The sequence below is a fragment of the Streptomyces sp. Ag109_O5-1 genome, assembly GCF_003814875.1.
In the GTDB taxonomy this organism is placed as follows: Bacteria; Actinomycetota; Actinomycetes; order Streptomycetales; family Streptomycetaceae; genus Streptomyces; species Streptomyces sasae.
Window position 1 is genome coordinate 8,782,921 of sequence record NZ_RKQF01000001.1, and the last position, 115,343, is coordinate 8,898,263.

Annotated in this window: 102 protein-coding genes, 1 tRNA gene and 1 pseudogene (2 of these 104 only partly in view); 56 read left to right on the forward strand and 48 right to left on the reverse strand. The window is 70.3% G+C overall.

The genetic code is table 11. The features are described from left to right. Nucleotides 1–379 carry the 5' portion of a bifunctional UDP-sugar hydrolase/5'-nucleotidase gene (locus EDD90_RS39935; protein ID WP_123977968.1) on the reverse strand. Its footprint begins 1,418 nt before the window's first position, so the window shows 379 of its 1,797 coding nt (coding positions 1–379); the start codon lies at nt 377–379; the stop codon falls past the left edge of the window. A 254-nt stretch (nt 380–633) separates the two neighbouring features. Between EDD90_RS39935 and pyk the strand changes: the two genes are divergently transcribed. Beyond that, nucleotides 634–2,070: a pyruvate kinase gene (gene pyk / locus EDD90_RS39940; RefSeq protein WP_123977969.1), complete on the forward strand. Its 1,437-nt coding sequence runs from the start codon at nt 634–636 to the stop codon at nt 2,068–2,070. A gap of 78 nt (nt 2,071–2,148) precedes the next feature. Here pyk and EDD90_RS39945 read toward each other — a convergent pair. Further along, nucleotides 2,149–2,223: transfer RNA gene (locus EDD90_RS39945), tRNA-Leu, on the reverse strand. Nucleotides 2,224–2,323: 100 nt separating this feature from the next. Between EDD90_RS39945 and EDD90_RS39950 the strand changes: the two genes are divergently transcribed. Continuing rightward, a complete protein-coding gene (locus tag EDD90_RS39950; RefSeq protein WP_123977970.1) occupies nt 2,324–2,980 on the forward strand; it encodes an ANTAR domain-containing response regulator in 657 nt (218 codons plus the stop codon). A 163-nt stretch (nt 2,981–3,143) separates the two neighbouring features. Here EDD90_RS39950 and EDD90_RS39955 read toward each other — a convergent pair whose 3' ends face one another. The 7 genes from EDD90_RS39955 to EDD90_RS39985 all read right to left on the reverse strand — a co-directional run bounded on the left by EDD90_RS39955 (nt 3,144) and on the right by EDD90_RS39985 (nt 12,302). Beyond that, nucleotides 3,144–3,860, reverse strand: a complete 717-nt coding sequence (locus EDD90_RS39955; protein WP_123977971.1) for an ABC transporter ATP-binding protein — start codon at nt 3,858–3,860, stop codon at nt 3,144–3,146. Next, on the reverse strand, nt 3,857–4,804 hold the full coding sequence (locus EDD90_RS39960) for an ABC transporter ATP-binding protein (protein WP_123977972.1): 948 nt from the start codon (nt 4,802–4,804) through the stop codon (nt 3,857–3,859). Before EDD90_RS39960 ends, EDD90_RS39955 begins: the two co-directional genes overlap by 4 nt. A gap of 6 nt (nt 4,805–4,810) precedes the next feature. Then, nucleotides 4,811–6,589 carry a branched-chain amino acid ABC transporter permease gene (locus tag EDD90_RS39965; protein ID WP_123982138.1) on the reverse strand — a complete coding sequence of 593 codons (1,779 nt, stop codon included), beginning with the start codon at nt 6,587–6,589 and terminating at the stop codon, nt 4,811–4,813. Nucleotides 6,590–6,594: 5 nt separating this feature from the next. Beyond that, nucleotides 6,595–7,533, reverse strand: coding sequence for a branched-chain amino acid ABC transporter permease (locus EDD90_RS39970; protein WP_123977973.1), 939 nt, complete (start codon nt 7,531–7,533; stop codon nt 6,595–6,597). Nucleotides 7,534–7,642: 109 nt separating this feature from the next. Then, a complete protein-coding gene (locus tag EDD90_RS39975) occupies nt 7,643–8,851 on the reverse strand; it encodes a branched-chain amino acid ABC transporter substrate-binding protein (RefSeq protein WP_123982140.1) in 1,209 nt (402 codons plus the stop codon). Between the two features lie 567 nt (nt 8,852–9,418). Further along, on the reverse strand, nt 9,419–9,910 hold the full coding sequence (locus tag EDD90_RS39980) for a PaaI family thioesterase (protein ID WP_123977974.1): 492 nt from the start codon (nt 9,908–9,910) through the stop codon (nt 9,419–9,421). Nucleotides 9,911–10,007: 97 nt separating this feature from the next. After that, complete coding sequence (locus tag EDD90_RS39985; RefSeq protein WP_123977975.1) at nt 10,008–12,302, reverse strand: FdhF/YdeP family oxidoreductase; 2,295 nt, start codon at nt 12,300–12,302, stop codon at nt 10,008–10,010. A 380-nt stretch (nt 12,303–12,682) separates the two neighbouring features. On the opposite strand from EDD90_RS39985, the gene polA reads away from it, so the two are divergent. Next, nucleotides 12,683–15,412 carry a DNA polymerase I gene (polA, locus tag EDD90_RS39990; RefSeq protein ID WP_123977976.1) on the forward strand — a complete coding sequence of 910 codons (2,730 nt, stop codon included), beginning with the start codon at nt 12,683–12,685 and terminating at the stop codon, nt 15,410–15,412. A gap of 235 nt (nt 15,413–15,647) precedes the next feature. Further along, nucleotides 15,648–16,028, forward strand: coding sequence for a hypothetical protein (locus tag EDD90_RS39995; protein WP_185149399.1), 381 nt, complete (start codon nt 15,648–15,650; stop codon nt 16,026–16,028). On the opposite strand, the gene EDD90_RS40000 is transcribed toward EDD90_RS39995, so the two are convergent. Beyond that, nucleotides 15,964–16,803 carry a DUF4184 family protein gene (locus tag EDD90_RS40000; RefSeq protein ID WP_123977977.1) on the reverse strand — a complete coding sequence of 280 codons (840 nt, stop codon included), beginning with the start codon at nt 16,801–16,803 and terminating at the stop codon, nt 15,964–15,966. The two genes, EDD90_RS39995 and EDD90_RS40000, sit on opposite strands and share 65 nt — an antisense overlap. 312 nt (nt 16,804–17,115) lie before the next feature. Between EDD90_RS40000 and EDD90_RS40005 the strand changes: the two genes are divergently transcribed. The 3 genes from EDD90_RS40005 (at nt 17,116) to EDD90_RS40015 (ending at nt 20,180) form a co-directional block, all read left to right on the forward strand. Beyond that, nucleotides 17,116–18,885: a lytic transglycosylase domain-containing protein gene (locus EDD90_RS40005; protein ID WP_123977978.1), complete on the forward strand. Its 1,770-nt coding sequence runs from the start codon at nt 17,116–17,118 to the stop codon at nt 18,883–18,885. Between the two features lie 146 nt (nt 18,886–19,031). Further along, nucleotides 19,032–19,166 carry an SPW_0924 family protein gene (locus EDD90_RS40010; protein ID WP_123977979.1) on the forward strand — a complete coding sequence of 45 codons (135 nt, stop codon included), beginning with the start codon at nt 19,032–19,034 and terminating at the stop codon, nt 19,164–19,166. 21 nt (nt 19,167–19,187) lie between these two features. Continuing rightward, a complete protein-coding gene (locus EDD90_RS40015; protein WP_123977980.1) occupies nt 19,188–20,180 on the forward strand; it encodes a DUF3068 domain-containing protein in 993 nt (330 codons plus the stop codon). On the opposite strand, the gene EDD90_RS40020 is transcribed toward EDD90_RS40015, so the two are convergent. Beyond that, on the reverse strand, nt 20,170–22,926 hold the full coding sequence (locus EDD90_RS40020; protein ID WP_123977981.1) for an ATP-dependent RNA helicase: 2,757 nt from the start codon (nt 22,924–22,926) through the stop codon (nt 20,170–20,172). The two genes, EDD90_RS40015 and EDD90_RS40020, sit on opposite strands and share 11 nt — an antisense overlap. A 67-nt stretch (nt 22,927–22,993) precedes the next feature. After that, on the reverse strand, nt 22,994–23,875 hold the full coding sequence (locus EDD90_RS40025; RefSeq protein ID WP_123977982.1) for a class I SAM-dependent methyltransferase: 882 nt from the start codon (nt 23,873–23,875) through the stop codon (nt 22,994–22,996). A gap of 368 nt (nt 23,876–24,243) precedes the next feature. Between EDD90_RS40025 and rpsA the strand changes: the two genes are divergently transcribed. The 4 genes from rpsA to EDD90_RS40045 all read left to right on the forward strand — a co-directional run bounded on the left by rpsA (nt 24,244) and on the right by EDD90_RS40045 (nt 28,141). Next, nucleotides 24,244–25,740 (forward strand): 30S ribosomal protein S1, encoded by a 1,497-nt coding sequence (rpsA, locus tag EDD90_RS40030; protein WP_123977983.1) that lies wholly within the window; start codon nt 24,244–24,246, stop codon nt 25,738–25,740. 302 nt (nt 25,741–26,042) lie between these two features. Further along, on the forward strand, nt 26,043–26,981 hold the full coding sequence (locus EDD90_RS40035; protein ID WP_123977984.1) for a PAC2 family protein: 939 nt from the start codon (nt 26,043–26,045) through the stop codon (nt 26,979–26,981). 89 nt (nt 26,982–27,070) lie between these two features. Beyond that, nucleotides 27,071–27,682 carry a dephospho-CoA kinase gene (gene coaE / locus EDD90_RS40040; protein ID WP_123977985.1) on the forward strand — a complete coding sequence of 204 codons (612 nt, stop codon included), beginning with the start codon at nt 27,071–27,073 and terminating at the stop codon, nt 27,680–27,682. A 72-nt stretch (nt 27,683–27,754) separates the two neighbouring features. Continuing rightward, complete coding sequence (locus tag EDD90_RS40045; protein ID WP_123977986.1) at nt 27,755–28,141, forward strand: tetratricopeptide repeat protein; 387 nt, start codon at nt 27,755–27,757, stop codon at nt 28,139–28,141. Nucleotides 28,142–28,153: 12 nt separating this feature from the next. Here the strand turns inward: EDD90_RS40045 and EDD90_RS40050 are convergent, their stop codons facing one another. Then, nucleotides 28,154–28,453: a DUF6343 family protein gene (locus EDD90_RS40050; protein ID WP_123977987.1), complete on the reverse strand. Its 300-nt coding sequence runs from the start codon at nt 28,451–28,453 to the stop codon at nt 28,154–28,156. A gap of 66 nt (nt 28,454–28,519) precedes the next feature. Between EDD90_RS40050 and EDD90_RS40055 the strand changes: the two genes are divergently transcribed. Beyond that, nucleotides 28,520–29,452: an acyltransferase domain-containing protein gene (locus EDD90_RS40055; RefSeq protein ID WP_123977988.1), complete on the forward strand. Its 933-nt coding sequence runs from the start codon at nt 28,520–28,522 to the stop codon at nt 29,450–29,452. 127 nt (nt 29,453–29,579) lie between these two features. Beyond that, a complete protein-coding gene (locus EDD90_RS40060; RefSeq protein WP_123982142.1) occupies nt 29,580–30,269 on the forward strand; it encodes a bifunctional 2-polyprenyl-6-hydroxyphenol methylase/3-demethylubiquinol 3-O-methyltransferase UbiG in 690 nt (229 codons plus the stop codon). Between the two features lie 79 nt (nt 30,270–30,348). On the opposite strand, the gene EDD90_RS40065 is transcribed toward EDD90_RS40060, so the two are convergent. Continuing rightward, entirely contained in the window at nt 30,349–30,963 is a 615-nt protein-coding gene (locus tag EDD90_RS40065; RefSeq protein ID WP_123977989.1) for an RNA-binding S4 domain-containing protein, read from the reverse strand. Between the two features lie 235 nt (nt 30,964–31,198). On the opposite strand from EDD90_RS40065, the gene EDD90_RS40070 reads away from it, so the two are divergent. Further along, nucleotides 31,199–31,900, forward strand: a complete 702-nt coding sequence (locus EDD90_RS40070) for a uracil-DNA glycosylase (RefSeq protein WP_123977990.1) — start codon at nt 31,199–31,201, stop codon at nt 31,898–31,900. Between the two features lie 31 nt (nt 31,901–31,931). Here EDD90_RS40070 and EDD90_RS40075 read toward each other — a convergent pair whose 3' ends face one another. Both EDD90_RS40075 and EDD90_RS40080 read right to left on the reverse strand, forming a co-directional pair. Further along, nucleotides 31,932–33,404, reverse strand: coding sequence for a LamG domain-containing protein (locus tag EDD90_RS40075; protein WP_123977991.1), 1,473 nt, complete (start codon nt 33,402–33,404; stop codon nt 31,932–31,934). Nucleotides 33,405–33,499: 95 nt separating this feature from the next. After that, nucleotides 33,500–34,168: a GntR family transcriptional regulator gene (locus EDD90_RS40080; protein WP_123977992.1), complete on the reverse strand. Its 669-nt coding sequence runs from the start codon at nt 34,166–34,168 to the stop codon at nt 33,500–33,502. A 195-nt stretch (nt 34,169–34,363) separates the two neighbouring features. Here EDD90_RS40080 and EDD90_RS40085 point away from each other — a divergent pair, with 195 nt between their 5' ends. From EDD90_RS40085 to EDD90_RS40095, 3 genes are all read left to right on the forward strand, one after another. Continuing rightward, nucleotides 34,364–35,821, forward strand: a complete 1,458-nt coding sequence (locus tag EDD90_RS40085; protein ID WP_123977993.1) for an NCS1 family nucleobase:cation symporter-1 — start codon at nt 34,364–34,366, stop codon at nt 35,819–35,821. Between the two features lie 5 nt (nt 35,822–35,826). Continuing rightward, nucleotides 35,827–36,549, forward strand: coding sequence for an aspartate/glutamate racemase family protein (locus EDD90_RS40090; RefSeq protein ID WP_123977994.1), 723 nt, complete (start codon nt 35,827–35,829; stop codon nt 36,547–36,549). Nucleotides 36,550–36,662: 113 nt separating this feature from the next. Continuing rightward, nucleotides 36,663–37,304 carry an acetate uptake transporter gene (locus EDD90_RS40095; protein WP_123977995.1) on the forward strand — a complete coding sequence of 214 codons (642 nt, stop codon included), beginning with the start codon at nt 36,663–36,665 and terminating at the stop codon, nt 37,302–37,304. A 177-nt stretch (nt 37,305–37,481) separates the two neighbouring features. Here EDD90_RS40095 and EDD90_RS40100 read toward each other — a convergent pair whose 3' ends face one another. Continuing rightward, the gene (locus EDD90_RS40100) at nt 37,482–37,934 is read right to left on the reverse strand and encodes a GNAT family N-acetyltransferase (RefSeq protein WP_123977996.1); all 453 of its coding nucleotides are present in this window, start codon (nt 37,932–37,934) and stop codon (nt 37,482–37,484) included. Next, entirely contained in the window at nt 37,931–38,347 is a 417-nt protein-coding gene (locus tag EDD90_RS40105; RefSeq protein ID WP_123977997.1) for a RidA family protein, read from the reverse strand. Before EDD90_RS40105 ends, EDD90_RS40100 begins: the two co-directional genes overlap by 4 nt. A gap of 267 nt (nt 38,348–38,614) precedes the next feature. Here EDD90_RS40105 and EDD90_RS40110 point away from each other — a divergent pair, with 267 nt between their 5' ends. The 4 genes from EDD90_RS40110 (at nt 38,615) to EDD90_RS40130 (ending at nt 42,805) form a co-directional block, all read left to right on the forward strand. Beyond that, nucleotides 38,615–39,346 (forward strand): hypothetical protein, encoded by a 732-nt coding sequence (locus EDD90_RS40110; RefSeq protein WP_123977998.1) that lies wholly within the window; start codon nt 38,615–38,617, stop codon nt 39,344–39,346. A gap of 600 nt (nt 39,347–39,946) precedes the next feature. Next, on the forward strand, nt 39,947–41,725 hold the full coding sequence (locus tag EDD90_RS40120; protein WP_260328790.1) for an FUSC family protein: 1,779 nt from the start codon (nt 39,947–39,949) through the stop codon (nt 41,723–41,725). Between the two features lie 94 nt (nt 41,726–41,819). After that, complete coding sequence (locus tag EDD90_RS40125) at nt 41,820–42,464, forward strand: DUF899 domain-containing protein (RefSeq protein WP_123978000.1); 645 nt, start codon at nt 41,820–41,822, stop codon at nt 42,462–42,464. A 164-nt stretch (nt 42,465–42,628) separates the two neighbouring features. Continuing rightward, complete coding sequence (locus EDD90_RS40130) at nt 42,629–42,805, forward strand: hypothetical protein (RefSeq protein WP_185149400.1); 177 nt, start codon at nt 42,629–42,631, stop codon at nt 42,803–42,805. A gap of 33 nt (nt 42,806–42,838) precedes the next feature. On the opposite strand, the gene EDD90_RS40135 is transcribed toward EDD90_RS40130, so the two are convergent. From EDD90_RS40135 to EDD90_RS40145, 3 genes are all read right to left on the reverse strand, one after another. Next, nucleotides 42,839–44,701, reverse strand: a complete 1,863-nt coding sequence (locus EDD90_RS40135) for an ABC transporter ATP-binding protein (RefSeq protein ID WP_398928723.1) — start codon at nt 44,699–44,701, stop codon at nt 42,839–42,841. A gap of 447 nt (nt 44,702–45,148) precedes the next feature. Continuing rightward, nucleotides 45,149–45,586 carry a hypothetical protein gene (locus tag EDD90_RS40140; RefSeq protein WP_123978002.1) on the reverse strand — a complete coding sequence of 146 codons (438 nt, stop codon included), beginning with the start codon at nt 45,584–45,586 and terminating at the stop codon, nt 45,149–45,151. Beyond that, on the reverse strand, nt 45,583–46,143 hold the full coding sequence (locus EDD90_RS40145) for an ATP-binding protein (RefSeq protein WP_260328791.1): 561 nt from the start codon (nt 46,141–46,143) through the stop codon (nt 45,583–45,585). The genes EDD90_RS40140 and EDD90_RS40145 overlap by 4 nt, the downstream gene beginning before the upstream one ends. Before the next feature lie 514 nt (nt 46,144–46,657). Between EDD90_RS40145 and EDD90_RS40150 the strand changes: the two genes are divergently transcribed. The 3 genes and pseudogenes from EDD90_RS40150 (at nt 46,658) to EDD90_RS40160 (ending at nt 48,730) form a co-directional block, all read left to right on the forward strand. Continuing rightward, nucleotides 46,658–47,518, forward strand: coding sequence for a helix-turn-helix transcriptional regulator (locus tag EDD90_RS40150; protein ID WP_123978004.1), 861 nt, complete (start codon nt 46,658–46,660; stop codon nt 47,516–47,518). Further along, nucleotides 47,519–47,794 (forward strand): DUF397 domain-containing protein, encoded by a 276-nt coding sequence (locus EDD90_RS40155; RefSeq protein ID WP_123978005.1) that lies wholly within the window; start codon nt 47,519–47,521, stop codon nt 47,792–47,794. A 97-nt stretch (nt 47,795–47,891) separates the two neighbouring features. Then, nucleotides 47,892–48,730, forward strand: a pseudogene (locus tag EDD90_RS40160) (SAM-dependent methyltransferase). Nucleotides 48,731–48,818: 88 nt separating this feature from the next. Here EDD90_RS40160 and EDD90_RS40165 read toward each other — a convergent pair. From EDD90_RS40165 to EDD90_RS55905, 4 genes are all read right to left on the reverse strand, one after another. Beyond that, nucleotides 48,819–50,306 carry a glutamate synthase subunit beta gene (locus EDD90_RS40165; protein WP_123978006.1) on the reverse strand — a complete coding sequence of 496 codons (1,488 nt, stop codon included), beginning with the start codon at nt 50,304–50,306 and terminating at the stop codon, nt 48,819–48,821. Nucleotides 50,307–50,495: 189 nt separating this feature from the next. After that, entirely contained in the window at nt 50,496–50,975 is a 480-nt protein-coding gene (locus EDD90_RS40170; protein WP_123982148.1) for a DUF1772 domain-containing protein, read from the reverse strand. Between the two features lie 170 nt (nt 50,976–51,145). Beyond that, on the reverse strand, nt 51,146–51,847 hold the full coding sequence (locus EDD90_RS40175) for a DUF2293 domain-containing protein (protein WP_123978007.1): 702 nt from the start codon (nt 51,845–51,847) through the stop codon (nt 51,146–51,148). A 50-nt stretch (nt 51,848–51,897) separates the two neighbouring features. Next, nucleotides 51,898–52,197: a hypothetical protein gene (locus tag EDD90_RS55905; protein WP_185149401.1), complete on the reverse strand. Its 300-nt coding sequence runs from the start codon at nt 52,195–52,197 to the stop codon at nt 51,898–51,900. A gap of 6 nt (nt 52,198–52,203) precedes the next feature. Between EDD90_RS55905 and EDD90_RS40185 the strand changes: the two genes are divergently transcribed. Further along, on the forward strand, nt 52,204–52,836 hold the full coding sequence (locus tag EDD90_RS40185) for a uridine kinase (RefSeq protein WP_123978008.1): 633 nt from the start codon (nt 52,204–52,206) through the stop codon (nt 52,834–52,836). A 90-nt stretch (nt 52,837–52,926) separates the two neighbouring features. Then, nucleotides 52,927–53,340, forward strand: a complete 414-nt coding sequence (locus EDD90_RS40190; RefSeq protein WP_123978009.1) for a PPOX class F420-dependent oxidoreductase — start codon at nt 52,927–52,929, stop codon at nt 53,338–53,340. Nucleotides 53,341–53,364: 24 nt separating this feature from the next. Here EDD90_RS40190 and corA read toward each other — a convergent pair whose 3' ends face one another. Beyond that, nucleotides 53,365–54,492 carry a magnesium/cobalt transporter CorA gene (gene corA / locus EDD90_RS40195; RefSeq protein WP_123978010.1) on the reverse strand — a complete coding sequence of 376 codons (1,128 nt, stop codon included), beginning with the start codon at nt 54,490–54,492 and terminating at the stop codon, nt 53,365–53,367. Nucleotides 54,493–54,744: 252 nt separating this feature from the next. Between corA and EDD90_RS40200 the strand changes: the two genes are divergently transcribed. Continuing rightward, nucleotides 54,745–55,539, forward strand: coding sequence for a methyltransferase (locus EDD90_RS40200; protein ID WP_123978011.1), 795 nt, complete (start codon nt 54,745–54,747; stop codon nt 55,537–55,539). Between the two features lie 48 nt (nt 55,540–55,587). Here EDD90_RS40200 and EDD90_RS40205 read toward each other — a convergent pair whose 3' ends face one another. Together EDD90_RS40205 and EDD90_RS40210 are read right to left on the reverse strand one after the other, a co-directional pair. Next, the gene (locus EDD90_RS40205; RefSeq protein ID WP_123978012.1) at nt 55,588–56,502 is read right to left on the reverse strand and encodes a carbohydrate kinase family protein; all 915 of its coding nucleotides are present in this window, start codon (nt 56,500–56,502) and stop codon (nt 55,588–55,590) included. A 50-nt stretch (nt 56,503–56,552) separates the two neighbouring features. After that, nucleotides 56,553–57,461, reverse strand: coding sequence for a pseudouridine-5'-phosphate glycosidase (locus EDD90_RS40210; protein ID WP_123978013.1), 909 nt, complete (start codon nt 57,459–57,461; stop codon nt 56,553–56,555). Nucleotides 57,462–57,560: 99 nt separating this feature from the next. Between EDD90_RS40210 and EDD90_RS40215 the strand changes: the two genes are divergently transcribed. Then, entirely contained in the window at nt 57,561–57,983 is a 423-nt protein-coding gene (locus EDD90_RS40215; protein WP_123978014.1) for a VOC family protein, read from the forward strand. 75 nt (nt 57,984–58,058) lie between these two features. Here EDD90_RS40215 and EDD90_RS40220 read toward each other — a convergent pair whose 3' ends face one another. Next, a complete protein-coding gene (locus EDD90_RS40220; protein ID WP_123978015.1) occupies nt 58,059–58,613 on the reverse strand; it encodes a methylated-DNA--[protein]-cysteine S-methyltransferase in 555 nt (184 codons plus the stop codon). Between the two features lie 50 nt (nt 58,614–58,663). Beyond that, nucleotides 58,664–59,533, reverse strand: a complete 870-nt coding sequence (locus EDD90_RS40225; protein ID WP_123978016.1) for a glycerophosphodiester phosphodiesterase family protein — start codon at nt 59,531–59,533, stop codon at nt 58,664–58,666. 276 nt (nt 59,534–59,809) lie between these two features. On the opposite strand from EDD90_RS40225, the gene EDD90_RS40230 reads away from it, so the two are divergent. The 7 genes from EDD90_RS40230 to EDD90_RS40260 all read left to right on the forward strand — a co-directional run bounded on the left by EDD90_RS40230 (nt 59,810) and on the right by EDD90_RS40260 (nt 68,496). Further along, nucleotides 59,810–60,676: an MHYT domain-containing protein gene (locus tag EDD90_RS40230; protein WP_123978017.1), complete on the forward strand. Its 867-nt coding sequence runs from the start codon at nt 59,810–59,812 to the stop codon at nt 60,674–60,676. Nucleotides 60,677–60,716: 40 nt separating this feature from the next. Further along, the gene (uvrB, locus tag EDD90_RS40235; RefSeq protein WP_123978018.1) at nt 60,717–62,864 is read left to right on the forward strand and encodes an excinuclease ABC subunit UvrB; all 2,148 of its coding nucleotides are present in this window, start codon (nt 60,717–60,719) and stop codon (nt 62,862–62,864) included. Nucleotides 62,865–63,021: 157 nt separating this feature from the next. Continuing rightward, nucleotides 63,022–63,600, forward strand: a complete 579-nt coding sequence (locus EDD90_RS40240) for a TerD family protein (protein WP_123978019.1) — start codon at nt 63,022–63,024, stop codon at nt 63,598–63,600. Between the two features lie 80 nt (nt 63,601–63,680). After that, nucleotides 63,681–65,624: a TerD family protein gene (locus tag EDD90_RS40245; protein WP_123978020.1), complete on the forward strand. Its 1,944-nt coding sequence runs from the start codon at nt 63,681–63,683 to the stop codon at nt 65,622–65,624. Between the two features lie 223 nt (nt 65,625–65,847). After that, nucleotides 65,848–66,849 (forward strand): TerC family protein, encoded by a 1,002-nt coding sequence (locus EDD90_RS40250; RefSeq protein ID WP_123978021.1) that lies wholly within the window; start codon nt 65,848–65,850, stop codon nt 66,847–66,849. Between the two features lie 128 nt (nt 66,850–66,977). After that, nucleotides 66,978–67,280 carry a hypothetical protein gene (locus tag EDD90_RS40255; protein ID WP_260328441.1) on the forward strand — a complete coding sequence of 101 codons (303 nt, stop codon included), beginning with the start codon at nt 66,978–66,980 and terminating at the stop codon, nt 67,278–67,280. 115 nt (nt 67,281–67,395) lie between these two features. Continuing rightward, the gene (locus EDD90_RS40260) at nt 67,396–68,496 is read left to right on the forward strand and encodes a calcium:proton antiporter (RefSeq protein ID WP_123978022.1); all 1,101 of its coding nucleotides are present in this window, start codon (nt 67,396–67,398) and stop codon (nt 68,494–68,496) included. Nucleotides 68,497–68,511: 15 nt separating this feature from the next. Here the strand turns inward: EDD90_RS40260 and EDD90_RS40265 are convergent, their stop codons facing one another. Continuing rightward, nucleotides 68,512–69,783 (reverse strand): MFS transporter, encoded by a 1,272-nt coding sequence (locus tag EDD90_RS40265; protein ID WP_123982152.1) that lies wholly within the window; start codon nt 69,781–69,783, stop codon nt 68,512–68,514. Between the two features lie 172 nt (nt 69,784–69,955). Between EDD90_RS40265 and aroQ the strand changes: the two genes are divergently transcribed. Continuing rightward, nucleotides 69,956–70,429 (forward strand): type II 3-dehydroquinate dehydratase, encoded by a 474-nt coding sequence (gene aroQ, locus EDD90_RS40270; protein ID WP_123978023.1) that lies wholly within the window; start codon nt 69,956–69,958, stop codon nt 70,427–70,429. Between the two features lie 4 nt (nt 70,430–70,433). Here the strand turns inward: aroQ and EDD90_RS40275 are convergent, their stop codons facing one another. From EDD90_RS40275 to EDD90_RS40295, 5 genes are all read right to left on the reverse strand, one after another. Continuing rightward, nucleotides 70,434–71,189 carry an amino acid ABC transporter ATP-binding protein gene (locus EDD90_RS40275; protein WP_185149402.1) on the reverse strand — a complete coding sequence of 252 codons (756 nt, stop codon included), beginning with the start codon at nt 71,187–71,189 and terminating at the stop codon, nt 70,434–70,436. Further along, nucleotides 71,186–72,115, reverse strand: coding sequence for an amino acid ABC transporter permease (locus EDD90_RS40280; RefSeq protein ID WP_123978024.1), 930 nt, complete (start codon nt 72,113–72,115; stop codon nt 71,186–71,188). Before EDD90_RS40280 ends, EDD90_RS40275 begins: the two co-directional genes overlap by 4 nt. Then, nucleotides 72,112–72,996: an ABC transporter substrate-binding protein gene (locus EDD90_RS40285; protein WP_123978025.1), complete on the reverse strand. Its 885-nt coding sequence runs from the start codon at nt 72,994–72,996 to the stop codon at nt 72,112–72,114. The genes EDD90_RS40280 and EDD90_RS40285 overlap by 4 nt, the downstream gene beginning before the upstream one ends. A gap of 465 nt (nt 72,997–73,461) precedes the next feature. Next, nucleotides 73,462–74,118 (reverse strand): MBL fold metallo-hydrolase, encoded by a 657-nt coding sequence (locus EDD90_RS40290; RefSeq protein WP_123978026.1) that lies wholly within the window; start codon nt 74,116–74,118, stop codon nt 73,462–73,464. A 44-nt stretch (nt 74,119–74,162) separates the two neighbouring features. Then, nucleotides 74,163–74,849: a maleylpyruvate isomerase family mycothiol-dependent enzyme gene (locus EDD90_RS40295; protein WP_123978027.1), complete on the reverse strand. Its 687-nt coding sequence runs from the start codon at nt 74,847–74,849 to the stop codon at nt 74,163–74,165. 225 nt (nt 74,850–75,074) lie between these two features. Here EDD90_RS40295 and uvrA point away from each other — a divergent pair, with 225 nt between their 5' ends. After that, entirely contained in the window at nt 75,075–78,116 is a 3,042-nt protein-coding gene (uvrA, locus tag EDD90_RS40300) for an excinuclease ABC subunit UvrA (protein WP_123978028.1), read from the forward strand. A 196-nt stretch (nt 78,117–78,312) separates the two neighbouring features. Here uvrA and EDD90_RS40305 read toward each other — a convergent pair whose 3' ends face one another. Then, the gene (locus tag EDD90_RS40305) at nt 78,313–79,224 is read right to left on the reverse strand and encodes a carbohydrate kinase (RefSeq protein WP_123978029.1); all 912 of its coding nucleotides are present in this window, start codon (nt 79,222–79,224) and stop codon (nt 78,313–78,315) included. Next, complete coding sequence (locus EDD90_RS40310; protein WP_123978030.1) at nt 79,224–80,414, reverse strand: LacI family DNA-binding transcriptional regulator; 1,191 nt, start codon at nt 80,412–80,414, stop codon at nt 79,224–79,226. The genes EDD90_RS40305 and EDD90_RS40310 overlap by 1 nt, the downstream gene beginning before the upstream one ends. A 330-nt stretch (nt 80,415–80,744) precedes the next feature. On the opposite strand from EDD90_RS40310, the gene EDD90_RS40315 reads away from it, so the two are divergent. Beyond that, nucleotides 80,745–81,173 (forward strand): Rieske (2Fe-2S) protein, encoded by a 429-nt coding sequence (locus EDD90_RS40315; protein WP_123978031.1) that lies wholly within the window; start codon nt 80,745–80,747, stop codon nt 81,171–81,173. A gap of 25 nt (nt 81,174–81,198) precedes the next feature. Here the strand turns inward: EDD90_RS40315 and EDD90_RS40320 are convergent, their stop codons facing one another. Beyond that, a complete protein-coding gene (locus EDD90_RS40320) occupies nt 81,199–82,146 on the reverse strand; it encodes a hypothetical protein (protein WP_123978032.1) in 948 nt (315 codons plus the stop codon). Nucleotides 82,147–82,804: 658 nt separating this feature from the next. Here EDD90_RS40320 and uvrC point away from each other — a divergent pair. The 11 genes from uvrC to pgi all read left to right on the forward strand — a co-directional run bounded on the left by uvrC (nt 82,805) and on the right by pgi (nt 97,742). Then, entirely contained in the window at nt 82,805–84,994 is a 2,190-nt protein-coding gene (gene uvrC / locus EDD90_RS40325; protein ID WP_123978033.1) for an excinuclease ABC subunit UvrC, read from the forward strand. Continuing rightward, entirely contained in the window at nt 84,991–86,031 is a 1,041-nt protein-coding gene (gene rapZ / locus EDD90_RS40330; protein WP_123978034.1) for an RNase adapter RapZ, read from the forward strand. Before uvrC ends, rapZ begins: the two co-directional genes overlap by 4 nt. Continuing rightward, nucleotides 86,028–87,095 carry a uridine diphosphate-N-acetylglucosamine-binding protein YvcK gene (gene yvcK / locus EDD90_RS40335; RefSeq protein WP_123978035.1) on the forward strand — a complete coding sequence of 356 codons (1,068 nt, stop codon included), beginning with the start codon at nt 86,028–86,030 and terminating at the stop codon, nt 87,093–87,095. The genes rapZ and yvcK overlap by 4 nt, the downstream gene beginning before the upstream one ends. Next, nucleotides 87,086–88,075, forward strand: a complete 990-nt coding sequence (gene whiA / locus EDD90_RS40340) for a DNA-binding protein WhiA (RefSeq protein WP_030347991.1) — start codon at nt 87,086–87,088, stop codon at nt 88,073–88,075. The genes yvcK and whiA overlap by 10 nt, the downstream gene beginning before the upstream one ends. A gap of 170 nt (nt 88,076–88,245) precedes the next feature. After that, complete coding sequence (locus EDD90_RS40345) at nt 88,246–91,200, forward strand: M14 family metallopeptidase (protein WP_123978036.1); 2,955 nt, start codon at nt 88,246–88,248, stop codon at nt 91,198–91,200. A 297-nt stretch (nt 91,201–91,497) separates the two neighbouring features. After that, nucleotides 91,498–92,508, forward strand: a complete 1,011-nt coding sequence (gap, locus tag EDD90_RS40350; RefSeq protein WP_123978037.1) for a type I glyceraldehyde-3-phosphate dehydrogenase — start codon at nt 91,498–91,500, stop codon at nt 92,506–92,508. 173 nt (nt 92,509–92,681) lie between these two features. Continuing rightward, nucleotides 92,682–93,893 (forward strand): phosphoglycerate kinase, encoded by a 1,212-nt coding sequence (locus EDD90_RS40355; protein WP_123978038.1) that lies wholly within the window; start codon nt 92,682–92,684, stop codon nt 93,891–93,893. 6 nt (nt 93,894–93,899) lie between these two features. Continuing rightward, nucleotides 93,900–94,676 carry a triose-phosphate isomerase gene (gene tpiA, locus EDD90_RS40360; RefSeq protein ID WP_123978039.1) on the forward strand — a complete coding sequence of 259 codons (777 nt, stop codon included), beginning with the start codon at nt 93,900–93,902 and terminating at the stop codon, nt 94,674–94,676. Between the two features lie 137 nt (nt 94,677–94,813). After that, on the forward strand, nt 94,814–95,044 hold the full coding sequence (gene secG, locus EDD90_RS40365; RefSeq protein WP_185149656.1) for a preprotein translocase subunit SecG: 231 nt from the start codon (nt 94,814–94,816) through the stop codon (nt 95,042–95,044). A gap of 210 nt (nt 95,045–95,254) precedes the next feature. Then, nucleotides 95,255–95,590, forward strand: coding sequence for an RNA polymerase-binding protein RbpA (locus EDD90_RS40370; protein ID WP_003976875.1), 336 nt, complete (start codon nt 95,255–95,257; stop codon nt 95,588–95,590). Between the two features lie 499 nt (nt 95,591–96,089). Next, nucleotides 96,090–97,742, forward strand: a complete 1,653-nt coding sequence (pgi, locus tag EDD90_RS40380) for a glucose-6-phosphate isomerase (RefSeq protein WP_123978041.1) — start codon at nt 96,090–96,092, stop codon at nt 97,740–97,742. Between the two features lie 64 nt (nt 97,743–97,806). Here pgi and pgl read toward each other — a convergent pair whose 3' ends face one another. The 5 genes from pgl to tkt are packed head-to-tail and all read right to left on the reverse strand — an operon-like array spanning nt 97,807 to nt 104,497. Continuing rightward, on the reverse strand, nt 97,807–98,589 hold the full coding sequence (gene pgl / locus EDD90_RS40385) for a 6-phosphogluconolactonase (protein ID WP_123978042.1): 783 nt from the start codon (nt 98,587–98,589) through the stop codon (nt 97,807–97,809). Next, entirely contained in the window at nt 98,586–99,734 is a 1,149-nt protein-coding gene (gene opcA / locus EDD90_RS40390) for a glucose-6-phosphate dehydrogenase assembly protein OpcA (protein WP_123978043.1), read from the reverse strand. The genes pgl and opcA overlap by 4 nt, the downstream gene beginning before the upstream one ends. Next, complete coding sequence (gene zwf / locus EDD90_RS40395; protein WP_123978044.1) at nt 99,731–101,254, reverse strand: glucose-6-phosphate dehydrogenase; 1,524 nt, start codon at nt 101,252–101,254, stop codon at nt 99,731–99,733. The genes opcA and zwf overlap by 4 nt, the downstream gene beginning before the upstream one ends. 3 nt (nt 101,255–101,257) lie before the next feature. Beyond that, nucleotides 101,258–102,376, reverse strand: coding sequence for a transaldolase (gene tal, locus EDD90_RS40400; protein WP_123978045.1), 1,119 nt, complete (start codon nt 102,374–102,376; stop codon nt 101,258–101,260). A 33-nt stretch (nt 102,377–102,409) separates the two neighbouring features. Further along, the gene (gene tkt / locus EDD90_RS40405) at nt 102,410–104,497 is read right to left on the reverse strand and encodes a transketolase (RefSeq protein WP_123978046.1); all 2,088 of its coding nucleotides are present in this window, start codon (nt 104,495–104,497) and stop codon (nt 102,410–102,412) included. A gap of 379 nt (nt 104,498–104,876) precedes the next feature. Between tkt and EDD90_RS40415 the strand changes: the two genes are divergently transcribed. From EDD90_RS40415 to EDD90_RS40430, 4 genes are all read left to right on the forward strand, one after another. Next, on the forward strand, nt 104,877–105,830 hold the full coding sequence (locus EDD90_RS40415; protein ID WP_185149657.1) for a heme o synthase: 954 nt from the start codon (nt 104,877–104,879) through the stop codon (nt 105,828–105,830). A gap of 69 nt (nt 105,831–105,899) precedes the next feature. After that, nucleotides 105,900–106,220, forward strand: coding sequence for a hypothetical protein (locus EDD90_RS40420; RefSeq protein WP_123978048.1), 321 nt, complete (start codon nt 105,900–105,902; stop codon nt 106,218–106,220). A 164-nt stretch (nt 106,221–106,384) separates the two neighbouring features. After that, on the forward strand, nt 106,385–107,491 hold the full coding sequence (locus EDD90_RS40425) for an amidohydrolase family protein (RefSeq protein ID WP_123978049.1): 1,107 nt from the start codon (nt 106,385–106,387) through the stop codon (nt 107,489–107,491). Nucleotides 107,492–107,535: 44 nt separating this feature from the next. Beyond that, nucleotides 107,536–108,273, forward strand: coding sequence for a nucleotidyltransferase domain-containing protein (locus tag EDD90_RS40430; protein ID WP_123978050.1), 738 nt, complete (start codon nt 107,536–107,538; stop codon nt 108,271–108,273). On the opposite strand, the gene EDD90_RS40435 is transcribed toward EDD90_RS40430, so the two are convergent. The 4 genes from EDD90_RS40435 to EDD90_RS40450 form a co-directional block, all read right to left on the reverse strand. Next, nucleotides 108,228–109,253 (reverse strand): heme A synthase, encoded by a 1,026-nt coding sequence (locus EDD90_RS40435; protein WP_123978051.1) that lies wholly within the window; start codon nt 109,251–109,253, stop codon nt 108,228–108,230. The genes EDD90_RS40430 and EDD90_RS40435 overlap by 46 nt on opposite strands. Nucleotides 109,254–109,311: 58 nt before the next feature. Continuing rightward, nucleotides 109,312–110,100: an ABC transporter permease gene (locus tag EDD90_RS40440; protein ID WP_123978052.1), complete on the reverse strand. Its 789-nt coding sequence runs from the start codon at nt 110,098–110,100 to the stop codon at nt 109,312–109,314. 112 nt (nt 110,101–110,212) lie between these two features. Continuing rightward, nucleotides 110,213–111,136, reverse strand: coding sequence for an ABC transporter ATP-binding protein (locus EDD90_RS40445; protein ID WP_123978053.1), 924 nt, complete (start codon nt 111,134–111,136; stop codon nt 110,213–110,215). Between the two features lie 46 nt (nt 111,137–111,182). Further along, on the reverse strand, nt 111,183–111,986 hold the full coding sequence (locus EDD90_RS40450; protein ID WP_123978054.1) for an aminoglycoside N(3)-acetyltransferase: 804 nt from the start codon (nt 111,984–111,986) through the stop codon (nt 111,183–111,185). A gap of 172 nt (nt 111,987–112,158) precedes the next feature. Here EDD90_RS40450 and EDD90_RS40455 point away from each other — a divergent pair, with 172 nt between their 5' ends. The 3 genes from EDD90_RS40455 to sufD all read left to right on the forward strand — a co-directional run. Continuing rightward, on the forward strand, nt 112,159–112,902 hold the full coding sequence (locus tag EDD90_RS40455) for a metalloregulator ArsR/SmtB family transcription factor (protein WP_123978055.1): 744 nt from the start codon (nt 112,159–112,161) through the stop codon (nt 112,900–112,902). After that, nucleotides 112,899–114,320, forward strand: a complete 1,422-nt coding sequence (gene sufB / locus EDD90_RS40460; protein WP_123978056.1) for a Fe-S cluster assembly protein SufB — start codon at nt 112,899–112,901, stop codon at nt 114,318–114,320. The genes EDD90_RS40455 and sufB overlap by 4 nt, the downstream gene beginning before the upstream one ends. 61 nt (nt 114,321–114,381) lie before the next feature. Beyond that, on the forward strand, nt 114,382–115,343 hold the 5' portion of the coding sequence (gene sufD, locus EDD90_RS40465) for a Fe-S cluster assembly protein SufD (protein ID WP_123978057.1). It continues 223 nt past the right edge of the window; 962 of the gene's 1,185 nt are visible here — the first part of the coding sequence; its start codon is at nt 114,382–114,384; the stop codon falls past the right edge of the window.

A 115,343-nucleotide genomic window follows, 5' to 3' on the forward strand; every position in this document is an offset into this window, starting at 1 on the left:
CCGGGCCGCCCTTGGCGGTGATCGGGTCGACCTTGGCGTAGTAGTACGTCAGCGGGGTGCCCTGGATGGTGTCACCGGCGTCCAGGAGCAGCGTGTTGCAGCGGCCCTTCTCCTTGCGTACCTGCTCGACCAGGGTGGAGATGCGTGCCAGGCCCATCGCGTTGCCGGCCTTGTCGGAGTACTCCGCGTCCTTGAAGTAGTCCCAGTTGAAGACATGCCCGTGCAGGTCGGTGGTGCCCATGACGGTGAGGGAGTAGCGCTTGGCAGGCTTCGGCGGGCGCGGCGCGGCCTGTGCCGGAGCCGCCGCCGCACCGGCGACCGCCACTCCCGCCCCGGTGGCGGCGGACTTCTTCAGGAACTTCCGGCGGTTCAAGGGCATCTCTGCTTCTCCTCGGGAAACGGTCAACGACGCGCGTAGATTCTGACCCGGACATGACCGACATCAAAAGGTCCTGGAGGTTGCGATCTGGTGACCTGATCGGTGAATCGGCGGCCGCATTCAACAAGTGCGAGATGCTCATAGGAGCGGGGCACCGCACAATTCAACACTTGTCAATAGGCCTTCACGCAAAGGTTGTTGGGTCGTCATGTAGCGCCAATTCTCTACCCGTCGGTAAGGCCTAGGCTCGAACCATGCGCCGAGCAAAGATCGTTTGTACTCTGGGGCCCGCCACCGACTCGTACGACCAGATCAAGGCACTGGTCGAGGCCGGAATGGACGTCGCCCGATTCAACCTCAGTCACGGCGGCTACGCCGAGCACGAGGAGCGTTACCGGCGGGTGCGCAAGGCCTCCGACGAGACCGGTCGCAGCGTCGGGATGCTCGCCGACCTTCAAGGCCCGAAGATTCGGCTCGGCCGTTTCACCGAGGGGCCCGTACTCCTCGAACGCGGTGACACGTTCGTCATCACGGTGGAGGAGGGCGCCGAGGGCGACCGCGGCCAGTGCGGAACGACGTACGCGGGCCTGGCCGGCGACGTCACCCCCGGTGAGCGTGTCCTCGTCGACGACGGCAAGGTCTGCCTGGAGGTCACCCACGTCGACGGCCCCCGGGTGCACACCACGGTCATCGAGGGCGGCATGGTCTCCGACCACAAGGGCCTCAACCTCCCCGGTGTCGCCGTCTCCGTGCCCGCACTCTCCAAGAAGGACGAGGAGGACCTGCGCTGGGCGCTGCGCACCGGCTTCGACGTCATCGCCCTCTCCTTCGTGCGCAGCGGCCGCGACGTCCTGGATGTCCACCGCATCATGGACGAGGAGGACCGCCGCCTCCCGGTGATCGCCAAGGTCGAGAAGCCGCAGGCCGTCGAGAACATCGACGACATCGTGGCGGCCTTCGACGGCATCATGGTCGCGCGCGGCGACCTGGGCGTGGAGATGCCCCTGGAGCAGGTGCCGATCGTCCAGAAGCGTGCCGTCAAGCTCGCCAAGCGCAACGCCAAGCCGGTCATCGTCGCCACCCAGATGCTCGACTCGATGATCGACAACTCCCGCCCCACCCGTGCCGAGGCCTCCGACGTCGCCAACGCGGTCATCGACGGCACGGACGCGGTGATGCTCTCGGGCGAGACCAGCGTCGGCAAGTACCCGATCGAGACCGTGCGCACCATGGCGAAGATCGTCGAGGCCGCGGAGGAGGACATCCTCGCCAAGGGCCTGCCGGAGCTGACCGAGAGCAACAAGCCCCGCACCCAGGGCGGCGCGGTCGCCCGGGCCGCTGCCGAGATGGGCGACTTCCTGGGTGCGAAGTTCCTGGTCGCGTTCACCCAGTCGGGAGACACGGTCCGCCGGCTCTCCCGCTACCGTTCGCCGATCCCGCTGCTCGCCTTCACCCCGGAACCGGCCACCCGATCCCAGCTCAACCTCACCTGGGGCGTCGAGACCTTCCTCGGCCCGCACGTGGACTCGACGGACAAGATGGTCGACCAGGTCGACGAACTGCTGCTGAAGTACGGGCGCTGCGAGAAGGGCGACATCGTGGTCATCACGGCGGGCTCCCCGCCCGGAGTCTCCGGCTCGACCAACATGGTCCGGGTGCACCACATCGGCGAGGACGACAGCCCCAAGTGACGCCGATGGGCCCCTCCGTCAAACGGAGGGGCCCATCATTTACACGAATTTATTGCGACCTTGGAATCCAAGGAAAAGTGCCCCGGGTCGGACTCGAACCGACACTGTACGGGTTTTGAATCCGTTGCCTGCTGCCAATTGGGCTACCGGGGCTCGAAGAATCAAAGGTTATCCCCGACCCTCCGCGCGTCCACCATACCGTAGCTAGGTAGGCTCTTGTCAGCAGTACCCCTGCCCTGAACGAGGAGCCCCAGTGACCGCCGCCGAGTCGCCCCAGCCAGTCGACGCACCCGACGACGACAAGTCGCACGTGCCTCCGCTGACGACACGTGTCGTCATTGCCGAGGACGAGGCCCTGATCCGGCTCGACCTGAAAGAGATGTTGGAAGAGGAGGGGTACACCGTCGTCGGCGAGGCCGGTGACGGCGAGCAGGCCGTGGAACTCGCCCGCGAGCACCGCCCCGACCTGGTCATTCTCGACGTCAAGATGCCCAAGCTGGACGGTATCTCGGCGGCCGAGAAGATCGCCGAGGAGTCCATCGCCCCGGTCCTGATGCTCACCGCCTTCTCGCAGCGCGACCTGGTCGAGCGGGCGCGTGACGCCGGTGCGATGGCGTACCTCGTCAAGCCGTTCAGCAAGAGCGATGTCGTCCCCGCGATCGAGATGGCCGTCTCCCGCTTCAGCGAGCTGAAGCAGTTGGAGGCGGAGGTCGCCGACCTCACCCAGCGCCTGGAGACCCGCAAGCTGGTCGACCGCGCGAAGTCCATCCTCCAGACCGAGTACGGCCTGACCGAGCCGGCCGCGTTCCGCTGGATCCAGAAGACGTCGATGGACCGCCGCATGTCGATGCAGCAGGTCGCGGAGGCGGTCATCGCGGACAGCCAGGAGAAGAAGTCCAACAAGGGCTGACCCGCACACGTACGAACGCCAAGGCCCGTGCTCCGGAGAAGGGAGCACGGGCCTTTGTGACGCTGTTGAGGGGCAGCGCCCCTTCAGGGGCGCGGGGCTGTTGTCGATTTGCGGCTACCGCCGCGTGGGACCAGCCCCCACGCACCCGCGGACGACCGACTGCCTAGTCCTCGCCCAAATAGGCCTTGCGAACCGACTCGTCGTGCAGCAGATCCTGCCCACTGCCCGACAGCACGATGTTGCCGACCTCCATGACATGCCCCTGGTCGGCCAGCGACAGCGCCGCCTGCGCGTTCTGCTCGACCAGCAGGATCGTCGTGCCCGTCGACTTCAGCTCGGAGATCGTCGCCATGATCTTCTGCATCATGATCGGCGACAGCCCCATGGACGGCTCGTCCAGCATCAGCAGCTTCGGCTGGGACATCAGCGCCCTGCCCATCGCCAGCATCTGCTGCTCACCGCCCGAGAGCGTGCCCGCGGCCTGCTTGCGCCGCTCCCCGAGGATCGGGAAGAGGTCGTAGGCCCGCTGGATGTCCCGCTCGATGCCCGCCTTGTCCTTGCGGAGGAACGCACCGAGCTGGAGGTTCTCCGCGATGGTCAGGCGGGGGAAGATGTGCCGGCCCTCGGGGGAGTGGGCCAGCCCGAGCGCGACGATCTTGTGCGCCGGGACCCCGCTGAGCGGCTTGCCGTCGAAGACGACCTTCCCCGAGGCGGGCTTGAGCAGGCCCGACAGGGTGCGCAGGGTCGTCGTCTTGCCGGCGCCGTTGGTGCCGATGAGAGTGACGACCTGGCCGGCCTCGACACTGAACGAGATGCCCTTGACGGCCTCGATCTTGCCGTAGGCGACCCTGAGGTCCTCGACCTCCAGCAGTGCGGTCACTGGGTCTCTCCCTTGGTGGTGCTGTCCGCCTCGGTGCTCTCCGCGTCGGCGTCCTCCGCGTCGGCTGCCGGGGCTGCGTCGGAGGGCGGGGCCGCGTCGGCGGTCCGGTCCTCGGCGACAGCCTCCGCGGCGGCCTCCGCGGCCTCGACCTCGGCGGCCTCCGCCGTCCCGGGGTCGCCCTCGAACGGCTCGCCCAGGTAGGCGGCGACGACACGCTCGTCGGCCTGGACGACGTCGGAGGTGCCCTCGACGAGCTTCTCGCCCTGGACGAGGACGGCGACCCGGTCGCAGAGGTTGAAGATGAACCGCATGTCGTGCTCGATGACGAGGACGGCGATGCCCCTGTCCCGGATGGCGAAGACCAGTTCCTCGGTGGCCCGGGTCTCCTGCGGGTTCATGCCCGCGGTCGGCTCGTCGAGCAGCAGCAGGCCCGGCTCGCTCGCCAGTGCCCGGGCGATCTCCAGCTTGCGCTGCTCGCCGTAGGGCAGGTTGCGCGCGAGGTGGTCACGCTTGCCCGCCAGGCCGATGAACTCCAGGAGCTCCATGGCCTTCGCCTCGGACTCCTTCTCGGCCTTGCGGAAGCCGGGACCGCGCAGCAGCGCGGACCACAGACCCTCCTTGGTCCGCGTGTGACGGCCCACGAGGACGTTCTCCAGGACGGTCATGTTGGCGAAGAGCCGGATGTTCTGGAACGTGCGCGCGATGCCCGCCTGGGTCACCAGGTGCGGCTTGGGCGGCAGCACCTTGCCCTGGTAGGAGACCGTGCCCTCGGTGGGGATGTACAGACCGGTGAGGCAGTTGAAGAAGGTGGTCTTGCCGGCGCCGTTCGGGCCGATCAGGCCGACGATCTCGCCGCTGTTGACCGTGAAGTCCACGGAACGGACAGCGGTCAGGCCACCGAAGCGCATCGTGACGTCACGGGCTTCGAGTACAGGTGTCGTCATGGTTCCTTACGCCCCTGCCTTGGTGACGGCCGGATCGTCGCTCAGCGTCGCCTGCGCCGGTACGTCGAGCTGGCCGGTCTCGTGGAACTCCAGCTGGCGGCGGCGGTTGGCGATGATGCCCTCCGGCCGGAAACGCATCAGCAGGATCAGCGCGATACCGAACGCGAACAGCTCGTAGTTCTGCAGGAACTGGAGCTTTTCCGGGACCAGGTAGAGCACGCTCGCGCCGAGCAGCGGGCCGCTGACGGTGCCCATGCCGCCGAGGACGACGGCGGCCAGCAGGAAGGCCGAGTTGGGCGGGGCGGCGCCGGCGAACTGGTACGGCTGCGGGTTCACGCTGTAGTTGACGTGGGCCATCACGGTGCCGGCGAGGCCCGCGAGGGAGGCGCCGAGGGCGAAGGCGACCAGCTTGACGCGGAAGCCGTTGATGCCCATGGCGGTCGCGGCGGTCTCGTCCTCGCGGATGGCGATCCACGAGCGGCCGATACGGGAGTCGGCGGCGCGGGTGAAGACGAGTACGACGATCGCCGTGACGATGAGCATCAGGAACAGGTAGTTGGCGAACCGGCCCAGGCTGTGCCCGAGGATGTTGTGCGACTCGCCCAGGTTGAACCCGAGGATGTCCAGGTCCGGGATCTGGGTGATGCCGTTCGGGCCACGGGTGATGTTCGGACCCGAGGTGCCGTCGAGGTTGTTGACGGTGATACGGAAGATCTCACCGAAGCCGAGGGTGACGATGGCCAGATAGTCGCCGCGCAGCCGCAGGGTCGGCGCGCCGATCAGCACACCGAAGACCAGCGAGGCGGCCATGCCGGTCAGGGCGGCGGCCCAGAACGGGAAGTGCACACCGGAGAACCGGGAGTACTCCGAGCCGGAGACCAGGGCGGCCGCGTAGGCGCCGACGCCGAGGAAGGCGACGTAACCGAGGTCGAGCAGACCGGTGAGGCCGACGACGATGTTCAGGCCGAGGGCGACGGTGGCGAAGATCAGGATGTTCACGCCGACGTTGGCGTTGTGGTCGTCGCCCTGGGTGAAGGGGAAGATCACGGCGGCGACGAAGGCGAGCGCCGAGGCGAAACCCTTGTGGTGGGCCGCGGCGGTCGCGAAGCGGTCGACGAGGCCGGTGTGCATGAGGCCCCAGGCGGCGAAGACGAGCAGCAGCAGATAGCCGATGAAGGTCTCGCTCGCGTCGTTGTCGATGCCGATCCCGTAGCTGAAGGCCACCAGGCCGAGCGCGACGCCGACCGTGATGACGATGCGGTCGACGAGCGGCGACGCCTTGCCGGGAGCGGGCAGTTGGGGCTTGGTCAGGTAACCGCGGATGCCGGTGCCCGGAGCCGGGTGGGGCAGCGCGAGGGCACCGACGACGGGCAGCGCGGAGGCCGCCATCGCCACGTAGGCACCGGGGTCGAGGTTGACCAGGCCGCCGAGGTCGACGGCGATGGCGATGCCGGTGAACCAGCAGACGGCGAACGCCGACAGGGCCGTCAGGAAGACCGGGGAGGTGGCGTTCGCCGGGTTCAGCCGGCGCAGCCACTTGATGTCCCACAGGGTGAGCCCGAACAGCAGGGTGAGGGCGCCGCCCACGAGGGCGAGGATCTGCAGGCCGGCCGGGTAGCCGTAGACGGTCAGGTCGCCGGGGAAGTCGGACGTCCAGGTCCAGCTGAGGAAGGTGCTGGCGATGGTGCCCACGGCGCCCACGACGATGAGCAGCCGGGCGAGGGACCGGGGCAGCGGGACCGGCCCGTGCTCCGTCGCCGCCGGGGAGTTGGTGGTGTCGGTCATGCTGCTCACGCCCTGTCCGCGACGCGTTCGCCGAGCAGACCCTGTGGTCTGAAGAGGAGTACGAGGATCAGCAGGACGAAGGCCCACACGGAGGACCAGCCGCCACCGCCGAGCTGCTGCATACCGGGGATGTTGGCGATGTAGGCGGTGGCCATGGCCTCGGCGATACCGAGGACGAGGCCGCCGAGCATGGCGCCGTAGATGTTGCCGATGCCGCCGAGGACGGCCGCGGTGAACGCCTTCAGACCGGCGATGAAGCCCATGTCGTAGGAGACGGAACCGTACTTGAGGCCGTACGACACACCGGCGACGGCCGCGAAGAAGCCGCCGATCGCGAAGGCGATGACGATGATGCGGTTGGTGTCGATGCCCATCAGCTGGGCGGTGTCCGGGTCCTGGGCGGTGGCCTGCATGGCGCGGCCGGTGCGGGAGAGCCGGACGAAGAGCGCGAGGACCGCCATGCACAGCGGCGCGGCGATGATCAGGAAGATGTCACCGCTCTGCACGGTCACGGAGCCGATGTGCAGCGGACCGAACGGCAACTGCGGGAAGACCCGCGCGGACTTGGCGTCGCCGTCGATGTGGTACCAGTTGAAGACCGCCTGCTGCAGTGCGAGCGACAGACCGATCGCGGTGATGAGCGGGGCGAGGCGTGGTGCGCCCCGCAGCGGTCGGTAGGCGAAGCGCTCGGCGCCGACGGCGATGAGCACGGCGACCAGGGCGCCGCCGATGAGCATCGCCGGCAGGGCTACCCACATGGATATGCCGTCCGGCAGGAGAAGGTAGACCGTGAGGGCGCCGAAGCCTCCGGTCATGAAGATCTCGCCGTGGGCGAAGTTGATGAGCTGGACGATGCCGTACACCATCGTGTAGCCGATGGCGATCAGACCGTACATCGAGCCGAGGAACAGCCCGTTGGCCAGCTGCTGCGGCAGGGTGTTCACCGCATGGCCTCCATGTGGTGGGGAGAGTCAGGGGGGCGGTAGAGGGCGGGCCGCGCGGTGACGGTGGTCTGTGCCGCGCGGCCCTGGTGAAGCGATGTGCTTCGGTTGGTTACTTCGGGTTGGCCACGCCGCTCTGGACGGACTTCCACGCACCGCTGACGACCTTGTAGACGGTCAGCTGCTTGTTCGTGGTGTCGCCGTACTGGTCGAACGCGATCTTGCCGGAGATGCCCTCGAAGGAGGTGCTCTGGACGGCGCTGACGATCTGGGAGCGGGCGTCGCTGGGGATCTTGCCGTCCTTCACGACGGTGCCGACGGCCTTGATGATCGCGGTGGCGGCGTCGTAGGAGTACGAGCCGTAGGTGCCGTAGTCACCGGGGTACTTCTTGTCCTTGTAGGTGGCCACGAAGTCCTTGGCGGCGGGCAGGGTGTCGACCGGGACACCGATCGACGTCACCAGGTCGCCCTCGGAGGCCTTGCCGGCGGTCTTGATGTAGGTCGGGGTGAACATGCCGTCGCCGCCGAACAGCGGGATGTTGGCGCCCGCGGCCTTGAGCTGCTTGGTCAGCACCTGGGACTCGTCGTACTGGCCGCCGTAGTACAGGATGTCGGCGCCCGAGCTCTTGATCTTCGTGACCAGGGTCGAGAAGTCACGGTCACCGGTGTTGACGTGGTCGGTGCCGATGACCTTGCCGCCCTGCTTGGCGAACTGCTCCGAGAAGATCTTCGACAGACCCGCGCCGTAGGTCTGCTTGTCGTCGACGACGAAGGCCTTCGTCTTCTTGGCGACGTTGAAGGCGTAGTCCGCGGCGTAGGCGCCCTGCAGGGCGTCGGTGGTCGCGGTGCGGAAGTACGTCTTGAACGGGCGCGACGGGCTGGTCTGCCAGTTCTTGCCCATCGTCAGCTCGGGGTTGGTGTTGGACGGGGAGATCTCCACCAGGTTGGCGGTGGCGAAGACCTGCTGCATCTGCGTGGCCACACCGGAGTTGAGCGGTCCGACGACGCCGAGCACGGTCTTGTCGGAGACGAGCTGGGTGGCGTTCTGCTGGCCGGTGGCCGGAATCGCCTTGTCGTCCAGGGCCTTGATCTTGAAGGTGACGCCCGGGACGGTCTTGTTCTTGTTGGCGTCGTCGACGGCGATCTGGGCGCCGTACTGGATGCCGAGACCCGTGGCGGAGTTCTGGCCGGTCAGCGGGGCATCGACGCCGATCGTGACCGTCACGTTGCCGCTGTCGCCGCCCTTGTTGCTGTTGTCGCGGGAGCCGCAAGCAGTGAGGGTCAGAGCTCCGGTGGTCAACACGGAGGTGAGAATCACCAGAGAACGCTGTCGCACAATCGATCCTTTCCACAGGCATGTTCGCCCCCCCGAAGGGAACGACGGGTGCCGCGCCGGTACCGAACTCCCTATGGAGCGGTGACTGGCCGTGACTCTAAGCGCGGGTGAGGAACGTGGAGGAGGGCTTGTCCAAGGCTGTGACGCTCTTGTTATGACACGAGGTAATGCAGAGCGGTACAACGTGGGTAGGAAAGAAGGAATTAAGCCCGATTCGCCCAGTCCGGATTCTGAGAACCCGCAGGACTCGCCCCGTGTCGGTTCAGGCGTCTCAACGGTTTTGGGCATGACGCATGCCGTTGCTGTGGGCGACTTCCGGGGTGCGGTGAGAGCCGCTTGCGCCGTGGGAACCGGATGGATCGGCGAATCTGTATTGCGCGCGTATTACGTAGAGTTACGCATAGGAAAGAAAGTCAAGCCTCCGGAACTTCTTCGCATTTCCTTGCGGGACGCGAGGGGGAGAGGTGAGAAGAGGTGAGAGTTCCGGCCGACGCGACGCCGGCGTCCGGGGGGTGACGGCCGGGCGGGGTCCGAAGGCCCCGCCGGGATGCGTCAGGTGTTGCTGCCCTGGACGTGGATCTCGTCGCCCTTGCGAACGTCCCGCAGCAGGCAGGTCAGTCGGGCCGTGCAGACCCGGCGGCCCTCCTCGTCGCTGATCGCGATCTCGTACGTCGCCGTCGAGCGCCCCCGGTGCACCGGCGTGGCCACGCCGGTGACCAGACCGGAGCGGACTCCGCGGTGATGCGTGCAGTTCAGGTCGACGCCGACCGCGATCTTCGAGCTGCCGCCGTGCAGCATCGAGCCGACCGACCCCAGGGTCTCCGCCAGCACCGCGCTGGCACCGCCGTGCAGCAGCCCGTACGGCTGGGTGTTGCCCTCCACCGGCATGGTGCCGACCACCCGGTCCACGGATGCCTCGAGGATCTGCACGCCCATCCGCGCGCCGAGGTGGCCCGCCGAGAACAGGGCCGGCAGGTCGACCCCGAGCGCGGCGTACTCCTCGATGACCTCCTGCGGGAACTTCACGCGCTGCTGCTCGCCCATGGACCGGCTCCGTTCGTCGTACAGCTGTCTTCAAGATGCCTTCCACTGAGCAAACGCTCAGTCGGTAGCCGATTCTTCCAGACGGGCCGGCGGATGGTCAGACGACGGGTGCCGGGTGCTGTGCGCCGCTCTCCAGACGGACCACGACGGACTTGCTGGCAGGGGTGTTGCTGGTGTCCGCGGTGGCGTCCAGCGGCACCAGCACATTGGTCTCCGGGTAGTACGCGGCCGCACAGCCCCGGGCCGTCGGGTAGTGCACGACCCGGAAGCCCGGCGCCCGGCGCTCCACGCCGTCCCTCCACTCGCTCACCAGGTCCACGTACGCCCCGTCGGCCACGCCCAGCGCCCGCGCGTCCTCCGGGTTCACCAGGACCACCCGGCGGCCGTTCCGGATGCCCCGGTAGCGGTCGTCCAGCCCGTAGATCGTGGTGTTGTACTGGTCGTGCGAGCGCAGCGTCTGCAACAGCAGCCGGCCCTCGGGCAGTTCGGGGTACTCGACCGGCGCCGCCGTGAAGTTCGCCTTCCCGGTCGTCGTCGGGAAGCGGCGCTCGTCGCGCGGGGCGTGCGGGAGCGTGAAGCCGCCCGGGTGCGCCACGCGCGCGTTGAAGTCCTCGAAGCCGGGGATCACACGCGCGATACGGTCGCGGATCGTCGCGTAGTCCTTCTCGAACTCCTCCCACGGCGTGCGGCTGTTCATACCGAGCACCCGGCGTGCGAGCCGGCACACGATCGCCGGCTCCGACAGCAACTGCGGGCTCGCGGGCTCCAGTCGGCCGCGCGAGGCGTGCACCATGCCCATGGAGTCCTCGACGGTGACGAACTGCTCGCCGCCGCCCTGGAGATCGCGCTCGGTCCGGCCGAGCGTCGGCAGGATCAGCGCCCGCGCGCCTGTGACGACATGCGAGCGGTTGAGCTTGGTCGACACGTGCACGGTCAGCCGCGCGCGCCGCATCGCCGCCTCGGTGACCTCGGTGTCGGGGGTGGCGGAGACGAAGTTGCCGCCCATCGCGAAGAAGACCTTCGCCTCGCCGTCGCGCAGCGCCCGGATCGCCCGGACGACGTCGAAGCCGTGCTCACGCGGGGGCGCGAAGCCGAACTCCCTCTCCAGGGCGTCGAGGAAGGCCGGTGCCGGGCGTTCGAAGATGCCCATCGTGCGGTCGCCCTGCACGTTCGAGTGGCCGCGGACCGGGCAGACGCCCGCGCCCGCGCGGCCGATGTTGCCGCGCAGCAGAAGGAAGTTGACGACCTCCCGGATCGTCGGGACCGAGTGCTTGTGCTGGGTCAGGCCCATGGCCCAGCAGACGATGGTGCGCTGGGAGGCGAGCACCATGCGCAGGGCCTCCTCGATCCGCTCGCGGGCGAGGCCGGTCGCGGCCAGCGTCTCGTCCCAGTCGGCGGCGCGGGCGGCCTTCGCGAACTCCTCGTACCCGTGGGTGTGTTCGCGCACGAACTCCTCGTCGACCGCGCCGTCCGTCTCCAGGACCAGCTTGTTCAGGAGCCGGAACAGGGCCTGGTCGCCGCCGATGCGGATCTGCAGGAACAGGTCCGTGAGCGCGGCGCCCCTGAGCATGCCCTGGGGCGTCTGCGGGTTCTTGAACCGCCCCAGACCGGCCTCGGGGAGCGGGTTGACGCTGATGATCTTCGCACCGCTGGCCTTGGCCTTCTCCAGGGCGGAGAGCATCCGGGGGTGGTTCGTGCCCGGGTTCTGCCCGGCGACGATGATCAGGTCGGCCTTGTAGAGGTCCTCGAGGTGGACGCTGCCCTTGCCGATGCCGATCGTCTCGTTCAGCGCCGAGCCCGACGACTCGTGGCACATGTTGGAGCAGTCCGGCAGGTTGTTGGTGCCGAGCTCGCGCGCGAACAGCTGGTACAGGAACGCGGCCTCGTTGCTGGTCCGCCCCGAGGTGTAGAAGACGGCCTCGTCGGGGGAGCCGAGGGCGGCGATCTCCTCACCGATGATGTCGAAGGCGCGCTCCCAGCTGACCGGCTCGTAGTGCTCGGCGCCCTCGGACAGATACATGGGGGTGGTGAGCCGTCCCTGCTGGCCGAGCCAGTAGCCGCTGCGGTGGTGCAGGTCGGCGACGGAGTGCGAGGCGAAGAACCCGGGTGTGACCCGGCGCAGGGTGGCCTCCTCGGCCACGGCCTTGGCGCCGTTCTCGCAGAACTCGGCGGTGTGCCGGTGTTCCGGCTCGGGCCAGGCGCAGCCGGGGCAGTCGAAGCCGTCCTTCTGGTTGACCCGCAGCAGCGTCAGCGCGGTGCGCTTCACTCCCATCTGCTGCTGGGCGATGCGCAGGGTGTGCCCGATGGCCGGCAGCCCGGCGGCCGCGTGTTTCGGCTCCGCGACCCGCGGCGCGTCCTGAACCGGGTCCCCGCTGGGCGGCTTTGTGGCCATCGCTCGTTCTCCCTCTACCCGGCACCACTGCCCTGTGCATCGATCCTCGCACGCGTCACCGACAACGACCGAGGAAGGCGGACGGGGGAGAACGGCAGGAATGCCTGCGGCGAACGAGTTCCCCTGCCCCCACCACTTTTCAACTACGCGGCCTCCCTTGCCGTTCCCGCCCCTGCTGACGGCCCTGCGCACCCTGCACCGACCGCGCCCTTCAGGCTGTTACGTCTGTTATGTCATGTAAGCTCCATCGGTTGGTCTTTCTGCTCATTGCTGTGTTCTTCATCTCTTTCAGGGGGTCCTGTCTGTCGTGCCGGTCCCGTCCCCTCCGTGTCGCCCTCGCGGAGCGCGGCGTGTCAGTGGGGCGTGGCAGGATCGGAGGCGTGGCAGAGACAGCATCGAAGAAGACCGACAAGACCCCCGGCGGGACCCGTCCCCGGCTGATGCTCATGGACGGGCACTCGCTGGCCTACCGCGCGTTCTTCGCGCTGCCCGCGGAGAACTTCACGACCGCGACGGGCCAGCCGACGAACGCGATCTACGGCTTCGCGTCGATGCTGGCCAACACCCTGCGTGACGAGGCGCCCACACACTTCGCGGTGGCGTTCGACGTCTCCCGCAGGACCTGGCGCTCCGAGGAGTTCACCGAGTACAAGGCGAACCGCTCCAAGACCCCGGACGAGTTCAAGGGCCAGGTCGAGCTGATCGGCGAGCTGCTCGACGCGATGCACGCGCAGCGCTTCGCCGTCGAGGGCTTCGAGGCCGACGACATCATCGCCACCCTCGCCACCCAGGCCGAGGCGGAGGGCTTCGACGTCCTGATCGTCACCGGCGACCGCGACTCCTTCCAGCTGGTCACCGAGCACACCACGGTCCTCTACCCGACCAAGGGTGTCTCCGAGCTGACCCGGTTCACCCCGGAGAAGGTTTTCGAGAAGTACGGCTTGACGCCCGCCCAGTACCCCGACTTCGCGGCCCTGCGCGGCGACCCGTCCGACAACCTGCCCGGCATTCCGGGCGTCGGCGAGAAGACCGCCGCGAAGTGGATCAACCAGTTCGGTTCCTTCGCCGAGCTGGTGGAGCGCGTCGACGAGGTGAAGGGCAAGGCCGGCCAGAACCTCCGCGACCATCTGGAGTCGGTCAAGCTCAACCGCCGGCTCACCGAGCTGGAGCGCGGCGTGGAGCTGCCGAGGACGGTCACCGACCTGGAGCGCGCGCCGTACGACCGCAAGAACGTCGCGATGATCCTGGACACCCTGGAGATCCGCAACCCGTCGCTGCGCGAGCGTCTCTACGCCGTCGACCCCGGCGCCGAGGAGGCCGAGTCCACGCCGGTCGCCGAGGCGGGTGTGGAGGTCGACGCCACCGTCCTCGGCACCGGCGAGCTGGCCGGCTGGCTCGCCGAGCACGGCACGGAGCAGCCGCTGGGCATCGCCACCGTCGACACCTGGGCGCTCGGCACCGGCTCGGTCGCCGAGGTCGCCCTCGCCACGGCCGACGGTCCGGCCGCCTGGTTCGACCCGGCCGAGCTCGACGAGGCCGACGAGAACGCGTGGGCGGCCTGGCTCACCGACGCCGCGAAGCCGAAGGTCTTCCACAACGCCAAGGGCGCGATGCGGGTCTTCGCCGAGCACGGCTGGACCATCGAGGGCGTCACCATGGACACGGCCCTCGCCGCCTACCTGGTCAAGCCCGGCCGCCGCTCCTTCGACCTGGACGCGCTGTCCCTTGAGTACCTGGGTCGCGAGCTGGCACCCGCGGCGGCGGCCGACGGCCAGCTGGCCTTCGGCGCGGACGACGGCGCCGAGGCCGAGGCCCTGATGATCCAGGCCCGCGCGATCCTCGACCTCGGCGGAGCCTTCGAGGACCGGCTCCAGGAGGTCGGCGCGGCGGACCTCCTCCGCGACATGGAACTGCCGACCTCCGTCCTCCTCGCCCGGATGGAGCGGCACGGCATCGCGGCCGACCGCGCGCACCTGGAGGCGATGGAGCAGATGTTCGCGGGCGCGGTCCAGCAGGCCGTGAAGGAGGCGCACGCGGCGGCCGGACACGAGTTCAACCTGGGCTCGCCCAAGCAGCTCCAGGAGGTCCTCTTCGGCGAGCTGGCGCTCCCCAAGACGAAGAAGACGAAGACCGGTTACACCACCGACGCCGACGCACTCGCCTGGCTCGCCGGCCAGACCGAGAACGAACTGCCGGTGATCATGCTCCGGCACCGTGAGCAGGCCAAGCTGCGCGTGACCGTCGAGGGCCTGATCAAGACCGTCGCCGCCGACGGCCGTATCCACACCACCTTCAACCAGACGGTCGCCGCGACCGGCCGTCTCTCCTCCACGGACCCCAACCTCCAGAACATCCCGGTCCGCACCGACGAGGGCCGGGCGATCCGCCGGGGCTTCGTGGTGGGCGAGGGCTTCGAGTCCCTGATGACCGCCGACTACAGCCAGATCGAACTGCGCGTCATGGCCCACCTCTCCGAGGACGAGGGCCTGATCGAGGCGTTCACCTCCGGCGAGGACCTGCACAACACGGTCGCCTCCCAGGTGTTCGACGTCGACCGTTCGGCCGTCGACGCGGAGATGCGCCGCAAGATCAAGGCGATGTCGTACGGCCTCGCGTACGGTCTGTCGGCCTTCGGCCTCTCCCAGCAGCTGAACATCGACGCCGGCGAGGCGCGGGGCCTGATGGACACGTACTTCGAGCGCTTCGGCGGGGTCCGCGACTATCTGCGCCGTGTCGTCGACGAGGCCCGTGCCACCGGTTACACGGCGACCCTCTTCGGCCGCCGCCGCTACCTCCCCGACCTCAACAGCGACAACCGCCAGCGCCGCGAGGCGGCCGAGCGGATGGCCCTCAACGCACCCATCCAGGGCACCGCGGCGGACATCGTCAAGATCGCCATGCTCCGGGTGGACGGCGCGCTGCGCGAGGCGGACCTGAAGTCCCGCATGCTCCTCCAGGTCCACGACGAAATCGTCCTGGAGGTCGCGCCCGGCGAGCGCGCGGAGGTCGAGTCCATCCTCCGCGAGCAGATGTCCGACGCGGTCCACCTCAGGGCCCCGCTGGACGTCTCGGTGGGCGTGGGCCCGGACTGGGAGTCGGCAGCGCACTAGCCTGCGGCGCGAGCCGACAGCCTTCGGCGAGACCGACAGAGGGCGCCGTTCCCCCGACCCCGGGTGGAGCGGCGCCCTTCCTGTTCCTGTTGCCTCCTCCTCGGCCGCAACGGCGCTCGGTCACCACGCCGTAGTGGCTGCGCGTCGTCGTGGCGGGAAAGGAGGCCATCGCCCCCGTCACTCACCTGGACCCTGCCAGAACGCCCCCGCCCTCGCCACCGGCAAGGATGCCGCCATGGGTATACGTATGGTTCACCGCCGGACGCCCCAGAGCAGGCCTCCGGCCAAGGCCCGTTCCGCCTCGGCCTCCGCTCAGGTCACGGCGTCCCCGTCGGCCCCGGCCCAAGCCGCCGGCGCCAGCTCCGCCCGCATCCCCACCGACCTCGCCCTCACCGTGCGCCGGGCGGCCACCCGTCTCCGGCGCCGGCTCCGTGCCCGCCGCCCCGGCCTGCGCCAGTGGCTCGACCTCGCCCGCAGCTACCTCGCGCTGCTTCTCACCGCGCTCCCCGGACCCCGCCGCCCCCGCACCATGACCGTGTTCGTGGCGACCCTCACCGAACGGCCGACGGGCTCCGCCGCACGCCGTCGGCCACCGGAACCGGACGCCACACCCTGACCACCACGGCATACCCCAGCACCCCGAGCAGCAGCCCCGCGCCCGCTCCGAACAGCACCGTGGGCAGCAGCTCCCAGGGCTTGGCCGTTGCCCCCCAGTAGTCCCACCACCGGGTCGCCCGCTGCACCGCCGCGACCAGGGCGCAGCCGCCGATCCCGGCAGCGGCCCACCACCGGTCCCGTATCGACAGCAGCGGTACGCCCACCGGTTCCCCGGCCGGCGCCCGCCGTACCGCGCGGACCACGAACACGGCGAGCACGGCCGCACCCACCGCCGAACTGCCGTACTGGAGCAGGGTGTACAACGGCACGCCCGCGACGTCCCGGCCGATCGCGGGGATCAGCCGCGTCCCCCAGCGGTCGTGGTGGGTGAACGCGTCCCAGACGACATGCGTGAGCGCGCCGAGCACGGCGCAGACGTACCAGCGGGCCGCGACGGAAACGCCGGCACGCGCGCGTGGCGTCCCGCAGCGCAGCACAGTGGCCACCCGTCCCTGCCGGGCGCGTGGGAGGAGGGCCACGAGCGGTTCCCGTATCAGCACCCACAGCCCCACGAGCGCCCAGGAGAAGAGCACGTCGACGGTGAACACACCGGTGAAGGAGTGGGTGAACTCGCCGAACTCCATCGCGTCCGGCACCGCGCTCGCCGCGTAATAGGTGAGGTCGGGGGAGAAGGACCCCGCCACGAGCACCGCCGGCACCAGGCGTCCGCGCCCGGTCCCGTCGCCGCGCACGGCGGGCAGTACGGCGGCGGCATGGCTGAGAGTGAACGGCACCCGGGGCCCCCTGGAGCAGTCGTCGGCCGGCGTGCCGAACGGTGATCGCGTACGACAAGTATCCGGGACACCACCATCGTTCAACGGGGGATGGCCAACTGGTGAAAATCGGGCACCGGCGGGTGTCCGTGGAAAGCAAGTTGTCGTAGGGTCGCCTGGGTCGCCGCCCGGGGCGCGTACGGCCGGGTGCACGACCTCACAACTCGAAAGAGGTAACGGGGGCAACCACAGCATCGGGTCAACCGTCACACCAGGGCGAGTGGACAGACGGAGACGGGCGCTCAGAAGGCGCCCAGGGGAGGGGTTCACCTTATGGCGGCGCAATTCGGCAGGCGGCTGCGCAAGGGAGCGGCGACGACCGCCGCGGCCGCGTTGGCGGTGGCGGCTCTGTCCGCGTCCCAGGCACCGGGCGCGACGACCGGCGACACGGGCAGACAGGCCAACGCCGGTGCCAGCACCGCCGCACCCGACGGAGCCGGCGCGACCGGCGGCGCCACCGGCAACTCGCCGTACTACACGGACCTGCCGCCGCTGAACAGCCCGAACCCCAGCGCCAGCCCCACGGCCCCCTCGTCGAGCATCGGCACCGCCGTCTCGCGCGGCGCCGCCGAGGCCGGGATACCGGCCACCGTTCTGGACGCCTACAAGAAGGCCGAGGCGGAGCTGCGCAGCTCCAAGCCCGGCTGCAACCTGCCCTGGCAGCTGCTCGCCGCCATCGGCAAGGTCGAGTCCGGCCAGGCCCGCGGCGGTGACGTCGACGCCGAGGGCAACACCCTGCACCGGATCCTCGGCCCCGAGCTCGACGGCAACGGCTTCGCGCTCATCAAGGACACCGACGGCGGCAAGTACGACGGCAACAGCCAGTACGACCAGGCCGTCGGCCCCATGCAGTTCATCCCCTCGACCTGGGCGTGGGCGGGCCGCGACGGCAACGGCGACGGCGTCAAGGACCCCAACAACGTCTACGACGCGGCGCTCGCCGCCGGCCACTACCTGTGCCGCAACGGCTGGGACCTGTCCGCCCAGGCCGACATGAACAGCGCGATCCTCAGCTACAACAACTCGCAGGACTACCTGAACCTGGTCCTGTCCTGGTACGAGTTCTACCGCAAGGGCACCCACTCGATACCGGACGGCACCGGCACCGTACCCAGCCACCGCAGCGACGACGGCAAGACCGGGTCGGGGTCAAGCAGTTCCGGCAGCCCCAGCGCCTCCCCGTCGCCCAGCACGCCGGGCAAGAGCACGCCGAGCCCCTCGTTGCCCACGCCCAGCACCCCGAGTACGTCGCCGACGCTGCCGGCCACGCCCACCGACACCGTGGACCACCTGGAGGACGCGGGCACCGCCACGCTCACGGCGATGGCCGGCGACGCGTTCACCAAGAAGATCAGCACGCGCGCGGAGACCGAGGCCGGACAGGCCGTCGCCAAGGTCCGCGTCCGCTTCACCATCGTCGGGGACACGGACGCGACCTTCACCGGCGGCGAGACCACCGCCACGGTCGTCACCGACAGCAAGGGCCTTGCCGTCGCGCCGGCGCTCCAGGCGGGCGAGAAGACCGGTGACTTCACGGTCCGCGCCGGCGTGGTCGGCCGTGCCGTGAAGGGCGTGGACTACAAGGCGAGCGTCACCGCGCGCGCCGCCGACACCCTCGCCCTCGCCAACACCACCGCGCTGACCTGCACCCCGGGCGGCGAGTTCGCCGACCAGGTCCAGGCGAAGGCCACCTACCTGGGCGCCGTCGCCGACAAGGTCGCCGCCACCGCCACGCTCATCAAGTCGGCGGACGACACGAGCACGAACGACAAGGGCCCGTACTTCAAGGACGCGAACGGCAACGCCGTCCGCACCCTCACGGACCTCCAGACGGACGCGAACGGCCTGCTCACGCTGCCCAAGCTGTACGCGGACGACACCACCGGCACGTTCCTGCTCCGCATCACCACCACCGGCGGTGCGACGCTCACCGTCGAGCTGACGGTCGCCGCGGCGGACAGCTCGGCGAGCCCGTCGCCGACCGCCTCCGAGTCGGCCTCCGCGTCCGCCTCCCCGAGCCCCTCGGCCTCCGCCACCTCCTGATCCCTGCTCCTACGACGACGAGGGCGCCCTTCCGCCGACGCGGGAGGGCGCCCTCGCGCGTGAGACCTGTTCTCTTCTCACCCTCCCGTTGCTACGGTGCCCGCACCTGACGAGCCGTCAGGTGCCGACAAGGCAGGGAGGCCCGCATGCGCGCCCTGATCGCCGCCGCGACCGGTCTCGCCCTCGCGCTCGTCCTGGTCGTGACGATCAGCGCCCTGGGGTCGCCGAACGGAAAAACGTCCCCCAAGCCGCTGCTCACGACGGTGCCGTCACACCCGTAACCGCCGCCCCGGGAGGCCGAGATGCGCCGCAAGGCCAGTCTGGTCCTGCTCGCCTGCGCCGTGTTCTTCGCGGCACTGTCCCCGCTGCTGCGCTGGTACGCCTTCCCGCGCCTCGCCAAGATCCCGGCGAACCAGTACCAGGACATGGTCCTGGTGGCGAAGAACGCCACGCTCCTCGACTACGGCACCATGAAGGCGAAGAAAGTCCCCCAGGTCACCATCGTGCAGACCCTCAAGGGCAACGTGGAGGCCGCGAAGGAGATCGAGAGGACGGCGGGCCGGGACGTCGTCGTCTGGGACGGGCTCTCCTACGTCCAAGGCCCCGACGGCAAGATGGTCTCCGAGATCCCCGAGCGCTACATCTTCGACGCCCACAGCCAGGAACCCGTCCACGCCACCGGCGAGATGGTCGACGGCGACCCGGTGAGCCGGGACGGCATCGAGTTCAAGTGGCCGTTCCTGACCGAGAAGCGGGACTACGAGTACTTCGACGCGCAGACCCGCACCACCAACCCCATCCACTACAAGGGGACGCGGACCTTCCGGGGCGTCAAGGTCTACTACTTCGAGCAGACCGTCCCGTGGACCAAGGTCGCGCTGCCCAAGAAGATGCCGGTGCAGGGCATCACCCCGGAGTCCGTCGCCAAGACCGGCACCACCCGCTGGTACACGACGGTCCGCAGGTTCTGGGTGGAGCCCGTCACCGGAGCGCCCGTCTACGGCGAGGAGATCCACAAGGAGGAGCTGCGCGGCGGCACCCTGCTGGGCGGCCGCGCCAAGGTCACCGCCTTCGCCGGCGACGTGAAGATGCGCGAGGACTACATCGAGCACACGGTCGCCCTCGTGAAGCACAACCGCACGATCGTCCTGATGCTGACCTCCTACCTCCCCTGGGGCTTCCTGTCCCTCGGTGTCGCGCTGCTGGCCCTCTCCCTCTGCCTGGAGGCGCTGAGCCGCCGCCCCACAGACCCGCAGCCGGCGCAGTCCACGATGCCGGAACCGGTCAGCGCCTGAGCCGCGCGTTGGTGTGCCGGGTGGGCTCCGCGGTCGCGGGATCCTCCGGCCAGGGATGCTTCGGATACCGCCCCCGGAGCTCGGCCCGCACACCCCTGTACCCGTCCCTCCAGAAGGAGGCGAGGTCGGCGGTGACGGCGGCGGGCCGCCCGGCGGGCGACAGCAGATGCACCAGCACGGGCACCCCGGCCACGGCGGGCGACTCCTGCAACCCGAACATCTCCTGCAACTTCACGGCGAGAACGGGCTGCTCGGGCTCGGCGTAGTCAACCCGGATACGCGATCCGCTGGGTACGGCGATCCGCTCGGGCGCCAGCTCGTCGAGCCGTCCCGCCTCCCCGCTCGCCCACGGCAGCAGCCGCCGGAGCCCCTCCCCGGCGTCGATCCGCCCGAGATCGGACCGCCGCCGGGCCCTGCCGAGCTCCGGCTCCAGCCAGTCGTCCACGCGCGCGTGCAGCGCGTCGTCGGACACGTCGGGCCAGGGCTCGCCGAGCCGAAGGTGAAGGAAAGCGAGCCGCTGGCGCAGTACGACGGCCTCGGGCGTCCACCGCAACAGGCCGAACCCCTCCTGCCGCAGCCCTTCGAGCAGCGCAGCGCGCACGAGGGCGGGGCCGGCGTCCCGCAGCGGCCGCACCGCGAGCTCGATCGCCCCGAGCCGTTCCGCACGCCGCGCGACGACCTCCCCGTCGGCCCAGTGCACCTCGTCCCGCTCGTCGAGCAGCGCCCCGGCGGCCGCTCGCGCGATCCCCTCGTCCACCACCGCCGCGAGCTGCACACGCGCGTGCCCCTTCCCCACCGGCCGGTCGGCGACGGCGACGGCGAGCCAGGGTGCGGACCGCAGCGGCGATCCGTCACGGAGTTCGGCTCGGGTCCCGGAGACCATGAGGCAGGAACCGCCGTCCGCCCGGGCGATCCGCTCGGGAAAGGCGAGGGCGGCGACGAGCCCGGCGACATGGTCATCAGGAGCACCCGGCCCGACCCCGACCCCGGCCCCGGCCCCGACTCCGGCCCCGACCTCGACTCCGGCCCCGGTCCCGGCCCCGGCCGCGGCCCCGACCTCAACTCCCGCCCCGACCTCAACTCCCGCCCCGACCTCGACTCCGGCCCCGGACCCGACCTCGGCCTCGACTCCGGCCCCGGACCCGACCTCGGCCTCGACTCCGGTCCCGGCTCCGACCTCGGCCGTGGCCCCGCCCCCGACCTCGCCTGTCGGCCGACGGTCATGGGCGGGCGGGTGGGAAATACCAACGAAGACGGCCCGCAGCCGCCGAACCTCCGCACGCCACCGCCCGGAATAGGCGTCACCCCCACGCCGCACACGCCGCAGAGCAGCCCCCAGATCGTCCCCGTACTCCCGAGGCACCTCCTCGCTCAACAGCGCGACCACCTCCGCGGCCCGCTCCGAGCCGACCAGCGAGGCTCCGTCGATGAGGGCCCGCCCCAGCCGGGGGTGCAACCCCAGCCGCGCCAACCGCACCCCCCTCCCCGTGGCCCGACCGACGGAGTCGACCGCCCCGATCGCCGTCAGAAGAGTCCGCGCCGCCGCCATGGCCCCGCCCGGCGGTGGGTCCAGCAACGCCAGCCCCGCAGCCTCCGGGTCGCCCCAGCAGGCCGCCTGGAGGGCGAACGCGGTCAGGTCGGCCACCCTGATCTCCGGCGCCGGAAAGGCCGTCAGACGGGCGTCCTCGGCCTCGGTCCAGCACCGGTACACCGTGCCCGGCGCCTCGCGCCCGGCGCGCCCCGCCCGCTGCCGTCCGGCCGCGCGCGACGCCCGCACCGTCGTCAGCGCGCTCAGCCCGCGCGCGTGGTCGACGCGCGGCTCCCGCGCGAGCCCGGAGTCGACCACCACCCGGGCGCCCGGGACGGTCAGCGAGGACTCCGCCACGGACGTCGTGAGGACCACCCGGCGCCGTGCCCCGGGCGCCAGCACCGCGTCCTGCACGGCCGCCGGTGCCCGGCCGTGCACCTGGAGCACTTCGACGTCCCCGAGGTCACCCAGTTGCCCGGCCACGCGCGCGATCTCGCCGACCCCGGGCAGGAAGCACAGCACGTCACCGGAGCGCTCGGCCAGGGCCCGCCGCACGACGGATGCCACATGTGTCAGCAGGACGGGGTCGACGCGCATCCCGTTCGGCGGCCGTACCGGACGCACCGGCGGCGCCCACACCGTCTCCACGGGATACGACACGCCGTCCGCCTCGACCACCGGCGCGTCCCCCAGGAGCCGCGCCCAGCCCTGCGCGTCCGTCGTCGCCGACGCGGCCAGGAGCCGCAGCTCCGGCCGCAGCGTCTCCCGGACGTCCCAGAGGAAGGCCGCCACCGTGTCGGCGTCCAGATGGCGTTCGTGGCACTCGTCGAGGACGACGACGTCCACGCCGGACAGCTCCTGGTCGCGTTGCAGACGCTGCAACAGCACACCCGTCGTGACGACCTCCACGCGCGCGTGCCGTCCCACGACCCGCTCGCCGCGCACGGTGTAGCCGACGCTGCGCCCGACCTGTTCGCCGAGCAGCCACGCCATCCGGCGGGCCGCCGCGCGTGCCGCGATCCGGCGGGGCTCGGCCACGACCACCCGCCGGGCCGGCCCCTCGCCCAGCAGCCCGGCCAGCGCCAACGGCACCAGCGTCGTCTTGCCGGTGCCGGGCGGTGCCACGAGGACGGCGGTGCCGTGCCCGTCCAGGGCGTCTTTCAGGCCGGGCAGGGCCTGTCGTACGGGCAGCGCGTCCAGGGCGTCGTAACGGATCACGCCCCTAGTGTCGTACGCCCCGGAAATCGCCCCGCACGCGCGCGTGCACGGTCAAAGTCCGTGCGGCTCAGTCACTCCCCCAGCCTTCGGCCGGGGGACCCCCATCTCGCTCGCACACGAAGATCGCCGTCCCGGGGATGAGATTGCCCCGCAGCGGGGACCAGCCGCCCCACTCGGAGGTGTTCCAGGCCGGCCACTCCGGCTCCACCAGGTCCACCAGCCGCAAGCCCGAGGAGGCGATGTCGCGGACCCGGTCGCCGAGCGTGCGGTGGTGCTCGACGTACACCGCGAGGCCGTCCTCGTCCTGCTCGACGTACGGCGTCCGGTCGAAGTAGGAGGAGGACACGGACAGGCCCTCGGGGCCCGGCTCGTCCGGGAACGCCCAGCGGATCGGATGGGTGACCGAGAAGACGAGGCGGCCGCCTGGACGCAGCACGCGGCGCACCTCGCGCAGCACCTGGCGCGGGTCCGCGACGAAGGGGAGCGCGCCGTACGCCGAGCACACCAGGTCGAACGAGGCGTCCGCGAAGGGGAGCTCGCCCGCGTCCGCGCAGACCAGGGGAAACGATCCGCCGATGCGCAGCGCGTGCTGGAGCTGGCGGTGCGAGATGTCCAGGGCGACCGGCCGGGCACCCTGCGCGGCCAGCCAGCGCGAGCACTGGGCCGCGCCGGCGCCGATCTCCAGGACGTCCTTGCCCTTCAGCTCCTCCGGCGGGCCGAGCAGCTCCGCCTCCACCTCGTCGAGGCCCTCGGGGCCCCACACGAAGCGGTCGTCGCCCAGGAACGTGCCGTGCTCGACCTGGTACTCGTCGGCGTTGCGGTCCCACCAGCCCCGGTTGGCCCGGCTGCTCTCCGCGACCCCGGCGGCACGCCGGGTGGCTTCGGGTTCGGCCTCCGCACCGGACTGTGACCCGGTGTCTTCGAGGTCGAACGAATCGGGCTCTTGGATGATCGGCTCCCTCGTCGTACTCTTCCGTGCAACCCGTTCAGGGGAGTGTCACACGCGCGGTGTGTCAGGCGTGTGTGGCCTCGTGGGACGGTTCTTGTGCCGGGTATGCGGCGATCCGCCCCGGGTGTGCGCCTTCGCGCATTGACCCTGCCCGGCTGCCCCCGTATGCTACAAGTTGCGCTGCGGGCCTGCGCACCTCAGACGTAGCAGGCTGCGCTCGCATCTGTTGTATGTCCCCTCGGTTTTCGAGGCGCCACCAGCGGTTTTGTGTGGCGCTTCCTTGGCTGTCCGGCTTCATCAGAGCGAAACGGGCTCCCGGCGTAAGCAGTACCTACGACTTCAATGTCCGTACCGGAGCCCTTTCCCACATGACGAGCAGCACCGAGACCACCGCCACCACCCCGCAGGTTGCGGTCAACGACATCGGTAACGAGGAAGCCTTCCTCGCCGCGATCGACGAGACGATCAAGTACTTCAACGACGGCGACATCGTCGACGGCGTCATCGTGAAGGTCGACCGGGACGAGGTCCTGCTCGACATCGGTTACAAGACCGAAGGTGTCATCCCGAGCCGCGAGCTCTCGATCAAGCACGACGTCGACCCGAACGAGGTCGTGGCCGTCGGCGACGAGATCGAGGCCCTGGTCCTCCAGAAGGAGGACAAGGAAGGCCGCCTGATCCTCTCGAAGAAGCGCGCCCAGTACGAGCGTGCCTGGGGCACCATCGAGAAGATCAAGGAAGAGGACGGCATCGTCACCGGTACCGTCATCGAGGTCGTCAAGGGTGGTCTCATCCTCGACATCGGCCTCCGTGGCTTCCTCCCGGCCTCCCTGGTCGAGATGCGCCGCGTCCGCGACCTCCAGCCCTACGTGGGCAAGGAGCTCGAGGCGAAGATCATCGAGCTGGACAAGAACCGCAACAACGTGGTCCTGTCCCGCCGTGCCTGGCTGGAGCAGACCCAGTCCGAGGTCCGCCAGACGTTCCTCACGACCCTCCAGAAGGGTCAGGTCCGCTCCGGTGTGGTCTCCTCGATCGTCAACTTCGGTGCCTTCGTGGACCTGGGTGGCGTCGACGGTCTGGTCCACGTCTCCGAGCTGTCCTGGAAGCACATCGACCACCCGTCCGAGGTTGTCGAGGTCGGCCAGGAGGTCACCGTCGAGGTCCTCGACGTCGACATGGACCGCGAGCGTGTCTCCCTGTCGCTGAAGGCGACCCAGGAAGACCCGTGGCAGCAGTTCGCCCGCACCCACCAGATCGGCCAGGTCGTGCCCGGTAAGGTCACGAAGCTGGTTCCGTTCGGTGCGTTCGTCCGCGTCGACGAGGGCATCGAGGGTCTGGTCCACATCTCCGAGCTGGCCGAGCGCCACGTGGAGATCCCGGAGCAGGTCGTCCAGGTCAACGACGAGATCTTCGTCAAGGTCATCGACATCGACCTCGAGCGCCGTCGCATCAGCCTCTCGCTGAAGCAGGCCAACGAGGCCTTCGGTGCCGACCCGGCCACGGTCGAGTTCGACCCGACCCTGTACGGCATGGCCGCGTCCTACGACGACCAGGGCAACTACATCTACCCCGAGGGCTTCGACCCCGAGACCAACGACTGGCTCGAGGGCTACGAGACCCAGCGCGAGGCGTGGGAGCACCAGTACGCCGAGGCGCAGCAGCGCTTCGAGCAGCACCAGCAGCAGGTCATCAAGAGCCGCGAGGCCGACGCTGCCGCTGCCGAGGAGGGCGGCGACGCCGCGGGTGCGGCTCCGGCCGCCGGTGGCGGTTCGTACTCCTCCGAGGGCGCCGACACCTCCGGTGCGCTGGCCTCGGACGAGGCGCTGGCCGCGCTCCGCGAGAAGCTCGCGGGTGGCCAGAGCTGAACGCTCACTGAGCAGTAGCTCCTGACCGAGGGGCCGCACCTTCCGAGGTGCGGTCCCTCGGTGTTTTCCGCCGGGAGTTGCCGGCCGGGGCCACGAACAGAGCGCTCTGGGCAGGGAGTTGACGGCCACCGACCAGGAGCGGTTCGGCGCGTTCCGCACGGCAAGGGCGGGACCCGGCACGCGCGCGTGCCCGCCTTCCGGCCATGAAAAGGCGGCGAGATGTCGGCTGTTCACGTCGCCGACGGGAATGCCTGCGGCCCGTGCCACGTTGTGCGGTACGAACACGAGGAGGAGCGGTCACAGTGCTTGATCCGCAGGGTTTGTACGCATGGGAGCCGAAGGGCCTCGCCACCGTCGACATGGCGCTCGCCCAGGAGTCGGCCGGCCTTGTCATGCTCTACCACTTCGACGGATACATCGACGCGGGTGAGACCGGCGACCAGATTGTCGACCGGCTCCTGGACTCGCTGCCCCACCAGGTCGTCGCCCGCTTCGACCACGACCGGCTCGTGGACTACCGGGCCCGCCGCCCGCTGCTGACCTTCAAGCGGGACCGCTGGACCGACTACGAGGAGCCCAGCATCGAGGTGCGGCTGGTCCAGGACACCACGGGAGCGCCGTTCCTGCTGCTGTCCGGACCCGAGCCGGACGTCGAGTGGGAGCGCTTCGCCGCGGCCGTACGGCAGATCGTGGAGCGGCTCGGCGTCCGCCTGTCCGTGAACTTCCACGGCATCCCGATGGGCGTCCCGCACACCCGCCCCGTCGGCCTCACCCCGCACGGCAACCGCACCGACCTCGTCCCGGGCCACCGCAGCCCCTTCGACGAGGCCCAGGTCCCCGGCAGCGCCGAGTCGCTGATGGAGTACCGCCTCATGGAGGCCGGCCACGACGTCCTGGGCGTCGCCGCGCACGTCCCGCACTACATCGCCCGCTCGCCCTACCCGGACGCCGCCCTGACCGTCCTGGAGGCCATCACGGGCGCCACCGGGCTGGTCCTTCCGGGTATCGCGCACGCCCTGCGCACGGACGCGCACCGCACGCAGACGGAGATCGACCGCCAGATCCAGGAGGGAGACGAAGAGCTCACCGCCCTCGTCCAGGGCCTGGAGCACCAGTACGACGCGGCCGCGGGCGCCGAGACCCGGGGCAACATGCTCGCCGAGCCGGTGGAGATCCCGTCGGCCGACGAGATCGGCCTGGAGTTCGAGCGGTTCCTGGCGGAGCGCGAAGGCGACAACTGAGCGCCGTCCAGGCGACGGCCGGGGGCAGCCCGAGCGACGGCCGGGCCCCGTCCGGGCCGGTGTCGGTGGCAGGTCCTAAGCTTCGGGCCATGCTGAAAGTAGGCCTCACCGGCGGGATCGGCGCCGGCAAGAGCGAGGTGTCGCGGCTGCTCGTCGGGCGCGGCGCCGTGCTGATCGACGCGGACCGCATCGCACGTGAGGTCGTCGCGCCGGGGACTCCGGGTCTGGCGGCCGTCGTCGAGGCGTTCGGCCCGGACGTGCTCACCGCCGACGGCAGCCTGGACCGCCCGAAACTGGGTGCGATCGTCTTCACCGACCCCGAGAGACTCGCCGTACTGAACTCGATCGTGCACCCTCTGGTCGGCGCCCGCTCCCGCGAACTGGAGAGCGCGGCCGCCGCCGACGCCGTGGTGGTCCACGACGTCCCGCTCCTCGCGGAGAACGGCCTCGCGCCGCTCTACGACGTCGTGATCGTCGTGGACACGGCTCCCGAGACCCAGCTCGACCGGCTGGTCCGGCTGCGGGGGATGACGGAGGAGGACGCACGCGCGCGCATGGCCGCGCAGGCGACGCGCGAGAAGCGCCTGGAGATCGCCGACATCGTGGTCGACAACGACGTGCCCCTGGACGCACTCGAACGGCGCGTCGAGGAGGTCTGGGGCGACCTCGTGCGCCGGGCGCAGCGGTCCGGTTCGAACTAGCGGGCACGCGTCATCGAAATAGCGGGCACCCGTCCGGGCGTTGAACCGCTTCAGTGAGGGAAGGACTCTGCCGTGCCCGAGACCAGCGGTTCGACCGGACGTACTCCGGAGACGCATGTCATCGACTTCCGTGCCGCGGAGCACCTGCTCAACGCACGGGACCCGCGGGGTGCGGTGAAACTGCTCGACGGAGTGATCGCCGCCCACCCCGAGAACACCGCCGCCCGGCTGCTGCGCGCGCGAGCCTTTTTCGCCGCCGCGCAACTGCGTCCCGCCGAGCTGGAGTTCACCATCGTCCTGGAGCGTGAGCCGGACAACGCGTTCGCGCACTTCGCGCTCGCCCGCACCTACCAACGCCAGGGACGCGCGGACCTCGCGATACGCCACTTCCGGCTGGCGGCCGCGCTGGACCCCAACCCGGAATACCTGAAGGCGGCCCGGTTCGACGGCGGCGCGTGACCGGACGGCCGATCACGGATGACCATGCCGCGGCGGCCGCCGGAACGGCGGCGGGCGGGTGTCCGCGGGCCGGTACGGGGGCACATCGCGGCCCGGCTGATAGTGCGGGCCCTGCCTGATGTGCCTGAGGATCACGGTCATGTCGACGGCGGCCACCAGCCACAGGACTCCGCAGGCGGCCGCCCAGCCGGGACGGCCGAGCAGCGCGAACACCGCGGTACCGAAGATTGCCCAGGCCAGTCCCCACAGGCTCAGCCACAACCGCGCTCGTAGCGCACTGCGCGCGGTCGTCGGCTCACTGCCTGTCCGCATCTCCGATCACCACTCCTCCTTGCAACGTACTCTCCGACCAGGACGTTCACAAAGGGGGACCCCGCAGTGCTGCCGGATGCCGACGACCTGCCCGACCTGCTCCTCGACCTGGCCGTGCCGCACGAGGACATCAACACGCTGATGGCACTGCGGCGGGCCGTGACCGCCGATCCCGGAGTACGACGACTGCTGACGGAGTGCGTCGAGGACGCGACCGGTGCCGTACGGGAGGTCGACGACCCCGAGGGCCTCGGCGCCCGGGCCGCCCAGGCCCCGGCCGCGCTCGGCGAGTACTTCCTCGTGTACGTCTTCCTCGCCGCGCTGCCTCGTGCCCGCGCGTCGCACCGGGCGCGCGGCATCCCCGACGACGTCTCCCGGCACACCCTCGCCGACCTCGGCCGTGGCATGGCACTGCACCGCAGACAGTACGGTCGAGGAGGGCTCGCAACGCGCCAGGCACACTGGCTCACCCGCCACTTCTGCGGCCGCCTCTACCAGCTGGGACGACTGCAGTACGAGCGGACCGGGCTCGGGGATCGCACGGCACGGGCGATCACGGCGGCCGGAACCGACGCGACCGGTGGCGAACCCTGTCTGGACCTGCACATCCCCGACTTCCTCGGGCCGCTCACCCCTGCCGCCTGCGACCGCTCCCTGGACCGCGCCCGGGAGTTCTTCGAGCGGTACTTTCCCGAGGAGCCGCACGCTGTCGCGACCTGCCACTCCTGGCTGCTCGATCCGCAGCTGCGACGCCACCTGAAGGCGGACTCCAACATCATCCGCTTCCAGGAGAGGTTCCGGCCCGGGTGGGAGGATCCGGAGCCGGCCGACACCACCCCGGTCGGCTTCGTCTTCGGCGACCCGGACCTGCCGGTGGCGGACCTGCCCCGGCGCTCCCCGGTGGAGCGGGCGGTCGGCGACCATCTGCGGGCGGGCGGCCACTGGTACGTGGGCCATGGATGGTTCCCGTGGCCCCGGACCGACCTCCCCCGGTCCTGACTGGTCATCAACTCCTTTTGATATGAGGAAAGTTCCCGTCCATCCATGAATTGCTCGAACGAGTGAACCGTCGGTGCGCGGGAACGAGCCGGCCGCGGCCGGCCGTTGTTCGGGCATGACGGTTGAAATGCGCGAGGGGTACGAGGGAACGGGACCCGGTGCGATCACCCCGGACGGCTGCGCGGTGGAGCTGTACTCGCGGCTGGCCGCGGGGGACGAGCCGGACATCATCGAGGCGGCGGTTCCGGCCGGCGCCCACATCCTGGAGCTGGGCTGCGGCGTCGGGCGGATGACGCACCCGCTGCTGGAGCGCGGGTTCACGGTCACGGCGGTGGACGAGTCGGCCGAGATGCTGGAGCGCGTGCGCGGGGCGCGCACGATACGCGGCGCCATCGAGGAGCTCGACCTGAGCGAGAGATTCGACGTGGTGATGCTCGCGTCGTTCCTGGTGCACGCCGGAGACGTGGAGGTGCGCCGGGGCATGCTGCGCGTCTGCGCGGCGCATGTGGCGGACGGCGGCTGTGTGCTCATCCAGCGGGAAGGCGCGGACTACCACTCGAACGTGCCGAGAGAGCGGGTCGATCCGAGCGGCTACACCGTCCGGATAGCGGCCGTGGAGCCGGTCGGGGACGGGGTGGACTCGGCGCGCGCGGAGTACGAGTTCCCGGACGCCGCCTGGACACAGACGTTCCTGGCCCGGCCGCTGACCAAGGAACAGTTCGAGGAGGCGCTCGCGGAAGCGGGACTGGAGGTGGACAGGTATCTGACCGAGGACGGGACATGGGTCCGAGCGGTGCAGGCACCCCGGGCGGCGTAGCCGGAGCGAGCCCGGCCGGGCCGAGCCCCTGCCGAGCCCTGTGGGGCCTTGCGGGGCCCTGAGGAGCCTGCCGGGTGGATCATCGCCCGCCGGGGCGCCCGCCGCTCGGTCGGCCGGTTCCCCCCGTACCACCCGATCCCCCCGTTCCGCCCATGCCCATCCCGCCGAGGCCGCGCAGCCGCTCCAGCTCGCGGCGGTCGCGCTTGGTCGGGCGGCCGGCGCCGCGGTCACGGATGCCGATGGGGGCGACGGCCTCACGGGGCGGGGGCGGCGGGGAGTTGTCGACATAGCACTGGGCGGCCACCGGGGCACCGACCCGCTTGCGGATCAGCCGCTTCACGATGACGACGCGCTCCCGCCCCTCGTGACGCAGCCGTACCTCGTCACCGACGCGTACGGAGTGGGCGGGCTTGACTCGCTCGCCGTTCACCTGCACATGCCCGCCCCGGCAGGCGGTGGCGCCCATGGACCGGGTCTTGATCAGGCGCACGGCCCAGATCCAGCTGTCGACCCGCACGGTCTCCCCGGGCGCCGGCGCCGCGGCCTCGGCGGCGGCGATCGCAGCGGCCAGGGCGGCGGGGTCGAGGGCCTGGGCGGCAGGGCCGGCGGTGCCCTCGGCAGGCTCGACGGAGGAGGGGGCCTCGGCCCCACTGCTCTCGCGCTCGCTGATCTCGTCCGTGTCGTCGACAGCCATGCCCCGACCTTAGCCCCCTGACCCAGCGGAAACGGAGGTGATTACGGCGCCCCGAAGGGGCGCGGGGCTGTATCGATATGCGGCTCCGCCGCTTGGGCGCGACCAGCCACGGTCAACCCGCAGCCGTCCGCTCGCAGAATCCAACACGGAGCTCCCGCGCACTCCTGCAACGCCGACCGATCGGATTCGAACGAACCCTTCTTTCACCCAGGTCACCCGAGCCTACCGTTGAGGCATGGACGATGCCTCCCTCGCCCGGCTCGCCGAGCTCGACCACCGCGTCAGTGCGTGCCGAGCCTGCCCCCGCCTGGTCGCCTGGCGGGAGGAGGTGGCGCGTACCAAGCGCGCAGCGTTCGCCGACTGGACGTACTGGGGCCGCCCGGTGCCCGGCTTCGGACCGCCCGACGCCCGGCTGCTGATCATCGGCCTCGCCCCGGCCGCACACGGCGGCAACCGCACCGGCCGGATGTTCACCGGGGACCGTTCCGGTGACGTGCTCTACCAGGCGATGTACGACGTCGGGCTCGCCTCGCAGCCGACATCGGTGAGCGCCGGCGACGGTCTGGAGCTGTACGGCGTGCGGGTCACCTCGCCCGTGCACTGCGCCCCGCCCGCCAACAAGCCGACCCCCGAGGAGCGCGACACCTGCCGACCCTGGCTGGTGGAGGAGCTGAGGCTGCTGCGGCCGACACTGCGTGCCGCCGTCGTGCTCGGCGCCTTCGGCTGGCAGGCCGCGCTGCCGGCGTTCGCGGAGGCGGGCTGGGCCGTGCCCCGGCCCCGCCCGGCCTTCGCCCATGGCGCCCGGGTCGACCTCGGGGGCCTGGACCTCCTCGGCTGCTTCCACGTCAGCCAGCGCAACACCTTCACCGGCCGCCTCACGCCCGAGATGCTCCGCGAGGTGCTGCGGACGGCGGCGAAGGCGGCCAGGCTGCCCTAAAGGGGGCAGCTGCCGTAAGGGGGAGCGGGGGTCAGACGATCCGGGCCGCCGCCACCGGGCGGTCGCCGACCGGGTGGGTGCCGGTGGACGCGGACGAGTTGACGCTCCAGCGGTAGCGGGAGAACTCGCCGGTGGCGTCGGAGGCGTAGAACATCATGTGACCGATACCGACGCCCTGGAAGTTCTCGCCGTCCACGGCGCCGACCATGCGGGTGTCCGGGTACTGCGGGTAGTTGGTCAGGCCGTAGACACCGTGCGGGTCGGAGGTGCAGTCGAGGATCTCGACGGCGTACTGGGTCTCGCCGGTGAAGTCGGCGACGCCGCTGAAGACCCCCTTGCCCTCGCGGACCATCACGATGTGCCCGGTGTTGTCCGCGTCCTGTCCGTTGTAGTCGACGGCGATCAGGTCACCCGGCCGCAGGTCGGTCACCTTGTGGATGCGGCGGAAGCGAGGGCCCGCGGTGTCGTTGCGGAACGCCGAGCAGTAGTCGGCCGCCTCCGGTCCCTTCTCCTGGAAGTACTGGAGGAAATAGGAGTCGGTCGCCCAGCCGTAGGTGTGCTTGAGCAGCGCCGTGACGAAGGACGAACAGCGGGCCCGGGCCACCCAGCTCGCGAGGTCGTCCGGGCGGCCCCAGGTCACGGTCGCCGTGGCGTTCATCAGATAGACGTTGTTGGCACGTGCCGTGGCGCCGCTGATCAGTGCGATCTCATCCGCGCTCAGGGCACGGGCGTAGGCGCGGACGTCGTCGATCGCGCCCTTGAAGCGGTTCACGTAACCGCCGTCCCAGCGGGCCCGGCCGATGTTGAAGCCCTGCGTCGCGGCCCAGGAGAGGGTGGTCTGGGCGCTGCCCTCCAGCACGCCGTTCACATAGAGCTGGACCTGGCTGCCGTCCCAGACACCGGTCAGGTGGGTCCAGACACCGGCCTTGGTGACGGGTGCGGCGCCGAGCGCGGAGATCTTGGTGCTCTGGTCCTCGCTGCGCACCTTGAAGGCCCAGGTCCCGGCCGTGTTGTCGAACTGGAGCAGGAAGCGGCTGTCGCTGCCGCCGTCCTGGCTGACGGCCGTGTACATGTTCGTCAGCACGGCGTCGTCGGCCAGCCGGACCCAGGCCGCGACCGTGAACGGGGCGGTGGTGTCGAGGACGGAGGGGGTGGCGGCGTAGGCTCCGGAGGTGCCGTCGAAGCTCAGCTCACCGCCCGCCCGCAGAGCGGTCCAGCTCGCTCCCGGACCCAGGATGACGGGATGCTGCAGACCGGAGCGGTCGGCGCCGGAGCCGTCCAGCGGCCAGTGTCCGGCGAGTCCGGTCGGCAGGTAGCCGGCCGCCAGCATGCGCTGGTACTGCACCAGCTGCTCGGCCTCGGCCAGGTGCGGTGCGGCGACCGGGGTGAACGGTGTGTCCAGCGGGGTGTCGGCCGCGGCGGTCCCCGTGCCCACCGCCATGCCGGTCACCGCGCCCATCCCCACGAGCGCGGCTCCGCTCAACAGCCCCCGTCTGCTCACCATGGTCATGCCCTCCCCGTTCGATCCGTTCGGATCCGTTCGGATCTTCCTCGGCGGGAGAACTCAAGGAGATTCCTGTGGAAACCGGTGTTCCCTGGCTAGCCGTCGGCGTCCTCACCGAAGAGATGCCGCACCGTCGACCGGTAGTTGGCCTGGACGTGGCCGAGCGCGCGGGCGCGGGCGCGGTCCGGGTCGCCGGAGGCGATCGCGTCGTACAGCTCGCGGTGTTCGTCGAGGAGCTGGGGCCATTCCTCGTTGCGCCGGGTGAGCCAGCGAAGCCGGCCGTCGACCGGTTCCATCACCGAGATGAGCAGGCTGTTGCCGGCCAGGGCCAGGATCCGGTCGTGGAAGCGGGTGTTGATGTCGGTGATCGTCTCGGCGTCGTCCACCGCCGTCGCCGTCGCCGCCAGGTCGAGCAGTTCCCGCAGTTCGGCCAGTGCCTCGGGCGTCGCCCGCGCCGCCGCAAGGCCGGCCGCGTACACCTCCAACGCCTCGCGCAGCTCGAAGAGTTCCTTGACATCGGTGGGGGTCAGCCGGCGCACGACCGTACGGCGGGCCGACTCGAAGAGCACGAAACCCTCGGCGACCAGGGCCCGGATCGCCTCCCGGACCGGCACCCGGGACACCCCGAACCGCTCGGCAAGTTCGCGCTCGACCAGCCGGTCACCCGGGGCCAGCCGCCCCTCGATGATGTCCTGCCGCAGGGTCGCGAGGACGCGCTCGCGCACCGCGCCCAGGGGTTCGATCTTCGTCGTGGGGGAGCCCATGAAGTCATTTTCGCCGACCCGAGGGGGCTTTTACGGAGCCGTAACGGGACGGACATCGGTCGGAACGCTTGACGGGGGCACTATGAGGGCAGTTTGGTATACCAAACGCGTGCAGCACCCGGCATCCGGCATCCGACGGCAGCACCCCGGCAGCCGTCCTCCTCCCTCCCCGCCCCCGTAGTCCCTGGAGGCCCCGTGTCCCTGGCCGACCGCGCCGAAGCCACCGGCGCACCCGCGTTCGTCCCCGACCCCCGGCTCACCAACGACGACCTCGCCCCCGCCGAGCAGCGGAACTGGAAGGTCTTCGACCTCTTCGCCATGTGGATGTCCGACGTCCACAACCTCGGCAACTACACCTTCGCCGCCGGCCTGCTGGTCCTCGGCATGAACGTCTGGCAGGTCTTCACCTCCCTCCTCGCCGGCTTCGTGCTGATCTACGTCGGCATGAACTGGATGGGCAGGATCGGCCAGCGCCACGGCGTACCGTTCCCGGTGGTCAGCCGGATCAGCTTCGGCGTCTGGGGTGCCAACATCCCCGCCCTGATCAGGGCCGTGATCGCCATCATGTGGTACGGCATCCAGACCTATCTGGCGTCCGTAGCCGTCAACGTGATGCTGCTGGCGGCCTGGCCCGGCCTGAAGTCGCTCACCGAGAGCTCCTTCCTGGGCCTGGACACGCTGGGCTGGATCTCCTTCGTGTCGCTCTGGCTGATCCAGGCGGCGATCATCAGCCGGGGCATGGAGACGATCCGCAGGTTCCAGGACTTCTGCGGCCCGGCGATCTGGCTGGTGATGATCGCCCTCGCCGTCTGGATCCTCGCCAAGGCCCACTGGACCATCTCGCTCACCTCCACCCCGCACCCGGTCTCCACCGGTGAGCAGTGGCGGCAGTGGTTCGGCGCGATCGGCCTGATCCTCGCCACCTACGGCACGCTGATGCTCAATTTCTGCGACTTCTCGCGCTTCGCACCGGACTACCGCACCGTCCGCCGCGGCAACTTCTGGGGCCTGCCCGTCAACTCCACGGCCTTCGTGGTCGTCTCGGTGATCGTCACGGCGGGCTCACTGGAGGTCTTCGGCGAGGCCATCACCGACCCGGCCGAACTGGTCGCCAAGGTCGGCAACACCTGGGTCCTGGTCGTGGCGGCTTTGACCTTCGCGGTCGCCACCATGGGCGTCAACATCGTCGCCAACTTCGTCTCACCGGCGTACGACCTGGCCAACGTCTGGCCGCAGAAGATCACCTTCAAGGTCGGCGGGATGATCAGCACGGTCGCCGCGCTGGTCGTCACCCCGTGGAACCTCTTCTCCAACCCCACCGTCGTCAACTACTTCCTCGGCGGCCTCGGCGCCTTCCTGGGACCGCTGTTCGGCGTGATCATGGTCGACTACTACGCGATCAAGCGCGGCAAGGTCGATGTGCAGCAGCTCTTCGACGCGGCGCCCGGCTCCCCGTACCACTACCGCAAGGGCGTCAACCCCAAGGCGCTGTGGGCGTTCCTGCCCTCGGCGGCGGTCGCGGGCGTGCTCGCGCTGGTGAAGACGTTCAGCGACGTGGCGCCGTACTCCTGGTTCATCGGCACGGCGCTGGCCGCCGGCCTGTACCTGGTGCTGTGCCGTCGCGACCGAACCCCCGTGACCGAGGAGGTCTGACGGACGTGCGGATCGTCGTCACCAACTGCAACACCACGCAGGAGATGACCGAGGAGATCGTACGAGGTGCCCGGGCCTCCGCAGGCCCGGGCACCGCCGTGACCGGGCTGACCCCGGGCTGGGGGCCCGAGTCGGCGGAGGGCTGGCTCGACAGCTACCTTTCGGCGGCCGCCGTCCTGGACGCGCTGCGGACGTACCAGGGTCCGCCGTACGACGCCGTGGTCATGGCGGGTTTCGGCGAGCACGGGCGGGAGGGCGTCCGGGAGCTGGTGGACGTGCCGGTCGTGGACATCACCGAGGCCGCCGCGCATCTCGCCTGCCTGCTGGGCCGCCGCTACGGCGTCGTCACCACGCTGGAGCGGTCGCGCGGGCAGATCGAGGACAGCCTGGAGACGGCGGGAGTCGCTCGTAACTGCGTGGCGGTGGCGGGCACCGGACTGGGCGTCCTCGACCTCACGGGCGACCCCGGGCGCACCGAGGCCGCGTTCCTGGCGGCGGCCGAACGGGTCCGCGACGCCGGCGCCGAGGTCCTGGTCCTCGGCTGCGCCGGTATGACCGGATTGCAGCGGGTGGTGGGGGAGAAGCTCGGGGTTCCGGTGGTCGACGGGGTCGGCGCGGCGGTGAAGCTCGCCGAGTCGCTGGTAGCGCTGGGACTCACGACCAGCCGGGCGGGAAGCTACGGGAAGCCGCTGGCGAAGCTGCGGATATGGGGTGCGGGCGGCGCATAAGGACGGCGGCTTCGGGAACACGGGTCACGTGGGACGCGCGGCGCCGCCGTGTCCTCGATGGTGCCTGAAATGATCTCACGTTCTTGTGATTCATGTCGCAGGGGGAGATGTGAATGAGCACCCCTACCACCGAAACCGGAACGATCGCGGACCCCGGCCCGCTCGGCCTCGCCGCCTTCGCGACGACGACCTTCGTCCTCAGCGTCTTCAACGCCGGCCTGATCACCGACAAGAGCCTGGCCGCCGTCGTCCTCCCGATCGCCCTCTTCTACGGCGGTCTGGCCCAAACGCTCGCGGCGATGTGGGAGTTCCGGAAGGTCAACACCTTCGGAGCCACGGCCTTCGGGTCGTACGGCGCCTTCTGGCTGGCGTACGCCGCCTACGCGAAGTTCGTCGCGGGCGGCCTGCCGGCCGCCGCGCACCAGGCGACCGGACTGTTCCTGCTGGCGTTCGCGATCTTCACGGTCTACATGACCGTCGCCGCGGCCCGTACCACCGGAGCCCTCCTGGCCGTGCTCGCCACCCTGTCGGCCACGTTCATCGTGCTGTGCGTCGGCGAGTTCGCACAGTCGCCCGGCACCGTCAGGGCCGGCGGCTGGCTCGGCCTGGTCACGGCCGTGTGCGCCTGGTACGCCTCGTTCGCAGGCGTCACCAACTCCACCTACCACCGCGCCGTCCTGCCGGTCTTCCCGAACATCGGCGAGCACCTGCGACCGCACCGCGGCCACCACGGGCCGTTCGGGGTCCACGCCTGACCGACACCGGCGGTGAGACATCTCCAACCTGCCGCACGAGGAGCGGCGCCGACCGCCTGGACGCGGCGTACAACTGCCCGGACCGGCATGTCGCCGCCGGTCCGGGCGACCGGGTCGCCTTCCTGCCGGCGGCCGGTGCCGGGGGTAGGCGAGGAGGTGTAACCGCGCACCGCCGGCTCATGGCCGCCAGACGTACCGCACATCCGGCTCCCGCTCCTCGTTCCCGCTCCCGTCCGTGTACTCGACGGCGACGAAGCCGTGCCGCTCGTAGAACCTGTGGGCGGGCTTGTTGACCTGGAAGGTCCACAGGGTGAGCCCTTGCGGGGAACGCTGTTTCGCCACCCCGACGAACTGGTCCCCGACACCCCGCCCCCGCCACCCGGGGTCCAGATACAACTGGGACAGCACATTCCCCGCGAGCACCATGACCCCCACCACCCGGCCGCCCGCCTCCGCGAGCCAGGTCTCCCGCTCCGGTACCACGACGTCCCGGAAGTAGGCGCGCACCTCGTCGTCGGAGTGCGCCCGGACGACGCCGGGCAGGGCGGCACTGTACGACCGCAGCCAGACGTCCGCGACGGCATCGGCGTCCGGACCGGCGGCCCGGCGCAGCACGGCCTCGGCGGTCACGCCCGCGTCCCCTCGTCGGGTACGACGGCCGTGGCCGTGATCTCCACCAGCTGCCCGCTGTAACCCAGACAGGCCACGCCGACGAGCGTCGAGGAATGCGGCCCGGCGCTGAGCCCGGACGCCTCGACGACCTCCCAGACGGCGGAGAGCACCGCGGTCTCACTGCTGACGACATACACATCGGTCGCCACCACATGCCCCAGGTCGGAGCCCACTGCCCGCAACTGCTCCCCGAGATTCGCCAGCACCTGCTCGGCCTGTCGCACCGGGTCCCCCGCACCGACCAACTGCCCGTCGGCGTCGAGCGGGACGGCCCCGGCAAGGAACGCGAGTCTCGTACCGGCCTCGACGACGGAGGCGTGCGAGTAGGTCGGCGGCGGGAAGAGAACGGGGACGCTGACACGACGGATCACGATGGCTCCTCGGACGGACGACGGAGAACCTTCCGATCATCCGAGAGACCGATTGCCACCGCATCAGAATTATTAAGCCGACGAGCGGGGCGCGGCGAACAACAGGGAGCGCACACTGAAGTTCCCGACGATGCCGGGCCGTCCGGGCCGATCTCGACGGCTCTGACCCCGGACTGCGCCAGGGGTTCTGGTTGCTGTACCGGGACCGGTTTCGGGTGCTCGAAAATACTTGGGAATCCCGTACTTGCCGCTGCTACCGTCCATTACGTGGCGAAACTCAATCAGATCATCGCGGTCGAGAAGGGCATCAAGTCCAAGGCTCATCAGGACCTGACGGCTGCTCATCATGGGCTGCAGAAGCCCGCGTTGCTGGCCGGAATCTCGCGGACGTATCAGCCGAAGGACGAGGAGGGCGAGCAACTGCCGCCCGAATCCACGCGGGTTCAGGTGCAGGCCGAGGACGTGTTGCGGGAGACCTCGGCCACGCTGACGCGGCTCTTCGATGTGACCGCCACCAAGGACTGGGCCAATTGCGAGGCCAGGGCCGACGTGAAGGTGGACGGGCGGGTACTGGTCTCCGAAGTGCCCGTGGCCTATCTGCTGTTCCTGGAGAAGCAGCTCGTCGATCTCAATACGTTCGTGCGCAAGCTGCCCGTGCTCGACGCCTCCGAGTCGTGGGTGCAGGATCCGTCCACCGATGCCTGGAAGACCGAGCCGGTGCGGACGCTGCGGACCAAGAAGGTGCCCCGGAACCATGTGAAGGCCGAGGCGACGGAGAAGCATCCGGCTCAGGTCGAGGTGTACTACGAGGACGTTCCGGTGGGGTACTGGACCACCGTGAAGTTCTCGGGGGCCCTGCCCGCGCGGCGCGTGAACGAACTTCTCGACCGGGTCGAGAAGTTGCAGCAGGCCGTCAAGTTCGCCCGCGAGGAGGCGAACGGCTCCGACGTCGTCGACCAGCGGGTCGGGGACGCCGTGTTCGGTTACCTCTTCGGGTAACCTCCCATACTCCCCGGCCCGTTGAGGCCGGGGTGCGCGAGGAGCGCAAGCTGAAGCTGAGGCTTGTCGTGACGAGCGGTCGTACCCCACAGAACACGGGGCGGACCGCGTTGAATCTCAGACTCTCGCTCCAGACTCAGCATTCGCCGCCGATCGCCGGATCGACCGGGCCCGGGCCCCAGCACGTCGAAATGCAGGTTCAAGTCCTGCCCGCGCAGCTCGATGCGTGGTGGTCCAAAGGAAGGACGCGGCGACCTCACGACTGACCCGGGTTCTCAAGCGTGCCGGCGTGTGAAGATGGGCGGCATTCCGGGGCCCGGGGGCAGGCTACGCCCTCGGGCCCGCTCGCGTTCCCGGAATTGCGTTCATAAAGAACTCGGCGCTTCGGCCCACTTGTCACATACGCGAAATGCGGGCGCACCTTTTCGTACCGGAACACGATCTACCGTAGGGACAGCACAGCCAACAGCCCGGCCACCGTCGCCCGAAGGCATACCCCGCCCTCGTCCGGACAGGAGCCCCGTGTCCCCTCGTATCGCCCTGCCGCCCTGGCTCGCCCACGCCCTGCGCGCCCAGCGCGGGCCCGTGCCCTGGAGCGCGATGACGCGAGGGGCGCTGGCCGCCGGTCCGTTGCTGCTCGCCGCGGTCCTGCTGCACCGCACCTCCCTCGGTGTCGTCGCCGCCATCGCCGCCATGCTCGCCGGGATCAACGACCGGCCGGGCAGCCGGCGGGGCGCCGTGCGGCGGCTCGGGGTGCCCGCGGCGGCCGGGGCGATCGGGCTGCTCGCCGGGACGTACGGCGGAGCGCACCTCGCCGCCGTACCGCTGACCCTGCTGCTCACCGGGCTCGGCCTGGTCGCCGGCGGAATGAGCGCCGTCGGGCCCGTCGCCTCCGGGGCCGGGACGCAGTTACTGGTCGCCGCGGCCATCGGCGCCGGGATGCCGGTCGCCGAGGCGGGCTGGCAGCGGGCGCTCGCCTTCCTCACCGGCGCCGGATGGCTGCTGGTGCTGCGGCTCGCCCTGCCCGCCCCGGGCGCCATCGCCGGCGACTACCGTTTCGACGGGGAGCGGGCCGCCGTCGCCGCCGTGTACGACGCCGTCGCCGACCTCCTCGACGCCGTGGGGAGCGAGGCGGCCGGTGGCAGGCGGGCCGCCCTCACCGCCGCCCTCGACCACGCCCAGGACGCCCTCACCGGGCCCCGGCTGCGGCGGTACGCCAGCTCCGCTGCCGAGCGCCGGCTGCGCACGCAGTACGCCGCCGCCCTGCCCCTCGCCGAGGCGGCCACCGCCCTCGCCTGGGCCGGAGAGCCGATGTCCGCGCGGGCGGCCGAGGGGCCTCGGCGGCTCGCCGCCGCCGTACGGGACAACGGCGGGACCGGGCCGCTGCCCGCGCCGTCCCGGTCGGCGCCCGCGCTGCGTGCGCTGGACGACGCTCTGCTCCGCGCCGCCGAGGCCTTCGACCGCGCCGAGGGCGGGGAGCAGCGGCCGCCCGCCCGGCGCCGCGGCCCGAAGGAGATCCTGCGGGCGGCACTCGGCAGCGGCGGACGGGAGTACGGGCTGCGGGTCGCCGTCTGCTTCGGCGCCAGCGCCGCCATCGCCCAGGCCCTGCACCACGCCCGCTGGTACGGCCAGCACCAGCACTGGTACTGGCTGCCCGCCACCGCCGTCTTCCTCGTCAAGCCCGACCTCGGACCGCTCGCCTCCCGCGTGCTGTGCCGGGCCGCGGGGACGGTGCTCGGCGCCCTTCTCTTCGCGGGCTTCGCCGCCGTACTGCCCCGGCCCGAAGGGCTCATCGCCCTGGTGGCCGTCTGCGGTGCTCTCGTCCCGGTGTCCACCCGCCACTTCGCCGCCCAGACCGCCGTCGTCACCGTCCTCGTGCTCGCCCTGGTCATGGTCGGCGGCGAACCGCAGGCCTCCGTCAGCCGGATCGGCGAGACGCTGCTGGCCTGCGCGCTCGTGCTGATCGTCGGCCATCTGCCGATGCCGGGCAGACGGGGCGGCGGGGTACGCGCCCGGCTCGCGACGGCGGGGCGGGCCGCACACGCCTACCTCGCCCATGTACTGAGCGAGTCCGACGACCGCGGCGAACGCTGGGCGCTGCGCCGCGAGGCCTACCGCACCCTCGCCGAGGCCCGCACCGCCATCGCCCTCGCCGCAGCCGAACTCCCCGCCCTCGCCCGGCACACCGAGGGCACGGACGCGGTGGCCGCCGTACTCGAACGGCTCGTGGACACCACCACCGCGTGCGCCGTGCACCTCGACGAGACAGGGCGGCTCACCGCGCAGCACACCCGGCAGCTCAGGGAGCTGGCCGCCGAGTTGGAACACGGCGGGCAGCGGCTCGGGGTCGTGGTGCCGCGGATGCCGGTCGCGGCCTGAGACCGGCGGAGCAGAAAGAATCTCCGGCCACACCGATGAGTTCGCTCGCCTGCGGAGGTCACCACCCGGAACCGACCGTCGTGCAGGAGGGCCCATGTCGCTTCCGGAGATCGTCTCGCGTGAGCGGTGGCGTGCCGCGCGCGAGGAGCTGCAGCTCAAGGAGGACGCGCTCACACGCGCGCGGGACGCGCTGGGCGCCGAGCGGCGCGGGCTGCCGATGGTGGCGGTGGACCCCGAGTACGTCTTCGAGGGCGGCGACGGCAAGGCGACCCTGCTCGACCTGTTCGACGGGCGGGCCCAACTGATCGTCCACCACTTCATGTTCGCTCCGGAGTGGGAGGCCGGCTGTCCCGGCTGCTCCGCCTTCCTGGACCAGATCGGCCACCTCGCCCATCTGCGGGCGCGCGGCACGTCGTTCGCGGTGGTCTCCCGGGCGCCGTTCACCAGAATCCTGCCGTTCAAGGCGCGGATGGGCTGGACGCTGCCCTGGTACTCGTCGTATCAGAGCGACTTCAACCGTGACTTCGAGGCGACCCTGCTGGTGGACGACGAACCGGTCGAACGGGCGGGGATCAGCTGCTTCCTGCGGGAGCACGACCGGGTGTTCCACACCTACTCCGCCCACGGCCGCGGACTCGACGGACTCGGTTCGACCACCTCGCTTCTCGACCTGACGGCGCTGGGGCGGATGCCGGAGAGCGGCGACCGGGTGCGGTATCACGACGAGTACGACGACTGACGCGGACCGTCACGGACCGTCACGGACATGGCTGAAAGTCAACGGACCCTCACTCTCCGCGCCGTTGGTGTGTCGGCTATGTCTCAGTACCGTCACCGGGCGAGCCATTCACGTTCTCCAGAGCGTTAACTCCTACGAGTACGACGCATTTCTGGAGGTGCAGGATGGTGAACGGGCGAACCGTGCTCGAGTGCTTTCCCGCAGGCGGACCGCGAGGATCATGGCCTGCGGAGGAGTTCGCGCAGGCCCGGCGGCTGGAAGGGCTGCCGGCCGAAGTCGTGATGGACCTGACGACCGACACCTTTCTGGTGATCGTGCGCGGGGACGCGGCCGGGAGCTGACCCGCCTCGCGGGGCCAGGACCAGGGCCAGGGGCTAACCCGCCTTGCGCGCCGGGAGCTTCGCCGTGAACTGGTCCGCCTGGAGCGCGTACAGCTCCGCGTAGACCCCGCCGCTCGCCAGCAGTTCGTCGGGGGTCCCCGACTCCACCACCCGGCCCTGGTCGAGGACATGCACCAGATCGGCATGGCGGACCGACGCCAGCCGGTGGGTGATCAGCACGACGGTCTGCCCGCTGCCCGCCAGGGCGCGGATCTTCTCGAAGACCTCCAGCTCGGCCCGGGCGTCCAGGGCGGCCGTGGGCTCGTCCACGATCAGGATGCGGCCGCGCCGGTAGGCGGCCCGCGCGATACCCAGGCGCTGCCACTGACCGCCGGACAGTTCGTGCCCGCCGCTGAAGTTGCGGGCCAGCAGGGTGTCCAGGCCGTGCGGCAGATCCTCGACCACCTCCTCCGCGCCCGCCTCCGTGACCGAGGTGGCCAGCCGGTCCTCGGTGAGCGGCGCCGACGAGCGGCCGACGGCCACGTTCACCTTGGCGGTGAACGGCCAGCGCTTGAAGTCCTGGGCGACCATCGCGATGCGCTCCGCGAGCCGGTGCCGGTCGGCCTTCGCCGCGTCGACACCGTCCCACAGGATGCGGCCCCGGTCCGGCTGGTACAGCCCGGCCAGCAGCTTGACCAGGGTGGTCTTGCCCGAACCGTTCTCACCGACCAGGGCGATGATCCGGCCGAGGGGGAGTGCGAGGGTCACATCGTCCAAGGCGGGGCGGGCGCTGTCACCCGGATAGGTGAAGGTGACGTTCTCGAAGCGGATCTCCCGCGGCTCCTCGGGCAGCGGGTCGCCGCCGACCGGGATCGCCCGTTCGGCCGCCTCGACGTACAGCCGTTCCAGATCGCCGACGAACAGCGCCTCCTCGTGCAGCGTGTTGATCTCCAGCACAAGGGTGTCGAGGCTCGCCGAACCGGTGCGGATCGCGATCACCGCCGTACCGGCCACCGACAGGGCCATCGCCCCGCCCAGCAGCAGCGCGCCCAGCGTTGCGTACGTGGCGACGGTCGCGAGGCCGGTCCAGGCCGCCGCGATCAGGCCGGTGCGGGCGGCGAGCCGGGCGAGCCGGGCCTGCTCCGCCTCCGCCGTCTCCGACATGGCCCGGAAGTGCCGCAGCAGGAAGGGGCCGACCCCGTGCACCCGGATCTCCGGCGCCGCTTCCGGCTCGGTGAGCAGGGCACTGATCAGATGGCCGGCGCGGGCGTGCTGGATCCAGGTGTGGAACGACTCGTAGCGGCGCCGCGCGTTGGTCAGGGCGCCCCAGGCGCTCGGGATCGTCATCGTGATCAGCAGCGGGAGCAGGGCCGGGTGCAGCACGGTCAGCACTCCGGCCGCCGCGATCAGCGAGATCATCGCGTTCACCACGCGGGTGCCGTAACTGATCATGCGCCTGGCGGAGGAGGCTCCGTACTGCGCGGTGTCCAGCAGCTTGTGGAAGGCGTGGTCCTCGATCGCGGCGAGCTCGACGGCCGCCGCCCGCTCCAGGTACATCTCTGTCGCCACCCGCTCGACCTTGGGTTCGAGACGGCCCGTGGCATACGTCGAGGCGGCGCGCAGCATGGCGGAGACCAGCAGGACCGCGGCCATGATCACCAGGGCGGGGGCGGCACCGCGCAGCCGCTGCTCGATGGTGCCGCCGCCGATCAGGCGGCCCAGCACGCTGTTCACGGCCAGCAGGCTCACGGCCTGGGCCATTCCGACGCCCAGCTGTGCGGCCAGCACGGTCCGCGCGGCCCCGGCGTCGGCCTGCCGCGCCAGCCGCAGACTGGACGCGAGCATGCCGGGCAGGCGGGTCATCATGGCGCGGAAGTCCAGCTCCAGGAAGGCGTCCCCGTGCTGGTTCCAGCCCATGTCGTAGCGCAGCGGACCTCCGAACAGCAGGCGCTCCGACTCGGACACCTCGGGCGCCTCCGTGTTCCGCCTCTTCCTCACCGCGATCCTCCCCAGGGCCGTCGACGAACGGCCACTATCGCGGGCCGAGCGGCCGCCGGGCAGGGCGCGTGACGGGGATCGCGGGGTGCGGGGGAGTGCGCCGGGGGTGCGGGCCGAGAAGGGGCCGAGTCGGTTCACCGTTCGAACGACTGGGGCGATCTCCTGCTGCCGGGCTTGTGCGGTTGCCGGTCGTGCCGCTGGCGGCTGTGGGGCCTGCCGTTGTCGTGCGTGCTGCTGTGTGTGGGGCGTGCCCCTGTAGGTGGATCCGATGGCAGTCGTGCTGCTGCCGGTCGTGGCACCGCAGGGCGAGCCGTTATCGGCCGTTGTACTGCCGGTCGAGCCGTTATCGGTCGCGCCGCGCAGCGGTCACGCGTTGAGGGGGCGGGACCACTCCGGTGTCGTCCCCGTCACCCGGCACAGGGCGAGGTACAGCGGTATCGGCGGGGTGTACGGCACCGTGCCCGCAGGGCGATGGATCAGCCGGGCGGTGCCGGGGAGCGGGGCGCCCGGGCTGTAGTGGACCGGGGCGGGCCAGGTGAGGGCGTAGTCGGAGTCCGCCGGGACGATCCACCACCAGTGCGTGCCGTCGGCGTACACGCATCCCACTCGCGGCAGCCGGGGCACCACCAGCGGCCCGAGGCCGGCCGCTACGGCCACGGCGTCGCAGCCCAGCGGTGCCGTCATGCCCTCGGGCATCGGCAGCTGCCGGGTGTCACCGCCTGTCACCGGCCGCCGGCCGCCCCGCTTCAGACGGACCAGGGTGTCGAGACCCAGCGACCGGCCGAAACCGGGGGCGCCGCTCATGCCGTCCTCCGCCGGGGCACCGACCCCAGGGCCTTCGGCTGCCCCTCCTCGCCGGAACCCGGGGAGGGGCGGTGCACGGGGCTGCGCGACGGATCACCCGCGGGACCGCGGGACGAGCCGCGTGACGTGCCCGGATCGGGGCGGGCGCCCCAGCCGAGGTCATTACGGGGTTCGGCCGTGTCCCGCGCCGCGTCGGTCTGGCGCGGCAGCTCGGCCCAGACCAGCAGTCCGGGCCCGTGCTCCTGGGCCCCCCAGGCCTGGCACAGCGCGTCGACGAGGAGCAATCCCCTCCCGTGCTCCTCCTCCGGCCGCTGCGGGGACGGATGGGGCTCGTCGGGAGAGCAGCCTTCGTCGTGCACGGCTATGCGCACCGTGTCGTCGTGGTCGTGCAGCTCGCACACGACGCGACTGCTCGCGGTGTGCACGATCGCGTTGGTGACCAACTCGGATATGACGAGCTCGGCGGTGTCACAGGTGTCCGCGCAGACCGACCAGCCGGTCAGCCGGGCACGCACCAGGCGTCTCGCCTGGGCGGGGGAACCCGGATGAGCGGCCAGCTCGAACCGGAACCGGCGCTCGGCAGCGCCCCCACCAGGGGCGACTCCCGTGGCAGCGCCGAGACCAACATGGTCTGCGGCGGCGTCTGTTCCTAAGGGCGCGGACGGAATCACGCTTGCCACTATCGCCCCGCCGTGAACACTTGGCAAGTGTCACTCTGAAAAATGCAGAGTGCTGTGTGACGCGGTGAAGGGCCGTGGCACACTGCTCGCAACAGCAAGTCGAGCGGCGCCAGTTGGGATCAGTGAGGATCCGGCGGACCGATTCGGCCCATGCGACACGACGTGACCGACGGTGAACGACCCGGCCGACCAAGCCGATCCGGTCGTTCCTGGCGGTTCGGGCGTCCTGGTCGTTCCGGTCGTTCCGTCAGATTTTCGAATGAGTCTTCGAATGGCGCCGCTGGCCTGTCGGCATGCCGGGTGACACCTGTAGGTGCACGTGGCTGCGGACGGCCGTGACGCCGGTGAGCCCAAGTGGCTGCCCGGTCAGGGAACTTCGTGGAGGTGGAGCGTGAGCGAGCCGCGGTCCGCGCCGACGGTGGGACAGGTGGTGCTTGGCCGGCGCCTCCTCGACCTGCGGGAACGCGCCGGGCTCAAGCGCGAGGAGGCCGCCCGTGTACTCCGCGTGGCGCCCGCCACCGTCCGCCGTATGGAGATGGCCGAGGTCGCGCTCAAGATCCCGTACCTCCAACTGCTCCTGAAGGCCTACGGGGTGACCGACGCCGAGGCCGACCTCTTCGTCCGGCTCGCCGAGGAGGCCAACAAGCCGGGCTGGTGGCAGCGGTTCCACGACATCCTCCCGAGCTGGTTCTCCATGTACGTCAGCCTGGAGGGCGCGGCGAGCCTGATCCGGTCCTACGAGCCGCACTTCGTCCCCGGACTGATGCAGACCGAGGACTACGCGCGGGGGGTGCTGAAGTCGGGCGCCGTCGGCCAGACCCAGCCGGAGGACATCGAGCGCCATGTCGCACTGCGCATGCAGCGCCAGGATCTGCTCACCCGTACCGACGCCCCCCGGTTCTGGGCCGTGATGGACGAGACCGCCCTGCGCCGATCGGTCGGGGGTCCGGAGGTGATGCGCGCGCAGATCGACCGACTGCTCGAGGTCACGAAGCTGCCCAATGTGACGCTTCAGGTCGCCCCGTTCTCGAGCGGGCCGCACCCGGGGACGTACGGGCCCTTCGTGCTGTTCCGATTCGCCATGCCCGAACTGCCGGACATGGTCTACAGCGAGTACCTGACCGGCGCCGTCTACCTGGACGCGCGCACCGAGGTGGCGACCCACCTCGAGGTCATGGACCGCATGGCGGCGCAGGCCGCTACGGCACAACGCACGAAGGAGATCCTCCGGGATCTCCGCAAGGAGCTGTGAATGGATCGCATCAAGCCCCAGTCCGGGCCGCGGAACCGCACCGAGCGGATCTACAACGGCATGCCCGCCCGGGACCTGGGCAGCGAGGGCTGGCACAAGCCGTGGAGCGGCGGGAACGGAGGCAACTGCCTGGAGGCGATGAAGCTGGCCGACGGCCGGATCGCGGTCCGTCAGTCGACCGACCCGGACGGACCGGCGCTGATCTACACCACGGACGAGATGACGGCATTCATCGAAGGCGCCAAGGCGGGGGAGGCCGACTTCCTGCTCTCCTGAACCTGCTCTTCATCCTTGTTCAACCCATCCTTGTTCAACTTCGTTTTCTTGGTACTCAATTGATCATTGACCGCGTCAGACGTTTATGGAGTGCCTCATGACCGGGCAGGACCCCACCGCCGTCGCGATCGACACCAGCAGGCCGCATCCCGCGCGGATGTACGACTGGTATCTCGGCGGCAAGGACAACTAACCCGTCGACGAGGCGACGGGCCGGCAGATGCTGGCCCTCGATCCCCGGGTGCCGGTGATGGCACGGGTCAACCGCGCCTCCATGCACCGCGCCACCCTCCCCCAGAGCTGAACGCCTGGGGGGACCCCAGGCTGGCCGAGCACGGCGTACGGCAGTTCCCGGACATCGGCACGGGCATCCCGACCGAGCCCAACCTGCACCAGATCGCCCGGGGCGTCGCGCCCGGGTCCCGGGTCGTCTACTGCGACAACGACCCGATCATGCTGACCCACGCGGCGGCCCTGCTGCGTGGTACGTCCGAGGGCACGACGGAGTACCTCCAGGCCGATGTGCGCGACCCGGCGGGGATCCTCGCCGGCGCGCGCGAGGTCCTGGACCTCGACCGCTCGGTCGCGCTGTCGCTCGTCGCCCTGCTCCACTTCGTCTCCGACGAGGACGGGGCGCACGAGCCGGTCGGGCGGCTGCTGTCCGAACAGCCGTCCGGCAGCTACCTGATGATGACCCACGCCACCGCCGACTTCACCCCGCAGGAGTCGGCGGCGGCCACCGCGAAACTCAAGGCGGCCGGGGTCACGCTGGCGCTGCGCTCCCGGGAGGAGTTCAGCCGCTTCTTCGACGGCCTCGAACTCGTCGAGCCGGGCGTCGAGGTGCCCCACCTGTGGCATCCCGAACTCGGCGACCCCGTTCCCGGGCAGGACGACGGGGTGATCCCGGGGTACGGGGCGGTGGGACGGAAGCCGTAGGGCTGCGCGACGGGACGGAAGCCGCAGGGCTTCGGACGTGCGGACCGCCACGGGGGCGGAGGCTGCCGCAGCCTCCATCCTCCCTCACCTACACGGTCATCGGCCGGTCGTACGGCGATATCGGGGCCGGCAGCTGCGAGCTTCCCGTCAGATAGCGGTCGACGGCCGCCGCCACCGCCCGCCCCTCCGCGATCGCCCACACGATCAGTGACTGTCCGCGCGCCGCGTCCCCCGCGGCGAACACACCAGGCACGTTCGTGGTGAACTCCGCATCCCGGGCGATCGTCCCGCGTGGCTCCGTCACCACCCCCAGCTGGTCGATGAGCCCGTCCTCCCGGTCGGGCCCGGAGAAACCGAGCGCGAGCAGCACCATGTCGGCCGGCAGCGTCCGCCCGGTCCCCGGCACCGGCTGCCGTGCCGCATCCACCTCCACCAGATGCAGCGACCGCACATGTCCGCTCTCGTCGCCCTCGAAGTGAAGCGTCGACGCCGCGAACAACCGCGCGTCCGCATCCGCCGCGGGCGCCGTCTCCAGGTCCCGTGCCTCCTCGTGCGCCGCCGACAGCCGGTAGAGCTTCGGATACGTCGGCCACGGCTCGGCGTCCTCGTCCCGCTCCGTACCCGGCTGTGCGTAGATGTCCAGCTGGGTCACCGAAGCGGCCCGCTCCCGCACCGCGGTCCCCAGACAGTCCGCCCCCGTGTCACCCCCGCCCACGATCACCACATGCTTGCCCACCGCCGACATCGGCGACTCGGACAGATCCCCCTGGCACACCCGGTTGGCCAGCGGCAGATACTCCATCGCCTGGTGTATCCCTTCCAACTCCCGACCCGGCACCGGAAGTTCCCGCCACGCCGTCGCCCCGGTCGCGATCACCACCGCGTCGTACCGGGCCCGCAGCTCCGCCGCGCCCACGTCCCGCCCGACCACCGTCGACGTACGGAACTTCGTCCCCTCGGCCCGCATCTGCCCGAGCCGCCGTTCAAGGTGGACTTTCTCCATCTTGAACTCGGGGATGCCGTACCGCATCAGCCCGCCGAGCCGGTCGTCCTTCTCGTACACGGCGACCGTGTGACCGGCCCGGGTCAGCTGCTGTGCCGCCGCGAGGCCGGTCGGCCCCGACCCGATCACGGCCACGGTCCGTCCGGAGAGCCGCTCCGGCGGTCGCGGCGACGCGAACCCGTCCGCCCAGGCCCGGTCGGCGATCGCGCACTCGACGTTCTTGATCGTCACTGCCGGCTGATTGATCGCGAGCACACATCCCGCCTCGCACGGCGCCGGACACAAGCGCCCGGTGAACTCGGGGAAGTTGTTCGTCGCGTGCAGCCGGTCGCTCGCGGCCCGCCAGTCCTCCCTCGACACCAGGTCGTTCCACTCGGGGATCAGGTTGCCCAGCGGACATGCGTCGTGGCAGAACGGCACTCCGCAGTCCATGCAGCGGTCCGCCTGCTTGCTGATGATGGGCAGCAGCGCCCCGGGGACGTACACCTCGTCCCAGTCCCGGACCCGCTCCTCGACCGGCCGCCGGGGCCACTCCTCGCGCGGCGTGGTCATGAAACCCTTGGGATCGGCCATGGTCGTCTTCCTCGCGTGCGTCCACCACGGGCCGTGCGTCATCGGGCGGCACTCTTTCGGCCACGATACGTCCGCTCGGTCACGCCCGCAGAGTGGCTGACGGCGCTTTCTGCGAGGTCTTCCTCAGGATCGGGCCAGCCGGAAGCCAGCCTGAGGCCAGCCGGACGCAAGTTTTCTCCCACGTCTCCCTCAGGACAGGGCCAGTACGTACACGAGCGCCGCCGCGGCCGACGCGAGGGTGCGCACGTGGTTCCACAGCGTCCACTCACGCAGGTACACCTGCCAGTAGGAGGCCGCCTCCGCGGTGCCCGGCTCCAGCCTGGCCAGCGCCTCGTTCCGGGGCACGTTCGCCACCACCGTCAGCCCGAACGAACCGAACAGATACAGCGCGCTGCCCAGCAGCAGCTCCACCGTCCCGTCGTCCGGCCACAGCACGAACGTCACCACCGCGATGATCGCGCACAGCACCGCCGACCCCCCGAACACCAGCATGAACGCCGGTGTCAGAGCGGCCCGGTTGATCGCGTTCATGGCCGCCACCCCCTGAGCCGGCGGCAACGAGGCCAGCCCACGCATCACAAAGGCCGAGAACCCGCAGAACGCCCCCGCGACCAGCCCGGTCCCCAGCACCCCCAGCAGGACCAGTACGAAATACGGCCCGTCGATCACAGCCACCACACCCACTCTCGCCCTGGACACCTTCGCCACCCAACTCAATGCCCACGAGTCACCCCATCCCATGGCTGTGAAGTGCGTCCACATACGCATCCGTCCAAAAACACCCCCCCACGACCGCTCCACCGGCGCCCCGCGGGGCGCCGCCGTACCCCTGCCCGCCGTCACCCGGTCAAGCGGACCTCCACACCGGCCTCCCACCCCCGCAGCACCGCCTCCACCGTCCCCGCGATCCGCCGCCGTGCCTCGTACCGCGGCACCCCGCTCATCAGCAGCTGGTCGTACGGCGTGTCCACATGCCGTACCCCCGCCACCACCGCCGAGACCACCGCCCCCTCCGACAGCGCCCGCCCGGCCGCGGTCCGCCCCACCCGCCCGCTGCCCCGCACCGACGCGTGTGCCGCTATCGCCCGGGCCCGTTCCACCGGGCAGCCCGGGAACAGCCGGAGGATCTCCGCCGCGAACGCCTCCGTGAACCGCACGTCCTGTGCCGCCCGCCGCTTCGCGTCCCGCGCCCGGCGCCGCCGCCGTGCCTCCGCGTCCGCCAGACACCGCGCCTCGGCCCGGCCCAGCGCGGCCTCCTCGACCAGGATGCCCTGCCGCTCGTACCGGCTCTTGCGCCGGTTGAACCGCACCACCACCGCCGACAGCGTGCTCTCCTCCCGAGAGCGCCGGGTCAGGGCCGTGTCGCCACGCCGCAGGAACACCAGATGCCCGAGATCCGCGCACTGCAGACACCGCGGCGCCCCGTCCTCCAGCACCAGCAACGACAACGGCCCCCGTCGGCACGCCGCACACCGCTTGTGCCGGAGAGGCTGCACGACCAGAAGTCCACCGTGATGAGGGGGAGTTGCGAGGCGCGTCATATGCGGTACTTTCCCCATTCCCCGGACTGATCCCACGTGGTCCACGCCCCCTACCGGAAGCCGAACACCGACACCCGCTCACGGTGCCGCAGCGGCCTCTCGATCTCGTCGACCACGGCCACGGCGAGGTCCGCGTACGACAGCCGGGGTTCACCCCCGGGTACCCGCTCCCCGCCCACCCGGTACCGTCCGGTGTGCTCCCCGCCGTGGCCCAGGAACCCGGCCGGTGCGAGCATCACCCAGTCGACGGCCCCCTCGCCCCGCTCTGCTCGCGGCCTGTCACGCCGGCCGTCGCCGTGGCCCGGCACCGGAACCGCCCGGGCGTGCCCGAGCGGTCGACCCGGCATCATGATCCCGTGCGACTCGAAGCGATCACCTGGGACCGGCTCGCGGACCGCCTCGCCGACCGGCTGGCCGAACTGAAGCCCGCCGACGGGGGCGCCTGGCCGCGTGTCGCCTTCGACGGTGCCCCGGCCGCCCGGCCCGGGGACCTCGCGCAAGGCGTCGCGGAGGCGCTGCGGGTACGGGGCCGACCGTCGCTGGTCGTGGGCGCCGAGGGCTTTCTGCGCCCCGCCTCGCTGCGTTTGGAGCACGGCCACCGGGACGCGGAGTCGTACTACGGCGGCTGGTTCGACACCAACGCGCTGTGGCGGGAGGTCTTCGGCCCCCTCGACCCCGGCGGGACCGGGCGGGTCCTGCCCGACCTGTGGGACCCGGCCACCGACCGCGCCACCCGCAGCCCCTATGTCCAACTCCCGCCCGGAGGCCTCCTACTGCTGCACGGACCGCTCCTGCTGCGGCACTGGTTCCCGTTCGACCTGACCGTCCACCTCCTGTTGTCTCCTGGCGCGCTGCGCCGCCGGACCCCCGAGACCGACCACTGGACCCTCCCCGCCTTCGAGCGCTACGCGGCCGAGACCGACCCCGCCGACACGGCCGACGTCCTGGTCCGCGCCGACGATCCGCGGCATCCGGCGTGGAACGGCTGAACGGCCGTGGCCGGCCCTGAGAGGCCGCTTCTCGTCGGGAGATCCAGAAAACCGCTTTTGTATGCGCGTGCATACAACTAGCCTGGCCCCATGACGACCTCCTCGAACACTCGCGTCACCTTCGACGACTCCGTCCGCGCCCTCCTGGACGGCAGTAACTTCGCCAGCGTCGCCACCCTGGGCCCCGGCGGCGCCCCGCAGAACTCGGTGGTCTGGATCCAGCGGGAGGGCGACACCGTGCTGTTCTCCTCCGTCGACAGCCGTCAGAAGGTGCGCAACCTCCGCCGTGACCCCCGCGTCAGCCTCACGGTCTTCGACCTGGCCAACCCCTATCACTCGGCCGAGATCCGCGGCACCGCCGAGATCCTCCCGGACGGGGCCAAGCGGCTCCCGTACGAGCTCTCCCACAAGTACCTCGGCATCGACCCGCCCGCGGAGAACGACGACGAGGTCCGCCTGATCATCAGGGTCGTCCCGAGCAGGGTCGTCGCCTTCTCGGCCTGAGCCGGCCTCGGGGATCCCTGTGTCTCAGAGCCAGCCGTTGCGCCGGAATCCCCGGTACAGCACCAGGCATGCCACGGATATGACGCCGATGACGATCGGATAGCCGAACCGCCACTGCAGCTCCGGCATGTACTTGAAGTTCATGCCGTACACCCCGCACACCATCGTCGGCACGGCGATCACCGCGGCCCAGGCCGTGATCTTCCGCATGTCCTCGTTCTGCGCCACCGTCACCTGCGCCAGATGCGCCTGGAGGATGGAGTTGAGCAGTTCGTCGAAGGACGCGATCTGCTCCTTGGCTCGCATCAGATGGTCGAGTACGTCCCTGAAGTAGGTTTGTATCTCCGGGGGGATCACCCGTACCGGACGGGCGGTCAGCTCCTCCATCGGCCTGCCGAGCGGCACCACCGCCCGCTTAAGTTCCAGGAGTTCACGCTTCATCTGGTAGATCCGCCCAGGATCGGCCCGTGCGCCGTTCTCCGCGAACACGTCCGCCTCGACCTGGTCGATGTCGGCCTGCACCGCGTCCGTGACGTTCAGATAGTCGTCGACCACATGGTCCGCGATCGCGTGCAGCACCGCCGCCGGACCTTTGGCGAGCTGGCTCGGCGTGGCCTCCAACTCCTCGCGCAGCGGCCCCAGCGAGCCGTGTCGGCCGTGCCGTACCGTGATCACGAAGTCCTCGCCGACGAACACCATGATCTCGCCGGTGTTCACCACCTCGCTGGTCGCCGTCAGCTTCTCGTGCTCGACGTAGCAGACCGTCTTGAACACCGCGAAGAGCGTCTCGCCATAACGCTCCACCTTCGGGCGCTGATGGGCCTCGACGGCGTCCTCCACCGCCAGCGGGTGCAGGTCGAACAGCTCGGCGATGCCCGCGAACTCGCTGTCCGTCGGCTCGTGCAGTCCCAGCCACACGAACCCCTCGCCCTTCTTGCGCACCCGCTCCACGGCGGAGAAGAGATCGCTGCACTCCGGGACCCGCACCCCGTCCTCGTACGTCACACAGTTGACCACCGAGGAGCCCAGCGGGGACCGCGCGTGATGGTTCAGGTCGACGCGGGGCCGCCGCCGGGCCAGCCGCGCCACCTTGCGCAGGCCGCCGGCCCTGCCCAGTCCCGTGACCTTCCGCAGATTCCCTGCCATCGTCATCCGGATCTCCTTGCATGGATCCCCTCGCACAACGCTTCCGCGCCTTGCCGGGCAAGTCTGCCAGTCCGGTGTGAGACGCGGGTAAGCCTGTGGGAGGCGGGCATTCCGGTTGGTTCCCGTCTGTGGACAACCGGCTTCTCGGTGCCTCTTCCCGCAGTTCGGCAACGGATTCCCCGCGCCCGGCAGTCGTACCCCCGCCGAACCGGAGCGTCGACCGTCCCGGACAAGCCGGGCAACTGGGATGATCGCTTCATGACACAAGCCGACGGATATCTCCTCGGCAACCGCCAGAGCGAGGCCGGGCAGCGCTTCGACGCCTTCGCCGCCCTCTTCGACCCCACCACCTTCCGGCACATCGAGGCACTCGGTCTCGGACCGGGCGGGCGGTGCTGGGAGGTCGGGGCCGGCGGCACTTCAGTGGTGGCCTGGCTGGCCGAGAAGGTCGGCCCGACGGGACAGGTCGTCGCCACCGACATCGACACCTCGCTGTTCGCCGGGGTCGCCCACGCGCCGGTCGAGGTCCGCACCCACGACGTCGGCGCCGAGGAGCCGCCGGGGGAGGGCTTCGACCTGGTGCACGCCCGGCTCGTCCTGGTCCATGTACCGGACCGGGAACGGGCGTTGCGTTCCATGATCAAATCCCTCCGCCCGGGCGGACGACTGCTCGTCGAGGACGCGGACCCGGCCCTCCAGCCCCTCACCTGCCCCTACGAGTACGGCGCCGAGCAGCAGCTCGCCAACCGCCTGCGCCAGGGCTTCCGCAAGCTCCTCGCCGAACGCGGCGCCGACCTGTCGTACGGGCGCAAGCTTCCGCGGCTGCTCCGCGATGCCGGGCTGCTCGACGTGGAGGCCGACGCCTACTTCCCCGTCGCCTCGCCCGCCTGCGCCGCCCTGGAGTCCGCCACGGTCCGGCAGATCCGCGGCCGGCTCGTCACGGCGGGGCTGGCCACCGACGAGGACATCGACCAGCACCTGGCCAACGTGGAGGCGGGCAGCATGGACCTCGCCACGGCCCCGATGATCTCTGCGTGGGGCCGCAAGGCGTAGCCGTGCCGTGCAGGACGCCGTCCTGCCGGGTCCGGCCGCGATGCCGGCTCAGCAGCGGGCGGGCGGTCTGGCGCCCACGCGTTCCACTGCCCGCGCGCCCGCCCGGCAGCCCCGCGCCGCCGCATCCTCGGGATCCGCGCCGGCGACCAGCGCGGCGAGGAACGCCCCGGTGAAGGCGTCACCGGCGCCCGTGGTGTCCCGGGGCGTCGCCGGTGCGGCCGGGACCCGCGCCAGGACGCCTCCCGCCCTGGCGACCAGCGCGCCGTCCGCCCCCGACTTGGCCACCACCAAGGGCACCCGGTGGCTCAACTCGGCCGCCGCGTCCGCCGGATCCGGCAGCCCCGTCAGCAGACACGCCTCGTCCCGGCTCGGCAGCAGCACGTCCACGCCCTCCACCAGCGCGAGGAAGCGGTCCACGCCCAGCACCGCCAGGAACCCGGCCGACGCCGGATCCAGACTCACCGGCACGCCACGCGCGCGTGCCGAAGCCAGGGCCACCGACACCAGCGCCCGGCTCGGCTCGGAGAACAGCAGATAACCCGAGAGGTGCAGCCGGGCGACCCCGTCGAGCAGCGCGTCCGACCAGTCCGCGGGTTCCAGCCGCAAGGACGCTCCGCTGTCCGTGAGGAAGGTGCGCTCGGCCGATGCGCCGTTGTCGACCAGGCAGACCACCGTCCCCGTCGCGGCCTCCGGATCCACCACGAGCCGCGGCCGCACCCCGGCGGCGACCAGCTCCCGTTCGTGCCACTTCGCCGCGTCGGCGCCGACCCGCCCCACCAGCCGTACCTCCGCACAGCCCGTGTGGGCGGCCCAGCAGGCCACGTTGGCGCCCGCCCCGCCGGGCAGGGTCCGGATCACTGCGGCCGTGTCGGTACCGGCCGCGAGCGGCCCCCGGTGCCGCGCGACGATGTCGGTGACGACGTCCCCGACGACCAGCAGCGCTCCGCCCCGGCCCGGTGTCACCGCAACGCCTGACGCCTCATCCCGGTCCGGGGTCTCTTCTCCGCCCGTCGTCACCCCCTGGCCCACGCCGACGCGATCCGCGCCGCCAGCCGCACGTTGCCGCGCACGGCCGCCAGGTTGGCCTCCAGCGAGGCGCCGTCCGTGTGCCGGACCAGATAGCCGAGCAGGAACGGTGTCACCGCCTGACCGGTGATCCCTTCCGCCTCGCACGCGTGCAGCGCGTCGGCGAGCACGCGAGCGTGCAGTGCGGGATCGAGCTGCTCCGCCTCCGGGACGGGGTTGGCGACGATCAGCGCAGTGTCCGCCGCGTCGAGCGCGTCCTGCGCCCGCATGACCTCCGCGACCTGCTCCGGGGTCTCCAGCGTCCAGTCGACCGGGTGCCCCGAGTCGGACAGATAGAAGCCGGGGAAGCGGTCCGTGCCGAATCCGGCCACCGCCACGCCCAGGGTCTCCAGGCGCTGGAGGGTCGCAGGCACGTCCAGGATCGACTTCACGCCCGCACACACCACCGTGATCCGGGTGCGTGCCAGCAGACCCAGGTCCGCGGACTCGTCCTGGGTCACCGTCCACTCCCGGTGCACCCCGCCGAGACCGCCCGTCGCGAACACCCGGAGGCCGGCCAGCGTCGCCAGCTGCGCGGTCGCCGACACGGTGGTCGCCCCGCTCGCCCCCGCGGCCACGGCGAGCGGCAGGTCGCGGTGGCCCAGCTTGCGGATCCCCACCTCGTTGGCGACCCGCTCCAACTGCTCCTTGTCCAGGCCGACATGGGGCCGCCCGTCCAGCACCGCGATGGTCGCGGGCACGGCACCCTCACGCCGTACCGCGTCCTCCAGCTCCAGCGCCACCTGGAGGTTGCGCGGGCGCGGCAGCCCGTGCGCGATGATCGTGGACTCCAGGGCGACCACGGCCCGACCCGCGTCGAGCGCCTCCCGGACCTCTTCCGACACCACCAGCACCACGTGCCCGCCTCCTGTCCGTCGGTCTTCCCTCATCCCTGGCGGGCGGCACACCCGGCTAAACGCTTGCGGCCTGTGGGGGACGCCACCAGCCTGGGCCGCATGACGAATCACACGGCACGTCTGGACCACGTCGTCCTGTGGGTCGCCGACCCGGTCGCCGCGGCCGGCTTCTACGAGCGGATGCTCGGCCTGGAGCCGCTGAGGGTCGCCGAGTTCGCCGCGGGAGAGACGCCCTTCCCCTCCGTACGCGAGGAGACCATCCTCGACCTCGCACCGCTCACCCTCGCCGAGCGCATGCCCGTGCTCCCCGGCTCCGACGACAGCGCGGGCCACCCCGTCAACCACATCTGCCTGTCCCTGCCGTCCGAAGCCTTCGACGCCCTGCGCACCCGCCTCGCCGACCACGCCGTCCCCATGACCGACATCGGCCACGACTCCTACGGCGCCCGCGGCAGCGCCCCGCGCAACTTCTACTTCCGGGACCCGGACGGCAACGTCGTCGAGGCACGCCACTACGGCTGACGCCAGTACGGCTGACGGCGCTGCGGCCGACCGCGCGCCCGGGCGGCTCGGAGTGGCGGGTCGGGGGCCTGCCGCTCAGAACAGCGGCTCGGGCAGCACGCCCTCCAGGGCGAGCAGCTTCCGCTTGGTCTCCAGCCCGCCCCCGAACCCGCCGATACCGCCGTCGCTCTCCACCACCCGGTGACACGGCACGACGACCGGCAGCGGATTGGCGCCCATCGCGGCGCCCACCGCCTGCGCCCCGCCGGGCTGGCCGACCCGCCCCGCCAGATCGCCGTAACCCACGACGCTGCCGAACGCGACACCGGCGGCCAGCTCGCGGAGCACCTGCCGGTTGAAGCCGGAGATCAGCGACCAGTCCAGCGGCAGGTCGAAGTCCTGCCGCTCGCCCGCGAAGTACGCCCGCAGCTGGCGTATCGCCTCGGCCAGCACCGGCGCCGCGGGATCCTCGACGGGCTCGGTGCCCAGCCGGGCCGCCAGCCGCCCCAGAGCCCGCTCCCGCACCGCGTCGGTGGCGTGGAATACCACGTTGACCAGGCCGTCGCGCGTCGCCGCCAGCAGCAGCGGACCGATGTCGCTGTCCACGAGGGCCCACACCACCCGCTGCTCGTACTGCCCTTCGCTGTCCATGCGTCACACCGTACGACCCGCCACTGACAACGCCCGCCGCCCGGCCGGACTCAGTCGGCGCGCAGCGCGGCCCGCACCACGTCGGGCTTGTTGGTGATGATCCCGTCGACGCCGTACCCGACGGCCCGCCACGTGGTGACCGCGTCGTTCACCGTCCAGGTGAAGACGCGCAGCCGTTTGCCGTGCGGTCCGTCGAGCGAGTGCACGGTGTTCACATAGCCGGCCGAGATCGAGTCCACCGAGGGATTGACGAGGTCGGCGAAGCGCGCGTACCGCTGCAGGGAGGCGACGGACGGAGTGCCGAGGTAACCGGTCGTCACAGCCGGTTTCAGCTCGTGCACGATACGCAGGCTGTCCGCGCTGAAGCTCTGCACGACGATCCGGTGCAGGTGCCCGCGGTCCAGCCAGCCCTCGTTGCCCAGCGTCTTCAGGATCTGCTGCTCGATGCCCGGGTACAGCTCCGGGTTCTTGATCTCGAGGAGCAGTTTCTCGTGGTTGTGCTCGATCCTGCGCATGTACTCCGCCAGCGTCGGCACGCGCGTGCCCGCGTACGAGGGGGAGAACCAGCGTCCCGCGTCCAGCCGGGCGATCTCCGCGGCGGTGAAGTCCTTCACCTTCCAGGGCGCCCGGCCGGGGAAGACCTGTTCGACGTCGGTCGTGCGCTCGAGGCTGTCGTCGTGGATGACGACCAGGCGGCCGTCCTTGGTGCGCTGGACGTCGTTCTCGACCCAGGTGAAGCCCAGCGCGGCCGCCTTGTCGATGGCGGCCAGTGTGTTCTCCGGGGCGTAGGCGGAGGCACCCCGGTGCGCGAGCACCGTGGGCTCGGCGGCATCACCGGCCCGGGCGGCGGGTACCGGACTCAGCAGGGCGGCCGTTCCCAGAAGCGCCGTGGTCGTGGCGGCGACTGCGCGCGCGTGCATGCGTACTCCTCACGTCCGGCGAATACGGACAGCACAAGACTGACAGCAGGGAGTCAACAGTGTCCGGGTACGGGATGACCACAGAATGAATGGAGTTGCCCAAGTCCGCTCACCGGTGCCGCACAACTGCGGCAAGGGCGTGTTTCTTTGCCGGAAAATCGTTCGACCATTCCGGTGGGGGTCATACTCTCTGCGTCAACCCTGACCGCTCGGGCGGTCCTGGGACGGGGCGCATATCAAGTATTCCGGGACGCAAAGGGTGAAGGGCAGCCACGTATGCAGGGCACGGTCGACGGATTCAGCTATGGGGTCGTCACCCCGCTGGTGGCCTATCTGATGGCCTGCCTCGGCGGTGCCCTCGGGCTGCGCTGCACGACCCGGGCGATGCTGGTGGCCCACTCCTGGCGGCCCGCCTGGCTCGTCCTGGGCTCGGCTGCCATCGGCTCCGGCATATGGACCATGCACTTCGTCGCCATGATGGGGTTCAGCGTCAAGGAGACGCCGATCCACTACGACAAACCGATCACCTATGCGAGCCTCGGCCTCGCCATCCTCATGGTGGGCGTCGGGATCTTCATAGTCGGCTACCGGGGCGCCACCGGGACCGCGCTCTTCACCGGCGGCACCATCACCGGTCTGGGGATCGCCTCGATGCACTACCTGGGCATGGCCGGCCTGCGCCTCAACGGGAGCCTGCAGTACAACACGCTGACCGTGGCCGCTTCGGTCGTGATAGGCGTCGTGGCCGCCACCTCGGCCCTGTGGGCGGCCGGACAGATCCGCGGGTTCCTGTGGAGCATCGGCGCGAGCCTCGTCATGGGGCTCGCCGTCAGCGGCATGCACTACACCGGTATGGCCGCCCTCTCCGTCCACCTCCACGGCTCCGACGTACCGACCCCCGGCGACTCGCCCGCCACCCTGCTCGCCCCCATGCTGATCGGCCCGCTCGCCTTCCTCTGCCTCGCCGCCGTCGTCGTGATCTTCGACCCGCTGATGGTCATGGGCAGGCCCGACCGGCTCCATGTGGAGCACAAGCCGGGTGTCCCGGCCGACGAGGTCACCCACCACCCGAGCCGTCGCTCGTCCCTCCGCGTCGGCCGCCAGCAGAGCCACCACAGCTCACGCACCCCGCAGAACCGCTGATCAGAACCGGTTGTCAGTGCGGGGTCGTACGGTGGATGCCATGCGGCCCGTTTCCCACATCGAACGCACGGTGGCGCCCTTCGAGGTCGTCAGCCCGTACCAGCCCAGCGGCGACCAGCCGGCAGCCATCGCCGACCTGGCCAAGCGCATCGAGGCCGGTGAGAAGGATGTCGTCCTCCTCGGCGCGACCGGCACCGGCAAGTCCGCCACCACCGCGTGGATGATCGAGAAGCTCCAGCGCCCGACCCTGGTGATGGCGCCGAACAAGACGCTGGCCGCCCAGCTGGCCAACGAGTTCCGCGAGCTCCTCCCGAACAACGCGGTCGAATACTTCGTCTCGTACTACGACTACTACCAGCCCGAGGCGTACGTCCCGCAGTCGGACACCTACATCGAGAAGGACTCCTCGATCAACGAGGAGGTCGAGCGGCTGCGCCACTCCGCGACCAACTCGCTCCTCACCCGCCGTGACGTCATCGTGGTCGCCTCGGTGTCGTGCATCTACGGCCTCGGTACGCCGCAGGAGTACGTCGACCGGATGGTCCCGCTGCGGGTCGGTGACGAGATCGACCGCGACGACCTGCTGCGCCGCTTCGTCGACATCCAGTACACGCGCAACGACATGGCGTTCACGCGGGGCACCTTCCGTGTCCGCGGCGACACCATCGAGATCTTCCCGGTGTACGAGGAGCTCGCCGTCCGCATCGAGATGTTCGGCGACGAGATCGAGGCGCTGTCCACGCTGCACCCGCTCACCGGCGAGATCATCAGCGACGACCAGCAGCTGTACGTCTTCCCGGCCTCCCACTACGTCGCCGGCCCCGAGCGCATGGAGCGGGCCGTCAACGACATCGAGAAGGAGCTGGGGGAGCGCCTGGCGGAGCTGGAGAAGCAGGGCAAGCTCCTGGAGGCCCAGCGGCTGCGGATGCGCACCACGTACGACATCGAGATGCTCCGCCAGATCGGCACCTGCTCCGGCGTGGAGAACTACTCGATGCACTTCGACGGCCGCCTGCCCGGCTCTCCCCCCAACACCCTGCTCGACTACTTCCCGGACGACTTCCTCCTCGTCATCGACGAGTCGCATGTCACCGTGCCGCAGATCGGCGCCATGTACGAGGGCGACGCCTCCCGCAAGCGCACCCTCGTGGACCACGGCTTCCGGCTGCCCTCGGCCCTGGACAACCGCCCCCTGAAGTGGGAGGAGTTCCAGGAGCGGATCGGGCAGGCCGTGTATCTGTCGGCGACCCCCGGCGCGTACGAGCTCTCCCGCGGCGACGGTGTCGTCGAGCAGATCATCCGACCCACCGGCCTCGTCGACCCGGAGGTCGTCGTCAAGCCCACCGAGGGCCAGATCGACGACCTGGTGCACGAGATCCGCAAGCGCACCGAGAAGGACGAGCGGGTCCTGGTCACCACACTCACCAAGAAGATGGCCGAGGACCTCACCGACTACTTCCTGGAGCTCGGCATCCAGGTGCGCTATCTGCACAGCGACGTCGACACCTTGCGCCGCGTCGAGCTGCTGCGCGAACTGCGCTCCGGCGAGTTCGACGTCCTGGTCGGCATCAACCTCCTGCGCGAGGGCCTCGACCTGCCCGAGGTCTCCCTGGTGGCGATCCTCGACGCCGACAAGGAAGGCTTCCTGCGCTCGGGCACCTCGCTGATCCAGACCATCGGTCGCGCGGCGCGCAATGTCTCCGGCCAGGTCCACATGTACGCCGACAAGATCACCCCGGCGATGGAGAAGGCCATCGACGAGACCAACCGCCGCCGGGAGAAGCAGGTCGCCTACAACAAGGCCAACGGCATCGACCCGCAGCCGCTGCGCAAGAAGATCAACGACATCGTCTCGCAGATCGCCCGCGAAGAGGTCGACACCGAGCAGCTGCTCGGCTCGGGCTATCGCAAGCAGAAGGACGGCAAGGGCGCGAAGGCCCCCGTTCCGTCCCTGGGCGACAAGGCGGCCAAGGGCGCGAAGTCCGGCAAGGCCGCCAAGGGCAAGGCCAAGGAAGCCGTTCCGACCGACCGTCCGGCAGCCGAACTCGCCGAGCAGATCGAGGAGATGACGGAGCGTATGCGCGCCGCCGCCGCCGATCTGCAGTTCGAGATCGCGGCCCGGCTGCGCGACGAGGTCTCCGAGATGAAGAAGGAACTGCGCCAGATGAGGGAGGCGGGCCTGGCCTGACCCCTGATCCGCTGCCGGACCCCGGCAAGTACGCGAAGTGTTGCAGGACCGACACAAAGCGCGGGCCGGGGTTCGGCACTGTCAGTGGCGCTGCATAGGGTTTTGGTCAACCGCGGACTCCGCGGCAGCAGGGGACAACCGACGAGGGGAAGCAGCCGTGTCCGTCAACATGACCAAGGGTCAGGCCATCAGCCTGGAGAAGAAGGACGGGGGCTCCCTGAGCGCGGTCCGCATGGGTCTTGGCTGGAAGGCGGCGCCCCGGCGCGGGCTGTTCGGCTCGCGCACCCGTGAGATCGACCTGGACGCCTCGGCCGTGCTGTTCGCCGACAAGCAGCCCGTCGACGTCGTGTTCTTCCGCCATCTGGTGAGTGACGACGGTTCCGTCCGCCACACGGGCGACAACCTCGTCGGCGGCGCGGGCCAGGGCGGCGACGACGAGGCCATCCTCGTCGACCTCGCGCGCATCCCGGTCCACATCGACCAGATCGTCTTCACCGTCAACTCCTTCACCGGCCAGACCTTCCAGGAAGTGCAGAACGCCTTCTGCCGGTTGGTCGACGAGACCAACGGCCAGGAGCTCGCCCGCTACACGCTCGACGGCGGCGGCGAGTACACCGCCCAGATCATGGCGAAGGTGCACCGGTCGGGCCCGGGCTGGACGATGACGGCCCTGGGCGTTCCGGCCAAGGGCCGCACCTTCCAGGACCTGGTGCCGACGATCCTTCCGGTCCTCTAGCCTTTCGGTCCTCCAGCCTTTCGGTCTCCGAGAGGGGCCCGGCGGCGCACGACGACACGACACACAGGGGACGTGGGCACATGGCGGCCGAGCTCATGCGCGGGCAGAACCATCCGCTCTCGCGGAACCGGATCGAGATCCGGATCTCGGCCGATGTGCCGGTCGTGGCCGGGGTCACCCTCGCCGACGAGAACGGCCAGGTACGGGGTGCCGACCGGGTGGCCCACCCGGGCTCGCCCGCCCTCCCCGGGATCGAGGTCTCCCGGCAGGCGGCCGCCGAACACCGCCTCGCCGTCGACCTCGGCACCGTGTCCGCGGCCGTGCACCGGGTCAGCGTCCTGATCGCCCTGCCCACCACGCCCGGCGGCCTGCTCCGCTTCGGCGCCGTCGCCGCGCCTCGCGCCGCGGTCGTCGGCCTCGACGGCACCGAGGTCGCCGGCTACACCCTCACCGGCCTGGACGCCGAGTCGGCGGTCGTCGCCCTGGAGCTCTACCGTCGCCAGGGCGCCTGGAAGATCCGCGCAGTCGGCCAGGGCTACGCGGAGGGCCTCACCGCACTCTTCACCGACCAGGGCCTGCCCGAGGCCGCCGAACTCGCCGGCGGCATTGAGGAAGCAGTGGCGCGCGGCATGGCCCGCTCGGTCCCGGCGGGTACGACGCAGACCGACCGCTCCCGTCGTACGGCCGCATCCGTCGCCGGGCCCGACCTGCCCGGCACCGCCCCCGCTGCCGACTCCGCGTACGACGCTCGGACGTCGCCCGCTGCCTCCGGCACACCTGCCGCCGCACAGGGCTCCACTCCGACCGGCGGCCCCGTCGACTACACACATCCCAAGCGCCACCAGGCCTCCCCGCCCACGGCCCCGGCGGCTCCCGCTCCTGCGGAGGGGCCCGCGTCGCCCGTCGCGGGAGACGCGGTCGGCTGGTCCATGGACGAGCGGCTGTACAACCAGGTCTGGGGCATGTTCGAGGACCTGGCCCGCTCCACCGCCGCCTACCGCAGTGCCGTCGATTTCGCCGAGTCGCGTATGGAGAAGGAGCTCGACCAGGTCCTCTCCGACCCGCGCAACCGCCTGGGCGCGACGGGCGACGCCGCGCGGGACGCGGCCCGTGCCCGGCAGGCCCAGTTGGCCGACCAGGCCCGCGCGGCCCTCGACCGTGATCTCGCCCAGCTCACGGCGGAGTCCGAGGTCGTCGAGCCCGCTCTGCCGCCGGCGTATGCCCGCTGGGACAACCCCGTCTGGCACGGCTACCGGGTGCCGACGGAACCGCCGATGGCTGTGCGCCTCGGCGACCTCCACCTCCCGGAGAGTGCCCCGCTGCGCATTCCGATGCTGGTCAGGCTCCCGCTGGAGCGGGGCCTGTGGATCGACAGCGGGCTCGCCCCGACTGCCGACGGCGCTTTTCCCGACGCCGGCGAGCTACGGCACCTCGCCTTGCAGACGGCGGTGGCGCTCGCGGCCCGACTGCTCGCTGCTCACCCGGCGGGGGAGTTCGGCGTGCAGGTCATCGATCCCGCCGGTGCCGGCGCGTCCGCGCTGGCACCGCTGATGGGAGCCGGTGTGCTGACCGCGCCGCCCGCGACGGGTGCCGCCGGGGTGGCGGAGGCGCTGGGGCGGCTGACCGAGCGCGTCGACCTGGTGCAGATGGCGGTCCGCGGTGGCGCTTCCGACGCACTGCCACCCGGTCTGGACACCTCACGGCAACTGCTGATCGTCAACGACTTCCCGCACGGCTTCGACGACCGTGCCGTGACCCAGCTCCGCTATCTCGCGGACGAGGGCCCGGACGCGGGTGTCCATCTCCTGCTGGTCGCCGATCGCGAGGACGCCGTCGCCTACGGCCCGTTGCTCGACCCGCTCTGGCGTTCGCTGATGCGACTCACGCCGGTAGCGGACGATCACCTGGCCGACCCGTGGGTGGGTCATGCCTGGACGTACGAACCCTGCCTCGCTCCTGCCGGTAGCCACGTGCTCCAGCAGGTGCTCACTCAGGTGGCGATCGCCCGCACCAAGCGTATGTAAAGTCCTCTGAACAGCTGTTTTGGTCTTTCTTTTGCTAATCGCTTTACCTTTCCTTGGTGATTGGGGTACTGTTTTCCGTACGGAGGGGAGTACTCCCTGTCTGCTGCGGCGTACCCGTCAATACGGATCCGACCGGATCCCGGGGCGTCGGCCCGTCTCGGGTGGAAGAGACCTCCGGCAGCGATGACGCTGACCTTTTGCCCGTTCACGAACCGGAGGCGCAGTGGATGTATCCGTGACCCTGTGGGTCCTTACCATTCTGGGTCTGGCCGCCCTGATCGCGGTCGACTTCTTCATCGGCCGCAAGCCGCACGACGTGTCCGTCAAGGAAGCCGGAATCTGGACCGTCGTCTGGATCGCGCTGGCCGGACTCTTCGGACTCGGCCTGCTCCTCTTCTCCGGCGGCCAGCCCGCCGGAGAGTTCTTTGCCGGCTTCATCACCGAGAAGTCGCTGAGCGTCGACAACCTCTTCGTCTTCGTCCTGATCATGGCGAAGTTCGCCGTGCCCTCGCAGTACCAGCAGCGGGTGCTGCTCGTCGGCGTCCTCATAGCCCTGGTCCTGCGGGCCGTCTTCATCGCCGCGGGCGCCGCGATCCTCGCCAGTTTCTCGTGGGTCTTCTACCTCTTCGGGGCCTTCCTGATCTGGACCGCCTGGAAGCTGATCCAGGAGGCCCGGACCGACGAGGAGGAAGAGGAGTTCGAGGAGAACAAACTGCTCAAGGCCGCGGAGCGCAGGTTCGGCGTGGCCGACCGCTACCACGGCACCAAGCTGTGGATCCAGCAGAACGGCAAGCGGGTCATGACCCCGATGCTGGTCGTGATGCTCGCGATCGGTACGACCGATGTCCTGTTCGCGCTGGACTCGATCCCCGCGATCTTCGGCCTGACGCAGGACCCGTACATAGTCTTCACGGCCAACGCCTTCGCGCTGATGGGTCTGCGGCAGCTGTACTTCCTCATCGGCGGACTGCTGAGAAAACTGGTCCACCTCTCCTACGGCCTGTCGATCATCCTCGGCTTCATCGGCGTCAAACTGGTGCTGCATGCGCTGCACGAGTCCGGCGTCCATGTCCCGGAGATCAGTATCCCGGTCTCGCTCGGCGTCATCTGCGCGGTCCTGATCGTCACCACGATCACCAGCCTCAGGGCCTCCCGGAAGCAGGCGGCGGCCGAGGCGGCGCAGACGCGGAGCGAAGGCGCTCCGAAGGACAGCATCGACGTCTGACCACGTCGGACGTAGGAACAAACACCCCGTGGAGCGGTGCGAAGCCGATTGCCGACCGCCGCTCCCGATGCTTCCTTTGGCTGCAGGGTGTCCCAGGTCGGGGATGCCACCGCCCGGTGGAGGCAGCCGTGACGTTCGTCCAGATCATCGACTTCGAAACCGACCGCATCGACGAGATGAGGGCACTCGCCGAGAGCATGGACAGCCGGTTCGCCGACAGCGAGAACGGCCCCGCCCGTCGCCTGATCCTCAGGGACCGGAGCAGGCCCGGCCACTACCTCGGCGTCATCGAGTTCGACTCCTACGAGGAGGCCATGCAGAACAGCAACGACCCCGAGACGGCCAAGTTCGCCGAACAGATGGCCGCTCTGTGCACCCGGCCGCCGTCCTTCACCGACTGTGACGTCGTGGACGTGACCGACTTCAGGTAAACGCTCGACCGACCGCGCCCCGTACGACCCGGGGGCCGTGCCGCACCGCCGGCGGGCCCCCGGAGCCAGAAAGGACCGGAATGCGAACCCCGAACGCCTCTGCCACCATCGCTGCATGATCACTCGGTTCAGGTCGCTCACCACCGGGTGGACGCTCCTCGTGCCGATGCTCGCGGTCGTCCTGCTCCTGTTCACCTGGGGCCGTCATCTGCCCGGCGCCCTCGTCGCGCTGGTGACCGTGGTCCTCGCCGGATCCGTACTCGCCGCCGTCCACCACGCCGAGGTCGTGGCCCATCGGGTCGGCGAACCCTTCGGCTCCCTGGTCCTCGCCATCGCCGTCACGATCATCGAGGTCGCCCTGATCGTCACCCTCATGGCCGACGGCGGCGACAAGAGCTCCACCCTGGCCCGGGACACCGTCTTCGCCGCCGTGATGATCACCTGCAACGGCATCGTCGGACTCTGCCTCCTCGTCGCCTCCCTGCGACACGGCACCGCGGTCTTCAACCCCGAGGGCACCGGCGCCGCTCTCGCGACCGTGGCCACCCTGGCCACGCTCAGCCTGGTACTGCCGACGTTCACCACCAGCAGACCCGGCCCGGAGTTCTCCGGTGGACAGCTGACCTTCGCGGCCCTGTCCTCACTGATCCTGTACGGCCTGTTCGTGGCGACCCAGACCGTCCGTCACCGCGACTACTTCCTGCCGATCACCCGGCAGGGCGAGGTGATCACCGCCGACGACCATGCCGCGGTCCCGTCGCAGCGGACCTCCTGGATCAGTGTCGGCCTGCTGGGCCTCGCCCTCGTCGGCGTCGTGGGGCTGGCCAAGGGCGTGTCGCCGGCGATCGAGTCCGGCGTGCAGGCAGCCGGCCTGCACCAGGCCGTCGTCGGTGTGGTCATCGCCCTGCTGGTGCTGCTCCCCGAGACCATCGCCGCCCTGCGCTCCGCCCGCCGGGACCGGGTGCAGACCAGCCTCAACCTGGCGCTCGGCTCGGCCATGGCCAGCATCGGCCTGACCATCCCCGCCGTCGCCCTCGCCTCCATCTGGCTCTCCGGCCCTCTGGTCCTCGGCCTCGGCGCGACTCACATGCTGCTGCTCGCGCTGACCGTCGTGGTCAGTTCCCTGACGGTGGTGCCGGGCCGGGCGACACCGCTCCAGGGCGGCGTCCACCTGGTGCTGTTCTTCGCCTACCTGGAGCTGGCGATCAACCCGTAGCGGGTCCGGGAGTCCTCACCCGGCTACCGGCTCGACCGTCGCCACCGGCACCGGACGCGTCTCCGGCAGCAGCGCGAAGCAGCCGAGGCTCAGCAGAGCGATCGCCGTCAGATACGCCCCCACACCCCACGGCACCCGCCCGCCGTGCTCCGCCAGAGCCGTCGCCACGATCGGCGTGAGGGCACCGCCGAGGACCCCGCCGAGGTTGTAACCGACGGCGGCTCCGGTGCAGCGCACCCGGGGCTCGTACAGCTCCGGCAGATAGGCGGCGACGACGGCGAACATGGTGATGAAGGCGACCAGCGCGCCGGTGAAGCCGAGGAACATCAGCAGGGGCTGACCGGTCGCCAGCAGCGCGACCATCGGGAACGTCCACAGCACCGATGCCGTGCACCCCACCAGACACAGCGGCTTGCGCCCGTAGCGGTCGCCGAGCAGAGCCATCACCGGTGTGAGCGAGCCCTTCACCACCACGGCGGCCATGATGCAGGTCAGCATCACGGTACGGCTCACTCCGAGCCGCTCCGTCCCGTACGCCAGCGACCAGGTCGTCACCGCGTAGAACACCGCATAGCCGACCGCGAGCGCCCCCGCCGTCAGCAGCACCAGCCGCCAGTGGTGCCGTGCGACCTCCGCGAGCGGCACGCGCGCGTGGTCGTCGATCTCCAGGAACCGCGGGCTCTCGGCGAGCGACGAACGCAGCCAGAGCCCGCCCAGCGCCAGTGCCCCCGCCATCCAGAACGGCACCCGCCACCCCCATTGCGCGAACTGCGCGTCGGACAGCGACGCCGACAGGACCAGCATCACGCCGTTGGCGAGCAGAAAGCCGACGGCCGGACCGATCTGCGGAAAGCTCGACCACAGGGCGCGCCGCCCCGGGGGTGCGTGCTCGGCGGTCAGCAGCACCGCTCCGCCCCATTCCCCGCCGAGCCCCAGCCCCTGCAGAAATCGCAGCACGAGCAGCAACACGGGAGCGGCCACGCCGAGGGTGCCGTACGTCGGCACGCATCCGACCGCGACCGTCGAGGCACCGGTCAGCAGCAGGGACGCGACCAGGACCGGACGCCGGCCCCGTCGGTCCCCGATGTGCCCGAACAGCACCGAGCCGAGCGGTCGGGCCACGAACCCCACGCCGAACGTCCCGAATGCCGCCAGCGTCCCCGCGAGCGACGAGAACGTCGGGAAGAACAACGGGCCCAGAACGAGCGCCGCGGCCGTGCCGTAGACGAAGAAGTCGTAGAACTCGATCGCGGTCCCGACGAGCGAGGCGGCCGCCAGCCGCGGCATCGAGGGGGCCCTTACCGTGCGTGCATCGTGCATGCCGCGTCAACCACCCACGGTGATCGCGAGTTACGGGGGCGCGCGACGTCCTTCGCAGGCGCCTGGGCGCACCGTGATAGACCGGTCTGAGCCGCGGTCCGCCCAGGACCGTTCATCGTCCGAACGGACCGGAGGAATCGTGCCCCGCACCCTGGCCAACGCCCCGATCATGATCCTGAACGGGCCCAATCTGAACCTGCTCGGCCAGCGCCAGCCCGAGATCTACGGCTCCGACACACTCGCCGACATCGAGGCCCTGTGCGTCAAGGCGGCGGCCGCGCACGGGGGCACGGTGGACTTCCGGCAGTCCAACCACGAGGGCCAACTGGTCGACTGGATCCACGAGGCCCGCCTCGGCCACTGCGGGATCGTCATCAACCCGGGCGCCTACTCGCACACCTCGGTCGCGATCCTGGATGCCCTCAACACCTGCGACGGCATGCCCGTGTTGGAGGTCCACATCTCCAACATCCACAAGCGCGAGTCGTTCCGGCACCACTCGTACGTCTCGCTGCGTGCCGACGGGGTGATCGCCGGATGCGGTGTGCAGGGCTATGTGTTCGGAGTGGAGCGGGTGGCGGCGCTGGTCGGCGCCGCCACCGCCGACGCGTGACGCCTCAGAGCCGTCCGGCCTCCACGATCCGCCGCAGGAAGCGCCGGGTGCGCTCCTGCTGTGGGTCGCCGAACACCTGATCGGCGGTGCCGCGTTCCAGGACGACACCGCCGTCCAGGAAGCAGACCTGGTCGGCGACGTCCCGGGCGAAGCCCATCTCGTGCGTCGCCAGCACCATCGTCATGCCCTCGTCCTCCTTCAGGTCACGGACCACGGTGAGCACCTCGCCCACCAGCTCCGGGTCGAGGGCGGCGGTGATCTCGTCGAGCAGCAGCAGCCGGGGCCGTACCGCCAGAGCGCGCACGATCGCCACACGCTGCTGCTGACCGCCGCTCAGCCGGTCGGGGTAGGCGCCCGCCTTGCCGCCCAGCCCGAGGCGCTCCAGGAGCTCCCTGGCCCGCTCCTCGGCCTCCGCGCGGGAGACGCCGTGCACCCGGCGTGGCGCCAGCGTGATGTTGTCCAGCACGGTCATGTGCGGGAAGAGGTTGTACGCCTGGAACACCACGCCGATACGGCGACGCACCGCGTCGTGGTCGGCGCGCGGGTCGGTGATCTCCTCGCCGTCCAGCCAGATCGCGCCGTCGTCGATCTCCTCCAGGAGGTTGGCGCAGCGCAGCAACGTCGACTTGCCGGAGCCGGAGGCGCCGATCAGCGCGGTCACCGTGTGCGGGGCGACCTCCAGGTCGACGTCCCGCAGGACGACCGAGTCACCGAAGGTCTTGCGCACGGACTCCATGCGCAGAACGGGCCCGTCGCTCATATCGATCCTCCCTGGGCCCGCTGCCGGTCCATCCTGGCCGTCACCCAGTCCGTGAAGCGGGTCATCGGGATGGTCAGCGCCACGAAGACCAGCCCCGCGACGATGTACGGCGTGTAGTTGAGGCTGCGCTGCGCGATGATGTCGGACGCCCGTACGGCATCGATCGCGCCGCCGATCGACACGAGTCCGGTGTCCTTCTGCAGCGAGACCAGGTCGTTCAGCAGCGGCGGCACCTGACGGCGTACGGCCTGGGGGAGCACCACGTACCGCAGCGCCTGCCGGTTGGTCAGCCCCAGTGAGCGGGCCGCCGCGCGCTGCGAGGGGTGCACGGACTCGATGCCCGCGCGGAACACCTCGGCGACGTACGCGGAGTACGTCAGTGTCAGCGCCGCACCGCCCAGCAGTACGGGATCGACGGTCACGCCCTGGAGTCGCAGCGCGGGTACGCCGAAGACCACGATCATCAGGTTGATGAGCAGCGGCAGACCACGGAAGAAGTCGGTGTACGCCGCCGCCAGCGCCCGCAGGGGGAAGAACACCGGCCCCGGCAGGGTGCGGGCGATGGCGATCAGCATGCCCAGGACGAGCACCAGCACACCGCAGATCAGCAGCAGCCGGACGTTGAGCCACAGACCTTCGAGGACCTTGGGCAACGCCTCGCGCGCGTACTGCCCGTCGAAGAAGGTCTCCTTGGTGCGCTCCCAGCCGGGCGCGCTGACCACGACCAGGTACAGGACGACGGCCGTGACCAGGGTCGACAGCGCGGCGATCGCGGTCGCCCGGCGGGCGCGGGCACGCCTGTAGCGCTCCCGCTCCAGTCGTCGTTCGGAGGGGGTGTACCCGTCGGCGCCTTTCGGGGCGCCGGCGGACATGTCGCCCTTGTCGTCCGCGCCCTCCTGGCCGGACTCGTCCTTCGTGACCGTCACTTGAGCACCGGGGCGTCGACGGCGTCGGACAGCCACTGCTTGTCCAGCTTCGCCAGGGTGCCGTCCTTGCGCAGGGCGTCCACGGCCGACGACACGCAGGAGGTGAGGGCGCTGTCCTTGTCCAGGACGAGCCCGAACTGCTCGGGCGTACCGCCCTGGTTCTCGAACTGGCCGACGATCTTGGCGTTCGTCACCTGGGCCGCGGTCACGTAGAAGGCGGTCGGCAGGTCGGTGACGATCGCGTCCACCTGACCGTTCTTGAGCGCCGACACGGCCTGGTCGTTCTTGGAGAACGCGGCGGCCTCCTGGGACGGCTTCACCACGTCGCTGATGTAGTTGAGGCTCGTCGTGCCCACCTGGGCGCCCAGCTTGAGGCCCTTGAGACCGGCGATGCTCGTCGCCTTCGCGGCCTTGCTGCCCTTGAGTGCGATGACCGCCTGGCGCACGTCGTAGTAGCCGGACGAGAAGTCCACGGCCTTCTTGCGCTCGGTGCTGATGGACACCTGGTTGATGTCGAAGTCGAAGGTCTTCACACCGGGCGCGAACGCCTTGTTGAACGGCACGCTCTGCCAGACGACCGCGCTCTTGTCGTATCCGAGCTGCTTCGCCACGGCGTACGCGACCGCCGACTCGAAGCCCTCGCCGTTCGCCGGCTTGTCGTCCTTGAACCACGGTTCGTACGCCGGCTCGTCCGTCGCGATCGTCAGCTTGCCGGAGGTCTGGGTGGCCAGCTTGCCCTTGGCACAGGTGGCGCCGGACGACGAGGAGGACGAGCCGGACGCCTTCTCCTCCGGCTGGGGAGCACAGCCGACAGCGGTGGCGAGCAGGGCTATGGTGGCGGCAGCGACAGCGCGGCGCAGTGCGCTCGGGGCAAGGTGCATGGCGGGAGAGTGACAGCGAAAGCCGCGTTTGTCCAGGTCAAGGGGGTATTTGTCCGCATACTGGGAACGGGTGTTGCGGTCTTGTGAACGGAGTCCCCCGCGTCGCGTCGCGGGACGGACAGGCCAAGGCCGCCGGCCGAGGGCGGGGATTGATGACCGGCGGCCCGTACCGCGCAGGAGCCGTCATCCTGAGCGGGGCTGCTCCCAGTTGACCGCGCAGCGATGCGCGCGGGGAGCGTGCGCTGGGCTCCGGCGTGTGCGAACTGTTCACACGGGGCGCGCGATGGGACTACGCGGGGCGTACAAGGCCCGCGCGCGGGGCGCGAGTCAAGAGAAGTGCGCCGGGCGTGTGTTTTGGCCTGTGCGCGGGGTGCGTGTGCGAGGCGCATGGCGTGCGGGCGCGCTCACGCCCACCGTACGATCCGCGCGCCCCGCCCTCGCGATCGGGGAACCGTGCCCCCGCGCTCACCACCCGCGCGCGTGCCACTCCGGCAGGTGCGGGCGCTCGGTGCCCAGCGTGGTGTCGTTGCCGTGTCCCGGGTACACCCAGGTCTCGTCGGGCAGGGCGCCGAAGATCTTCGTCTCGACGTCGTGGATCAGGCTGGCGAAGGCCGCCGGATCCTTGTGCGTGTTGCCGACACCGCCGGGGAAGAGGCAGTCCCCGGTGAAGACGTGCGGGTGGCCGTGCGGGTCGTCGTAGACCAGGGCGATGGAGCCGGGGGTGTGGCCGACGAGATGGCGGGCGGTCAGTTCCACGCGGCCGACCCGGATGACGTCGCCGTCGTCGACGGGGACATCGGTGGTGACCGGGATGCCGGGGGCGTCCTCGCGGCCCGCGTACGTCCGCGCGCCGGTGGTGGCGACGACCTCGGCCAGCGCCTGCCAGTGGTCGCCGTGCCGGTGCGTGGTGACGACGGAGGCGATGCCGTCGTCACCGATCATGCCGAGGAGCGTCTCCGCGTCGTTGGCCGCGTCGATCAGCAACTGCTCGTCCGTGGCGCGGCAGCGCAGGAGATAGGCGTTGTTGTCCATCGGCCCGACCGCGATCTTGGTGATCATCAGGTCCTTGAGCTCGTGCACGTCTGCCGGCCCGCCGACCGTGACCTCTCCGCTGTACGTCATGGCGGTCACCTTATAGCGGGGAGTGGCCGACGGGGTGCCGTGCGCTACAGCGGAGGAAGCGCGGGCAGTGAGCCGTCCTTCACCGTCAGGGCGGAACCGTCGCGGCGGCCGGCGAGCCAGCCGAGCAGGTCGGCCGGCTGCCCGGTGACGGTCACCTCCGCCTCGGCCGCCTCCCGCCCGGTGTGCCACGCGCGCGTGCCGTCCGTGATCCGCGTCGCCGGGACGTCGGGGTGCGCGAGGAAGCGATCCGCGAGAAAGTCGATCTCGCGCTCCGTGAACTCCTGCGGAAGGTCCTCCAGCTCGTACCCGATGCCGAGATCGACATGGTGCAGCTCGACCTCGGCCCAGCGCCGGAACGGCACCTGGGACGCCGAGTCGGTGACCCCGTTGCGCAGCTCCACCGTGCGCGTCCAGTCCGCGGGCTCGGCGCCCAGTGCCCGGAAGCGGGCGTCGCATGCGCGCAGGTCGGCGGTCTGGACGTCGAGCGGGCGCGGCGCGTCACGCTCGATGTCGGCGTCCCGCGCCTCGGCGGAGACGTACATGGGACGACCGTCGAGGACGTTCGTGAGCGCGTCCGCGTTGCGGGCGAGGTGGGCCAGGACATGGCCGACGGTCCAGCCCGGCAGCCGTGACGGTCTCGCCACGGACGCGTTGTCCAGTTCGGCGACCGCGCTGAGGAGTCGTTCCGTCGCTTCTTGTACAGACGCCAGGTCATGAGCGTGATCAGTCATGGGGCTGACGGTAGCCCCGGCCACACCTTCGGGTGAAGGTTTCGCGTGAGCTCCGTAAATCGAATGCGCGTGCTATATCGTCGGAGTCGGCGTCGGGCATGCTGGATGGTCCGGGATTGTTTACGCATCCAGGAATCCGACCGGCGTTGTCAGTGGCTCCCCCTAGTCTGAAGAAGCACGGGGCCCTGCCCCTGTCACTTCTCTCAAGAAAGGTGCGGACCGGCTGTGGCCGACCGTCTCATCGTCCGTGGCGCGCGCGAGCACAACCTGAAGAATGTCTCGCTCGACCTGCCTCGCGACTCGCTCATCGTCTTCACGGGCCTGTCCGGGTCGGGCAAGTCCTCCCTGGCCTTCGACACGATCTTCGCCGAGGGCCAGCGTCGCTACGTGGAGTCCCTCTCCTCGTACGCCCGCCAGTTCCTCGGGCAGATGGACAAACCGGACGTGGACTTCATCGAGGGCCTGTCCCCGGCGGTGTCCATCGACCAGAAGTCCACCTCGCGCAACCCGCGCTCGACGGTCGGCACCATCACCGAGGTCTACGACTACCTACGGCTGCTCTTCGCGCGCATCGGCAAGCCGCACTGTCCCGAGTGCGGCCGCCCGATCTCGCGCCAGTCGCCGCAGGCCATCGTCGACAAGGTGCTGGAGCTGCCCGAGGGCAGCCGCTTCCAGGTGCTGTCGCCGCTGGTGCGCGAGCGCAAGGGAGAGTTCGTCGACCTCTTCACCGACCTCCAGACCAAGGGCTACAGCCGCGCGCGTGTGGACGGCGAGACCGTCCAGCTGTCCGAGCCGCCGATCCTGAAGAAGCAGGAGAAGCACACCATCGAGGTGGTCGTGGACCGTCTCACGGTGAAGGACACCGCCAAGCGCCGCCTCACCGACTCCGTGGAGACCGCGCTCGGCCTCTCCGGCGGCATGGTCGTACTCGACTTCGTCGACCTCCCCGAGGACGACCCCGAGCGCGAGCGCATGTACTCGGAGCACCTGTACTGCCCGTACGACGACCTGTCCTTCGAGGAGCTCGAGCCCCGCTCCTTCTCCTTCAACTCGCCCTTCGGCGCCTGCCCCGAGTGCACCGGCATCGGCACGCGTATGGAGGTCGACCCGGAGCTGATCGTCCCGGACGAGGACAAGTCCCTCGACGAGGGCGCCATCCACCCCTGGTCGCACGGTCACACCAAGGACTACTTCGGCCGTCTGATCGGCGCCCTCGCGGACGCCCTGGGCTTCCGGACCGACATCCCCTTTGCGGGCCTGCCGCAGCGCGCCAGGAAGGCCCTGCTCTACGGCCACAAGACGCAGATCGAGGTCCGCTACCGCAACCGGTACGGGCGGGAGCGCGTGTACACCACGCCCTTCGAGGGTGCGGTGCCGTTCGTCAAGCGCCGGCACAGCGAGGCCGAGAGCGATGCCAGCCGTGAGCGCTTCGAGGGCTACATGCGCGAGGTGCCCTGTCCGACCTGTCAGGGCACGCGCCTGAAGCCGATCGTCCTCGCGGTCACGATCATGGACAAGTCCATCGCCGAGGTCTCGGCGATGTCCATCAGTGACTGCGCGGACTTCCTGGGCGAGCTCAAGCTCAACGCGCGCGACAAGAAGATCGCCGAGCGCGTGCTGAAGGAGGTCAACGAGCGGCTGCGGTTCCTGGTCGACGTCGGCCTGGACTACCTCTCCCTGAACCGCGCGGCCGGCACGCTCTCCGGCGGCGAGGCCCAGCGCATCCGCCTGGCCACCCAGATCGGCTCCGGCCTCGTCGGCGTCCTGTACGTCCTCGACGAGCCGTCGATCGGCCTGCACCAGCGCGACAACCACCGGCTGATCGAGACCCTGGTCCGGCTGCGCGACATGGGCAACACGCTCATCGTCGTCGAGCACGACGAGGACACCATCAAGGTCGCCGACTGGGTCGTCGACATCGGCCCCGGCGCGGGCGAGCACGGCGGCAAGGTCGTGCACAGCGGCTCTCTCAAGGAACTACTCGTCAACGAGGAGTCGCAGACCGGCCAGTACCTGTCCGGCAGGAAGTCGATCCCGCTGCCCGATATCCGCCGCCCGCAGGACCCGTCCCGCCGGCTCACCGTGCACGGCGCCCGCGAGAACAACCTCCAGGACATCGACGTGTCCTTCCCGCTGGGCGTGTTCACGGCCGTCACGGGCGTGTCCGGCTCCGGCAAGTCGACGCTGGTCAACGACATCCTCTACACACACCTGGCCCGCGAGCTGAACGGTGCGCGCAACGTCCCCGGCCGGCACACGCGCGTGGACGGCGACGACCTCGTCGACAAGGTCGTGCACGTCGACCAGTCGCCCATCGGCCGCACCCCGCGGTCCAACCCGGCGACGTACACCGGCGTCTTCGACCACATCCGCAAGCTGTTCGCCGAGACCACCGAGGCGAAGGTCCGCGGCTACCTGCCGGGCCGTTTCTCCTTCAACGTCAAGGGCGGCCGCTGCGAGAACTGCGCGGGCGACGGCACCATCAAGATCGAGATGAATTTCCTCCCGGACGTCTACGTCCCGTGCGAGGTCTGCCACGGCGCCCGGTACAACCGGGAGACGCTGGAGGTCCACTACAAGGGCAAGTCCATCTCCGAGGTCCTGAACATGCCGATCGAGGAGGCCACGGGATTCTTCGAGGCCGTCCCGTCGATCGCCCGCCACCTGAACACGCTGAAGGACGTCGGCCTCGGTTACGTCCGCCTCGGCCAGTCCGCGACCACTCTGTCCGGCGGCGAGGCCCAGCGCGTGAAGCTCGCCAGCGAGCTGCAGAAGCGCTCCACCGGGCGGACGGTCTACGTCCTCGACGAACCGACCACCGGTCTGCACTTCGAGGACATCAGCAAGCTGCTGAAGGTCCTCGGCGGCCTCGTCGACAAGGGCAACACGGTCATCGTCATCGAGCACAACCTCGACGTGATCAAGACCGCGGACTGGGTCGTCGACATGGGCCCGGAAGGCGGCGCGGGCGGCGGACTCGTCGTGGCGGAGGGCACCCCGGAGGAGGTCGCCGCGGTCCCGGCCAGTCACACCGGCAAGTTCCTGCGCGAGATCCTCGGCGCCGACCGCGTCAGCGACGCCAGCTCGGTGAAGGCTCCGCGCAAGACAGCGGCCAGGACGACGGCCAAGAAGACGGTGGCGGCCAAGTCGACGGCGAGGAAGACGGCGACCGCCACCACCGCCGACAACGCGGCTGTGAAGAAGGCGGCCGAGGTCACGAAGAAGACCACGCCCGCGAAGAAGACGACGCGGGCCCGCAAGGCCTGAGGACACCGGGCAACCGGGCAACTAGTTCGGACAAATCCAGAAAAGTATGGCGCCCCGCGGGAACTTCCCGCGGGGCGCCGCACGTTGCACGATCAGCCGCCCGATCTCTGCGGCCACGACGAACCTTGACTCCTCAACAGTGGAACCAGCGGAATCAGAGAAGCGGCGAATCCGAAGACGGCGAGCCGAACGCCCCTTACAGATCGCCCAGTTCAAAGGCGTACGGCGGCTCCGCACCCGCCCGGGAACAGGTGATCGCGGCTGCCCGCGCCGCGAATCGCAGCAGCCTCGTCCAACCGTCGGCGCCCAGTCCCAGGAGCGCCTCGGCGGACAGGGCGTCCTGGGCGGCGAGGCCGTGCAGCAGAGCCGCGTTCACGGTGTCACCGGCGCCGATCGTGTCCACGACGTCGACCTCCTCACCGGGGACGGCGTACACGCTGCCGTCGGGCGTGAAGGCGCTGAGACCGTCGCCGCCATGGGTGATCACGACGGCCGACGGACCCGCCGCCAGCCAGTCGTGCGGGGTGCCGCCCAGCCACAGCGCGTCCTCCTCGGAGAGCTTGAGGAGAGTCACCGAGGGCAGCCAGCTCCTGAAACGTGCCCGGTAGGCGTCCGGGTCCGGGATCAGGCCTGCCCGGATGTTCGGGTCGAGGGCGGTGAACAGGCCCTGCCCGGCCGCGCTGCGCATCAGCTCCTCGTAGGCGCTCGCCCCGGGCTCCAGGGCGAGCGAGAGCGTGCCGAAGGAGACGGCACGGGTCGTGGCGGGGAGGGCGGCGGGGGCGGCGAACAACCGGTCGGCGGTGCCGTCGACGTAGAAGGAGTAGGAGGCGGAGCCCTGCGCGTCGATCGTGGCGACCGCGAGGGTGGTCGGTTCCGCACCCCGCTCCACGAGGGACACGTCCACATCCGCCCGTCGCAGTCCGTCCAGCAGAGCCTCGCCGAAGGCGTCCCCGGAGGTGCGAGAACAGAACGTGGTGGGGGAGCCGAGGCGGCCGAGGGCCACGGCCGTGTTGTACGGGCCGCCGCCGAGCGCCGGCTGCAGGGCCGCGAGGGCGCCCGTGCCCTGCGGTACCAGGTCGATCAGTGCCTCACCGGCGACGACGATCACTAGAGGGTTCCTTTCTCGGGGCGCTCGGGATGTTCGGGATGCCCGGACCGCTTGGACTGCGGGACCCGTTGGGAGCGTGCGGACTGCTGACGGGACCGAGCCGGCCGGACCTCTGCGGACCGAAGGCGGGACGGGGCCGACCGGTCCTGCCCGGCCGCACCGTCCTCGCCGTCCGTCTCCCGGCATCCGCACGACGTCCGGTGCACGAAGGTGCAGGGAAGCCGTACGGTCCGGACGGGCCGGTCGGGCGAGGCCAGCCGTTCGAGGAGCACCCGGACCGCCTCGGCGCCGATCTCCTTGCTGGGCTGGGCCACGGCCGTGAGCCGGGGCGAGAACAGGTCGGCCCAGGCGAAGTCGTCGAAGCAGCACAGGGCGATGTCGTCCGGCACGGCGAGACCCCGCGCGCGCAGGGCGCGCAGGGCGCCGATGGTCATCGCGTTGTTGGCGGTGACGAGTGCCGTGGGAGGTGCGGCGAGCGACATCAGGGCGGTGGTGGCCCGCTCGGCTCCGGCGGACTCGGAGTTGCCGGGGACCACCAGACTCTCGTCGAGGGGCAGCCCGGCGGTGGCAAGCCCCTGCCGGTAGCCGGTGACCCGTTCGGCGGTGGTGCTGAGCCCGGGCAACCCCGCGACCAGCCCGATCCGGCGGTGCCCGAGAGCGGCGAGGTGGGTGACGAGCCGGGCCGTCGGCTCCGTGTTCTCGGCGCAGACCTGGTCGAAGAGCGGGGCGATGTCCGCTCGGCCGTCGATCACCCGGTCGAGGAGAACGGCCGGCACGGCATGGCGGCCGAGGTAGGCGAGGAGTCCGCGAGGGTCGGCGGAGGGAGCGACGATCATGCCGTCGACGCGGCGTTCGTGGAGGAGTTGGACCACCTTGCGCTCGTGCTCGGGGTCGTCGTGCGGGTCGGCGATGAGCAGGCTGTAGCCGCGCTCCAGGGCGGCGGCCTCGACTCCCTGGAGGATCTCCGTGAAATAGGGATTGCTGATGGCCGACACCGCGAGCCCGATGGAGCGGGTGCGGGAGGTCACCAGGGAGCGGGCGAGAGTGTTGGGCGTATAGCCCAGTTCCTCGATGGCGTCGAGGACGGCCTGCCGGGTGTGGGGCAACACCGGACGCGTCTCGTTGAGCACATGGGAGACGGTCGCCACGGAGACACCGGCGCTCCGGGCCACGTCGGCCATGGTGGGCATGGGCTCCCCTTCTCCGCTTTCCGCCTGGGGCAAGGCTCCTTGGTTCCCACGCCGGGGTCGCCGTGGGCCTTCGGCCGGGAAGTTACCTCATCCGACACGGCCGCGTAAACGCTTACGCAAGCGTTTACGTCCTTGCCGGGCGAGACCTCACCCACGTCACCACCCACTCCGAAGCGGGACAGACCCGCCCAGGTATCGTCGCCCTGCACGATCCAGGACGACCGTCCCGTACCGCTGCTCCGTGCCGCCATGGTCCGCACCGCCCGCGGCGACGGTCCCGCGAACCTCTCGGACCACCGTCCCCAGCACTCCGACCCACCTGGAGCCCCCATGCCCGCCCGTCCCTCCGCCGGCCGCCGCACCCTCCTGCTCGGAGCGGCGGCCGCACCGGTCGCCGGGCTGGGACTGGCCGCCTGTTCGGCACCCGGCGGCGGAGCCTCGGCGGACGCGACGCCGACCGCGCCCGTCGATCTCGGGGCCGAGAGCGAGCTCGCCAAGGGCGGCGCCAAGCTCTACCGAGAGCACAACGTCGTCGTCAGCCGGTCCGCCGACGGGGACCTGAAGGCATACAGCACGATCTGCACGCACGCGGGGTGCCCGATCAACAAGCTCCAGGGCACGACGCTGGTCTGCCCCTGCCACGGCAGCGAGTTCGACGCCTTGACCGGCAAGGTGGTGCGGTCGCCTGCCACCGAGCCGTTGCACGAACTGCCGGTCAAGGCCGCGAACGGCCGGATCGTCGCGGGACCGGGCGCCTGATCCGAAGGGCCGGTTCAGCGCCGGTTCAATCCCAGTCCCAGCCGATCCCCAGGAGGCCCGGCCGCACCCGGGGCTCGACCAGATGGACGGAGCGGTGCAGCCCGCTCAGCGGCAGGGCCTGCCGACCGCTGCGCGGGGCCGCCGCAGAGTGCTGGGCGAACCGGTGGCAGCGCGTCGGCAGTGCCTCGGCGGCGAAATGCACCTGGAGGGTGTACTGGCCGCCGGGAAAGCCGAAATCGCGGACGTACTCGCGTGAGACACCGGCCGTGCCGTCCTCGACGGCATAGCGGAAGAGGAAGGTGTCGCCGGAGCGCAGACGGGTGCCGAAGAGGAGTTCGGCGACGAGGAGGCCGGTCTCCGGGTCCGCACGGACGCGTCCCGTGCGGCAGTTCTCCAAGGCGCGCACGGTCATGTGCTCCGGGGCGCAGCCGGGGTCGCCGTGGTGGACGGCCACGAAGCGGTCGATACCGTCCCGGTGGGCGCGCACGATGTGCTGCGACTCGCGGGCGCAGAGCTCGCGGCGGGTGCCGATCCGCACCCGCTCATGGTGTCCCAGGGTGTGCAGGCCGCCGTCAAGAGACCAGCCGAGCTCGGTCTGCAGCCGGTCCAGGACGTCGGAGGCCTCGATCCGCGAGCGGTAGGAGCGGGCCGCGGGACCGCGTACGGCAGGGCCCTGGTCGGCGTCGGCGAGCAGCCGGATCAGGGACTCGTCCGGGAGCTGGAGGATCTCCTCCAGTGCGCGGACGGCCCGCAGCGACTCCGGGCGCTGGGGGCGGCGGGCGCCCTGCTGCCAGTAGCTCAGGCTGGTGACGCCCACCTTGACCCCGTAGCGCGACAGATGGTGCTGGACGCGCTGGAGCGGCAGCCCACGGGCGGCGATCGCGGCGCGCAGTGCCACGTGGAAGGGGCCGCCGCGCAGGGCCGAGTCCAGTTCCGCGGTGGCGACGTCCGCGTGCTGTATGCCGTGCCGCATGCAGGGGGCCTTTCTCTTGGGGGGTTCACAACGGCTGGTCAGGCCGTTGGCGCGGGTTCGGGGCCACCCCGTCGGTGCCGGGGCGGCCGCACCTGGGTGCGCCGCGTCCGCAGGCCGTCGCTCACGGCCCCGAGCTCCCCCGCATTGAAGCGTGTTGACCAATCCCCGACAACACCTTGGTCCGGCCGAGGGTGCCGACCTGGCCGAGGCATGACGTCGTGGACGGCGGGATCGGGCGTGCGGGGCGGTGCTCTGGCGGGCCCGGGGGACCGGGGACCGTTCGCTCGGAAGGCGCCGGTTCGGGGAGCGAGCCGGGCAAGGTCCTCGGTCATCGGCCCGGTGGCGCTGCAAGGCCTGCCGGCCAGGCGCGTAAGTGTGGCGTGCCGGAACGGTTCGTGATGTTGCCGAGGTGGCCGATTTCGAGATGCGCGCGCCCTGCCGGGCCGCGGGCCTGATCACGCCCGGAAGCGGGAGGTTCCGCAGCCCGGTCCACCTGCAGGCCCACACACCCCGGAACCCCCGCCACGCTCCGGAGCCCCGCCACGCGCCACGCCCCTGCCAGCCCGCGGTTCCCGGCCACTCGCCGACCCCGTCGGCTCCGCCGAGGGTTGTCCACAGGCTCGTCGTGGTGTCGGTGCTCGCCAGTAGGGTGTGAGACATGGCCGACCCCTCCAGCTACCGCCCCAAGCCGGGACAGATCCCGGACTCTCCCGGGGTGTACAGGTTCCGTGACGAGCACCGCCGGGTGATCTACGTCGGAAAGGCGAAGAGCCTGCGCCAGCGCCTGGCGAACTACTTCCAGGACCTGGTGAACCTGCACCCCCGCACCAGGACGATGGTCACCACCGCCGCGTCCGTGGAGTGGACCGTGGTGTCCACGGAGGTCGAGGCGCTCCAGCTGGAGTACTCCTGGATCAAGGAGTACGACCCCCGGTTCAACGTCAAGTACCGCGACGACAAGAGCTACCCGTACCTCGCGGTGACGATGAACGAGGAATTCCCGCGTGTCCAGGTGATGCGGGGTCACAAGAAGAAGGGCGTCCGCTACTTCGGGCCGTACGGTCACGCGTGGGCGATCCGGGACACCGTCGACCTGCTGCTGCGGGTGTTCCCGGTGCGCACCTGCTCCGCCGGGGTGTTCAAGAACGCCACCCGTACCGGCCGTCCCTGTCTGCTCGGCTACATCGGCAAGTGCTCGGCCCCCTGCGTCGACCGGATCTCCCCGGAGGACCATCGCGAACTGGCCGAGGAGTTCTGCGACTTCATGGCGGGCCGCACCGGCACCTACCTCCGCCGTCTGGAGAAGCAGATGATGGAGGCCGCCGAGGAGATGGAGTACGAGCGGGCCGCTCGGCTGCGCGACGACATCGAGGCCCTGAAGAAGGCCATGGAGAAGAACGCGGTCGTGCTCGCCGATGCGACCGACGCCGACCTCATCGCGGTCGCCGAGGACGAGCTGGAGGCGGCCGTCCAGATCTTCCATGTGCGCGGTGGAAGGGTGCGCGGCCAGCGTGGCTGGGTCACGGACAAGGTGGAGGAGGTCACCACCGCTGCCCTCGTCGAGCACGCTCTCCAGCAGCTCTACGGCGAGGAGACCGGCGACGCGGTTCCCAAGGAGGTGCTGGTCCCGGCCCTGCCCGACCCGGTCGAGCCGGTCCAGGAGTGGCTCACCGGCCGCCGCGGCTCCAACGTCTCGCTGCGCATCCCGCAGCGCGGCGACAAGAAGGCCCTGATGGAGACCGTGGAGCGCAACGCCCAGCAGGCGCTCGCCCTGCACAAGACCAAGCGCGCCTCCGATCTCACCACCCGCTCACGCGCGCTGGAGGAGATCGCCGACGCCCTGGACCTGGACAGCGCCCCACTGCGCATCGAGTGCTACGACATCTCCCACCTCCAGGGCGACGACGTGGTGGCCTCCATGGTCGTCTTCGAGGACGGGCTGCAGCGCAAGAGCGAGTACCGCCGCTTCCAGATCAAGGGCTTCGCCGGCCAGGACGACGTGCGCTCCATGCACGAGGTGATCACCCGCCGCTTCCGCCGCTACCTCGCCGAGAAGGAGAGGACCGGGGAGTGGGCGGAGGACGGCACCGAAAACGGACCCACAGGCGCCGAGACGCTCACGGGCGGCCCGCTCACAGGCGGCACCCTCACAGCCGACGGGACCGAGCCGGCAGCCGACGGGACCGAGCCGGCCGACGGCCTGAAAGACTCCGACGGCCTCAAGGACACCGACGGCTTCAAGAACGAGGACGGCCGTCCCAGGAAGTTCGCCTACCCGCCTCAGCTCGTGGTCGTCGACGGCGGCCGGCCGCAGGTCGCGGCGGCCAAGCGGGCGCTCGACGAACTGGGTATCGACGACATCGCCGTCTGCGGCCTCGCCAAGCGCCTCGAAGAGGTCTGGCTGCCCGAGGACGACGACCCCGTGGTCCTGCCTCGTAGCAGCGAGGGGCTGTATCTCCTCCAGCGCGTCCGCGACGAAGCGCACCGCTTCGCCATCTCCTACCAGCGCACCAAGCGCGCCAAGCGCTTCCGCTCCGGCCCCCTGGACGACGTACCGGGCCTCGGCGAGACCCGCAGACAGACACTGATCAAGCATTTCGGCTCGGTGAAGAAGCTGCGGTCCGCCACAATCGAGCAGATTCAGGAAGTGCCCGGGATAGGCCGCAAGACGGCCGAGACCATCGCCGCGGCCCTCGCCCAGGCGGCCCCGGCCGCGCCCGCCGTGAACACGGCAACCGGAGAGATCATGGATGACAGGGAAGACGAGGTGCCCGAGACGACGGCGGACGCCTCGGGGGAGCCCGTACCCGCGGGCGCCCCGGACGATCGACGGGGGCAGGAGACATGACCGAGCACGACGCACAGCACACAGACCAGCGAGATCCGGCGTTCAGCGAAACGCAGGGCGCGGCCAAGGAAACGCACAACGAGGCGCGCCAGGATCACCCGCAGGAAGCGGAAGCGGTCCAGGAAAACGGAGCAGAAGTGAGTACGGACGTCACTCCGGCCGGGGTCCCCGAGGCGGCCATCCCCGAGCTGGTGATCATCTCCGGCATGTCCGGAGCCGGCCGTTCGACGGCGGCCAAGTGTCTGGAGGACCTCGGCTGGTTCGTGGTGGACAACCTCCCGCCGGCCCTCATCCCCACCATGGTCGAGCTGGGCGCCCGCTCGCAGGGCAACGTGGCGCGGATCGCGGTCGTCGTCGACGTGCGCGGCCGGCGCTTCTTCGACAACCTGCGCGAGTCCCTCGCCGACCTGGACAGCCGGGGCGTCACCCGCCGGATCGTCTTCCTGGAGTCCTCCGACGACGCCCTGGTCCGCCGTTTCGAGTCGGTGCGCCGCCCGCATCCGCTCCAGGGCGACGGCCGCATCGTCGACGGCATCGCCGCCGAGCGTGAGCTGCTGCGCGAGCTGCGAGGCGACGCCGACCTGGTGATCGACACCTCCAGCCTGAACGTGCACGAGCTGCGCGCGAAGATGGACGCCCAGTTCGCCGGCGAGGAGGAGCCGGAGCTGCGGGCGACCGTGATGTCGTTCGGGTTCAAGTACGGCCTGCCGGTCGACGCCGACCTGGTCGCCGACATGCGGTTCCTGCCCAACCCGCACTGGGTGCCGGAGCTGCGCCCGTACACCGGCCTCAACGAGGAGGTGTCGGCGTATGTCTTCAACCAGCCGGGTGCCAAGGAATTCCTCGACCGGTACGCCGAGCTGCTGCGGCTGATCGCCACCGGTTACCGGCGCGAGGGCAAGCGGTACGTGACCATCGCCATCGGCTGCACGGGCGGCAAGCACCGCTCCGTCGCCGTGTCCGAGAAGCTCGCCGCCCGCCTGGCCGCCGAGGGAGTGGAGACCGTAGTCGTGCACCGGGACATGGGGCGCGAGTGACCGGACGTTCTCCACGGCTGGGCAGGCTGCGCCGGGCGGTGCCCGAGACCCGTGCGAGCCGCCCCGTCGAGGCCCGCGGCGCGCGGCCGCGCCGTCGCGGTGCCCAGCCCAAGGTGGTCGCCCTGGGCGGCGGTATGGGCCTGTCGGCCTCGCTCGCCGCGCTGCGCCGGATCACCGGCGACCTCACCGCCGTCGTCACCGTGGCCGACGACGGCGGCTCCAGCGGGCGCCTGCGCGACGAGCTGGGCGTGCTGCCGCCCGGCGACCTGCGCAAGGCGCTGGCCGCGCTGTGCGGTGACGACGACTGGGGGCAGACCTGGGCCCGGGTCATCCAGCACCGTTTCCAGTCCAAGGGCGACCTGCACGACCACGCGGTCGGCAATCTGCTGATCGTCGCCCTGTGGGAACAGCTCGGCGACCATGTCCAGGCCCTGGACCTGGTCGGCAGGCTGCTCGGTGCGCACGGGCGTGTGCTGCCCATGTCCGCCGTGCCGCTGGAGCTGCAGGCCCTGGTCAAGGGGCACGACCCGGAGCGGCCGGACGAGGTGGACATCGTCCGGGGGCAGGCCACCGTGGCGCTCACACCCGGTGAGGTCCAGTCCGTGCATCTGGTGCCGCACGACCCGCCGGCCGTGCCGGAGGCCGTCGCGGCCGTGCTGGACGCCGACTGGGTGGTACTCGGCCCGGGGTCCTGGTTCTCCTCGGTGATTCCGCACCTGCTCGTTCCCGAGCTGTTCGATGCGCTCAACGAGACCAAGGCACGTAAGGTCCTGTCCCTGAACCTGGCACCCCAGCCGGGAGAAACCGAAGGCTTCTCCCCGCAGCGTCATTTGGAGGTTTTGGGGCGACACGCCCCTAAACTCGCCCTGGACGTGGTGCTGGCCGACGAGGCCGCCGTGCCCGACCGCGACTCGCTCACCGAGGCCGCCAAGCGGTTCGGAGCCGCGGTCGAGCTGAGCCCCGTGGCCCGGACCGACGGTTCACCCCGGCACGACCCGGAGCTGTTGGCCGCCGCGTACGACCGTATTTTTCGGATGCATGGAAGGATCGGCCCATGGCGATGACGGCAGCGGTGAAGGACGAGATCTCCCGGCTACCCGTCACCCGGACCTGCTGCCGGAAGGCGGAGGTCTCCGCCATTCTGCGGTTCGCGGGCGGCCTCCACCTGGTGAGCGGGCGCATTGTGATCGAGGCGGAGCTGGACACCGCGATGGCGGCCCGGCGCCTCAAGCGGGACATCCTGGAGATCTTCGGTCACAGCTCCGAGCTGATCGTGATGGCTCCCGGCGGGCTGCGCCGCGGCTCGCGCTACGTCGTGCGGGTGGTCGCGGGCGGTGACCAGCTGGCCCGCCAGACCGGCCTGGTGGACGGGCGGGGGCGCCCGATCCGGGGCCTGCCCCCGCAGGTGGTCTCCGGGGCCACCTGTGACGCGGAAGCGGCCTGGCGCGGTGCGTTCCTCGCGCACGGCTCGCTCACCGAGCCGGGCCGTTCCTCCTCCCTGGAGGTGACCTGCCCCGGTCCGGAGGCCGCGCTCGCCCTGGTCGGCGCCGCCCGCCGGCTGTCCATCGCGGCGAAGGCCCGTGAGGTACGGGGTGTGGACCGGGTGGTCGTCCGTGACGGTGACGCGATCGGCGCCCTGCTGACCCGCCTCGGTGCACACGAGTCGGTGCTGGCCTGGGAGGAGCGCCGGATGCGGCGCGAGGTCCGTGCCACCGCGAACCGCCTCGCCAACTTCGACGACGCCAACCTGCGCCGCTCCGCCCGTGCGGCCGTCGCCGCCGGTGCCCGGGTCCAGCGGGCCCTGGAGATCCTCGGCGACGAGGTGCCCGAGCACCTTGCCGCGGCCGGCCGGCTGCGGATGGAGCACAAGCAGGCCTCCCTGGAGGAGCTGGGCGCGCTCGCCGACCCGCCGCTCACCAAGGACGCCGTCGCCGGCCGGATCCGCCGCCTTCTCGCGATGGCCGACAAGCGCGCCTCCGACCTGGGCATCCCGGGCACCGAGGCCAACCTCTCCGAGGAGCTGGCGGACAACCTCGTGGGCTGACCGCACGTCAGTTCGCCGGTGCCGACGGTCCATTGGGCCGTCGGCACCAGTTCTTTTACACGGAGGTGCAGTAGTCATGGCCTGTCCGTGAGTCGCCCTTGACTGGATCATGGAGTGTCATGAGCCTGGCATGAGTTCGCCGCTGTGGCGGACCACGGCAAGGGGGGTACATGAGACACAGAGCGAGATCGATCCTCGCTGTCGGCGCGCTCCTGATCGGCGGAGCGAGCCTTGCACCCATCGCGCAGGCGCAGACCGGGAGTTCGCCGAAACCCGACCCCGGCGAGGTCAAGGTCTACCGCGCCGCCGTCACCAAGAAGCAGATTCCCCTGTTGCTCAAGGCCGGCCAGGACGGCCATGAACTCGGCGACCAGGTCTCCGGATCAGGGAAGACGGAAGTCGAGCTCTACCTCACCGGCGACCAGGCGAAGAAGCTGGAGAAGCAGGGCGTCGGCCTCACCGAGCACACACTCTCGGCCAAGGCCGAGACGCGGGTCGAGGACGCCTCGCAGGGCGTGTTCCGCCCGTACAGCGGCAGCGGTGGGCTCAAGGCGGAGATCCTCGCGACCGCGCAGGCCAACCCCGGTCTGACCAAGGTCGAGTCCATCGGCAAGACGATCGACGGCCAGGACATCCTCGCGCTCAAACTGACCAAGGGCGCGAAGAAGTCGAAGGACGGCTCCAAGCCCTCCGTGCTGTACGTGTCCAACCAGCACGCGCGCGAGTGGATCACACCGGAGATGACCCGCCGGCTGATGCACTACTACCTGGACAACTACTCGACCGACAAGCGCATCAAGAAGATCGTCGACTCGACCGAGCTGTGGTTCGTGCTCTCGGCCAACCCCGACGGCTACGACTACACCTTCCAGAACTCCGACACCCGCCTGTGGCGCAAGAACCTGCGGGACGTCAACGGCGACGGTGTCATCTCCGCGGGTGACGGCGTCGACCTCAACCGCAACTTCGGCTACAAGTGGGGCTACGACGACGAGGGATCGTCCCCCAACCCCACCAGTGAGACCTACCGCGGCGCGAGCCCCGAGTCCGAGCCCGAGACCAGGGCGCTGGACGACTTCGAGAAGCGGGTCCGGTTCACGTACGGCATCAACTACCACTCCGCCGCCGAACTCCTCCTCTACGGCGTCGGCTGGCAGGTGGCCACCCCGACCCCGGACGACGTCCTCTACAAGGCCCTCGCCGGCACCCCCGGCAACTCCGCGGTCCCGGGGTACCACCCGCAGGTTTCCTCGGAGCTCTACACCACCAACGGCGAGGCGGACGGGCACGCGTCCAACGTCAACGGCATGGCGATGTTCACCCCCGAGATGTCGACCTGCCAGACGGCGTCGGACATCGACCCGAACGACGCCTGGAACGCCGCCGACTGCCAGTCGGTCTTCAACTTCCCGGACGACGAGAAGCTGATCCAGGACGAGTTCGAGAAGAACATCCCGTTCGCGCTCTCCGTCGCCGAGACCGCCGCCCACCCCGACCGGCCGACCTCGTCCGTGGGTCTGAGTGCGGCCGACTTCACCCCGGCCGCCTTCTCCACGTCGTACTCGCGCGGCGCCGACCAGGAGGTCTCCGTCGTCGTACGGAAGTCCGTGCGCGACAAGGAGCTCAGGTACCGCGTCAACGGCGGCCGTACGCACGACATCGCGCTCAGGCCCTGGAGGGGCGGCGAGACCTACGGCGGTCACGACAACCTCTACTTCGACGAGTACCGGGCCAAGGTGAAGGACGGCGCCCCGGGCGACAAGGTCGAGGTGTGGTTCACCGGGAAGGCCAGGGGCAGCAAGAAGGTCGCGAGCTCGCACTTCACCTACACCGTGGCCCGGCTGGCGAAGGCCGACACGCTCGTCGTGGCCGAGGAGGGCACGGCCGCCACCCAGGCGCAGACCTACGTCGACGCGCTCAAGGCCGCCGGGCACAAGGCGGTCGTCTGGGACGTCGCCACCCAGGGCGCGCCCGACGCGCTGGGCGTGCTGAAGCACTTCAGGACCGTCGTCCACTACTCCGGTACGAACGGCCCGGGCAACGACACCCAGCTCCAGCTGCGCGCCTACCTCAACGAGGGCGGCAGGCTGATCGAGGCGGGCGAGCTGGCCGGCGGAAACGTCGACCTCGGCGACGGCACCCCGTCGAACGACTTCAGCCAGTACTACCTGGGCGCCTACTCCCGTACGTCGACGCCCGGCGCCACCGGCTTCACAGGCTCCGGCGCACTGGACGGCTTCACCGGCGCGCTGAGCGGCACCACCGCCAACCCGCTCGACAAGGCCGGGACCTACGCCGTCACCTCCGACGAACTCTCCGCCGACAAGTACCCCCAGTTCGCCAGCGCGGGCGCGGGCCAGTTCGCCGGGACCGTCAACCCGTACGGGCCGTACTCCGGGTCGTACATGGCCGCCGCGGTCCACACCGACGACGCCTACAAGCGCCTCACCCGCACCATCGACCTCACCGGTGTCGGCGCGGCCGAGCAGCCCACCCTCAGCACCAAGCTGCTGTGGGACACCGAGCCCGGCTACGACCACGCGGTCGTCGAGGTCCACACGGTCGGCGCCGACGACTGGACGACCCTGCCGGAGAAGGGCGGTGCCACCAGCAGCGCCGTACCGTCCGACTGCGGGGCCGGCTTCCTGATCGCCGAGCACCCGTGGCTCAAGCACTACCTCACCATCGCGAACAACCAGTGCACGGCGACCGGCACCAGCGGCGCCTGGAACAGCTTCACCGGCAGCTCGACGGGCTGGCAGTCCGTGAACTTCGACCTGAGCGCGTACGCCGGCAAGTCGGTCGAGGTCTCCCTCTCCTACATCACCGACCCGAGCACCGGCGGGCACGGCGTCCTCGTCGACGACGCCTCGCTCGTGGTCGGCGGCAAGGCCACCGAGACCGAGGGCTTCGAGTCCTCCCTCGGTGCGTGGAGCGTCGCCGGACCGCCCGCGGGCAGCCCGGCCGTCCTCAAGGACTGGGAGCGCACCGGGGCGTTGTTCAAGACGTACGGAGCGGTCACCACCGACCGCACCGTGCTGCTCGGCTTCGGCCTGGAACAGGTCACCTCCGCGGCCGATCGTGCCGCTCTGGTGAAGAAGGCGTTGACGGCGCTCGACAGATGATCCGGAGGGCGCTCGAAAGTTGACATGAACGGCACTCGACAAGTGAGCCGACCCGCTCACGAACGAGTGAAAGCGCGGTAAAAACGGGTCGTCATACCGTGACAAAACGGTGTGATTCGATCCCCGATCCGAGGTGGTCCGTACCCCTACTGGCGGGTACGGGCCGCCTCGCCGTGTATGAGGCATCTGGATGTCACCACGGGAGCCTCCGGGAGGTAGGGTCATGGGTGGTCGGGGACATCCCAAATACAGCTCGCCGGCACCGCATGGCCGGCGTACCAACGAGGAGATCGGTTCGTGACGATCCGCGTAGGCATCAACGGCTTCGGTCGTATCGGTCGCAACTACTTCCGCGCGCTGCTGGAGCAGGGCGCTGACATCGAGATCGTGGCTGTCAACGACCTGGGTGACACCGCGACCACCGCGCACCTGCTGAAGTACGACACGATCCTGGGCCGTCTCAAGGCCGAGGTGTCGCACACCGCCGACACGATCACCGTCGACGGCCACACCATCAAGGTGCTGTCCGAGCGCAACCCCGCCGACATCCCGTGGGGCGACCTGGGCGTCGACATCGTCATCGAGTCGACCGGCATCTTCACCAACAAGGAGGACGCCGCCAAGCACCTCGCCGGCGGCGCCAAGAAGGTCCTCATCTCGGCTCCGGCCAAGAACGAGGACATCACCATCGTGATGGGCGTCAACCAGGACAAGTACGACCCGGCGAACCACCACGTCATCTCCAACGCCTCCTGCACCACCAACTGTGTGGCGCCGATGGCGAAGGTCCTCGACGAGAACTTCGGCATCGTCAAGGGTCTGATGACGACGGTCCACGCGTACACCAACGACCAGCGCATCCTGGACTTCCCGCACAAGGACCTGCGCCGCGCGCGTGCCGCCGCGGAGAACATCATCCCGACCACCACGGGTGCCGCCAAGGCGACCGCACTGGTCCTCCCGCAGCTCAAGGGCAAGCTGGACGGCATCGCCATGCGCGTCCCGGTCCCGACCGGCTCCGCCACCGACCTGGTCGTGACGCTGCAGCGCGAGGTCACCAAGGACGAGGTCAACGCCGCGTTCAAGAAGGCCTCCGAGGACGGCGACCTGAAGGGCTACCTGGCGTACACCGAGGACGAGATCGTCTCCTCGGACATCGTCAGCGACCCGGCCTCCTGCACCTTCGACTCCTCCCTGACCATGGTCCAGGAGGGCAACACGGTGAAGATCCTCGGCTGGTACGACAACGAGTGGGGCTACTCCAACCGCCTCGTCGACCTCACGGTCTTCGTCGGCAACCAGCTCTGATCTGCGGAGCAGGCACCTCGATGCGGTAGCAGGGCTCGGGCAGCGCACGGTCGCGCTGTCCGAGCCCTGACGCACGTAAGGATCGACCCGGCGTCATACGGTTCTCCACCCGGCGTCATACGGTTCGATCAGCCCTCGTACGATCAAGAGCCCTCCTGGAGGAGTCCCCAACCATGAAGACGATCGACGAACTCCTCGCCGAAGGGGTCGACGGCAAGCGGGTCTTCGTCCGTGCCGACCTCAACGTGCCGATGGCCGACGGTCTCATCACCGACGACGGCCGCATCCGCGCCGTGCTGCCCACTGTCAAGGCCCTCGCCGAGGCGGGCGCCAAGGTGGTCGTCGCCTCCCATCTGGGCCGTCCCAAGGGCGCCCCGGACCCGAAGTTCTCCCTGCTGCAGGCCGCCGAGCGGCTCGGTGAACTGCTCGACGCGCCCGTCGCGTTCGCCCAGGACACCGTCGGCCCCGCCGCCCACGACGCCGTGAACGGCCTCCAGCCCGGCCAGGTCGCGGTCATCGAGAACCTGCGCTTCAACGCCGGTGAGACCGCCAAGGACGACACCGAGCGGGGTGAGTTCGCGGACCGGCTGGCGGCCCTCGCGGACGTCTACGTCGGCGACGGCTTCGGTGCCGTGCACCGCAAGCACGCCTCCGTCTACGACCTCCCGGCCCGGCTGCCGCACTACGCCGGCTACCTCATCGCCACCGAGGTCGGCGTCCTGAAGAAGCTCACCGAGGACGTCCAGCGCCCCTACGTCGTCGCGCTCGGCGGCGCCAAGGTCTCCGACAAGCTCGCCGTCATCGACGAACTGCTCGGCAAGGCCGACCGGATCCTCATCGGCGGCGGCATGGCGTACACCTTCCTGAAGGCCAAGGGCTACGAGATCGGCAGCTCCCTCCTCCAGGAGGACCAGCTCGCCGCGGTCACCGAGTACATCGAGCGCGCCGAGAAGACCGGCGTCGAGCTCGTGCTGCCCGTCGACACCGTCGTCGCCCCCGAGTTCCCGGACCTGTCGGCCAAGACCCCGGCCAACCCCACCACGGTCGCCGCGGACGCCATGCCGGCCGGCCAGATGGGTCTCGACATCGGCCCCGAGTCCGGCAAGCTGTACGCCGCGAAGCTCGCCGACGCCCGGACCGTCTTCTGGAACGGCCCGATGGGCGTCTTCGAGCACCCCGACTACGCCGAGGGCACCAGGGCGGTCGCCCAGGCTCTCGTCGAGTCCAAGGGCTTCACCGTCGTCGGCGGCGGTGACTCCGCCGCCGCCGTGCGCATCCTCGGCTTCGACGAGAACGCGTTCGGACACATCTCGACCGGAGGCGGCGCCTCCCTCGAATACCTCGAGGGCAAGACGCTCCCCGGCCTCGCCGCACTGGAGGACTGACCCCGTATGACCACTCGCACGCCGATCATGGCGGGCAACTGGAAGATGAACCTCAACCACCTCGAGGCCATCGCGCACGTCCAGAAGCTCGCCTTCGCCCTGGCCGACAAGGACTACGAGGCCGTCGAGGTCGCCGTCCTGCCGCCCTTCACCGACCTGCGCTCCGTGCAGACCCTGGTCGACGGCGACAAGCTCAAGATCAAGTACGGCGCCCAGGACATCTCGGCGCAGGACTCCGGTGCCTACACCGGCGAGATCTCCGGCCCGATGCTGGCCAAGCTGAAGTGCACGTACGTGGTCGTCGGCCACTCCGAGCGCCGCCAGTACCACAACGAGACCGACGTCGTCGTCAATGCCAAGGTCAAGGCCGCCTACAAGCACGGCCTGACCCCGATCCTGTGCGTCGGCGAGGAGCTGGAGGTCCGCGAGGCGGGCAACCACGTCTCCCACACCCTCGCCCAGGTCGAGGGCGGTCTGAAGGACGTCACCGCCGAGCAGGCGGAGAGCGTCGTCATCGCCTACGAGCCGGTGTGGGCCATCGGCACCGGCAAGGTCTGCGGCGCGGCGGACGCCCAGGAGGTCTGCGCCGCCATCCGCGCCAAGCTCGCCGAGCTGTACGGTCAGGAGCTGGCGGACCAGGTCCGCATCCAGTACGGCGGCTCGGTCAAGGCCGGCAACGTCGCCGAGATCATGGCGCAGGCCGACATCGACGGCGCACTGGTCGGCGGTGCCTCGCTGGACGCCGACGAGTTCGTCAAGATCGTGCGCTTCCGCGACCAGTGAGCACACCTGCGAGTAGGCGGTAGCGGCGATCCGTCGTACCCTTGCGGGGCCGAAGCTGTTATTCGGAGCGTGAAGCTTCAAACAGTCTCCGGCCCCGCAGTCCATCCGTATCCGAGGAAGTTGGTCCAGCCGTGGTTTTGGCGTTCTCGATCGCCCTGATCGTCTTCAGCCTGCTGCTGATGCTGCTGGTGCTGATGCACAAGGGCAAGGGCGGCGGCCTTTCCGACATGTTCGGTGGCGGCATGCAGTCCTCCGTCGGCGGCTCCTCGGTCGCCGAGCGGAACCTGGACCGGATCACCGTGGTGATCGGTCTGCTGTGGTTCGCGTGCATCATCGTCCTCGGCATGCTGATGAAGACGAACGGCTGATCCGCGTCTCGCACACACGCACAATCCGTACGTAAGGCCCCATGTTCGGTACGCGCACCTGAGCGCGGCCTATCATGGGGCTTGCGTCTAGGTGCGGGGGCGGTAACTCCCAACACTGGACGCGCGTTGGGCCTTACGTAGACTGAGGCGCTCGCAACGAAGCGACACGCCGACTCGCTTCGCGGCACCATCACGCAGGGAGTTACGACCGTGGCAAGTGGCAACGCGATCCGAGGTAGCCGGGTCGGGGCGGGGCCGATGGGCGAGGCCGAGCGCGGCGAGTCCGCGCCGCGTCTGCGCATCTCCTTCTGGTGCTCCAACGGGCACGAGACGCAGCCGAGCTTCGCCAGCGACGCGCAGGTGCCCGAGACCTGGGACTGCCCGCGCTGTGGCTTCCCGGCGGGTCAGGACCGGGACAACCCGCCGGACCCGCCGCGCACCGAGCCGTACAAGACGCACCTGGCGTACGTACGGGAGCGGCGCAGCGACGCGGACGGCGAGGCCATCCTCGCCGAGGCACTCGCCAAACTGCGGGGCGAGATCTAGGAGTTGAGACCGGCCGGGTGCCCGAGGGCGCCTGGCCGGAGCTGTCTGAGCGGCCGGGAGCAGCCCGTCGGACGGCTGTGGACGGCTGCCGTGGTCTCCCGGTGCGGGGACGCGTCACGGACGTCGGTGCCGCCGCGGACCGGGTGGACCAGCGACGCGCGATGTCGGGCTCGTCCATGCCTCGATTCCGTTGCCGCTCCCGCCGACCGGTGTGGAAGGTCAACCGGGTCACGCTGATGCAGCAACGCGCACCCGGGTCGATGACCGGCCGGATCGCCTCCGCCTTCCGTGTCTCCGCCACGCCCGGAGCACCGCCAGGCGCCCTCCTCTGCGGCCGGCCGTCACCTCGTTGATACCGGTGCGCAAGCCGGACGTACCTGTTGTTGTGCCGCGGGACGGCGCGACAGCAGGCCGCGCCCCACGCTGATCAATTAGGTTGGAACCGGCAGCGGGGCAGGCACGCCACAGGACAGGTGCAAGGAAGAAGGCTGAAGTCGGAATGAACGCAGACGGCCGTACCAGGCTCAACCAGACGCCCGAGTGGACCGCGCTCGCCAAGCACCGGGAGGAGCTCGCCGACACCCACCTGCGGGACCTGTTCGCGGCCGACCCGGGACGCGGCACGGGCTACACGCTCCAGGTCGGCGACCTCTACATCGACTACTCGAAGCACCTGGTCAACGACGAGACGCTGCGGCTGCTGCGCGAGCTGGCCGCCGCCACCGACGTCTTCGCCCTGCGGGACGCCATGTTCCGCGGCGAGAAGATCAACGTCACCGAGAACCGCGCGGTGCTGCACACCGCCCTGCGCGCCCCGCGCGACGCGGCGGTCGAGGTCGACGGCGAGAACGTCGTGCCGCAGGTGCACGCGGTCCTGGACAAGATGGGCGACTTCGCCGACCGGGTCCGCTCCGGCGCCTGGACCGGCCACACCGGCAAGCGCATCAAGAACGTCGTCAACATCGGTATCGGCGGCTCCGACCTCGGCCCCGCCATGGCCTACGAGGTGCTGCGCAGCTTCACCGACCGCGACCTCACGGTCCGCTTCGTCTCCAACGTCGACGGCGCCGACCTGCACGAGGCCACCCGTGACCTGGACGCGGCGGAGACGCTGTTCATCATCGCCTCCAAGACGTTCACCACGATCGAGACGATCACCAACGCGACCTCGGCCCGCAACTGGGTGCTCGGCGAGCTGAAGGCCGGTCAGGAAGCCGTCGCCAAGCACTTCGTGGCCCTCTCCACGAACGTCGAGAAAGTGTCGGACTTCGGCATCGACACGGTCAACATGTTCGAGTTCTGGGACTGGGTCGGCGGCCGTTACTCCTACGACTCGGCGATCGGCCTCTCCCTGATGATCGCCATCGGCCCGGACCGCTTCCGCGAGATGCTCGACGGCTTCCACCTGGTCGACGAGCACTTCCGCACCGCGCCCGCCGAGTCCAACGTCCCGCTCCTATTGGGCCTGTTGGGCATCTGGTACGACAACTTCCACGACGCCCAGTCGCACGCGGTACTCCCGTACAGCCACTACCTCTCCAAGTTCACCGCCTACCTGCAGCAGCTGGACATGGAGTCCAACGGCAAGCACGTGGCGCGGGACGGCAAGGAGGTCGACTGGACCACCGGCCCGGTCGTGTGGGGCACGCCCGGCACCAACGGCCAGCACGCCTACTACCAGTTGATCCACCAGGGCACCAAGCTGATCCCGGCGGACTTCATCGGCTTCGCCGAGCCGGTCGCCGAGCTCAGCGGCGAACTCAAGGCACAGCACGACCTGTTGATGGCCAACTTCTTCGCCCAGACCCAGGCACTGGCCTTCGGCAAGACCGCCGACGAGGTCCGCGCCGAGGGCGTCGCCGAGGAGTTGGTCCCGCACAAGACCTTCCAGGGCAACCGTCCTACGACGACGATCCTCGCGCGCCAGCTGACCCCGTCGGTCCTCGGCCAGCTCGTCGCCCTCTACGAGCACAAGGTCTTCACCCAGGGAGCCGTCTGGAACATCGACTCCTTCGACCAGTGGGGCGTGGAGCTCGGCAAGGTCCTCGCCAAGCGCGTGGAACCGGCCCTGACGGAGGGCGCTGAGGTCGAGGGCCTCGACGCGTCCAGCAAGGCCCTGGTCGCCAAGTACCGGGAGCTGCGCGGGCGCTGAGCCCGACGCTCATGAAAAAACCCGTACGGCCACCAACGGCCGTACGGGTTCTTTCAGTGCTTCGTCAGGGCGAAGCCGGCGGATACAGCGAGCGCGGCAGCTGGGCCGCGGCCGCCGAGTCCAGGAGCCACAGGGTCCGCTGACGTCCCTGGGCCCCTGCCGCCGGGGCCTGGATCTCGCCCGCGCCCGAGAGCGCGATGGCGACGGCCTCGGCCTTGTCCGCACCGGCCGCCAGCAGCCAGACCTCACGGGCCGAGCGGATGGCGGGAAGGGTGAGGGAGACCCGGGTCGGCGGCGGCTTGGGGGCGCCGTGGACGCCGACCACCGTGCGCTCCGTCTCCCGGACCGCGGGCAGCTCGGGGAAGAGCGAGGCCACGTGGGTGTCCGGGCCGACGCCCAGCATCAGGACGTCGAAGGTCGGCACCGCGCCGTGGTTCTCGGGGCCGGCCGCGCGGGCCAGCTCCGCCGCGTAGGCCTCGGCCGCCGCGTCCACGTCCGTGCCCCAGGGCCCGTCCGACGCGGGCATGGCGTGCACGCGCTTCGGATCCACCGGGACCTGGTCCAGCAGGGCCTCGCGGGCCTGGGTGACATTGCGCTCCGGGTCGCCCTCGGGCAGGAAGCGTTCGTCGCCCCACCACAGGTCGAGGCGGCCCCAGTCGATGGCGTCCCTGGCCGGTGCCGCCGCCAGGGCCGCCAGCAGGCCGTTGCCGTTGCGGCCGCCGGTGAGGACCACGGACGCCTCGCCCCGGGAGGCCTGGGCGTCCACGACCTTCGTGATCAGACGGGCTGCGGCGGCCTGCGCCATCAGCTCCTTGTCGCGGTGCACGACCAGTTGGGGAGTGATCATGTCGCCTTCGCCCTCTTCTTCAGCGGTGGCGGTTCCTGCGGCGCCGATTCTGTCGCGGGAGCCTCGGCAGCGGCTTCGAGAGCGGTTCCGGCGACGGCCCCTTCTCCTTTGGGCGACGGGTCCGTCGTAGCCGGGGTCGTAGCAGGAGCTGTAGCCGTAGCCGCAGCAGGGGCCGCGGCCGGCGCAGGAGCCGGAGCCGTGTTCACGGCCGCCGAAGCCGACGCGTTCAGCCGCTCCACGCCGAACCGCAGCGCCGACGCGTATGTGTCGTCCGGGTCGAGCCGACGCAGTTCCTCCGCGATCAGCTCGGCCGTCTCCCGCCGCTTCAGCGCCACCGCGCGGTCCGGCTGACCGTCGATGGACAGGGTGGCGAGGGAGCCGTCCGCGCGGTCCAGCGCGATCGCGCCCTCGCTGGTGTGCATACGGACCGCGGTCAGACCGGGGCCGGACGACAGCGACCGCTTGACGGGGACGTCCAGCCGGTCCGCGAGCCACATCGCCAGCAGCTCACAGCTCGGGTTGAACTCCTCGCCTTCCACCTCGACGGCCTCGACCTCGCAGACCACCTGGTCCAGGGCCGCCGCCAGCATCGAGCGCCAGGGCGTGATCCGGGTCCAGGACAGGTCCGTGTCGCCGGGGGTGTAGCTGTCCGCGCGGGCGGACAGCTCCCGTACCGGCTGCTCGGAGGCGTAGGTGTCGGTGACCCGGCGCTGGGCGAGCGCGCCCAGCGGGTCCTTCGCCGGGTCGAGCGGGGCGTTCACCGGCCACCAGACGACGACCGGCGCGTCCGGCAGCAGCAGCGGCAGCACGACCGAGTCGGCGTGGTCGGCGACCTCGCCGTACAGGCGGAGTATGACCGTCTCGCCGGAGCCCGCGTCCACGCCCACCCGCACCTCGGCGTCCAGGCGGGACGACGTTCGGTCGCGGGGGGAGCGCGAGACGCGCTTGATGACGACCAGGGTGCGCGAGGGGTGCTCGTGCGAGGCGTCGCCGGCGGCCTTCAGGGCGTCGTAGGCGTTCTCCTCGTCGGTGACGACGACGAGGGTCAGCACCATGCCCACGGCGGGTGTGCCGATGGCCCGGCGGCCCTGCACCAGCGCCTTGTTGACCTTGCCGGCCGTGGTGTCCGTGAGGTCTATCTTCATGGCCGGCGCCAGCTCCGTCCTTCTCGTGCGAGCATCTCGTCGGCCTCGGCGGGACCCCAGGTGCCCGACTTGTACTGGGCGGGCCTGCCGTGCTTGTCCCAGTGCTCCTCGATCGGGTCGAGGATCTTCCAGGACAGCTCGACCTCCTCCGTGCGCGGGAAGAGGTTGGCGTCGCCGAGCAGGACGTCCAGGATCAGCCGCTCGTACGCCTCCGGCGACGACTCGGTGAAGGACTCGCCGTACGCGAAGTCCATCGACACGTCCCGGATCTCCATCGAGGTGCCCGGCACCTTGGAGCCGAAGCGGACCGTGATGCCCTCGTCGGGCTGGACGCGGATGACGACCGCGTTCTGCCCGAGCTCCTCGGTGGCGGTGTGGTCGAAGGGGGAGTGCGGGGCCCGCTGGAAGACCACCGCGATCTCGGTGACGCGGCGGCCGAGCCGCTTGCCGGTGCGCAGGTAGAAGGGGACGCCCGCCCAGCGGCGGTTGTCGATCTCCACCTTGATGGCCGCGTAGGTGTCGGTCTTCGACTTCGGGTCGATGCCGTCCTCTTCGAGGTAGCCGATGACCTTCTCGCCGCCCTGCCAGCCGGCCGCGTACTGCCCGCGCACGGTGTCGCGGCTCAGGTCCTTGGGCAGCCGTACCGCGCCGAGCACCTTGGTCTTCTCGGCGGCCAGCGCGTCCGCGTCGAAGGAGGCGGGCTCTTCCATGGCCGTGAGGGCCATGAGCTGGAGCAGGTGGTTCTGGATGACGTCGCGGGCGGCGCCGATGCCGTCGTAGTAGCCGGCACGGCCGCCGATGCCGATGTCCTCGGCCATGGTGATCTGGACGTGGTCCACGAAGGACCGGTTCCAGATCGGCTCGAACATGGTGTTGGCGAAGCGTAGCGCCAGGATGTTCTGGACGGTCTCCTTGCCGAGGTAGTGGTCGATCCGGAACACCTGGTCCGGCTCGAACACCTCGTGCACGACCTTGTTGAGCTCCTCGGCCGACTTCAGGTCGTGGCCGAAGGGCTTCTCGATGACCGCGCGCCGCCAGGAGCCGCCGGTCTGGTCCGCCAGCCCGTGCTTCTTCAGCTGCTGGATGACGACCGGGAAGGAGCGCGGCGGCACGGACAGGTAGAAGGCGAAGTTGCCGCCGGTGCCCTGCGCCTTGTCGAGCTCCTCGATGGTGGAGCGCAGCCGCTCGAACGCGTCGTCGTCGTCGAAGGTGCCCTGGACGAAGCGCATCCCCTGGATGAGCTGCTGCCAGACCTCCTCGCGGAACGGGGTGCGGGCGTGTTCCTTGACGGCGTCGTGGACCTCGGCGGCGAAGTCCTCGTTGGCCCACTCGCGGCGGGCGAAGCCGACCAGGGAGAAGCCCGGCGGCAGCAGACCCCGGTTGGCGAGGTCGTACACGGCGGGCATGAGCTTCTTGCGGGAGAGGTCGCCCGTGACGCCGAAGATGACCAGGCCCGACGGCCCCGCGATACGCGGGAGCCGTCGGTCGGCGGGGTCACGCAGCGGGTTGCTGCTTGACAGGGTTCAGCCCTCCGAGGGGGACAGGCGCTCCAGCTCCGCCTGGGTCGACTTGAGCAGGTCGTTCCAGGACGCCTCGAACTTCTCGACGCCCTCGTCCTCCAGCACCTGGACCACGTCGTCGTAGGAGATCCCGAGCTTCTCGACGGCGTCGAGGTCGGCGCGGGCCTGCGCGTACGTGCCGGTGATCGTGTCGCCGGTGATGCCGCCGTGGTCCTCGACCGCGACAAGGGTGGCCTCCGGCATGGTGTTCACCGTGTTCGGCGCGACCAGGTCGTCGACGTACAGGGTGTCCTTGTACGCCGGGTCCTTGACGCCGGTGGAGGCCCACAGCGGACGCTGCTTGTTGGCGCCCGCGCTCTCCAGCGCGGTCCAGCGGGCCGTGGAGAAGACCTCCTCGTACGCCTGGTAGGCGAGGCGCGCGTTGGCGACGGCGGCCTTGCCGCGCAGCGCCTTGGCCTCGTCGGTGCCCAGGTCGTTCAGGCGCTTGTCGATCTCGGTGTCGACACGGGACACGAAGAACGACGCCACCGAACGGATGAGCGACAGGTCGAGGCCGCGCTCCTTGGCCTTCTCCAGACCGGCCAGGTAGGCGTCCATGACCTCGCGGTAGCGCTCCAGCGAGAAGATCAGCGTGACGTTGACGCTGATGCCGAGGCCGATGACCTCGGTGATCGCCGGGAGGCCGGCCCTGGTGGCCGGGATCTTGATGAGGGTGTTGGGGCGGTCCACCAGCCAGGCCAGTTGCTTGGCCTCGGCGATGGTCGCCTTGGTGTGGTGCGCCAGGCGCGGGTCGACCTCGATCGACACCCGGCCGTCCTGGCCGCCGGTCGCGTCGAACACCGGGCGCAGGATGTCGGCGGCGTCACGGACGTCTGCCGTCGTGATCATACGGATGGCCTCTTCGACGGTGACCTTGCGGGCGGCGAGGTCCGTGACCTGCTGCTGGTAGCCGTCGCCCGAAGAGATCGCCTTCTGGAAGATCGTCGGGTTGGTGGTGACGCCCACGACGTGCTGCTGGTCGATCAGCTCGGCGAGGTTGCCGGACGTGATCCGCTTGCGCGACAGGTCGTCCAGCCAGATCGCGACGCCTTCCTCGGAGAGGCGCTTGAGTGCGTCTGTCATGGAATTACATCTCCTACGTGTCGTATGTGTGCGTCAGCGCTGGGCGGCGGCGATGGATTCCCTGGCCTTGGCGGCCACGTTGTCGGCAGTGAAGCCGAACTCCTGGAAGAGCACCTTGCCGTCGGCGGAAGCACCGAAGTGCTCCAGGGAAACGATGCGGCCGGCGTCGCCCACGTACTTGTGCCACGTGAGACCGATACCTGCCTCGACCGAGACACGAGCCTTGACGGACGGCGGCAGAACGCTGTCCCGGTACCCCTGGTCCTGCTCCTCGAACCACTCCACGCACGGCATGGACACGACGCGGGTGGGCACACCGTCGGCCTCCAGCTGCTCGCGCGCCTCGACGGCGACGTGCACCTCGGAACCGGTGGCGATGAGGATGACCTCGGGGGTCCCGCTGGAGGCCTCGAAGAGGACGTAACCGCCCTTGACCGTGTCCTCGTTGGACTCGTACACCGGCACGCCCTGACGGGTCAGCGCGAGGCCGTGCGGGGCGCCCTTGCCGAAGACCTTCGTGTAGCGGCGGAGGATCTCGCGCCAGGCGATCGCGGTCTCGTTGGCGTCGGCCGGGCGGACCACGTTCAGGCCCGGGATGGCGCGCAGCGAGGCGAGGTGCTCGACCGGCTGGTGGGTCGGGCCGTCCTCGCCCAGGCCGATGGAGTCGTGGGTCCACACGTACGTCACCGGCAGGTGCATCAGCGCCGAGAGACGGACGGCGTTGCGCATGTAGTCGGAGAAGACGAGGAACGTACCGCCGTAGACACGGGTGTGGCCGTGCAGGGTGATGCCGTTCATCTCCGCGGCCATGGAGTGCTCGCGGATACCGAAGTGGATGGTGCGGCCGTAGGGGTCCGCGCCCGGCAGCGGGTTGTCCGCCGGCAGGAACGAGCTGTTCTTGTCGATGGTCGTGTTGTTCGACCCGGCGAGGTCGGCGGAACCGCCCCACAGCTCGGGGATGACCGCGCCCAGCGCCTGCAGCACCTTGCCGGAGGCCGCACGGGTCGCGACGCCCTTGCCGGGCTCGAAGACCGGGATCTTCTCCTCCCAGCCCTTGGGCAGCTCGCCCGCCGAGATGCGGTCGAACTCGGCGGCCCGCTCGGCGTTGTTGTCCCGCCACAGCTGGAACGACTTCTCCCACTCGGCCTTCGCCGCCGCACCGCGCTCCCCGGCCTGCCGGGTGTGGGCGAGGACCTCCTCGGCGACGTCGAAGCTCTTCTCCGGGTCGAAGCCGAGGACGCGCTTGGTGGCCGCGACCTCGTCGTCGCCCAGGGCCGAGCCGTGCGCGGCCTCGGTGTTCTGCGCGTTCGGGGCGGGCCAGGCGATGATCGAGCGCATCGCGATGAAGGACGGCTTGTCCGTCACCTTCTTCGCGGCCTCGATCGCGTTGTAGATGGCGTGCGGGTCCAGGTCGCCGTCCGGCTTCGGGGCGATCCGCTGCACATGCCAGCCGTACGCCTCGAACCGCTTGACGGTGTCCTCGGAGACGGCCGTCTCGGTGTCGCCCTCGATCGAGATGTGGTTGTCGTCCCACAGCAGGACCAGGTTGCCGAGCTTCTGGTGGCCGGCCATCGAGGACGCCTCGGCGGAGATGCCCTCCTGGAGGCAGCCGTCACCGGCGATGCAGTAGATGAAGTGGTCGAAGGGCGACTCGCCCTGCGGGGCCTCCGGGTCGAACAGACCGCGCTCGTAGCGGGAGGCCATGGCCATGCCGACGGCGTTGGCGACACCCTGGCCGAGCGGGCCGGTGGTGGTCTCGACGCCCTTGGTGTGGCCGTACTCCGGGTGCCCGGGGGTCTTCGAGCCCCAGGTGCGGAAGGCTTCGAGGTCGGCCAGCTCCAGGCCGAAGCCGGCCAGGTACAGCTGCGTGTAGAGGGTCAGCGACGAGTGACCGGCGGACAGCACGAAGCGGTCGCGGCCCACCCAGTCGGGGTCGGACGGGTCGTGCCGCATCACCTTCTGGAAGAGGGTGTACGCGGCCGGCGCCAGGCTCATCGCCGTACCCGGATGGCCGTTGCCGACCTTCTGTACGGCATCGGCGGCCAGGACGCGGGCGGTGTCTACGGCCCGCTGGTCCAACTCGGTCCAGTCGAGGTCTGTGGTGGTCGGCTTGGTGCTCACCCTGAGTCAGGGCTCCTCTCCACATGTTCGGTTACCGGTCCACGGGCACACGCCCACACCGGCTGCCGGTGTACCGGGTGCCCACCGGCCGTTGTCGAGCCTACCCCCGTAAGGACGTGCATTTTTTCGAGTGTTTCCAGACTGCCGGGCCTCGGGGGGATCCGCCTCCCGACTGGCCGGGAAGGCATTCGGCACATGAATACGGAGCCGCTCATCTGACTGCTCAACCGAGCCGCCACACCCCTCTCCCGAGACGCCCGCCAACACGACACCACCCCCGCGAAGATCGGGGTATGGGCAACGTCTAAAGTGGCGTGGTACGCGCGAGCCTTTACCGTGAGTTCACACGGCGGGGCTCGCTGAAATGTCTCTGTCAGGGGTGTGCGTGACGGCCGTCGAATCCCGTCCAGCGGGGGTACTCGGTGCGAGCGAGAGCCCGAGTCACCGGCCGTTCGGGGCCCGTGTCAAAGCTTTCGTGGCGCTGACCAAGCCACGGATCATCGAGCTTCTGCTCATCACCACCGTTCCGGTGATGTTCCTGGCTCAGCAGGGCGTGCCCGACCTGACGCTGGTGCTGCTCACCTGCGTCGGCGGCTATCTCTCCGCAGGTGGCGCCAACGCGCTGAACATGTACATCGACCGGGACATCGACGCGCTGATGGACCGCACCTCGCAGCGTCCGCTGGTGACCGGCATGGTCAGCCCGCGCGAGTGCCTCGCCTTCGGCATCACCCTGGCGGTCGGCTCCACGCTGCTGTTCGGCTTCACCGTCAACTGGCTGAGCGCCTGGCTGTCACTCGGAGCGCTCCTTTTCTACGTCGTCGTCTACACGATGATCCTCAAGCGGCGTACCGCGCAGAACATCGTGTGGGGCGGCATCGCGGGCTGCATGCCGGTGCTGATCGGCTGGTCGGCCGTGACGGACTCGCTCTCCGCAGCCCCGGTCATCCTCTTCCTGGTCATCTTCTTCTGGACGCCGCCGCACTACTGGCCGCTCTCCATGAAGGTGAAGGACGACTACGCGCGCGTGGGCGTGCCGATGCTGCCGGTCGTCGCCTCCAACAAGGTGGTCGCCAAGCAGATCGTCATCTACAGCTGGGTGATGGTCGCCGTCTCCCTCCTCCTCACCCCCCTCGGCTACACCGGCTGGTTCTACACGCTGGTCGCCCTCGCGGCGGGCGGCTGGTGGCTGTGGGAGGCGCACGCCCTGCAGAACCGGGCGAAGGCCGAGGTGACGGGCGGGAAGCTCAAGGAGATGCGCCTGTTCCACTGGTCCATCACCTATGTCTCGCTGCTCTTCGTGGCGGTTGCGGTCGACCCGTTCCTGCGCTGACGCACGGCGGGCCCATGTCACAGGGCCCTCCCCTCGCCAGCCGATCTACTCGTGAGTAGCATCCTGTCCATGGCAGACACGCAGCAGGTTGACCAGAAGGCCGAGCGCAAGGTGGCGCGCCTTGCCAAGCAGATCGACACCTTCGCCAAGGCCCACGGCGGCGCCGAGGGCCAGGTGGCCTACATCGGCGAACGCGGCGCCCGCATCGTCCTCGTCGGCGAGGACGGCGGCTGGGGCGACCTGGTGGCCCCGAGTGCCGAGATCGCCCAGCAGGCAGTGGAGAAGGCGGGCATCACCGTCCACGAGTCCTTCGACGGCGAGTTCGCGGCGAAGGTGCAGACAGGCCCGTACGAGTGGAAGCGCATGGCCGGCATTCAGATCGGCGGCTGAACAGCGCGCCCCTTCAGGGGCGCGGGGCTGTATCGATGTGCGGCTCCGCCGCGTGGGCGCGACAAGCCCTCACCGTCCGGTGGCCGAAGAACGACCGCACACCGCGACCTCAATCCCGGTTCCCCCGTTAAGACGGTCAAGTAGCCGTCCACACGGGAGCCAGGATGATCGAAACGCCGTCCTTGGTGGACCAGTACTGCCATGGAGTCCTCCGTACGGAGCTCGGCCTCGGCACGTTCGAGGCCCAGCTCGCCCGTACCGAAGGTCCCCCGGCCCCCGGCACCACCCTCTTCGACACCCAGACCGGTTTCGCCGTACGGCGCTGGTGCCCCCCGCTCCTAGGCCTCGAACCCCACTCCCCGCCCGCCCGCTACCTGGCCCGGCGCCGCGAGCTGGGCGTCCTGGAAGCGGGACGCCGGCTCCTGCGCGGCAGCGGCATCACCACCTACCTCGTCGACACCGGCCTGCCCGGCGACCTCACCGGCCCCGCCGAGATCGCCTCGACCGGCGACGCGGAGGCTCGTGAGATCGTGCGCCTGGAACTCCTCGCGGAGCAGGTCGCCGACACCTCCGGGACCGTCGAGTCCTTCCTCGCCAACCTCGCCGAGTCGGTGCACGGCGCGGCGGCCAACGCGGTCGCCTTCACCTCCGTCGCCGGCCTGCGGCACGGCCTCGCCCTGGCTCCCGAACCACCGGGTCCCGGTGAGGTGAGAGGCGCCGCGGGCCGCTGGCTGGCCGCACGCCGCGTCGGCGGCGAGCTGACCGACCCGGTGCTGCTGCGCCACCTGCTCTGGATCGCCGTGGCCTCGGGTCTCCCCCTCCAACTGCACGCGGGCCTCGGCGAGCCCGGCGCCCGGATCGACCGTACCGACCCGGTCCTGCTCACCGACTTCGTCCGGGCCACCGCGGGCCTCGGCACCGACCTGGTCCTCCTCCACGGCTACCCGTACCACCGCCACGCCGCCCATCTCGCCGGTGTCTTCCCGCACGTCTACGCCGACTCGGGCGCGGCCCTGGTCCGCACCGGCGCCCGTGCGGCGACGATCCTCGCCGAGATCCTGGAACTGGCCCCCTTCGGCAAGGTCCTCTTCTCCAGCGGCGCCCACGGACTGCCCGAACTGCATGTCGTCGGCGCCCGTCTCTTCCGCGAGTCCCTCGGCAGGGTCCTCGGTACCTGGGTCGCCGAGGGCGCGTGGTCGCTCGGCGACGCGCAACGCGTGGCCAGGCTGATCGCGGCGGGCAACGCGAAGCGGGTGTACGGGCTGGAGTGAGAAACGGGTGTACGGACCGGAGCGGGCTGCACAGACTGAGCAGCATGCAGACCGAGACGTTACTGACCCGCTTCCGTCACGAACTGACAGCCCTGGACCCCGTCGCCGTCTGGGCGCACGGCTCGCTCGCCGCGGGCGACTACCAGGAGGGCCGCAGCGACCTGGACCTGATCGTGGTGCTGCCGGGCCGGATCACCCCGGCCGTCGTATGGAAGGTCGCCACAGTCCACGCCCGCCTGCGCGCGCTGCCGCTCGCCGCCGGGCTGCACTGCACCTATCTGACCCCTTCGACCGCGGCCGACCCGGACCGGCGCCATCTGACCTGGGCGCACGCAGAGCTGTTCAGACGGACGGTCAGCCCGGTCACCCGACGTGAGCTGCACGCCTTCGGACGGGTGCTGGACGGGCGGCCGCCCGCCGGGCTGCTGCCCCCGGTGTCGGACCGGGTACTCGGCGACTTCGTCGTACGCGACCAGCGGGACTTCTGGCGGCCCGCCGTCGACAACGCCCCGCTGTGGACCCGGGACATCTGGGTCGACCTGGGCCTGATCACCTTCGCCCGCGCCACCGTCACCGCACGCGAGGGCCGCCTGATCTCCAAACGCGAGGCCCTGGACCTGCTGCCCGGCCTGGGCGCGCCCGTCGAGGTCGTCGAGGACATCCGCAGCCGCCGTTACGACGATCCCGCGCCGCCCACCGGGGAGTGGACGGTGCGCAGGGCCCGGCTGACCCGGGACTACCTGGGCCCGGCGATCGACGCGCTCACGGCGTCGTACGACTGAGCGGGCAGGTCGGCCGTGGTGTCGACGCCGGCGCGTTCCCGCAGGGACAGCAGGACGCGCAGCACGCCGATCCACACCAGGCAGGAGCCGAACATGTGCAGGCCGACCAGGATCGTGGGCAGGTGCGTGAAGTACTGGATGTAACCGATCACGCCCTGGCCGAGCAGGATCAGGAACAGGTCGCGGACGCGGTCGCGCGGTCCCTGGGGCGCGTCGATGCCCTTGAGGAAGAACCACAGCGCGAACGTCAGCGACACCACGATCCAGGCGAACACCGCGTGCAGCTCGGCGACGCCCGACCAGCTGACCTTGATGCGCTCGACGTCGCCGGAGTCACCCGGGTGCGGCCCGGCGCCGGTCACCACCGTGCCGGCCGTGATGAGCAGCAGCGTGACGGCGACCAGGGCCCACACCAGCTGCTGCACGGCCTTGCCGACCAGCAGGCGCGGCTCCCCGTCGCCCTCGCCGGTGCGCTGCCACATCACGGCGGCGACGGTGATGAGCGCCGTCGCCAGCAGGAAGTGGGCGGCGACGGTGTACGGGTTGAGGCCGACGAGGACCACGATGCCGCCGAGGATCGCGTTGCTCATCACGAGCCAGAACTGCGCCCAGCCCAGCCGGGTCAGGCTGCGCCGGTACGGCTTCTCGGACCGGGCGGCGATGATCGCCCAGCCGACCGCGGCGCACAGCACGTACGTCAGCATGCGGTTCGTGAACTCGATGGCGCTGTGGTAGCTCAGCGCCTCGGTCGGGGTCAGCGAGCCGGCGGTGCACTCGGGCCAGGTCGGGCAGCCGAGGCCCGAGCCGGTGAGCCGTACCGCGCCGCCGGTGACCACGATGACCACCGACATGACGAGTGCGGCGAGAGCCGCCCGCCGGACCGTCCGGGGATCCGGGGTCCAACGGTCGGCGATGAAGGCGAGCGGGTTGCGCACGGCCGCTACGGCATCGGCGGGGGTCAGCTTTGGCACGCACACCATCGTAGGGGGCCGCTTGTGCATGCGTTCACGAGGGTCGTCCCCGGCGCGTTCACGGGGGTCACTCCCAGCGGAAGAAGCGTCCCGCGGCGGCCAGGCCCAGCACCGCCCACACGGCGAGAATCCCCAGGTCGCCCCAGGGCGTTCCGGCTCCGTGCTGGAGTACGTCCCGCAGGCCGTTCGAGAGGGCCGAGATGGGCAGCAGGCCGAGTACGTGCTGGGCGCCGCCGAACTTGGACAGCGGGACGATGACCCCGCCGCCCACGAGCAGCAGCAGGAAGACCAGGTTCGCGGCCGCCAGGGTCGCCTCCGCCTTGAGGGTGCCCGCCATCAGGAGGCCCAGGCCGGAGAAGGCGGCGGTGCCGAGGACCAGGAGGAGCAGGACGGCGAGGGGGTTGCCGTGCGGGGACCAGCCGAGGGCGAAGGCGATCACCGTCAGGAGGATCACCTGGAGGATCTCGGTGACCAGGACGGCGGCCGTCTTCGCGGTCATCAGGCCCCAGCGGGGGAGCGGGGAGGAGGCCAGGCGCTTCAGGACGCCGTACCGGCGCTCGAAGCCCGTCGCGATGGCCTGGCCGGTGAACGCCGTGGACATCACGGCGAGCGCGAGGATGCCGGGGGCGAGGAAGTCGACCGACTTGCCGGCGCCGGTGTCCACGATGTCCACCGAGCTGAACAGGGCGAGGAGGAGGGTCGGGATGACGACCGTCAGCAGGAGCTGCTCGCCGTTGCGGAGCAGCATCCTCGTCTCCAGGGCCGCCTGCGCCGCGATCATGCGGGGGAGCGGGGCGGCACCCGGCCGGGGGGCGTAGGTGCCGGCACCCGTGCCGGTGTCGGTCGCGGTGGTCATGAGCGCAGCTCCTTGCCGGTCAGCTCCAGGCTGTGCCTTCCCGGGGGATACGGCATTCGACGGCGGCTGCGCCGCTGGCCGGACCCCCAGCCGATCCCCGTGCGAGCCGGAATCATGAGCGCAACTCCTTGCCTGTGAGCTCCAGGAACACGTCTTCCAGGGTGTGCCGCTCGACCGAGATGCGGTCGGGCATCACCCCGTGCTGGGCGCACCACGAGGTCACCGTGGCCAGCAGCTGCGGATTGACCTTGCCGATCACCCGGTAGGAGCCCGGGGTCAGCTCGGCGGCCGAGGAGTCGGCCGGCAGCGCCTTGAGCAGGGAGCCCACGTCGAGGCCCGGGCGGCCGGTGAACCGCAGTGTGTTCTCGGCGCCGCCCTTGCACAGCTCCTCGGGGGAGCCCTGGGCGATCACCCGGCCGGCGTCGATGATGGCGACGTCGTCGGCGAGCTGCTCGGCCTCCTCCATGTAGTGGGTGGTGAGGATGACCGAGACGCCGTCGGTGCGCAGGTCCCTCACCAGGTCCCAGGTGGCCCGGCGGGCCTGCGGGTCCAGGCCCGCGGTGGGCTCGTCGAGGAAGACCAGTTCCGGGCGGCCGACCACGGCCATGGCGAGCGCGAGGCGCTGCTGCTGGCCGCCGGAGAGCCGGCGGTACGACGTGCGGCCGCAGCTGCCCAGGCCCAGCCGCTGGATCAGCGCGTCCACGTCCAGCGGGTGCGCGTGCAGCTTCGCCACGTGCCGCAGCATCTCGTCGGCGCGGGCGCCCGAGTAGACGCCGCCGGACTGGAGCATCACGCCCACCTTGGGGCGCAGCTCGGCGGACTGCCGTACGGGATCGAGACCCAGGACGCGCACCGAACCGGAGTCCGGTCTGCGGTAGCCCTCGCAGGTCTCGATCGTCGTCGTCTTGCCCGCACCGTTGGGGCCGAGTACTGCGGTCACACCCGGCCGGGCCACCAGGTCGAGGCCGTCCACGGCGGTCTTCGTGCCGTACCGCTTCACCAGGTCCCGCACCTGGACCACGGGCTCACTTCGCATGGAGACAGAGTCTAAGTACGGCTTCCGTCACTCGGACGGCCGGGTGCTAGATCTCCTCCTCACGGGGTCGATGTACGGCCAGCCATCGCTCGGCGTAGGCCACCGCGCCGGCGACCGGGAACAGCCGGGTCTCGGCCGCGCCGACCCTTCCGCGGACGACGACGGGCCGGTCGCGTTCGAAGTCGTAGCCCAGTTCGTCGAACCGGTCGGAGGTGATCGATATCTCGGTCACCGTCTCCCAGCCGCCGCCGGGGGCGGGCCGGCCGACCTGGACGCGCGGCGAGGGTATGCGGTATTCGGCCAGGTGGAAGCTGGTGCAGGTGGCATAACCGGTGCCGAGCATGAGCACGCGCGCGTCCAGCTTCTCCAGGCGGGCCAGCGGGCTCCGTTCGCCGAGCCGGCAGTCGGGGGCGTGCCCGTCGGTGATCTCGGCGGCCCGGGCGCCGACCGCCGCGAACGAGGTCTGCGGGTGCGCGCTGCGCCGGGCACCCGGCCAGTTCCGTACGGTCTCCGGGATCACCCCGACCCCGCGCGAGGGGGTGATCAGGGGGTCGTACGGCGGCATGGTCGCCCGGATCTTCGCCCACCACTCCTGCGGTACCGGCGGGTTCTGCCACACCGCCGGGTCCGAGAGGTCGCCGGTCTGGGTGGGGACCACCAGGGTGCCGTCCGGGCCGAGGGCGTCGAGCAGGCTCTGGACGACCGCCGCGGCGCCGCCGTTGACCCAGCCGAGGGAGCTGAGGGACGTGTGTGCCAGGAGTGTCTCACCGGGCTTGACACCGAGCTCGCGAAGCTGCCGCGCGATCGTGTCGCGAGTGACAAGAGGGCCGGTCGGAGGGGGTGTGGACATGGTCCCGGAGTGTTCCGGAGAGGGCGGTCGCGCGCCACCCGATTGACCGAGGGATGATCGATCAAAGATCGTTTCTGCAGGTCAGATTAGGTATGCCTAAGTGACGCAGGGCACCGTCCACTGGTCGGAACGCGGCTTGCCTGGCTCTGAGGAATTACGCAACAATGGCGTTGTGAAAAACGTCGACGAGGCTCGGGAGACCCCCAGGGGAACCCCGCAGGAGGAACTCGCGACCGGTGAGCGCTCGACGCGCAACCGGGTCGCGCGGTCGATCCTGGACCACGGCCCGTCGACCGTCACCGAGCTGGCCGGACGCCTGGGCCTGACCCCGGCGGCCGTACGCCGGCACCTGGACGCGCTGGTCGCCGACGACGTCGTGGAGGCGCGTGAGCAGCGGGTGTACGGCGCGCGGACACGCGGCCGGCCCGCCAAGGTCTTCGCCCTCACCGACTGCGGCCGGGACGCCTTCGACCAGTCGTACGACAAGCTCGCCGCCGACGCGCTGCGCTGGATCGCCGAGCAGGGAGGCGGCCAGGAGGCGGTCGCCGCCTTCGCCAAGGCCCGGATCATGGCCCAGGCGAGCTCGTACCGCGAAGCGATCGAGAGCGTGAGCCCCGACAAGCGCGCCGAAGCGCTGGCCAAGGCCCTGAGCCTGGACGGGTACGCTGCAACGGCGCGCACCGCACCGGTCGGCGAACAGCTGTGCCAGCACCACTGCCCGGTCGCCCATGTGGCGGAGCAGTTCCCCCAGCTGTGCGAGGCGGAGACGGAGATCTTCGCCGAGCTGCTCGGAACGCACGTCCAGCGACTGGCGACGATCGCGCACGGCGACGGCGTCTGCACGACGTTCATCCCAAAGATCTCCACGACTTCCACTGACGCATCTGCAAGCACGGCCGGGAGGAACCCCGCATGACTCTCCCCACGGAGACTGCCCACCCTGAGCTGGAAGGCCTGGGCAAGTACGAATACGGCTGGGCCGACTCCGACGTGGCCGGTGCCTCTGCCAGGCGTGGCCTCAACGAGGAGGTCGTCCTCGACATCTCCGGCAAGAAGTCCGAGCCGGAGTGGATGGCCAAGCTGCGTCTCAAGGGCCTGAAGCTCTTCGAGAAGAAGCCCATGCCGAACTGGGGCTCCGACCTCTCCGGTATCGACTTCGACAACATCAAGTACTTCGTGCGCTCCACGGAGAAGCAGGCGGAGTCCTGGGAGGACCTGCCCGAGGACATCAAGAACACCTACGACAAGCTGGGCATCCCGGAGGCGGAGAAGCAGCGCCTGGTCGCCGGTGTCGCCGCCCAGTACGAGTCGGAGGTCGTCTACCACCAGATCCGCGAGGACCTGGAGGAGCAGGGCGTCATCTTCCTGGACACCGACACCGCGCTGAAGGAGCACCCGGAGCTCTTCAAGGAGTACTTCGGCACCGTCATCCCGGCCGGTGACAACAAGTTCGCCGCGCTGAACACGGCCGTGTGGTCCGGCGGCTCCTTCATCTACGTGCCGAAGGGCGTGCACGTCGAGATCCCGCTGCAGGCCTACTTCCGTATCAACACGGAGAACATGGGCCAGTTCGAGCGGACCCTGATCATCGTCGACGAGGGCGCCTACGTGCACTACGTCGAGGGTTGTACGGCCCCGATCTACAAGTCGGACTCGCTGCACTCCGCGGTCGTCGAGATCATCGTCAAGAAGAACGCGCGCTGCCGCTACACGACCATCCAGAACTGGTCGAACAACGTCTACAACCTGGTCACCAAGCGCGCCGTCGCCTACGAGGGCGCCACCATGGAGTGGATCGACGGCAACATCGGCTCCAAGGTGACGATGAAGTACCCGGCCGTCTACCTGATGGGCGAGCACGCCAAGGGCGAGACCCTCTCCATCGCCTTCGCGGGCGAGGGCCAGCACCAGGACGCCGGCTCCAAGATGGTCCACATGGCGCCGAACACCTCGTCCAACATCGTCTCCAAGTCGGTGGCGCGCGGCGGCGGCCGGACGTCCTACCGTGGTCTCGTCGAGATCGGCGAGGGCGCCCACGGCTCCAAGTCGAACGTGCTGTGCGACGCGCTGCTCGTCGACACGATCTCCCGCTCCGACACGTACCCCTACGTCGACGTCCGCGAGGACGACGTGTCCATGGGCCACGAGGCGACCGTCTCCAAGGTCTCCGAGGACCAGCTCTTCTACCTGATGAGCCGCGGTCTGACCGAGTTCGAGGCGATGGCGATGATCGTGCGCGGCTTCGTCGAGCCGATCGCCAAGGAGCTGCCCATGGAGTACGCCCTCGAGCTCAACCGGCTGATCGAGCTCCAGATGGAAGGCGCGGTCGGTTAACCACCGATCCGCGGATTTCATCAAGCCACTTACGGAACGGAAAGCGAGCACTACGACAGCCATGGCTGAGGCTCAGAACACCCCGGTGGGCTCCACCACCGCCGGCGCCATCGCGGTGGCCGCCGAGTCGACCGTCGCGACGCGCATGAGCGCGCCCCCGTCCTTCGACGTCGCGGACTTCCCGGTCCCGCACGGCCGCGAGGAGGAGTGGCGGTTCACCCCGCTGGAGCGCCTGCGCGGGCTGCACGACGGCACCGCGGTCGCCACCGGCGAGGGCGTGAAGGTCGTCGTCGAGGCCCCCGAGGGCGTCACCGTCGACACCGTCGACCGCGACGACGCGCGGCTCGGCAGGGCGGGCACCCCGGTGGACCGGGTCGCCGCGCAGGCGTACTCGGCGTTCGAGAAGGCCGGCGTGGTCTCCGTCCCCAAGGAGACGGTGCTCACCGAGCCGATCCGGATCGCGGTGCACGGCGAGGGCGGCACCGCCTTCGGCCACCAGGTGATCGAGCTCGGCGCCTTCGCCGAGGCCGTCGTCGTCATCGACCACACCGGTGACGCCGTGCTCGCCGCCAACGTCGAGTACCTGCTCGGCGACGGCGCCAAGCTGACCGTCGTCTCCGTCCAGGACTGGGACGACAAGGCCGTGCACGTGGCCCAGCACAACGCCCTCGTCGGCCGGGACGCCAGCTTCAAGTCCGTGGTCGTCACCTTCGGCGGCGACGTCGTACGACTGCACCCGCGCGTGCAGTACGCGGGCCCCGGCGGCGAGGCCGAGCTGTTCGGCCTCTACTTCACCGACGCCGGTCAGCACCAGGAGCACCGCCTGCTGGTCGACCACAACACCCCGCACTGCAAGTCGAACGTCGTCTACAAGGGCGCGCTCCAGGGCGACGACGCGCACGCGGTCTGGATCGGCGACGTCCTCATCGAGGCCAAGGCCGAGGGCACCGACACCTACGAGATGAACCGCAACCTGGTCCTCACGGACGGCGCGCGGGTCGACTCGGTGCCGAACCTGGAGAT

Coding starts and splice junctions, on each gene's coding strand:
- pyk (WP_123977969.1), top strand. CDS start 634: ATGCGCCGAGCAAAGATCGTTTGTACTCTGGGGCCCGCCACCGACTCG.
- EDD90_RS39960 (WP_123977972.1), bottom strand. CDS start 4,804: ATGACGACACCTGTACTCGAAGCCCGTGACGTCACGATGCGCTTCGGT.
- EDD90_RS39965 (WP_123982138.1), bottom strand. CDS start 6,589: ATGACCGACACCACCAACTCCCCGGCGGCGACGGAGCACGGGCCGGTC.
- EDD90_RS39980 (WP_123977974.1), bottom strand. CDS start 9,910: ATGGGCGAGCAGCAGCGCGTGAAGTTCCCGCAGGAGGTCATCGAGGAG.
- EDD90_RS39985 (WP_123977975.1), bottom strand. CDS start 12,302: ATGGCCACAAAGCCGCCCAGCGGGGACCCGGTTCAGGACGCGCCGCGG.
- EDD90_RS39995 (WP_185149399.1), top strand. CDS start 15,648: ATGGGTATACGTATGGTTCACCGCCGGACGCCCCAGAGCAGGCCTCCG.
- EDD90_RS40005 (WP_123977978.1), top strand. CDS start 17,116: ATGGCGGCGCAATTCGGCAGGCGGCTGCGCAAGGGAGCGGCGACGACC.
- EDD90_RS40010 (WP_123977979.1), top strand. CDS start 19,032: ATGCGCGCCCTGATCGCCGCCGCGACCGGTCTCGCCCTCGCGCTCGTC.
- EDD90_RS40015 (WP_123977980.1), top strand. CDS start 19,188: ATGCGCCGCAAGGCCAGTCTGGTCCTGCTCGCCTGCGCCGTGTTCTTC.
- rpsA (WP_123977983.1), top strand. CDS start 24,244: ATGACGAGCAGCACCGAGACCACCGCCACCACCCCGCAGGTTGCGGTC.
- coaE (WP_123977985.1), top strand. CDS start 27,071: ATGCTGAAAGTAGGCCTCACCGGCGGGATCGGCGCCGGCAAGAGCGAG.
- EDD90_RS40050 (WP_123977987.1), bottom strand. CDS start 28,453: ATGCGGACAGGCAGTGAGCCGACGACCGCGCGCAGTGCGCTACGAGCG.
- EDD90_RS40060 (WP_123982142.1), top strand. CDS start 29,580: ATGCGCGAGGGGTACGAGGGAACGGGACCCGGTGCGATCACCCCGGAC.
- EDD90_RS40065 (WP_123977989.1), bottom strand. CDS start 30,963: ATGGCTGTCGACGACACGGACGAGATCAGCGAGCGCGAGAGCAGTGGG.
- EDD90_RS40070 (WP_123977990.1), top strand. CDS start 31,199: ATGGACGATGCCTCCCTCGCCCGGCTCGCCGAGCTCGACCACCGCGTC.
- EDD90_RS40075 (WP_123977991.1), bottom strand. CDS start 33,404: ATGGTGAGCAGACGGGGGCTGTTGAGCGGAGCCGCGCTCGTGGGGATG.
- EDD90_RS40080 (WP_123977992.1), bottom strand. CDS start 34,168: ATGGGCTCCCCCACGACGAAGATCGAACCCCTGGGCGCGGTGCGCGAG.
- EDD90_RS40095 (WP_123977995.1), top strand. CDS start 36,663: ATGAGCACCCCTACCACCGAAACCGGAACGATCGCGGACCCCGGCCCG.
- EDD90_RS40120 (WP_260328790.1), top strand. CDS start 39,947: ATGACGCGAGGGGCGCTGGCCGCCGGTCCGTTGCTGCTCGCCGCGGTC.
- EDD90_RS40125 (WP_123978000.1), top strand. CDS start 41,820: ATGTCGCTTCCGGAGATCGTCTCGCGTGAGCGGTGGCGTGCCGCGCGC.
- EDD90_RS40130 (WP_185149400.1), top strand. CDS start 42,629: ATGGTGAACGGGCGAACCGTGCTCGAGTGCTTTCCCGCAGGCGGACCG.
- EDD90_RS40135 (WP_398928723.1), bottom strand. CDS start 44,701: ATGGGCTGGAACCAGCACGGGGACGCCTTCCTGGAGCTGGACTTCCGC.
- EDD90_RS40140 (WP_123978002.1), bottom strand. CDS start 45,586: ATGAGCGGCGCCCCCGGTTTCGGCCGGTCGCTGGGTCTCGACACCCTG.
- EDD90_RS40155 (WP_123978005.1), top strand. CDS start 47,519: ATGGATCGCATCAAGCCCCAGTCCGGGCCGCGGAACCGCACCGAGCGG.
- EDD90_RS40165 (WP_123978006.1), bottom strand. CDS start 50,306: ATGGCCGATCCCAAGGGTTTCATGACCACGCCGCGCGAGGAGTGGCCC.
- EDD90_RS40175 (WP_123978007.1), bottom strand. CDS start 51,847: ATGACGCGCCTCGCAACTCCCCCTCATCACGGTGGACTTCTGGTCGTG.
- EDD90_RS55905 (WP_185149401.1), bottom strand. CDS start 52,197: ATGATGCCGGGTCGACCGCTCGGGCACGCCCGGGCGGTTCCGGTGCCG.
- EDD90_RS40190 (WP_123978009.1), top strand. CDS start 52,927: ATGACGACCTCCTCGAACACTCGCGTCACCTTCGACGACTCCGTCCGC.
- corA (WP_123978010.1), bottom strand. CDS start 54,492: ATGACGATGGCAGGGAATCTGCGGAAGGTCACGGGACTGGGCAGGGCC.
- EDD90_RS40200 (WP_123978011.1), top strand. CDS start 54,745: ATGACACAAGCCGACGGATATCTCCTCGGCAACCGCCAGAGCGAGGCC.
- EDD90_RS40215 (WP_123978014.1), top strand. CDS start 57,561: ATGACGAATCACACGGCACGTCTGGACCACGTCGTCCTGTGGGTCGCC.
- EDD90_RS40220 (WP_123978015.1), bottom strand. CDS start 58,613: ATGGACAGCGAAGGGCAGTACGAGCAGCGGGTGGTGTGGGCCCTCGTG.
- EDD90_RS40225 (WP_123978016.1), bottom strand. CDS start 59,533: ATGCACGCGCGCGCAGTCGCCGCCACGACCACGGCGCTTCTGGGAACG.
- EDD90_RS40230 (WP_123978017.1), top strand. CDS start 59,810: ATGCAGGGCACGGTCGACGGATTCAGCTATGGGGTCGTCACCCCGCTG.
- uvrB (WP_123978018.1), top strand. CDS start 60,717: ATGCGGCCCGTTTCCCACATCGAACGCACGGTGGCGCCCTTCGAGGTC.
- EDD90_RS40245 (WP_123978020.1), top strand. CDS start 63,681: ATGGCGGCCGAGCTCATGCGCGGGCAGAACCATCCGCTCTCGCGGAAC.
- EDD90_RS40260 (WP_123978022.1), top strand. CDS start 67,396: ATGATCACTCGGTTCAGGTCGCTCACCACCGGGTGGACGCTCCTCGTG.
- EDD90_RS40265 (WP_123982152.1), bottom strand. CDS start 69,783: ATGCCGCGGCTGGCGGCCGCCTCGCTCGTCGGGACCGCGATCGAGTTC.
- EDD90_RS40275 (WP_185149402.1), bottom strand. CDS start 71,189: ATGAGCGACGGGCCCGTTCTGCGCATGGAGTCCGTGCGCAAGACCTTC.
- EDD90_RS40285 (WP_123978025.1), bottom strand. CDS start 72,996: ATGCACCTTGCCCCGAGCGCACTGCGCCGCGCTGTCGCTGCCGCCACC.
- EDD90_RS40290 (WP_123978026.1), bottom strand. CDS start 74,118: ATGACGTACAGCGGAGAGGTCACGGTCGGCGGGCCGGCAGACGTGCAC.
- EDD90_RS40295 (WP_123978027.1), bottom strand. CDS start 74,849: ATGACTGATCACGCTCATGACCTGGCGTCTGTACAAGAAGCGACGGAA.
- EDD90_RS40310 (WP_123978030.1), bottom strand. CDS start 80,414: ATGCCCACCATGGCCGACGTGGCCCGGAGCGCCGGTGTCTCCGTGGCG.
- EDD90_RS40315 (WP_123978031.1), top strand. CDS start 80,745: ATGCCCGCCCGTCCCTCCGCCGGCCGCCGCACCCTCCTGCTCGGAGCG.
- EDD90_RS40320 (WP_123978032.1), bottom strand. CDS start 82,146: ATGCGGCACGGCATACAGCACGCGGACGTCGCCACCGCGGAACTGGAC.
- uvrC (WP_123978033.1), top strand. CDS start 82,805: ATGGCCGACCCCTCCAGCTACCGCCCCAAGCCGGGACAGATCCCGGAC.
- rapZ (WP_123978034.1), top strand. CDS start 84,991: ATGACCGAGCACGACGCACAGCACACAGACCAGCGAGATCCGGCGTTC.
- whiA (WP_030347991.1), top strand. CDS start 87,086: ATGGCGATGACGGCAGCGGTGAAGGACGAGATCTCCCGGCTACCCGTC.
- EDD90_RS40345 (WP_123978036.1), top strand. CDS start 88,246: ATGAGACACAGAGCGAGATCGATCCTCGCTGTCGGCGCGCTCCTGATC.
- EDD90_RS40355 (WP_123978038.1), top strand. CDS start 92,682: ATGAAGACGATCGACGAACTCCTCGCCGAAGGGGTCGACGGCAAGCGG.
- tpiA (WP_123978039.1), top strand. CDS start 93,900: ATGACCACTCGCACGCCGATCATGGCGGGCAACTGGAAGATGAACCTC.
- pgi (WP_123978041.1), top strand. CDS start 96,090: ATGAACGCAGACGGCCGTACCAGGCTCAACCAGACGCCCGAGTGGACC.
- pgl (WP_123978042.1), bottom strand. CDS start 98,589: ATGATCACTCCCCAACTGGTCGTGCACCGCGACAAGGAGCTGATGGCG.
- opcA (WP_123978043.1), bottom strand. CDS start 99,734: ATGAAGATAGACCTCACGGACACCACGGCCGGCAAGGTCAACAAGGCG.
- tal (WP_123978045.1), bottom strand. CDS start 102,376: ATGACAGACGCACTCAAGCGCCTCTCCGAGGAAGGCGTCGCGATCTGG.
- EDD90_RS40420 (WP_123978048.1), top strand. CDS start 105,900: ATGGCAGACACGCAGCAGGTTGACCAGAAGGCCGAGCGCAAGGTGGCG.
- EDD90_RS40425 (WP_123978049.1), top strand. CDS start 106,385: ATGATCGAAACGCCGTCCTTGGTGGACCAGTACTGCCATGGAGTCCTC.
- EDD90_RS40430 (WP_123978050.1), top strand. CDS start 107,536: ATGCAGACCGAGACGTTACTGACCCGCTTCCGTCACGAACTGACAGCC.
- EDD90_RS40435 (WP_123978051.1), bottom strand. CDS start 109,253: ATGGTGTGCGTGCCAAAGCTGACCCCCGCCGATGCCGTAGCGGCCGTG.
- EDD90_RS40440 (WP_123978052.1), bottom strand. CDS start 110,100: ATGACCACCGCGACCGACACCGGCACGGGTGCCGGCACCTACGCCCCC.
- EDD90_RS40445 (WP_123978053.1), bottom strand. CDS start 111,136: ATGCGAAGTGAGCCCGTGGTCCAGGTGCGGGACCTGGTGAAGCGGTAC.
- EDD90_RS40450 (WP_123978054.1), bottom strand. CDS start 111,986: ATGTCCACACCCCCTCCGACCGGCCCTCTTGTCACTCGCGACACGATC.
- sufB (WP_123978056.1), top strand. CDS start 112,899: ATGACTCTCCCCACGGAGACTGCCCACCCTGAGCTGGAAGGCCTGGGC.